Raw genomic sequence first — 112,049 nt, forward strand, 5'->3', positions numbered from 1 at the left:
GGCATGGTGGGCGGCACGCCCCAGGCGAGTTGTCTGCTGCCCGCCGCCGTCCTGGAGGAACGCGAGATCGTCACTGCGGAGGGCCTCGACCACCCCGTCCAGCGGGCGTTCGCGGTCCACGACGGCCTGCAGTGCGGCTACTGCACGCCGGGGTTCGTGGTGGAGGCCGCGGCCTTCGTCGACGCCTGGCGCGCCGAGCACGGCGACGTCGCTCCGGCCGGGTACATGCCCGCGTCACCTCGGTGACCGCCGACACCGCACACGTCATCGACCTGCTGCCGCCCGACCACACCGTCCGCTACGCGGGCCAGCCCGTCGCCGCTCCCACCCGCCGCGAGGCGCTGGCGATCGCGGAGGCCGCACGGATCGGCTACCAGAATGCGGGCCAGTGCTCCGGCCTGAAGGACTCCGTTGTCTAATTCGGGGTGTCTTCTTCGCGTTGATCGTTTTCTGGTCCAGGATGTGCTGTCTCTGCTCGGGTCCCCCTGGCCGGGCGGTGGAGAGGAGCCTGTGGTGTCGATGCGGCCGCGGCCTTGGCCAGAGATTCCCGAGATGACCGCGCGGGTTCGGCATGGACGCCTTCGCCGTCGACTTCGACCGGCAGCACGCAACCTGCCCGGCGGGCCATACCGGCAGCAGGTGGCGGCAGGAGCTCAGCCGCGGCGCACCGGTCATCAAGATCGCTTTCGAAGCCGTGACTGCGGCCCCTGTCCACTGCGCTCACAGTGCACCACCGCCACGATCGGGCTACGCCGGCTCACCGTCCGCCCCCGCGACCAGCACGAGGCGCTGGAACACGCCCGGCACGAACAACACACCGACGCCTGGAAAGAGCGCTACAAGATCCGGGCAGGAGTCGAAGGAACGATCTCCCAAGCAGTCCGCGCGGGTATGCGCCGATCCCGCTATATCGGCCTGGCCAAGACCCACCTCGGTGTCATACTCACCGCCTCCGCGATCAACCTCATCCGCGTTCAACGACGGGCTGCGCGCACGGCAGGAAGCCCGCGAGCAGGGCTTGCCGTACATCTCGGACGGGGACCTGTCCAAGCGGGTCATCACGCAGGCCAAGGCCACACCGGACCGGGAGTGGTTGGGCGAGGTGTCGGCGGTGGTGTTGCAGCAGGCGCTCGCGGACCTGAACACCGCGTATCGCAACTTCTTCGCCTCGATCTCCGGGAAGCGAAAGGGGCGCAAGGTTGCCGCACCTCGGTTCCGGTCGCGGAAGGATTCCCGGCAAGCGATCCGGTTCACCAAGAACGCCCGGTTCGCAGTCACGCCGGGCGGGAAACTCCGCCTGCCGAAGATCGGGGACGTTCCGGTTCGCCGGTCCCGATCACTGCCGTCCGATCCATCGTCGGTGACGGTGGTCAAGGACCCGGCGGGCCGATACTTCGCATCGTTCGTCGTCGAGACCTCGCACCAGCCGCTGCCCGAGACGGACTCCGAGATCGGTATCGACCTGGGTCTCACTCATTTCGCGATCGCCTCGGACGGCCGGAAGGCGGCGAATCCGCGCCTCCTTCGGCGAGCGGCACGGGGAAACGGACCGGTAGCAACACCGGCACCGCGCCCCGTGCCGACTCAACAGACCGGGACTTGTCCCGGCGCAGCGCGGCGAAGCAGTAACCCACCCGAAGCCCACGCGGCAGGCGGGAATCTCCGTCCTTTAGGACTCCGTTGGGAAATCCGCAAACCGCTGATGACGGACAGTCGAGGCTGCCACGATCGCTCTGTTCGCCGATCGAGGAGGAGTCCGGATGTCGCTGGAGCCGCGGGCCGATCAGGGTGTACCGGAGCTGACCGCTCGGATGGTGCGGGCTTCGTTTCCCAAGGGGACACTGGCGATCCGTATCCGTGAGGCGCTCGGCCCGCTGCTCGCGGATGAGTCGTTCGCCGAGGCGTTTCCCGCCCGGGGTCGGCCTGCGATCTCGCCGGGAGCGCTGGTGTTCGCCTCCACCCGGGGGACGTCATCCCCGGGGCCCGCCTTTCCGCGCCGTGGCCGCCGCCGTCGGACCCGGGGGCGAGCGCGAAGTGCCCGCCGTGGCCCGACGCGGACGCGCCCCGCCTCACGAGAGCCTCGACGGCATGATCGAAGTCATCAGGCTGACCAAACGCTACGGTGAGAAAGCCGTGGTGGACGGGCTGTCGTTCCAGGTGAAACCGGGTCTGGTCACCGGCTTCCTCGGCCCCAACGGCGCGGGCAAGTCGACCACCATGCGTGTCCTGCTCAGCCTGGACGCCCCCACCTCGGGCCACGGGCTCGTCAACGGGCGCCGCTACGCCACGATGCGGTACCCGATGCACGAGGTCGGCGCGCTGCTCGACGCGAACGTGGTGCACGGCGGTCGCAGCGCCCTCAACCACCTGCGCTGCCTGGCGCGCGGCAACAGGATCGGGATCTTCAGGGTGATGGACGTCCTGGAGCAGGTGGGCCTGGCAGGGGTGGCCCGCAGGCAGGTCGGCGGCTTCTCGCTCGGCATGCGTCAGCGGTTGGGGATAGCGGCGGCACTGCTCGGTGACCCGGGCGTGCTGATGTTCGACGAGCCGGTCAACGGGCTCGACCCGGAAGGTGTGCGGTGGATCCGCCATCTGATGCGCTCGCTGGCCGCCGAGGGACGCACCGTGCTGCTCTCCAGCCACCTGATGAGCGAGATGGAGCTCACCGCCGACCGCTTCGTGATCATCGGACGTGGCAGGCTGGTCACCGAGACCACGGTCGGAGACCTGGCCGCCCGCCATGACCGGGGCGCTGGTGCGCTCCCCCCGGGGCGCCGAGCTCACCGGCGTACTGGAGGCCGCCGGGGCGACAGTCGAGACGGAGCCCGGCGGGGGACTGGACGTCAGGGGACTGGACGTCGCGGCGATCGGTGACCTGGCCGCGGGGGGCGGCCTCGCCGTGCACGAGGTCACCCCGCGCAGCGCCTCCCTGGAGGAGGCGTACATGGAGCCGACCGGTGCCAGCGTCGAGTACCGGGCAGGCGGGCGATGACCGGCCTTTCGCGGCGCCAGGGGCCGGGTGGCCTGCCGGCTGTCGATGTACTGGCCGCGGAGTGGCTGCTCCGCACGGTCCGCTCCACCTGGTACGTCCTCGCGGTCGTCGCGGTCTTCGTCGTGCTCGCCCGCAGGGACGTGTGACCTCCGGGTGCCAGGTCTGTGGCTTACTTTGTAAAGGCGGTGGCTCTGATGCCCCTCAGAACGGGAACCGAACATCGGCACCGATCATGAAGGGCCGGCCGGGGGAGTCTCACCTGAGTGTGGCCACAAGATATTTGGCCAGGCCCTCACTGGCGGCCTCGACCATCTCCAGCACCTCGGCGAAACCCTCCTGCTCGCCGTAGTAGGGGTCGGGCACCTCGGAGCCTTCCGGGGCCGCGGGATCGAAGGAGCGGAACAGGCGCACGTCCGCGCCGTCCGGGGCGAGGCGGCGCAGGGCGCGCAGGTTGTCGGTGTCCATGGCCAGCACCAGGTCGACCTGGCCGTACCAGTCGCGCAGGAACTGCCGGGCCCGATGCCGCGAGCCGTCGTAGCCGTGGTCGGCGAGTATCTCGGCGGCCCGCGCGTCCATCGGACTGCCCCGGTGCCAGTCACCGGTGCCCGCGCTGTCGACCGTGACGCGGTCTCCCAGGCCGTGGTCGTCGAGGATCTTTCTCAGTACGACCTCGGCCATCGGGGAACGGCAGATATTTCCCATGCACACCAGGCATATGCGATAACTCATGCCTACCAGGATGCCGCCTGCACGGGGGGCGGCGACCGAACGCGCGGGCTGTCGGGGGATCGTCGCCGAAGTGGATTCCGCACCGGAGACGTCGCCGGTGGAGATTTCCGACCGGCTACCGGCGGGACGCGTGCCCGGTTCCGCGAACCGCCGACGGTTTCTCGGGGGAGGCGGAATCGATCACACGCGAACGATGTTCGATTGCCCTGTAGGCATCGTCCGTGACCTGGAGGTCCCTGTGGGAAAATTGAGCGAAGACGCGAAGAATCTGCTTAAGCAGCCGATCCATGCCTGGGTGACCACAGCCAGGCCGGACGGTTCGCTGCACAGCACGGTCGTGTGGGTCGACGTCGACGGAGACGATGTCGTCTTCAACACGGCTGTGGGCCGGGCCAAGGAGCGCCACCTGCGCGAGGATCCGCGCGTGTCGGTGAGCGTCCTGGACCCCGAGAACGCCTATCGCCTGGTCAGTGTCTCGGGGAAGGCCCGGTTGGAGCCGGAGGGCGCGGACGAGGTCATCGACGGCTTGGCGCACAAGTATCTCGGTGTGGAGTCCTATCCCTTCAGGAAGCCGGATGAGCAGCGCATCACCGTGCGGATCACGCCCGACGACGTCATCTTCAATCCGGGAAGCTGAGCGGCGGCGAGCGGTCGGGCACACCGGCGACTCGGCGCCCCCCTTCGAGGAGGACCTGGTCAGACCGGCGCACGGCTGACCGGCGCCGGGTCCGGCGGCGCGATCCGCGGCCGGCCCCGGCGCCGGGCTAGCATGTCGCCCGGTGGAGCGGTAGAACGGCGTCGGGAAGGAGCGGGTGTTGAAGGACTGCGAAGAGGAGTTTCGCGCCTTCTGGCGGGAACGTCATCTGTGCACGCTCGTCGTGATCGAGATCCGTCCCACCCGGGTGCTGGGCAATGTCTGATCTCGTCACCGTCGTCGGCATCGGAGCCGACGGCTGGGCCGGACTCTCCCCGGAGGCACGGCGCGAACTGCACGCCGCCGAGGTCCTGATGGGGGGCGCCCGGCAGTTGGAGCTTGTCCCCGAGCCCGGCGCCGAGCGCGTCGTCTGGCCCTCCCCGCTGCTGCCCGCCCTGCCCCATCTGATCGCCTCCCACCGGGGGCGCCGGGTGTGCGTGCTGGCCAGCGGCGATCCCATGTTCCACGGTATCGGCGCGACCCTGGTACGGCTGCTCGGCGCCGACCGGGTCCGAGTTCTGCCGCACCCGTCGTCGGTCTCCCTGGCCTGCGCCAGGCTCGGCTGGGCGGTCGACCGGATCGAGGTGGTCAGCCTCGTCGCGCGTCCGGTCGAGGTGCTGCACCCCGCCGTCCACGACGGCCGCCGCCTCCTGGTCCTCAGCGCCGACGGCCACACTCCGGCCAGGGTCGCCGGGCTGCTCGCCGCCCGAGGTTACGGCGCGAGCGCGATGACGGTCCTGGAACGGCTGGGTGGCGCAGCGGAGCGCGTGATCTCCGGTACGGCCGGCCAGTGGTCCCTGCCGGTGACCCACGCTCTCAACGTCGTCGCGGTGGAGTGCCGTGCGGAGGCCGGGACCGTTCCCCTGCCCCGCCTTCCCGGTCTCCCGGACGAGGTGTTCGAGCACGACGGCCGGCTCACCGGGAGCGAGGTGCGCGCGGTCATCCTGTCCCGGCTGGCGCCCGCCCCGGGCGAGCTGCTGTGGGATGTCGGGGCGGGGGCGGGAGGCGTCGGTGTCGAGTGGATGCGCGCCCATCCGGAGAACCGGGCCGTCGCGGTGGAGTCCCACCCGTCACGGGCGGCCGTGATCGCCCGCAACGCCGCGGCGCTGGGAGTTCCCGGTCTCGACGTGGTGACCGGTGCCGCCCCCGCCGCGCTCGCCGGGCTGGAGTCGCCGGACGCCGCCTTCATCGGTGGTGGGGTGACCGTTCCCGGGGTGGTGGAGGGCTGCTGGAAGGCGCTGCGGCCGGGGGGCAGGCTGGTGGCCGGCGCGGTGACCGTCGAGTCGGAGGCGGTGCTGGCCTCCTGGCAGGGGGAACTCGGTGGAGACCTGCTCCGGCTGGCGGTCAGCAGGGCCGCCCCGGTCGGTGGTTTCACCGGCTGGCGGCCCATGACGCCCGTCACGATCTGGACCGTGGTCAAGCCGCCGGTTCCGGAGAGCGCCCGCTGAGCCGGCCGGTTGGGGCGCGGGGCGTGTTCATACCCGAGCGCCGTGGTCCGGGGATCAGCCGAGGGCGTGGTCGAGGTTGAAGGCGGCGCTGATCAGTGAGAGGTGGGTGAAGGCCTGCGGGAAGTTGCCGAGCTGCTCGCCGGTCTGCCCGATCTCCTCGGCGTACAGGCCGAGGTGGTTGGCGTAGGTGAGCATCTTCTCGAACGCCAGCCGCGCCTCGTCCAGGCGCCCGGCGCGGGTGAGCGCCTCGACGTACCAGAACGAGCAGATCGAGAACGTGCCGTCCTGCCCGCGTAGCCCGTCCGGGCTGACCGAGGGGTCATAGCGGTAGACCAGCGAGTCCGACACCAGGTTCGCGCCGAGCGCGTCAAGGGTGGACAGCCACTTGGGGTCGGTGGGGGAGATGAACTTGGCCAGCGGCATCATCATCACCGAGGCGTCGAGGACGTCGTCATCGAAGTGCTGGACGAACGCCCGCAGCCGCTCCGACCAGCCACGCCGCATGATCTGCCGGTAGATCGCGTCGCGGGCCAGCTGCCAGCGCTGCGTGTCGGCGGGCAGGCCGCGATGGGCGGCCATCCGCATGGCCCGTTCGATCGCCACCCAGCACATCAGCCGTGAGTAGACGAAGTTCTTGCGCCCGCCGCGCGTCTCCCACACGCCCTCGTCCGGCCGGTCCCAGTTGTCGCAGACCCAGTCCACCAGGATGTGGACCTCTTCCCAGAGCGCGCTGGAGATCGGCCGGTACCACTTGTCGTAGAGGTAGACCGAGTCGAGGAGGGCGCCGTAGATGTCCAGCTGGAGCTGGCCCACGGCGGCGTTTCCGACGCGCACCGGGGCCGAGCCCTGGTAGCCCTCCAGGTGGGGCAGCTCGACCTCGGGCAGTTCGGTGCGTCCGTCGATGCCGTACATGATCTGCAACGGCCCCGAGGGGCCGCCGCAGTCGCGGCTGACGTGCTTGGACAGGAAGCCCATGAACGCCTCGGCCTCCTCGCCGAAGCCCAGCCTGAGCAGCGCGTACACGCAGAACGCCGAGTCGCGGATCCAGACGTACCGGTAGTCCCAGTTGCGCTCCCCGCCGATCCGCTCGGGCAGGCTGGTCGTCGCGGCGGCCACGATCCCGCCGGTGGGCGCGTAGGTGAGGAGCTTCAGCGTCAGCGCGGAGCGGTGCACCATCTCCCGCCACCGGCCGCGGTAGCGCGACGCCGACAGCCAGCGGCGCCAGAACGCGACGGTGGCGGTGAACTGCTCCTCGGCCTCCTCGATCGGGCACGGACGCGGTGCCACGTCGGCGCCGAACCTGTCGAGGGCGAACACCGCCCACTCGCCCTCGTTGAGCTTGAACTCCGAGCGCACGTCCTGGCCGTCCGCCTCCAGGGTGGTGCTGGAGGAGAGGGCCAGGCAAAGCGACGGTGACTCGAAGACCGCCCGGCCGCCCCGCATGCTCAGGACGTGGGACTGCCTGCCGTAGTCGAACCGGGGAGCCACCCGCGCCCGGAACTGCAGCGATCCCCGCACGCACCTCACCCGCCGGATCAGCCGGTGCCGGTCGCACTCGCCGCAGTCGTCGGTGACCGGCATGAAGTCCTGGATCTCGCCCACCCCATCGGCCGCGGAGAACCGGGTGATCAGCACGTTGGTGTCGGGGAAGTAGAACTGTCTGGTCCTTGCGGGCACATCGGTGCTCAGCTCGAACGATCCGCCCCGGGTGGCGTCCAGTATCGAGCCGAACACGCTCGGCGCGTCGAAGCGTGGGCAGCAGTACCAGTCGATCGTGCCGCCGGTGTCCACCAGCGCAACGGTGCGCAGGTCACCGATCAGCCCGTGGTCGGCGATGGGTGGGTATCCGGGGGTGCCCGCCGGATCCTCGGGGACGGACCGTGCTGCTGTCATGTCGGCCCTCCCAGGTCGCGAGCAGGGCATCCTACGCCCTCAAGCTACGCGGCCCGGGCACCCGTCCGGCTCCGTCCCGGGTCAAGGAGTCGGCAGATTTTCGGGTAAGGAGTGGTAAAGGCCCCGGTGACGACCTGGGTTCACTGCCGCACCACAGGGATCGTCGCGACACCGATCCGTTCGGGGGCCGTTCAGGATCCGTTCGGGGGTCGCAACGACCCCTTGGATCCGCTCGGTCGTGTGTCACCGGGGGCCTTTACCGGCGGACTCAGGCGCTCTCCGCCCGTCCCAGCCGCCAGTAGCCCATGAAGGCCACCGCGGAGCGGTCGATTCCCGCCTCCCGTACCAGTTGGCGGCGGAGCAGCTTGACCATCCCCGCCTCGCCTGCCAGCCAGGCGTACAGGCCGTCGCCCGCGGAGGAGTCCGGGACCTCCCAGAGGATCTCCGCGTCGACGTCGACGTCCTCCAGCGGGGCGGCGTCGGGGACGGTGCCCGCCGGGGCGACGAGCGCGCTCAGGGCGTCGCGGACGGCGGGGATGAGCAGGTCGCCGTGGCGGGCACCCTCGCGGGGCAGCCAGGTGACCCGCACACCCGGCCGGACATCGAGGGTGAGCGCGTCGGCGGCCTCGGGGACCTCCAGCAGCACGGTGGCGGGCACGGAGCCGGAGAGCGACTCGGCGATCGTGGCGATGGCGGGCACGGCCGTCTCGTCCCCGGCCAGCAGCAGGTGGGACGCCCCGGCGGGCGGTGCCCACTCCTGGCCGCCGATGGGGCCGGGGTAGGCGGCGTTGGGGCCGACCACCACGGCCCGGTCGCCGGGGGTCACATGGGTCGCCCACCGGGAGGCGGGGCCGGTCTCGCCGTGCAGGACGAAGTCGACGTCGATCTCGCGCCGCTCCGGCCGGACGGCTCGTGCGGTGTAGGTGCGGATCGGGTTGCGCAGCTCCTGCGGGAGCGCGCGCCACCGCCGGTACCAGTCGTCCCCGTCGCCCAGGGGGGTGAGGCTGCCGTCCGGCAGCGGGAGGATCACCTTGATCCGCTGGTCGAAGCCCTTGTCGGCGAAGCCCGCCAGGTCCTCGCCGCCGAAGGTGACCCGGACGAAGCTCGGGCTGAGCCGCGCCGTCCGCAGAACCTCCACGTGGTGGCCTCGATAGACCGGAACCTCCGCCGTGCGCTCCAGGGTCTGCTCGCCGCCCGCTGTCATCATGCCGCCTTTACTGGGAGATGCCGTTCCCAGTAACTTAGCTTTGCCTAACCTTATTAATCAACCCGTGAGTCTGTGCCCGCCGGGGAGTCACGCGGCCCGGCACGCCTCCGTCTCGGGGGCGGAGGTCTCGGGGGCGGAGGTCTCGGGGGTGCGTCCGATGACGGACCGTGGGCGGCCGGCGCGCTCCGCGCGGTACGGCTCGTGCGCCCAGCCCGGCCTGCTCACCCGGAGCGTCTCGTAGTTGTGGGGAGTGGTGTCCGGTCTGCCCGTCCTGTCTCGCTCGGATGCCCCGGTCAGGGAGAGTGCGGCCTCGGCCTTGGACGCCATGGCCGGGGAGAGCGCGATCTCGGCCTTGGATGCCCCGGCCGGGGAGAGTGCGGCCTCGGCCGGGGGCGCTCCGCCGGTTGATCGCTCCGCCCGCCGCCGAGGTTCCTGCCGCCCGCTCCTCATGCGGTGCCGTCCCGCCGAGACGCGGGGGCGCAGCCGGGACAGGACGAACGACGTGCCGAGGACGAAGGTCAGCAGCCCCGCGACCATGGCGGTCTCCACGGAGACGGGAGACATGGCGGAGGTATCGGCCAGGGCCGTGGAGCCCGGGGCGGGTGCCGGGCGGACCTCGATTCGGCCGACCGTCTGCGGGGTGCTGCCGTCCGTGTCCGACGCGGCGCCCGTCAGGTTCTCCTTGACCTTGCGCGGCAGGCCGTAGCCCACGACCTTGCTCTGGTCGCGTGTCTTGCGTTTCAGCCAGACCCGGTCGACGTTCCCCTCGATGGTGTGGATCGTTCCACCCTCGACGCTCTCGACGACACCGACGTGGTCGATCCCCTTGATGTCCTTGCCGCCCGACCAGTCGAAGAAGACCAGGGCACCCGGCTCGGGTGTCCGTGACCAGGCGCCGTTCGTCTCGAACCAGCGGGCCTGCGACGGGGTCCAGGCGAACTGCCCGACGTACTCCGGCACGCCGGCCCTCTCCGCGGCCCAGGCGATGAACATCGCACACCAGGGGGCCGTTTCGTACTGCGGGTCCTGAACCACGTTGGCCGCGTACCACTCACCGAACTTGCTGTGCCGGCCGGGCCCCTCCCGGTACCCGATCTCGGGCCTGATGATTCTGAGCAGATCGTCACCGATCGGATCCATGGCCGTGAGCCACCCCGTCCACTCTCCTCCGCCCTTCCGCGAAGGGGGGCGCCGTCCGATAGAGCTGGACTGTATTCGCAGAAAAACTGAGAAGTGAGGCTATTTGCATAAAAAGCAGGGTTGCAGGGCTGTTGAATACCGTATTCGACAAAAGGGATGAAACCCGGCCTCGCGTCCTTTAGTATCGACCGGTGGCCGGGGCGGGCACGGCGTGCGAGAGTACGAGGTCACCTCGGGTGACCGGGGGCACACCAGGATCCGCCCATGCCCATCGGGTCGAATAGCATGTGATCGCACATGCGCGGTATGCGCGGGTGCCGACGTCGAGACCCGACCTCCCGGTCCGGCGAAAACACCGGACGCGAAGGCGGAGTGGGTTTCCATGTTCGACGACAAGACACAGGAGACCCTCCGCCGCCTCCTGGACCTCGCCGAGCACCCCGCGACCCCGCAGGCCGAGCGTGTCCTGGCCGTCGCGCGGGTCCGGGCCCTCATCATGGTGCCGGAGGGCGACGCCCGCAGGGCACCGGTCACCCCGGCGATGGAGGCCGGGATCCTCAGCAGGGTCAGGCCGCTCGCCCACCGGGTCGAGGAGGGTCCGGTGAACGCGGTGCACGGGGACCTCTACGCCTTCAGCACCCGCTACCGGGTGATCGGCGAACTCGCCGAGGAGATCGCCCTCCTGCTGGAGCGCTGGAGCGCCGCCGTCCCGCAGAAGCGTCACCGGCACGAGGAGGCCGTCAGGCTCGCGGCCTCGAAGCTCGTCTACCTGCTGGAGCGGCGCGACCTGTTCCGCAAGCCCAGGTGGGGCAACCGCCCGAGAACCAGGTAGACCTCTCAGCGGTCCGGGCGGTCGGCGAGCAGGGGGAGCAGCGGGTTCCACGCCGTACCGTCCCGGGCGTCGCGCCGCCGCCGGGCGATCGCGCTCAACGCCTCGAGAACCACGCGGTTGGCCAGCGCGGCGGTGATGTCCGCGTGGTCGTAGGGCGGGCTGACCTCCACCACGTCGACTCCGACGACCGGCAGCTCCAGGCAGATGCGCCGTACGGAGTCGAGGAGCTGGCGCGCGGTGATGCCGCCGGGCTCGGGCGTCCCGGTGCCCGGCGCGTGACCCGGGTCGCACACGTCGATGTCGACGGACAGGAAGACACCGTCGCACTCGTCGGTCGCGATGGCGAAGGCCTCGGTGAGGCACTCCGTCAGGCCGCGGTGCACGATCTCGGTCATCTCGTACGAGCGCATCGAGCGCTCCGCCATCCAGTCCAGCGTCTCCGGCGGCGGCCAGTAGCCGCGCAGGCCGATCTGCAGGAACCGGTCGCCGCGCAGCGCCCCCGACTCGATGAGCCTGCGCATCGGTTGCCCGTGCCCCCACAGCGAGCCGAACTCGATGTCGCCGGTGTCGGCGTGGGCATCGAAGTGGATCATCGAGATCCGGCCGTGCCCGAGGACGTTGGCCACGCCCTTGGCATCGGGGAAGGCGATCGAGTGGTCACCGCCCAGGATCACCGGGATGGCTCCGGCCCGGGCCACCTTCTCGACGGCGGCCTCCAGCGCGGCCAGCGCGGCCAGGATGTCGCCGGGCGGCATCTCGACGTCACCGGCGTCCAGGACGCGCAGGTCGCGCAGCCCGTCGGTGCGCAGTGCCAGGCTGGGGCGCGCCCCGTCGTGCGGCAGGTAGTCGGTCATCCGGATCGCCTGTGGCCCGAAGCGCGCTCCCGGCCGGTGCGAGGTGCCGCCGTCGAACGGCGCCCCAACGATCACGATGTCGGCGCCCGCGTAGCTCGCGGGCTCTTCCAGCGAGCACCGTTCGACGCCGAGGAAGGTGATGTCGGGCCCGAACTGGGCCCCGTAGCGGTTCGTCAAGGCCTCTCCGGCGCATGTGATGGGTGGTGGCCGTGGCCCAGGGAGACTTTCCGCCTCGGCGAGGCGTGACCTCGCGGGAGCCGGTGATTCTTCCCGGGGCCACGGCGTGTGAACTGGCGGATCCCGGTGTCCGGGGGGAAGGGCGGCCGGTCACCGTCTCGATGAGGTGAAACCCGCCAGAGCTCTCCGTCGACGCGCCGTACGGGGATGTGACCCGCCGTCTGGCGGCATCGCACAACCGTGACGGTAAGCAGCTCTGGCCGGCCGCCTCAATGATGTTGCAGGATGTTGCGCGGGATTCGCCGTCGTGCTCGGGGGCACGGGCCGTTCCCTCGATCAGCGAAACCCGCGCAACCAGTCCTACCTGCCTGTCGGCTCGCCGACAGGGTCGTCGGCCTCGCTCTCCGGCGCGGGATCGTCACCGGCGCCCAACTCCTTACGCAACCGGTCAAGATCCATGCTGTGGCTGCTGTACTTCAGCTCGCGAGCAACCTTCGTCTGCTTCGCCTTGGCTCGGCCCCGTCCCATTGGCTGTACTCCCTCACGCAGGCCGTGCTCGGCCTCTCGTCACTGTCGCATCGCCGGCTGGCGCGCTCTGACGCCGCAGGTCAGCCCGCGGTAGCCGTACCAAGTATCCCGCTTCGCGGTCGATCCGTCATTGATCGGGCTCGAACCGGCCGGAGACCTGTGGAAAACGGCTCCGGCCATCATAGCCAACGTCATTACGATTTGAAGAATTATGCAATTTGGCACATCATCAGGAAGGGTGTACCGGTAAACCGGACGCCGGAGGATTGACCTGGTCCACAGGAGGTGGGGGCGTGAGCGAGTTCGCGGCGGAGTTAAGAGCGCGCATAGCGGATGTCGACGGCGAGTTGGAGCTCATGCGCCAGGCTTCCGACGATCACGGGGTCGAGGTCCTGTCCGGAAGGCTGGAGAACCTGCTGCGCATCGCCGACCGGCACGGCGTCGAGGTACGACACTCCGATGGCGGGCCAGCCGTCGGGGCCGCATGATCATGCCGGTGCCACTGCACCAGGCCAAGGCCGAGCTCTTTCGCACCCTCGGCCATCCGGTCCGCGTCCGGGTGCTGGAGCTGCTGCAGGACAGCCCCCTGCCGGTGCGGGATCTGCTGAGTGCCATCGATGTCGAGGCGTCCAACCTCTCCCAGCAGCTGGCGGTGCTGCGCCGCGCCGGGCTCGTGACCGCCACCCGGGACGGCGCCACCGTCGTGTACGCGCTGTCCACCCCGGACGTGGCCACCCTGATGTTCGCGGCGCGATCGATCCTCACCGAACTGCTCGCCGGGCAGGGTGAGCTGCTCGCCGAGCTGCGCGCCGAGGCTCGCGGGTGAGCACGTCCACCGCCGCTGGACGGTGGTGGGCCCGCCTGTCGGGTCTGCTGCCCACTCGCGCCGACTGGGCGCCCGCGCGCCGTGATCCGCGACGGGATCTGCTGGCCGGGCTGACCGTGGCGGTCGTGGCGCTGCCCCTCGCGCTGGCCTTCGGGGTCAGTTCGGGGATGGGGGCACAGGCGGGTCTGGTCACCGCGATCGTCGCCGGGACGCTCGCGGCGGTTTTCGGCGGGAGCAACCTGCAGGTCTCCGGGCCGACCGGCGCGATGACCGTGGTGCTGGTGCCGATCGTGCACCAGTTCGGCGCACGCGGTGTGCTGATGGTCGGGCTGCTGGCCGGGGTGGTGCTGGTCGGGCTCGCCGTGGCCAGGGTCGGCCGCTACGTTCAGTTCATCCCCACCTCGGTCATCGAGGGGTTCACCGCCGGGATCGCGGTGGTGATCGCGCTGCAGCAGGTGCCCGCCGCCCTCGGGGTCTCGGGAGTGGAGGGGGAGCAGGTCTGGCGGGTGGCCGCCGAGGCCGTCGCCCGTTTCGCCGCCGCCCCCGACCCGGTGCCCGTGGTGATGGCAGTGGCGGTGGCCGCCCTTATGCTGGTCGGCGCCCGCCTACGGCCCGGCCTGCCCTTCTCGCTGATCGGTGTGGCGCTGGCGACCATGGTCACCGCCTTCGCCGGCCTTGATGTCGCCCGCATCGGAGCGCTTCCCGCCGGCCTGCCGGCCCCCTCGCTGGGCTTCCTCGACACCGGCGCGATAGCCGCGCTGCTTCCCTCGGCGCTGGCCGTCGCCGCGCTAGCGGCCCTGGAAAGCCTGCTGTGCGCCTCCGTGGCCGACGGGATGAGCGTCAACGAGAGACACCACCCCGACCGCGAGCTTTTCGGCCAGGGCATCGCCAACCTGGCCGCGCCGCTGTTCGGCGGCATCCCGGCCACCGCCGCCATCGCCCGCACCGCGGTCAACGTCCGTTCGGGCGCCCGTTCCCGCCTTGCCGCGCTCACCCACGCGGTGGTGCTGGCGGTGATCGTGTTCGCCGCGTCCGGAGTCGTCGGGCACATCCCGCTGGCGGCGCTGGCCGGTGTGCTGCTGGCCACGACGGTGCGGATGATCGAGGTCGGCTCGCTGCGCGCCATCGCCCGCGCGACACGTGGTGACGGGCTCGTCATGCTGCTCACCTTCGTCGTCACGGTCGTCGTGGACCTGGTGACCGCGGTCGCCGTCGGCATTGGCACGGCGATCGTCCTGGCGCTGCGCGCCATCGTCAGGAACGCGCAGGTGCAGCGGGTGCCGTTGGAGAGCGGTGACCACAGCGAGGAGGAGTACCGGCTCCTGCGGGAGCACATCGTCGCCTACCGGTTCGACGGGCCGCTGGTGTTCGCCGCCGCCCACCGTTTCCTGCTGGAGCTGTCGGAGGTCGCCGACACGCGCGTGGTGATCCTGCGCATGTCCCGTGTCTCCACTCTCGACGCCACCGGGGCGCGGGTGTTGGGGGAGGTGATCACCGATCTGGAACACCGCGGCATCGTCGTGCTGCTGTCCGGCATCCGGCCCGGTCACGATCAGGTTCTGGCCGCGCTCGGTGTGGCCGACCATCTGCGTCGCGATGGCCTGATCTTTTCCGACACCCCCGCCGCCATCATGCACGCCCGTGACCTGCTCACCGGTGTCGCCGAGGGAGGGCCGCGGTCGAGGACGTCCGCCGAGTGCCGGGATGATGTCACGGCCGGACCGTGAACGGCCGGGCGCGCCGCTGAGCGCCGCGAAGGGGAATCCGCCCCGCCCGCCGACTGCCCCGTTATTTTGTTTCCCGGCTGGACGAACATCAAGATCAAGGAGTTCTTCCTCGCCCTCGTGATGATCGCCCACAGGTTCCTGGGCGGGGTGCGCGAGGTGCGGTGACCGCCGCGCCGCCGGGCTCCCGCCCCGGGCAGGCGGGAGCCCGGCCGCCCGGCCGGGTCGTTCAGCCTGCCATGGTCGTCTCGGGGTCGTGGCCGTAGAGCCAGGCGTTCTGCCGGAGCGGGTCGCCGCCGGCGAAGGCCGCGTCGCGCTCCAGCTGGGCGGGCCCGTCGGGCAGGTGGTTCTGTACCTCGCGGCCACGGCTCATCAGCTGAACCTGCGAGGCCCGGGGCCGGCGGATCTCCTCGTAGCGGACCAGCGCCTGTGCCACCGTCTCGCGGGTGGCGTCGCGCAGGCAGCTCGCGAGGACCACCGCGTCCTCGACCGCCTGGGCGGCTCCCTGGCCGAAGAAGGGCAGCATCGCGTGGGCGGCGTCACCCAGCAGGGCCACCCGCCCGGATGTCCAGCGATCCAGGGGGCTGCGGTCGTACAGGGCCCAGCGCCTGGTCTCGGTGGCCGAGGCGACCAGTTGCCTCAGCCGAGGGTCCCAGGTCTCGAACTCGCGCGCCAGGTCTCCGATACGCCCCTCGGCGGTCCACGACTCGACACGCCACTCGCCGGCGGGCACGATCGCGACGATGTTGATCAGCTTTCTGTCCCTGATGGGGTAGTGGACGAAGTGGCGGCCCGGGCCCAGCCAGAGCGTCTGCACCCGGCGCAGCGCCAGCTCCGGTGCCTGCTCGGCCTCGACCAGGCACCGGTAGGCGCACAGCCCGGAGAAACGCGGCGGCGCCTCCTCGACGACCGTGGGCCGTACCGCCGAGTGGATGCCGTCCGCGCCGATCACCCCGTCGGCGGTCACCGTCGTCTTCTCGCCCCGGCTGTCGGTGAAGACCAGTTCGACCTCGGAGCCGTCCTGGCGCAGGGTCTCCAGCCGCCGGTCGGCCCTGACCGTGTCCGAGGGCAGCGCCTCCAGCAGCATCTCCAGCAGGTCGGCCCGGTGCGCGACGTAGCAGTCGGTGCCGTACATCCGCCGGCACTCCTCGCCCATCGGCTGGGAGAACAGCACCCGGCCGTCCTGCCAGCGCCGGAACTCCCAGCCGGCCTCCAGTGGTACGGCGAAGGACGCCAGTCGCTCGCCGAGCCCGGCCCGCGCCAGGGGGCGGACCATGTTGGGGCCCACCACGATCCCGGCGCCGACCTCACGCAGCTCGGCGGTCTGCTCGTACACGACTGCCTCGACACCGGCCTGCCGCAGCAGCAGGGCAGCGGCCAGCCCGCCGAGACCTCCGCCGATGATGGCGATTCTCACTCTGGAGATCTTCGTACATTCCATCCCAATACGGTAATGGGGCAGGAGGAACAGGTGATCACGGTGGTGCGAGGGGCCCACCTCGCGGCCGCCCGGCGCGGGTGCCCTTCCGCCCGTCCTTGTCGCACGGGTGAACGCGTCCGCCGCATCGAGATTGGAATGCCTCAGCGGAGGAATTGTCGATGTATGGACGCACTCGCGCACGTCGACGCCTACTGGCGCGCCGCCAACTACCTGTCCGTCGGTCAGATCTATCTGCTGGCAAACCCGCTGCTGACCGAGCCGTTGCGACCCGAGCACGTCAAGCCCAGGCTGCTGGGGCACTGGGGGACCACGCCGGGGCTGAACTTCTGCTTCGCCCACCTCAACCGGATCATCACCGAACGCGACCAGGACATGATCTACGTCGTCGGTCCCGGCCACGGCGGTCCCGCGGCGGTGGCGCATGCCTGGCTGGAGGGCTCCTATACCGAGAAATATCCGGATGTGGGGCAGGATGCTCGGGGGATGCAGCGGCTGTTCCGGCAGTTCTCCTTTCCCGGCGGCATACCCAGCCACGTCGCGCCCGAGACACCGGGGTCGATCCACGAGGGCGGTGAGCTGGGCTATGCCCTGGCCCATGCCTACGGAGCCGCGTTCGACAACCCGGACCTGGTGGTGGCCTGTGTCATCGGTGACGGCGAGGCCGAGACCGGGCCGCTGGCGGGCAGCTGGCACTCCAACAAGTTCCTCGACCCCGCCTGCGACGGGGTGGTGCTGCCGATCCTGCACCTGAACGGTTACAAGATCGCCAACCCGACCGTGCTGGCCCGGATCCCCGAGGAGGAACTGGTCAAGCTGATGGAGGGGTACGGCTACCGGCCGCACTTCGTCTCCGGCGACGACCCCGAGGTCATGCACATGCTGATGGCCGAGACCCTGGAGCGGGTGTTCGACCAGATCGCCGACTACCGGCAGGGACGGGCCGACCGCCTGCCGATGATCGTCCTGCGGACGCCGAAGGGGTGGACGGGGCCGCGCGAGGTCGACGGCCTGCCGGTGGAGGGGACATGGCGGGCGCATCAGGTGCCGTTGACCAGGGTGCGTGACAGTCCCGAGCATCTGGCGATGCTGGAGGAGTGGATGCGCTCCTACCGGCCGGAGGAGTTGTTCGACGGCCGGGGCCACCCGGTGGCGGAGGTCCTGGAGACGGTCCCCGAGGGGCCGCTGCGGATGAGCGCCAATCCGCACGCCAACGGCGGTGAGCTGCTGCGGCCGCTGGAGCTGCCCGACTTCCGCGACTACGCGGTCGAGGTGAAGGCTCCCGCTCGCGTGTCGACGGAGCCCACCCGGGTGCTGGGGACGTTCCTGCGTGACGTGATCGCCGCCAACCCCGACAACTTCCGGTTGATGGGCCCCGACGAGACGGCGTCCAACCGGCTGTCGGCGGTCTTCGAGGTCACCGACCGGGCCTGGGACGCCGAGATCCTGCCCACCGACGAGAACCTCGCCAGGGGCGGGCGGGTGATGGAGGTGCTCAGCGAGCACCTGTGCCAGGGCTGGCTGGAGGGGTACCTGCTGACCGGCCGTCATGGGCTTTTCAACTGCTACGAGGCATTCATCCATATCGTCGACGCGATGTTCAACCAGCACGCCAAATGGCTGGAGGCCTGCCGTAAGATTCACTGGCGGCGGCCGATCGCGTCGTTGAACTACCTGCTGTCATCGCATGTGTGGCGTCAGGATCACAACGGTTTCAGTCATCAGGATCCGGGATTCCTGGATGTGGTGATGAACAAGAAGGCCGAGGTGGTGCGGGTCTACCTGCCGCCGGACGCCAACACGCTGCTGTCGACGGCGGATCACTGCCTGCGCTCGCGTGACTACGTCAACGTGATCGTGGCGGGTAAGCAGCCGGTGCTGGACCTGCTGCCGATGGACAAGGCGATCGCGCACTGCACCCGGGGCCTGGGCATCCTGGAGTGGGCCGGCAGCGATGCCGGCACCGAGCCGGACGTGGTGCTGGCGTGCGCGGGGGACGTGCCCACGCTGGAGACGCTGGCGGCGGCGGCCCTGGTGCGCGAGTACCTGCCCGAGCTGAAGGTGCGGGTGGTCAACGTGGTGGACCTGATGCGGCTGCAACCGCCGAGCGAGCATCCGCACGGCATGTCGGACGCGGAGTTCGACACGCTCTTCACCGCCGACAAGCCGGTCGTCTTCAATTTTCACGGCTATCCGTGGCTGATCCACCGGCTGACCTACCGGCGCCACGGCCATGACAACATCCATGTGCGCGGCTACAAGGAGGAGGGGACCACCACCACCCCGTTCGACATGGCCATGCTCAACGACATCGACCGTTTCCACCTGGTCATGGATGTCATCGACCGGGTTCCCGGGCTGGCGGAGCGGTCGGCGCATCTGCGTCAGCACATGATGGACCGCCGGCTGAGCGCTCGCGCCTACACCCGTGAGTACGGCGAGGACCCCGCCGAGATCCGCGACTGGACCTGGCCGTACTGACCGGCGCCCCTGCCCACGCCCCTGACCGCGACCCTGCCCCCGGGACCGCACCGTTCCCCGGGGAGGTCGGGCACCCTCCCCGGGGAACGGTGCGTCCACAGGGACGGTGAGAAAGGGGCCGCGGTCCCCGGCTCTCAAGCGCGTGAACGTGCCGGCCCCCATGGGGGCCGGCACGCGTGCCGGTTTCACGGCGGATGGTCAGTGAGGCTGTTCGGTGACGAGAAACGCGACGCCGCCACCCTCGTCGACGTCGGCGTCCAGTGACTTGTCGTCCAGCATGTCCACGACCTGCGGGTCGAGGAAGATCCGTGCGCCTGCCGACTCCACCACCCTGTCGGCGGACTCGGGGTGTTCGGCGATCGAGAGCATGAGCGATCCGGTGCCGTCGCTCTGGGACGAGATGCGGACCCCGGTATCGGGAGAGTCCGTCACCTGTGAGCTGAGATCCCGGATTACCTGGGCTGCGATGTCCGTCAATGTGAGCATTGCTACTCCTTGTCGGTATCGGGAGTTGAACTCTTCGCCCTTGCCCGCTCTCATCCGGCCCAACCATCCGCCCGGATTTTCCCGCGGCGGTCACGCCCCGGTTGTGCCGGCGGATCAGCCCTTTTGGCCGAGACGCTCGATGTGCCCGGCCGCCTTGCGCAGGCGATCAGGGCGGGGTCCCACCCGGGGGCGAACCGGGGACACCGCGGCGGGAGGCGTATCGGGCTCCGTTGGGCCCCCTGGGGCGGTGCGGCGCCCAGCAACCGCTTGCTGAAAGTTCCGACAGGAAAATGACGTCATCAAGCATCTTCTTGCATGCGGATGACTCCATTCCGTGTCACCACTGTATATCCGCAGGTCATAGCGGTTGTTCGCTCACGACGGGGTGTTGCGGCGAGATGGCCGGCCGATCGCTGTCACTTTTTTGCATCTGAATTGACGGCCTCTTGCTACTTCCTGCGCGTCTCTATATGTTTCTCGCAACCGACCCGCCAAGGAGTGCCTCGGATGAAATCTCCCAAGCTCTCGATGCTGCTCGCCGCAGCCATCGCGCTCACCGCCGCCGGGTGCGGCAACGACGACAGCGGATCCAAGGCCGCCGAAACCAGTCCGAGCGCCGCTGGGGCCGATGCTCCGGTCACGATCTCCGTCGGCTGCCAGCCGCCGAAGAGCAACCCGCTGGAGCGAACCGCCTGGGACGAGGACGTCGCCGCGTTCCGGAAACTGCATCCGAACATCACGATCGACAGCAAGGACGCCTTCCCCTGCATCAACCCGGACACCTTCCAGGCGAAGCTGGCCGGCGGCACGATGGAGGACGTCTTCTACGTCTACTACACCGATGTAAAGAAGATCATCACGGCGGGCCAGGCGGCCGACATCAGCCCGTACGTCGGCAGTGTCACCAAGCTGGGCGACCTGCGGCCCGACGTCATGAGCATCTTCAAGGAAGGCGACAAGGTCTACGGCCTTCCCAGGAACAACTACTCCATGGGCCTGGTCTACAACCGCAAGCTGTTCACCGAGGCGGGTCTCGACCCCGCCGCGCCGCCCAAGACCTGGGCCGAGGTGCGTGAGGCCGCGAAGAAGATCTCCGGGCTCGGTGCCGGATATGTTGGATTCGGTGAGTACAGTGCCGGCAACACCGGCGGCTGGCACTTCGCCGCCTCCCTCTACGGGCGTGGCGGCGAGATGGTCACCCCCGACGGCAAGACCGCGGCGTTCAACAGCCCGGAGGGCAAGGCCGTCCTGGAGAACCTCAAGACCATGCGCTGGACCGACAACAGCATGGGTACCAAGCAGCTCCTCCAGTGGGAGGACCTGATGAGGATGATGGGCGGCGGCAAGCTCGGCATGATGATCGGCGCCCCGGATGTCGTCCAGACGGTCAACAACGACTTCAAGGGCAAGTTCGAGAACTACGGGGTCACCGCCCTGCCCGAGGCCAGGGCCTCGCTCAACGGCGGCGACGGATACATGATCAACCCCAAGGCCACGCCCGAGAAGATCAAGGCCGCCATGCTGTGGCTGGAGTTTCACGAGCTGACCCCGGGCCAGGGCCAGTTCGACTACGCGCGCAGCAAGCAGCAGGGCCGCCCGGTCGGCCTGCCGATCCCCGACCTGTACGGCGACACCGCGCCCGGCAAGGAGATCACCGAACTGCGCAAGACGAACGCCACGGTGCCGGTGGAGAACTTCACACCCTTCGTGGAGGGATCGGCGACCATCCAGAACAAGCTTGAGCCGCCCAAGTCCCAGGAGCTCTACGCGATCCTCGACGTGCCCATGTCGGCGGTGCTGACCAGGCAGGACGCCGACATCGACAAGCTCCTGGCCGACGCCGAGGCCAAGGCCAACAAGGTTCTCGCGAAGTCGAGCTGACCTTCTGACACCCGGGGTGCCGGCCCGACGGGCCGGCACCCCGACACTCATGTCGAAATCGGGAGTCGACCGATGACCACAATGACCGTGAAAGGCTCACGGAGGCGGGGGCCGGGAGCGTTCCGGCGCGGGCTGCGACGCAACCTGACCGCCTACGGGTTCCTCTGCGCGGCGCTGATCTGCTTCGCCTTCTTCTCCTGGTACCCCATGGTGCGGGAGGTACTGCTCAGCTTCCAGCAGACGAACTTCGTCGACGATCCGACCTGGGTCGGCCTGGGGAACTTCCGCACGGTGACGGAGGACTCGGCGTTCGCCGACGCGTGGCTCAACACCCTCGCCTTCACCGGTCTTGCGCTCGTGTTCGGCTACGTCATCCCCTTCGTGGCGGCGATCGTCCTCAACGAGCTGCGACACGCGCGGGCCTACCTGCGGTTCATCGTCTACCTCCCGGTGATGCTGCCGCCGGCCGTCGGGGTGCTGCTGTTCAAGTGGTTCTACGACCCGGGCGCCGGACTGTTCAACCAGATCCTGGATCTGGCGCACCTGCCGGCCCTGAGCTGGCTCGACTCCACCGACACCGCGCTGATCTCCCTCGTGATCGTCTCCACCTGGATGAACCTGGGAACCGGCACGCTGATCTACCTCGCCGCGCTGCAGAGCATCCCGAGCGAGCTGTACGAGGCCGCCGAACTGGACGGTGCCGGGATCTTCAAGAGGGTCTGGCACGTCACGATCCCGCAGACCAGGCTGATCCTGCTGGTGATGCTGCTGCTGCAGATCGTGGCGACCATGCAGGTCTTCATCGAGCCGTACCTGCTCACCGGCGGCGGCCCGGAGAACGCGACGCTCACCGTCGCCTACCTCATGTACCAGTACGCCTTCAACTTCGGTGACTTCGGCGCCGGAGGCGCGCTCGGGCTGATGCTCATGGTCGTGCTGATGGTGTTCTCCGCCTTCTACCTGCGCCTGTCGCGGGACGACCAGAGCTAAGGAGGCAGCCGAGCCGATGTCGAACCTCGCAGTCCAATCACCTCGCCCGGCTCCCGCCCTTCCTCCGAAGCGCGGCTCCGGAGGAAGGGGCAGGCGGCCGCGCGCGGCCAAGGAGGCGCCCAGGGAGTTTCGCAGCCTGGTCTCCCCGCACACGCTCAACACCCCGCGCGGGCGGCTGATCTACCGGATCACGCTGACCCTGGTGGTGGTGGCCTTCACCGCCGCGTTCGTGTTCCCGCTCTACTGGATGGTCACCGGCGCGCTGAAGACCCCCGAGGAGCTCGCCCAGATCCCGCCGAGCTTCTTTCCCACCTCCTTCGACTTCGGGGTGTACGCCGAGGCGTGGGACCAGCTCGACCTGGGGCTCTTCCTCACCAACACCGTCGTCTACGCCGGCGGCGCCTGGCTGTTCACGCTGGCCATCGACGTCTCGGCCGCCTACGCGCTGTCCAAGCTGCGGCCCGTGCTGGGCAACGTGGTCCTGGCGCTGATGCTGGCCACACTCATGATCCCGCCGATGGTCATCCTGCTGCCCGCCTACCTGACGGTCAAGGACATGCCGATCTTCGGCTGGGACCTGCTGAACACCCCGTGGGTGATCTGGTTGCCCGCGGCGGCCAACGGGTTCTTCATCTTCCTGCTCAAGCGTTTCTTCGACTCGATCCCCCGGGAGTTGCTGGAGGCCGCCCAGATCGACGGCGCCTCTCCCGCCCGCATCCTGTGGTCGATCGTGCTTCCCGTCTCCCGGCCGATCCTCGGAGTGGTGTCCATCCTCTCGGTGGTCAACGTCTGGAAGGATTTCGTCTGGCCGCTGCTCGTGCTGCCTGACGGGGAGAAGATGACGATCAGCGTGGGCATCGCCTCGCTCTCGGCGCAGATGCCGCAGAACGTGCTGATCGCCTCATTGGTGATCGCGAGCATCCCGACCATGGTGGTCTTCTTCATCTTCCAGCGCAGCATCATGGCCGGCCTCACCGCCGGCAGTCTCAAGGGCTGACCTCGTTATCCACTTCAACCGCAAGGAGTTGTTCCAGCATGTCCGGCAGCACCTTCCCGGGAGCGACCCCGGACCCCGAAGCATGGTGGCGGGGAGCCGCGATCTACCAGGTCTATCTCCGGAGCTTCGCCGACGGCGACGGCGACGGGATCGGCGACCTCGCGGGACTTCGCGCGCGCCTGCCATACCTCTCCGACCTGGGCGTCGGCGCGATCTGGCTCAACCCCTGGTACCCGTCGCCGATGGCCGACGGTGGATACGACGTGGCCGACTACCGTGACATAGAGCCATCGTTCGGCACGCTCGCCGAGGCGGAGGAGTTCATCGCCGAGGCGCATGCCCTGGGTATCAAGACGATCACCGACATCGTCCCCAACCATGGCTCCGACCAGCAGAAGTGGTTCGTGCGCGCGCTGGAGGCCGGTCCCGGATCGCCCGAGCGCGACCGCTTCCTGTTCCGTGAGGGAAGGGGAGCGGGCGGTGAGCTGCCACCCAACGACTGGCAGTCGATCTTCGGCGGCTCCGCGTGGACCCGGGTCGCCGACGGCCAGTGGTACCTGCACCTGTTCGCCCCCGAGCAGCCCGACTTCAACTGGGCCAACCCCGAGGTCGTCGAGGAGTTCCACGACGTGCTGCGCTTCTGGTTCGACCGGGGTGTGGACGGCATCCGGGTCGACTCGGCCGCCCTGCTGGTCAAGGACATGGACGGCGGGGGAGGACAGGAGGCATACACGGACCTCGACGGCGTACACGACATCTACCGAGGCTGGCGCCAGGTGGCCGAGGAGTACGACGACCGGATCCTGATCGGCGAGGTGTGGCTGCCCGACCAGGAGCGCTTCGCGCTCTACCTGCGCCCCGACGAGATGCACACCGCTTTCAACTTCGACTTCCTGGCGTGCACCTGGGACGCCGACGCGCTGCGCCGGTCGATCGAGGAGACCCTGGCCACGCACATCCCGCTGGGCGCGCCCCCCACCTGGGTACTGTCCAACCACGACGTGACCCGCCCGGTGACCAAGTACGGCAGGGCCGACACCTCCTTCGACCACGCCGACCGCAAGCACGGCATGCCGTCGGATCCGGTGCTGGGCGAGCGGCGGGCCCGTGCGGCCGCTCTGCTGGCGATGGCGCTTCCCGGCGGGCTCTACGTCTATCAGGGCGAGGAGCTGGGGCTGCCGGAGGTGGAGGACCTGCCGGACGAGCTGCGCCAGGACCCGATCTGGGTCCGTTCCGACCACACCGACCCCGGCCGCGACGGCTGCCGGGTGCCGCTGCCGTGGTCGGGTGACGAGCCGCCGTTCGGGTTCGGCGCGGGGCAGCCGTGGCTGCCGCAGCCGCCGGAGTGGAAGGCGCTGACGGCCGAGGTGCAGGCCGCGGACCCGGCGTCCATGTTCACCCTCTACCGCACCGGGTTGCACCTTCGCCGTGAGCTGCTCGGTGACGGCACGCTGGCCTGGCTGGAGGCGGGGGAGGGGGTGCTGGCCTTCCGCCGGGAGTCGGGCCTGATCTGCGTGGTCAACCTCGGCTCGGAGCCGGTGTCCCTGCCGGAGCACGAGTCGGTCCTGCTGGCCAGCGGCCCGCTGGAGGGTGACAGGCTCCCCTCCGACGCCGCCGTCTGGCTCCGGGTGACCTGAGCCGCGCCCCCGGGGGGCGAGGGCAGGGGAGTGCCGCCATCGGTGCCGATGTCGGGGACCGCGCGCTCTTCTGTCGTCAGGCGCGGTGGGGGTTCTCTCCGGCGCGGGTGATGACCACTTCGGGGACGACGGTGCGGGCGGACAGCCGGGTGAGGCTGAGGGCCGGTTCGGCGATGACCAGGCCGATGCCGCGGGAGGCGCCGGTGACCAGTGCCGAGGGGCGTGTGTTCATGCTGTTGCCGTCTTCCTGTTCAGGGCGCGCAGCCCGGCCGCGGCCAGCTGCGGGACCGCCGCTCCCACGGTGTCGAAGCCTTCCCCCACGGTCAGGCCCTGCCGGTGCCGGGCGTAGATGCCTTCGGCGATCACGGCGATCTTGAAATAGCCCAGGGCGAGATAGAAGTCGAGCCGGCCAAGATCACGACCCGAGACTCGGGCGTACCGCTCGGCCAGGTCCTCGGGTGCGGGCAGCCGCTCGCTCGTGGAGGCGGCCGACCCGGCGAGCACCGGCTCGAACGCGGGATCGCGGTAGACCAGATGCAGCGCCAGATCGGTCAGCGGGTCGCCGAGCGTGGCCATCTCCCAGTCGACGAGCGCGCGCATCGTGCCGAGGTCGTCGTCGGCGAAGATGGCGTTGTCGATGCGGAAGTCGCCGTGCACGACGGCGGCCCCACCGGTGGCGGGCGTCGTCTCGGCCAGCCTGCCGCGCAGCGCGTCGATGTCGCGCAGCTCACGGGTGGCCACCCGCTGCCACTGGTCGGACCACCTGCCGACCTGCCGCGCCAGGAACCCCTCCGGACGCCCGAAACCAGACAGGCCAACGTCGCCGTACGGCACAGCGTGCAGAGCGGCGAGCACCTCGATCAGCCCGTGCGCGCAGCGGGCCAGCTCGGCGGGGCCGTACCGGTCGAGGTCCTCGCGGCTTCGGACGACCGCGCCTGACACGTACTCCACGAGCGAGAACGCGCATCCCAGGACCGACGGGTCCTCGCACAACGCCACGGCGCGGGCGACCGGGACGCCGCTGCCGTACAGGGCGGCGACCACGCGGTACTCGCGGGCCACGTCGTGCGCCGAAGGGGTCAGGCCGCCGAGCGGCGGGCGGCGCAGCACCCAGGAGGTGCGGCCGTCGCTCAGCCGGTAGGTGAGGTTGGAGCGGCCGCCGTGCACCAGGTCGGCGCTGATCGGGCCGGACGCCTCCGGGACGTGCAGGTCGAAGTACTGCTGCAGGGCCGGAAGGTCCAGCCCCGGCAGGGATCCGGTCATCGCGCGGACCCGGCGGCGCGGCGCAGCGCGCGGCGGGCGATGGCCCAGCGGTGGGTTTCCGTGGGGCCGTCGTAGATCCGGAAGGGGCGGATCTCGCGCAGGAAACGCCCCAGCAGCACGTCACCGGAGATGCCGAGCGCGCCGCAGATCTGCACCGAACGGTCCACGACCCGCCAGACGGCCTCGGCCGTGAAGGCCTTGGCGATCCCGGTGGACTGCGCGCCGGAGCCGCCGTTGTCCAGCTCCCAGCAGGCCTGCAGCGTCAGCGCCCTGGCCGCGGCGAGGTCGATCTCGGAGTCGGCGATCATGCCCTGCACCATGCCGAGGTCGCCCAGCCTGGAGCCGAACAGCCGACGCTCCGAGGCGCGGGCGAGCGCGATCTCCTGGGCCCGCCGCGCTATGCCGAGCCAGCGCATGCAGTGCGTCATCCGCGCCGGGCCGAGCCGTACCTGGGCGTAGTCGTAGCCCTTGTCCACCTCGCCGAGCACGGCCTCGTCGGGCACGACGCAGTTGTCGAACACCACCTCGCAGTGCCCGCCGTACATGCTCTCGTCCAGGGTGTCGATGTGGCGGACGATCTTCATTCCGGGGTTGGCGGCGTCCACCAGGAACATGGTCGCGCCGCCGCGGTCGCCGGGGTCACCGGAGGTGCGGGCCATGCAGATGGCGAAGGCCGCGCCGTCGGCGCCGGTGATGAACCACTTGCGCCCGTCGATCCGCCAGCCGCCGGCGACCCGGCGCGCCATCGTGCTCAGCGCGGCCGGGTCCGAGCCCGCGCCCGGAGCCGGCTCGGTCATGGCGAAGCAGGACCGGATCTCGCCCTGGGCCAGCGGGCGCAGGTAGGTCTCCTTCTGCGCCGGGCTCGCCACAGCCTCCAGGAGGTGCATGTTGCCCTCGTCGGGGGCGGCGATGTTCAGCGCGAGTGGCCCGAACAGCGACCAGCCCGTCTCCTCGAAGACCGCCGCGCGGCCCCGCATGTCCAGGCCGTGCCCGCCGTACTCGGGCGACACGTGCGGTGCGAACAGGCCGGCCTGCTTGGCCGCGCTCTGCAACCGGGTGCGCATCGCGTCACCGCCGGCCGCCGCGACGCCGCCGAAGCGCTCCTCCTCGGGCACCACGACCTCACGCACGAACTGTGCCGTTCGCTCGGCCAGTTCGGCCACGCGTGGCTCATGCGACAAATCAACAGGCATCGGATCCCCCTATCATTGGCTAATGAGCATTAGCCTCATTCTTAGACAGCTGATCCTGTGAGGTCAAGAGGTCCTCTGAACAGCGTTTTTCGCGACCCGAACTCGGCTACGATCAATTAGCCAGATAGGACGAGGTGGTAGTCATGACGGGGCGGGCCGCAGACATCAAGGCGGCGGCGCTGGCGCTGTTCGCCGAACGCGGGTATCAGGCGACGACGATGGCCGACATCGGGGCGGCCATCGGAATCCGCGGGCCGAGCCTGTACAAGCACGTCGGATCCAAGCAGGAGCTGCTCGTCCAGATCATGACCGCGACGATGGACACGCTGCTGGCCAACCATCGCGCCGCGATCTCAGGGTGCGACGACGTGGCCGAACGCCTGCGGCGGGCCGCCGAGGCACACGTGCGCTTCCACGCAAGGCACCGCCTGGAGGCGTTCGTGGGCACCCGCGAGATCCGGAGCCTCGAAGACCCGCACGACACCGAGGTGCTGAAACGACGTACGCGGTACGAGCGCGGGTTCCGGAAGATCATCGCCGAAGGGGTCGAGGCAGGGCGTTTTCAGGTCGCGTCGGTCAAGCTGACCTCGTACGCGATCCTCGACCTCGGCATGGGCGTCTCGGTCTGGTATCGCGAGGACGGTGAGCTGACCGAGGATCGGCTCGTCTACCAGTACGGCGACTTCGCCCTGCAACTAGCCGGCGCACGCTGAGCCGGTGCTCCGGCGTCGACCTCGTTCAGGGGATGTGCGCACCGGCAGTCGCTTGATGCCGTGGGCGAATCAGCCACTGCTTCCGCTCGGGTTCTTGGGCGGCGCCAGGATCGTGTGCGAGGTGATCTACTTTGTAAAGGGCGTGGTTCTGAGTGCCTTCGCGGCCAGAGCGACGAAAAGGGCCAGCAAGGCGGGGATGGCCAGCGCGCGGGGCAGACCCACCAGCTCGGCGGCGCCACCGATCAGCACGGGGCCGGTGAGGAATCCCGCGTATCCCAGGCTCGACACCCGGGCCAGCGCCTGTCCTGCGCGGGCCGGGGCGCGGCGACCGGCCGCGGAGAAGACCTGGGGGACGATGCAGGACAGGCCCGCCCCGAAGCAGCCGAAACCGATCACCGCGGCGACCTGGTGGTCGGCCAGCAGGGCCAGGCCGAGCCCGGCGGCGGCCAGCGCGCCGCACGCGCGCACCAGGTTCACCGGCCCCAGCCGGGCGGCCAGCCTGTCGCCGGCAAGTCGGCCGGCGGTCATCATGACCGAGAAGGCGGCGTAGGCGGCGGCGGCGAACCCGTCGGAACTGCCAAGGCTCTCGCTCAGGTAGACCGAACTCCAGTCGGCCGCGGCCCCTTCTCCGATCATGCAGCAGAAGGCCAGAACACCCAGCAGCATCACGCCTCCACCCCCGCCGGGCGCCGGTCCCGTCCCCGAGGGGATGGCCTGTGCGGTCAGGGTGAGCGCCCAGCGGGCCGCCCAGAGCGCGAACGCGGCGATTACCACGGCGACCGCGATGAACGTCGCTCCCGGGCTGAACGAAGCCTGGGCGAGCAGCCCGCCGGAGGTGGCGCCGAGGAACCCGCCGATACTGAACACCGCGTGGAAGGATGACATGATCGGCCGGCCCGTGGCCTGCTCGACCTCGACGGCGCCCGCGTTCATCGCGACGTCCAGGGTGCCGTGCACCGCACCGAAGGCGAACAGTGCGGCGGCCAGGCCGACCAGGTTCGGCATGTAGGCGGGCAGGATCAGCGCGACGCTCTGGGCGAAGGCCATCGGCAGCATCACCTTGACACTGCCGTAGCGGTCGATCAGGCGGCCGACCACCTGCATGCCGGCGATCGCCCCGGCGGCGATGCCGAGCAGCGCGATGCTGAGCTCGCCCTCGCTCAGCCCCAGCCCCTGTTTGATCGACGGGATGCGTGCCGTCCAGGTGCCGATGGCCATGCCGGAGAGCAGGAAGAGCAGGTAGATCGCCACCCGGCCGCGCAGCAGCGCGGCCCGGTCGAGAGGGGTGACGTGCATGGGGGAGGGCTCCAGTCGGGTGGCGCGGATCAGAGGGTGTGGACGAGCCGGGAGCCATCGGCGCGGGCGCCGAGCAGGGGCTTCGGTCAGACGGTGCGGACGGTGACGCCCGCCGCGACCATGGCGTCGTGCTCGGCGGTGGGGAGTGCGGTGTCGGTGACGACCATGTCGAGGCGGTCCAGCGGGCAGACCGCGCCGAACGCGGTGCGGGTGAACTTGCCGGAGTCGGTGGCCGCGATCACGCGCCGGGCCGAGGCGATCGCCGCCTGCTTGACGGCGACGTCGGACAGGTCGTGAGCGGTGAGGCCGTGTTCGGCGGACAGGCCGCAGCAGCCGATGACCGCGGTGTCGAAGCGCAGGGAGCGGATGGTGCTCTCGGTCAGTGGGCCGGTGAAGCTCAGCTCGCCGGGGCGGACCTCCCCGCCGGGCAGCACCAGGCGGATCCGGGCGGCGGTGCTGAGCTCGGTGGTCACCTGCAGGCAGAGCGGCAGGACCGTCAGGCGGCGGTCACGGATCGCGCGGGCGATCTCCAGGGAGGTGGTGCCGCTGTCGAGCAGCACGGCCTCGCCGTCGGCGAGCAGGGCAGCGACCTCGCCCGCGATCCGCCGCTTGGCCTCCGTCGCCTCGCGTTCGCGTACCACGAAGGGTGGTTCCTCTCCGCGCAGCAGCAGGCTCACCGCGCCGCCGCGGATCCGCCTGACCACGCCCTGCTGGGCGAGCTCGTCGAGGTCGCGGCGGATGGTCATCTCCGAGACCGCGTGCTCGACCGCAAGTTCCGCGACGGAGACGACGTCGCTGGCGCGCAGTGCCGACATGATCGCGCGAATGCGATTGTTACCTTCCATGTGTTCATTTGAACATGTGGTGTGTGAGGTTGGCAAACGTGCGGAACAATGGCCGCCATGCGCGCGAGTCGTCTGCTCTCCCTCCTGCTGCTCCTGCAGACGCGGGGGCAGCTGACGGCCACCGAACTGGCCAGGGAACTGGAGGTCTCCGTCCGCACGGTCTACCGCGATGTGGAGGCGTTGTCGTCGGCCGGGGTGCCGGTCTACGCCGACCGAGGGCCCGCCGGTGGATATCGCCTGCTGGACGGCTACCGTACCCGCCTTAACGGCCTGACCGCCGAGGAGGCATCCTCGCTGTTCCTGGCGGCGCTGCCCGGCCCCGCCGCCGAACTGGGGCTGGCCGAGGTCGCGGCGAACGCCGAGTTGAAGATGCTCGCCGCACTGCCCCCCGAGCCGCGCTTTCACGCCGCCAGGATGCGCGAGCGCTTCCACCTGGACGTGCCCGGCTGGTATCGCGACGCCGACGCGGTCCCTTTCCTGGGCGAGGTCGCCGAGGCGGTGTGGGAGCAGCGCCCGTTGCGCATGACCTACCGTCGCTGGGGTCCCCGCGACGTCGAACGCCTGGCACACCCGTACGGCCTGGTCCTCAAGGGGGGAGCGTGGTACATGGTGGCCGTCGCCGGTGAGGGGGAGCCGCGTACCTACAAGGTGGCGCGGATCGTGAGTGCCGAACTCCTGGCCGGGCGTTTCGAGCGCCCCGCCGGCTTCGACCTGCCCGCCTTCTGGCAGCGTTACACGGCCGGCTTCCGCGAGCGGATGTACACCGGCGAGGCGCTGGTGCGGATGGCGCCCGGCACCGAGGGGATGCTGCGTCACACGGTCGGCGCCGAGGTCGCCGAGGCCGCGCTCGCCGCGGCGGGCCCGCCCGACGAGCTCGGCTGGGTGCTGCTGCGCCTGCCGACCGAGTCCATCGGGCACGCCCACTGGCTGCTGCTGCGCCTGGGGGCCGACATCGAGGTGCTGGAGCCGCCCGAGCTGCGTGAGCGGATGGCCACCACCGGCGCAGACCTGGCCACGCTGTACGGCACGAGTTTCGGCTGATCGTTCGCCTGCCCGCCCCGCCCCCCATCGCGGCCACTCTGCTTCGCCGCATCGCAGAGTGGATCGACCAACGCACCCTCGCTGCCTCCCCTCACCTGGGTTCCGCAGCTAATCAGGGTTCTGGGCCACGGCTGAAGGTGTAGATGCTGGTCAGAGGGGTGGGGACTGGTCGGATTCTCGATTCTGCCTAGATACACGCATATTCGCCGTTTCCTAGGCCTGCCAAGGGTTATGGCGTTATCGTCTAGTCCATGTATCTGCGGTCGACGCCTCGCCGGAACAAGGACGGGACGGAAGTCCGATACCTGCAGCTCGCGCACAACGTGTGGGATCCGGTGTTGAAGCGGTCGAAGGTGCAGGTCGTCTACAACTTCGGCCGCGAGGATGCCGCGAACCGGGAAGCCTTGCAGCGCCTGATCGCCTCGGTCACCCGGTTCCTCGATCCCGACGCCGCCTTGTCGGCGGCGACCGACGGGCTGGCGTTCACCGAGTCCCGACCTCTGGGCGGCACATGGGTGCTGGATGCCCTCTGGCGGCAGTTGGAGATCGGCAAGGTGATGAAACGGCTGCTCAAGGGCCGCCGGCTCGACCCGGCCGCGGAGCGGGTGCTGTTCGCGCTGGTCGCCAACCGGCCCTGGCCCCCTGCTCCAAGCTCGCGGCGGCCCGCTGGGTGAACGAGGACGTGGCGATCGACGGCCTGCTGCCCGCGACCAGCGACGACGCCTGCTACCGGGCGATGGACTGGCTGATCGAGATCTCCGGAAAGCTCGAGGAAGAGGTGTTCCACCAGGTCGCAAACCTCCTCAACCTCGAGGTCGATCTGCTGTTCTTCGACACCACCTCGACCTACTTCGAGACCGAAGACGCCGACGAAGCCGTGCCTCGCGACGCGTTCGGCCAGGTCGTGCCCGAGCAGGACGCCACCGACGATCACAAGCGCAAGGGGTTCCGGTCGTTCGGCAAGTCCAAGGACCACCGCGATGACCTGCCGCAGGTCGTGATCGGGATGGCCGTCACCCGCACCGGCATCCCCGTCCGGGTGTGGTCCTGGCCCGGCGCGACCGGCGACTCCGCGCTGATCCGGCAGGTCAAGGACGATATGCGGGACTGGACGTTGTCGCGGATCGTGTGGGTCGCCGACCGCGGCTTCGCCTCCGAGCGCAACCGGCTGCACCTGCGCAAGGGCGACCACCACTACATCATCGGAGAGAAGCTCCGCTCCGGATCGGCCGAGGCCACCGAAGCACTCGCCCGTCAGGGCCGCTACCAGGAGATCCGCGACAACCTGCGGGTCAAGGAGGTTCGGATCCGCGAGGACGAGCGGTTCATCATCTGCTTCAACCCCGAGGCCGCGCAGCGGGACGAGAAGGTCCGGGAACGACTGCTCGCCCAGCTCGCGACCTTGATCGAGGGCACCGATCGGCTGAACGCGACCAAACGTGCGGAGCTGCGCGGGGTGATCTCCACCAAGCCCGGCCTGAACCGGTACCTGCGGACCACGCCCGGCGGGCTGCTGCGCATCGACGCCGCGAGAATCAAGGCCGAGGAGAACCTCGACGGCAAGTACCTGCTGCGCACCTCGGACCCGAAGATGACTCCTGAGGACATCGCGCTCGGCTACAAGCAGCTCCTCGAGGTTGAGCGGGGCTGGCGCGACATGAAGCAGATCATCGATCTGCGGCCGGTCTTCCACCGCAAGGAGCAGCGCATCCGCGCGCACGTCCTGCTCTGCTGGCTGGCGCTGCTGCTGGCCCGGATCGCCGAGACCTCCACCGGGCAGACCTGGCCCGCCCTGCGCCGCGAGCTCGACCGGATCACTCTGGGCACCTTCACCGGCCCCGCCGGCACCTTCCGGCAACGCACCGAGATCACCAAAGCCCAGCGCGATCTGCTCCACGCCCTCAAAATCGATGCCCCGCCCAGGATCTACCAGCTCACCCCGCCCAGCCGCTGACCAGGCCGAACCCCAGCCCCTAGATACACGCCGTCCCGCCAGCAGACGGCATGTTTCCGCATGTCAATCCCCAGATTCGCGGACTATCCCGCTACATCAACTGCGGAACCCCGGCCTCAGGCGGCTCCGGCCAGGCCCCGCACGGCCAGCCCCATGCCGAGCGCGACGACGGCGACGGCGGTGCCGAGCGGGGCGAGGGACGACAGGCGGGCCGCCAGGCCGTTCCCCGCCACCGCCATGCGGTCGAGCCGTCCCGCCAGCCTGACCAGGAGCAGGCCGGTGATGGTCAGGGTGCCCGCCATCCCGATGCCATAGGCGAACACCAGCGCGATCCCGAACCAGGTGCGGCCGAGTGCGATGGCGCCGAGCAGGACGACGAGCGCCGAGGGGCTGGGTACCAGGCCTCCCGCCACTCCCATCCCGACCAGCCCGCGCCGCGAGCGCGCGGTTTGCTCGGCCCGAGCGGACGGCTCCCGGTCCAGCACCGCCGTCGGGGCGACTTCGCGGGCCGGGGGTGTGCGGCCCTGCGGGGAGCCGCCGTCCTCGTGACCGGAATAGCCGGGGCGCCGGTCATGTCCTTGAACGGAGGGCGCCTCCTCGTGCCCGTGTCCGTGCCTGTGCCTGTGCCCGTGTCCGTGCCTGTGTCCGTGCCTGTGTCCGTGCCTGTGCCTGTGTCCGTGCCCGAATGGGCCGTGTCCGGAGAGGGCGCCGCCGCAGTGAGCACGCCAGGCCGACCGCAGGAGAGCGGCGCCGATGACGGTGATCAGCAGGCCGCTGGCCAGTCCGAGCCAGCCGAGCACGCCCTCCCCGGTGAGGGTGGAGAAAGCGCTCAGTAGCAGGCCGACCGCGAGGACGCCCAGCGTGTGGGTGGCCGTCACGGTGGCGCCGACGACCAGCGCGTCGCGTGGGCGCCCTCTGCGTCCGGCGAGGTACGCGGCCATGATGGTTTTGCCGTGGCCCGGGATGAGAGCGTGGCCCGCGCCGAGCACTGCGGCCAGCAGCACGGCGAGCAGGCCCAGCGGCACGGTCAGTGACTCGGTGCCGACCAGTCCGGTGAACAGGCGGTCCAGCGCTGCCAGCGCGTCTGCGATGGGCCCGCCCGACACCAGCGGCAAGGCGACTGCCGTCGAACCGGTCCCGGAGGTCACCGCCAGCTCCACCGTGCGCTGGTCGAGCGGGCTGGCCAGTAGATCGTCGGGGTAGGCCCGCAGTTGCCGGCTCGCGCTCGCGCCGGGTACGGGCGGCCGCACCAGCCGTACCCCTCCGGAGGACACCGCGGTGATCTCTCGCCAGCCCAGCCGGTCGGTCAGGAAGTCATCGCTGAAGCCGACCGTCCCGTTCCCCGCCGGCCCCCCGGACGTCGTGGCCCCGGAGCCGGAGGCCGCAGGAGTGGCGGGTGTCCGGAGCGGTTCCGCGGTGGCGGTCAGGCGGCATGTCAGGCGGCTGGTCTGCAGGCCGCCCTGGCCGGGCTCGTAGGCGAAGACGGCTTCGGAGACCCGCCATGGTGTCGCGGCCCCGTTCACCGTCAGATGCTGCGCGGCGGCGAGTTCGGTGCACCGGGCGGTGCCATAGGACGACCGTTCGGCCTGCGAGACCGTTCCCGACCGGTCGGCGTCCACTGTGGGGCGGGCCTGGAGGGTGGGCAGCTCGGCGCTGTCCACGATCGCCAGGTTCTCCACCCGGTCCGGGGTGATCCGCAGGCCGTTGTAGTGGTTGATGGTGAAGTTGCCCAGGGGATGCGTCACCTGGGCGAGGGCGGGTGCGGCGGGCAGGAGAAGCGCCGCGCATACCGTCAGGCCGGAAACAGCCGTGATGACCGCGGTCCGGGTTGCCTTGTCGCGCATCATGAGAACCTCGCCAGGGCGGGAAGATCGGGGGAGAAGGCGGGATCGGCGTCGCGGACCCGCGCGGCCGATCTCCTGGACTCCGCGCCCAGACCGAGCGCGCGCTCGATCTCGGCGCGGTGGTGGTGGAGCAGGGCGTTGCGCCAGCCGGTGGCGGTGGCCTTGCGCGCGTACGGCAGAGCCTGCCGGTCGCGGCCGTCGCGGTGCAGAGCCCAGGCCAGGGCGTCGGCGGCGATCACGTTGGGGTTGCGGGCGTACTCGGCCTCGGCGTGTTCGACGGCCCGCGCGGCAGAGCCGTGATCGGCCTCGAACTCGGCCCAGGTCAGGTCGTCCCTGACCTCGGCCGCCTTCATCAGCTCCCGCTGCGCGCGCAGCAGTGCCCACTGTTCGGCGGGATCCTTTCCCGCCGCGGACAGCACCTCGGCGTACTCGATGATGTACTGGGCCAGGGGTAGCCGCCCGACCACGGCGGCGTAGAGCTCGGCGGCCTCGGCCGGCCGGCCGTCGAGCGCCGCGGCCCTGGCGGTCCCGGCGAGGGCCGGGGTGAAGTCCGGGGCGGCCCGCAGCGCGAGACGGTATTGCTCGGCGGCTCCGGGCAGGTCGCCGGCGTGCAGGGCCAGCTCGCCCAGGTAGTAGCGGCAGTAGGCGACGTCGGCGGGGGAGAAGGCGTCATCGAGGGCGTGCTCCAGCATGCGGCGCGCCGTCGCGCGGTCACCCCGGAGTTCGGCGGCGTAGGAGGCCCGGGTGAAGGCTGCGACGCCGGGACGCAGCTCCATCATCCTGTCGATCGCTCGGGTGGCCTCGGCGTAGCGGCCGAGCTGGGTGTAGGCGTCGGCCAGCACCGCTTGGGCGCCCTGGCCATAGGGGTTGGCGGTCTGCGACAGCTTGGCCAGCCGTACGGCCTCGGTGAAGTCGTGCCGACCGGCGGCGAGCGCGGCCTGGCCGGTCAGCGCGGCGAAGTTGCCGGGGCTCAGCGCGGCGGATCTGGACAGCGCCTGCTTGGCCTTCGGGTAGAAGGACGGGTCGGCGCTCAGGCGTGCCTGCTGGACGTAGGCCGAGCCGAGCTGTGCCCAGGCCTGATGGTCGCCCGGCAGCCGCCGGAGCCGGGTGGCCAGCGCTTGGATCGCATCGGTGAGGGAGGCGGCCGAGACCGGGGTCTCGACCGGCTGGAGCGGGGCGTCGGCGGCCGGCGGCGGTTGTCCGCCGGGGATCAGGGCCGCCCCCGCACTCAGCGCCGCCGCCAGGCTGAGCACGCCCGCGGCGAGCCGGGCTTTTGCGGATGTCTTCATGGTGATCACTCCCAGGGCCGGGTGCGGGACCCGCGAGGAGCGGGTCCCGCGTCGTCGAGTCAGCTCTCGTTGACCGACGTGTTGCCGGGCAACGGGATGTAGGGGAACCTCGTGCCGGACGGCCTGTCGTTCTGGTTCACCTTGTCGCCGGTGGCCAGCGCGTCGACGAGCTTGCCGCTCTGGGCGGCACCGGCCATCGCCTGCAGGGCGATGTCGATCACGTCGTCCCCGAGTCGGCGGCCGTTCGGGAAGCCCTGCAGGTCACCGGCGAGCACGCCCAGCCGGTTTGGTGTGGCTGCGGGCGCGATGGCCATGTTCAGCCGCAGCATCTCCGACGGGCGCAGCTTGCCCGCGTCCTTGTTGAGGCTCTGGGAGTTGAGGTCGGCCTTGATCGGGCCGTTGGCCTTGGCGATACCGGTCAGGAAGATCTCGACCAGGTCGGCTCTGGGGGTCTTCGGCGCGTTGAGGCCGTAGATGGCCTCAAGGAGCCGCGGAACCTCAGGGTGGGTGACGCGCTTGACCACGGCGGCGACGTCGGCGTCCCTGTGCGGGGGCAGCGCGTTGAAGGCGTCCTTCAGCCCGGCCGGGACCACGACCTCGTTGACCAGCGGCTGGCCCAGGCGGGAGACCTGGACGTAACCCCTCGGGCTCCACTTGTCCACGGTGGACCAGACACCGATGACCGGGTTGCGGCCGGCGTCGCCCTTCAACGCGACCTCGTTCTTTGGCACCTGCACGGCCAGGCTGTGCACGTTGTAGCCCTTGAGGGTGTCCTGGCCGACTTCGGACAGGTTGCCGCCGTAGAGCAGGTCGAAGACCCTCAGGTCGGCGAAGAAGGCCTCGTCGGCCTGGCCGGCGAAGGCTTTCCCGCCGCCGGGCAGAGCCTTGATCGACTGGGTGCGGAGCGAGCCGTAGTCGGGCATCGAGGCCGGGCCGGTGTTGCTCGGGGCCACCACGCCGTCCTTGACCAGGGTGCGCGTCCCCCAGTGGGTGATCTTCTTGAGCGTGTAGTGCTGCCTGAACAGCAGGTTCTCATCGTTCAGCGAGGTGATCGGGCCGTTGTTGTACAGGAAGGTGGCCGCGCCGCGCCTGTCCTCGTCGCGAAACGTCCACTGGTAGACGGTGTCGGGCTTCGCGTCACCGTCACTGTCGATTTTGATGCTGTAGCGCGACCTGGTGTCGAACTGGTAGAAGTTCGGCCCGCCGTTCGGTTCCTCGAACGGGATGAAGTTGGCCATCAGGGTGACGGTGTCGGGCCTGTCCGGGCTGACGAAGGCGTACACGTCGGTGTTGTCGTTGCGGGGGTCACCCGCGATCATGGGCGCCTCGCGGTGCGAGGAGGCCACGCCGGTCTCTGCTCTGAGCAGGGCGAACGAGGAGGCGGTGAGTACTCCCGCGACGCCGATGCCGATCAGGGCGCGCCGGTTGATTCGGAGCTCCATGTGTCAGTCGGTCCTTTCGGCTGCCGGTCACGGGGGTGACCGGCCTATGGGTTGTGGGGAGGAAGCATCCGGTCGGATTCCCCGGCCCCTTATTCGTCGTTGGACCGCCCTTGGATTGGTCGATTTTTTTCGGGTCATGGATCATCGCAAGATGAATGGAAATTTCAGTGATCCCACTGGTTAGAGCGCTAATGTGTCCTGAGGTTGGTGTGCTGGATCCTCCGCGCCCGCGACAGATCAAGCGCGGCGTGCGCGCACTCCGCGGCGGAGGTCGGCCGTCACCGGCCGGTGCGACGTCTTCGACATCCATGTCGGCCTCGATGACGCGTTGCGTGCCGTCGGCGGCGTCGACCGGCCCGCCGATCACCCGGGCTCCCGGCCGATCCCGATGGCGCAGACCAATCCATCCGCCGTACCGCTCCGAATGAGCGGTGGACCGCGTTGTGCGCGCATGGCAGGGAGAAGACATGAGACCCAGAGGGGTGCCGAGGCCGGTGGAGGGCCGCGACTTTGCTCAAAACGGGCTGGAAGACCTGCTCGAACATGTGGCACGGGGAGATCGCGCCGCCTTCGAACGGGTCTACGACCTGATCGCCGGCCCCGTCTACGGGCTGGTCCTGCGCGTGCTGCGCGACCCCGCCCAGAGCGAGGAGGTCGCCCAGGAGGCCCTCGTCGAAGTGTGGCGCAACGCCGCCCGCTACGAACGCGTCCGCGGCTCGGCCACGGCCTGGGTCATGACGATCGCCCACCGCCGCGCCATCGACCGCGTCCGCGCCGCCCAGGCCGCCGTCGACCGCGAGGAGCGTGTGGCCAGGCTGGAGGTGCGCCGTCCTTTCGACGAGGTCGCCGAGTCGGTGGAGACCCGTCTGGAACGCGAACGGCTGCGTCGCTGCCTGGCCGGGCTCACCGAGCTGCAACACCAGTCCGTCACCTTCGCCTATTACGGCGGATACTCCTACCGTGAGGTCGCCGAGTTGCTGAAGGTGCCGCTGGCGACGGTGAAGACCCGGATGCGTGACGGGCTGATCCGCATGCGCGACTGCCTGGGGGTGGAACGATGAACGGCATCGAGAGCGGCAGGGACCCGCACACGCTGGTCGGCGCCTACGTCCTGGACGCCATCGACGACCACGCCGACCGGCTGCTCTTCGAAGAGCACCTGGGTCGCTGCGCCGAATGCGCGCAGGAGGTGCGTGGCCTGGCGGAGACCGCCGCCAGGCTCGGCCAGGCAGAGGCCGCCGACCCGCCGCCGGCGCTGCGCGAGCGGGTGATGGCCCAGATCGATCACGTCCGTCAGGTGCCGCCCGCCTTCGCGCACGTACCCGGCCTGAGGAGCGGGGTCCGGTGGTGGCCCCGCCTGGCCACGGGCCTGGCCGCCGTCGGCCTGGCCGCCGCCGTGTCGCTGGGCCTGGTCGCCATCCGCCTCCAGGATCAGCTGGAGCAGGTCCAGCAGCGCGATCGGCAGATATCCGCAGTCCTGGCCGCCCCTGACGCCCGCACCCTCACCGCGACCGCGCAGCGAGGCGGCACCGCCACCGTGGTGCTCTCCCGCGCCCGGGGAAAGCTGGTGTTCCTGACCAGCGGGCTACCCGCCCTACCCGAGAACGGCACCTACCAGATGTGGCAGATCGGACCCGCGGGCATCCACTCGGCCGGGCTGATGCGCCCCGACGCCTTGGGCCACACCCCACCCGTCGTCACCGCCCCCGCCGCCACCACCACCCGGCTCGGCGTCACCGTCGAACCCGAAGGCGGCTCCACCCAGCCCACCACCCAGCCCCTGTTCCTGGTCGACCTGCCCGCCATTTGACCGCGGCATAGGGGTGGCCGCTGTCATCGCGCTCGCCGATTCACCGCTCATGTCCCACGTGGGCTCTTTGAGTAAAGACGATCTCATCGGAGCCGGGGCTGACGGCCAGGTGCACACCAGCGAGGACGCCGGTGAGAGCCGGCAGGCGGTGGGCCGGCTGCCGGGTCGGGCCTCCGCCTTCACGGCTGTCGACCGGCGGCGCCTCCTCGCGGCCATGGAGGACGGAACCATCGTGGAGTCGACGGACGGGGGAGGTCGATTCTCCGTGGTCTACCGTCCCGCCTCGAAGTGAGAGCTTGCTGGGCGGTTTCGATGGTCTTGGCGAGATCCTTGGCCTTGGGGTCGGCTCCCGGTGCCTGCTCCGTCCTGGCCATCTCGATCGCTCCCCCTGTGGTGAGCGATCATCAACTCGGAGAACATCCGGTCGAATCGCGTGCCCTTGACCGTCTGGAGCTTGCCCATGTCCTCCTCGGTCGTCATGCCGGGCATGCCGTGCCCGCCGTGGTCTCCCTCAGGAGCCGCGGGTTGGCTCCAGGCCGGTGCGACACCCGCGACGTGGACCGGCCCGAGTCGCCCGTCGTTTTCCCCTCACAGTCGCGGCCTGCCCTTTCCAATCATTCTACTATCCATAATAGTATAATGATTCGGCGTAGACATACGGCAGGAGACCTTCAAAGGGGCGGCCTGCCCCTCCTTGGGCCCGAATGCCGGCGGTGCCCCACGAGGATCGCGTTTCGTAGCGGAATCCACGATTGGCGATGGGAGAGGTTCGATCTCGGCACCCTCCGGCATTAAGGAGAAAGGCCCATGGCGGATCATATGGACACCCGGCGCGGCGACGGGAAGGACCGCAGCCGGCCTTCTCACCGACCCAGGAGACGAATATGGCACACCACGGGGCCTTGGCGTAGCCGCGCACGTTCCCGCCGTCGCGAGCCACGGTCTCCTTGGCCCGGGGTGAGGACATGTACCAGTCGTGGAACGGGGTGCCGCCGCCGCTGGCGTTCTCGGTGGTCGGGCGGCTCTTGCCCGTTCGCCCTGGCAACTTAAGATCTTCAGGGAGAAATCCCAGTTTGAACCAGCGACCTGTTCGCGGGCCGGAGAGATCGACCGCAGAACCCCATGAACCCCTGACGGGTAGGCCGATCGCCCTTGAGGCAAACTCCTACTAGGATCGATAATAGAGAGGATCATGATTCAAGCCTCTGCGAAAACCGTTATTCGGAGATCGATTCGGTTCGTCGAGATGACTGCGATCGAGTCCGCCCAAGAATCTTGGGCGGGTGCGTCGGTTCGGGACCCCCTTTCTTGCCGACCGTTGTCTCATCGGGGATATCGGCGACGGTCACACTTTTCAGGTCGTTCGTTGCGGGCTGTCGCACGACCGTCGGTGCGGGCTCGGCTCCTGACCGAACGCCGGCGCGGCCGGAGACGACCGTCGTCTCCGGCCGCACCGGCGTTCCGCTATTTGAAGTTGCGCAGGCGCAGGCTGTTGCCGACCACGAAGACCGAGGAGAACGCCATCGCGGCTCCGGCGATCATCGGGTTGAGCAGGCCGAGCGCGGCCAGTGGCAGGGCGGCCACGTTGTAGGCGAAGGCCCAGAACAGGTTGCCCTTGATGGTGCCCAGCGTCCGGCGCGACAGCCGGATGGCGTCCGCGGCCACCCGCAGGTCGCCGCGGACCAGGGTGAGGTCGGAGGCCTCGATGGCCGCGTCGGTGCCGGTGCCCATGGCCAGGCCGAGGTCGGCCTGGGCGAGGGCCGCGGCGTCGTTGACGCCGTCACCGACCATGGCCACCGACCTGCCCTCGGACTGCAGGCGCTTGACCACGTCGACCTTGTCGGCGGGCAGCACCTCGGCGATGACCTCCTCGATGCCGACCTCGGCCGCGACCGACCGTGCGACGGTCTCGTTGTCGCCGGTGAGCAGCACCGGCCTCAGTCCCAGGGCGCGCAGCTGCCGGATCGCCTCGGCCGAGGTGGGCTTGACGGTGTCGGCCACCGTCAGGACCGCGCGGGCGTGGCCGTCCCAGCCGACCGCGACGGCTGTGCGGCCCGCCGCCTGTGCCTCGGTGAGCGCTCGCTCCAGGTCGGCGGGCAGGTGCTGGGACCACTCGGCGAGCAGCGTGGGGCGGCCCACCAGCACGGCGTGTCCGTCGACGACGCCCTGCACGCCGAGGCCTTCGAGGTTGGCGAAGTCCTCGGGGGTGGGCAGCTCGCCCACTTGCTCGGCCGCGCCTCGGGCGACGGCCTGGGCGATGGGGTGTTCGGAGGCGTGCTCCAGGGCGCCCGCCAGGCGCAGCACCTGCGCCTCGTCCTCGCCGTCGGCGAGGTGGACACTGGCCAGGGTCATCTTGCCCTCGGTGACGGTGCCGGTCTTGTCGAGCACGACGGTGTCGACGGCGCGGGTGGATTCCAGCACTTCCGGGCCTTTGATCAGGATGCCGAGCTGGGCGCCGCGCCCGGTGCCGACCAGCAGGGCGGTCGGCGTGGCCAGGCCCAGGGCACAGGGGCAGGCGATGATCAGCACGGCGACCGCGGCGGTGAAGGCCGCCCCGGCGCCGCCGCCGGTTCCCAGCCAGAAGCCGAGCGTGCCGACGGCCAGTGCGATCACGATCGGCACGAAGATCCCGGAGATGCGGTCGGCCAGCCGCTGAACCTGGGCCTTACCGGTCTGAGCATCTTCGACCAGCCTGGCCATCTGGGCGAGCTGGGTGTCGGATCCGATGCGGGTGGCGCGGACGAGAAGGCGGCCACCGGCGTTGACGGTCGCGCCGGTCACCGTGTCCCCGGGGCGTACCTCCACCGGAACCGACTCGCCGGTGAGCATGGAGGCGTCGACCGCGGAGGTCCCCTCTTCGATCACACCGTCGGTGGCGATCTTCTCGCCGGGCCGGACCACGAACCGCATCCCCACCTTGAGCTGGTCGGACGGGATGCGGGTCTCGACACCGTCGCGCAGGACGGCGACGTCTTTTGCCCCCAGCTCCAGCAGCGCCCGTAGCGCGGCGCCCGCGCGGCGTTTGGAACGGGCCTCGAAGTAGCGCCCGGCCAGGATGAACGCCGTCACTCCCGCCGCGGCCTCCAGGTAGATGTTGCCTGAGCCGTCGGTGCGCTCGATCGTGAACGCGAACGGGTGGGTCATCCCCGGCGTGCCCGCCGTGCCGAAGAACAGCGCCCACAACGACCAGCCGAGGGCGGCGATCGTGCCGAGCGAGACCAGGGTGTCCATGGTGGCGGCGCCGTGACGCAGGTTCGTCCAGGCCGCCTTGTGGAAGGGCCAGCCGGCGTATACCACCACCGGGGCGGCCAGGGTGAGCGAGAGCCACTGCCAGTTGGTGAACTGCAGCGCCGGGATCATCGCCATGGCGATCACCGGTACGGCGAGCACCATGGAGGTGATCAGTCGCTGTCGCAGCGACTGAAATTCGTCCTGCGGCTCGTTCTGTGATTCATCGCGTTCCGCACCGCTCTCGGGCTTCGCGGGAAGCGCGGCGGTGTAGCCGGTTTTCTCCACCTCGGCGATGAGGTCCTGGGGGTCGATGCCCTGGTCGAAGGTGACCTTGGCCTTCTCGGTGGCGTAGTTGACGGTCGCGGTCACGCCGTCGAGCTTGTTGAGCTTGCGCTCGATCCGGTTGGCGCAGGACGCGCAGGTCATGCCACCGATCGAGAGTTCGACCGTGCCTTGTGGTCTGTCATCGGTGAGGGAGGACATCACCTGCCCCTTTCGCTCGTCATGCCAGGTGTCAGTGGTCGTGGTCGCCGTGCGAGCCGGGTGTGGCCGGTGCGGTCTCCGGTGTCGGGCCCGAGGTCGTGGCCGGTGCCGGGAGCTCGCCGGCGCGGACGGTGAAGTCGGCGGTGCGCACGGTTCCTTCGTGCTGGAAGTCCAGGAACAGCCGGTAGTCGCCGCGGCTGGGCACCTCGGCGTAGAAGGTGATCTCCGGACCCGGGGGAGTCCTGCCGTCGCCCGGCTCCCCGTCGGGGTGCACGTGCAGGTAGGCCAGGTCCCCGGCGCGCAGGGCGACCAGGTGCCCGTATGCGCCCAGGTAGGGCTGCAGGTCGGTGACCGGATGGCCGTCCTTGCCGACCTTGAGGGTGAGCTTGCTGGACGCGCCGGGTGTCAGGGCCCCGTCCAGGGTGACGGTGTAGCCGTCGACCGTGGAGGTACGGCTTGCCGCGGGCAGCGGCCTGGGGTCATGAGCGCCGGGCGCCTGCACGTCGGTGCCCAGGGTCAGCCCGCTGCCACCCTCGGGGGTGAAGTCCGCGAACACCCGGTACGCGCCCGCTTCCGGCAGCGTCAGCTTCACCGACCACACACCGTCACCGGTCAGTTCGGGGTGCAGGTGCTGGAAGCCGCCCAGGTCGCGGGAGACCACGATGAAGTGCAGCTTCTTGCCGTGCTGTGTCCGATAGGCGGTGACGGGCCCGCCGTCGGGGCCGATCACGCTGAAACGAAAGTCCGTCGCCTGACCGGGCTCGACCGTGGTGGTCTCGGGGATCAGGGTGTAACCGTCCTGGGACACTTGAAGCCCTCCGGGAATGAATTTTCCAGCCGTCGGCGGGCTGGAGGTCGGCTCGGTGTGGGTTTCATGGCCGCCGGCCTGGCTCGGAGACGGGGTCGAGTGGATCGTGTGACCGTCGGCCGTGGGCTCGAGGCCGGTCGTGCCCACCGCGCTGCCGGCCCCCAGAGCCCCAGCGAAGATCACAGCGAGTCCGAGGACGTAGGCGCTCAATCTGACCGGTGTGTTCACGACGGAGTCACCACTTCGTACCCGGCCTCCTTGACCGCGGCCGTGATCCCCGCCGCGTCGATCGGGCTCTCGCTTCGTACGGTCACCAGGCCGGTGGCCAGATCCACCTCGACTTCGGTGACACCGGGGACCTCGCCGACCTCCTCCTTGACGGAGGAGACGCAGTGGCCGCAGGTCATGCCCTTGACGGTGTAGGTGGTGGTGATCATGACGATCACTCCTTCTGCTCGTTGGTTTCGTCGATCAGGAGCGGACGAGGCGGGCGATGGCCTCGCTGGCCTCCTTGACCTTCGCCTCGGCCTCGGCGCCGCCCTTGGCGGTCGCGTCGGCCAGGCAGTGCGCCAGATGCTCTTCCAGCAGGGACAGGGCGAAGGACTGCAGGGCCCGGTTGGCCGCCGACACCTGGGTGAGGATGTCGATGCAGTACTTGTCCTCCTCGACCATCCGCTGCAGGCCGCGGGCCTGGCCCTCGATCCGGCGCAGTCTCCGCAGATGGTCCTGCTTGTTGTCGGTGTAGCCGTGCATCTCTCCCCCTACGCTCAGCTTCTTCCCACCATAACACCATACCCCCCTAAGGTATTCCGGGTGGCTTCGTGAGACAGGCATCCGAGCGGGGGGCGACGGGGGCGTGCCGGGGCACACCCACGAATCGCGTCACACCTGTACGGCCTCGGGCTGATCACCTGCCTCGGCTGCGGCTGCCCGCTTCGGCCTGCGCATGAGCAGCAAGGCCAGTACGGCGCCGGCGCCGGCGGCGGCCACGGCTCCGGCTCCGGCTCCGGCTCCGATGAAGGCGGCCTGGAAACCACCGGTGAGCGCGGGCAGGTTCCCCAGCTCCGCAGCACCCCGGGAGGTGGCGATCGCGGTCATCACGGCCAGGCCGAGCGCGGAACCGATCTGGTAGGTGGTGTTGACGATCCCGGAGGCCAGACCGCTCTCCTCGGGCCGCACGCCCGACAAGGCCGACATCATGGCCGGAATGTATGCCAGGGACATGCCGACCGCGGCGATCAGTGAGGCGGGCAGCACATCGGTGGCGAACGTCCCGCCCGGCCTGGCGAGCGACAGCCCCGCCAGGCCCACGGCCAGGACGAGCAGGCCGACGACGATCAGCGGCTTGCATTCCTGATTCCTCGCATCCACACCGTGGTGGCAGGATGCGTCATGGGGGTTGGGTGTGATGTCGAAGTCGGACCGGCCCCGCGGGTGGGCGTGCATGCCAGTGCACGCCCACCGTCTGTTCTTTCGGGCGAAGTCGCCCTAGGAGGCGCTGACCGGCGAGGCGTCGGCCAGCGCGTAGCCCGCCTGGTCCACGGCCGCGCGGATCTCCTCGTCGGAGAATCCCGCCCCGCTGACGGTGACGGCGCCGCTGGCCAGGTCGACCTGGACGCCGGTCACGCCGCCGACCTTGCCGATCTCGGCGGAGACCGACGAGACGCAGTGCCCGCAGGTCATCCCGCTGACCTGGTAGGTGGTTCCGCCGTTGGCCTCCGCCTGTGCGGAGGTGCTGTCCGCGGTGCCGCACGCACATGCCGTGCACATATGGCTCTCCTCTCGCATGTACCCCATGGGGGTATCTCGGCTTGCGACCTTAACATACCCCCTAGGGGTTCAATTCCCAATAGGGGGGTTGAGGTTTTCAGTGAGAAACGGTGCGTTATGCCGGCGAGCCTGGCCGCGCACGGCGTCACCACCGGTGGTGACGTAGGCGGAGACGCCTCCGTCGAGAGGGTGGAGGCCGGCGGGCTGGGCATCGGCCCCGAGAACCGCTCCCGTCTTTCGCCGTTGCTGTTCGAGCACATCAATTTCCACGGTTTCTACCCGTTCAACCGTCCTGACCTGGGGTGGAGGGCTCCGCGAGCCGCGCGACCCCAACGTCGCCGACGAACAGGAGTAGTCCACCTGGGGGAGACATGCCAGGGCCTGGGCGAGACGGCCTCCCCTGCCGGGGCCTGGAACGCCGGTAAAGGAGAACTCTGAGGATCGCGGGCTTCGGCCCGGCGGCGCGGCGGCTTGTTTGAGGATCTGGATGCTTGCGATCACTCGCGTTAAGCAACTCATGTTGACCAATCCCAAATTAGTCAACTAGGGCTGCTTACATGTCCGGTGCTGAGACTCCCGTTCCTCAAGAGCCCGCTGATGCGCTGGCGGCTGTGGCGGCGTTGAGACACCTGGCCGACCAGATAGAGGACGCCGCCGTCGAGCAGCATGCGAGGTGGCTGGAGGTGGCCACAGGTCGCCGAGGCGCTCGGCGTGAACCAGAAGGAAAGGCGAGACGATGACGACGAGCGAAGTCGTGCTCGATGTCGACGGCCTGCGCATGCGCTACGGCACGACCGACGTCCTGCATGACGTGAACTTCCGAGTACAGCAAGGAGAAGTGCTGTGCCTGCTCGGGCCGAACGGCGCGGGAAAGACCACCACGATTGAGATCATGGAGGGTTTCCGGATGCGCTCGGCAGGCCGGGTCGAGGTGCTCGGCACCGATCCGGCACACGGCGACGAGCGATGGCGGGCGAAGGTCGGGATCGTCCTGCAGTCCTGGCGTGACCATGGCAAATGGCGGGTCCGTGAACTGCTGGAGCATCTCGGTTCGTATTACGCCGCCTACTCCACCGAGTTGGTCAAACGGCCGCGGGAGGTGGATCGACTCGTCGCGGCGGTCGGCCTGACCGAGCAGGCGGACAAGAAGGTCAGGATGCTCTCCGGCGGCCAGCGGCGCCGGCTGGATGTGGCGATCGGCCTGGTGGGCCGCCCGGAGCTGGTGTTCCTCGACGAGCCCACCGCTGGGCTGGACCCGGTGGCCCGGCGTGGTTTCCATGAGCTCTCGGCGTGCCCTACGCTGAGCGCGAGTCCTTCCAGCATTACGCGATCGCGGTGAACGACAACGACGCCACACCACCTTCCACACCACCTTCCACGCCACCGACACCGCCATCACCATCGGCATCCAAGGCCCCGACGCCCAAGAACGCATCAACCAACTCCGCGACGCGCTGTCCAAACTCATCCTTCAGGAGCAGGTCAGACCTGTCGGGCGAGGCCCTTCTCGACCGCCTCGATGATCCGCGGCCGCAGCGCGGCGCAGCTGATGATCGCGTCCACCGAGCCGACGTCGACCGCCCGCTGGATGCTGTGCACGCGGTCGAACTCGGTGGCCACCTCGGTGAGCTTCTCGGCCCGCACGGACGACCGCAGCTCGGCCAGCTCGGCGGCCAACGCGGCACGCGTGGCAGCCGGTGCCTTCGCGACACGGACGGCGAGCGCGAGCACGCGGGGGTCGTTGCCGGTCCGCTTGTCGACGTCGCGAGCGAAGACCACCGCGGCGGCCGGAGCACCGCCGAGCACCGAGGCGAACGAGCCCTCGACCGCGAGCACGGTCATGTTCGGGTTGAGCGCCTTGGAGAACACCACGAACGCGCCGCCGTGGTACCGCGAGATCACGCAGAACACGACGGGGCCCTTGAAGTTCACCACCGCGCGGCCGATCTCCGCGCCGTACTCCAGTTGCAGCCTGCGCATCGACTCGGGCGACCCGTCGAACCCTGACAGGTTGGCCAGCACGACCAGCGGACGGTTCCCGCTGGCGGCGTTGATGGCCCGAGCGGCCTTCTTGGACGACCGCGGGAACAAGGTGCCCGCGGTGTAGGTGTCCGGGCCGTCGGTGGGAGGGAATCCGCGACGTGGCACGGGCCGGGACTCGATGCCCAGCAGGCACACCGGTCGACCACCGAGGTGGACGTCCTGGACCGCGGCGGTGTCCGCGTCGGCCATGCCCGCCCACCGCTCCAGCACCGGGTGGTCCTGATCGGACAGCGCGCGCATCACTGTGCGGATGTCGAACGGCTTCTTGCGGTCCGGGTTGGACTCGATGGAGAAGATCTGGCCCACTGTCGTGAAGTCGCTGTCCGGCACGGAGTGCGGGAACGTCGACACGTCGCGGTCCACCGGGTCGCTGGTGACCGTCTTGCGCGGTCGGCTCTCTCCCGGCGCGACGTAGCTGTGGTCGTAGTAGGACATCAGGACTTCCCGCGCACCGCGGATGTCCGGCGCCCAGTACTGCGCCTGGCCGTTCGGGCCCATGATCCGGTCGTACCCGCCGATGCCATGGTTGTCCTCGGCCGACACACCGCCGGAGAAGTCGAGCGACTGCTTGCCCGTCAGCACCATCGCGGAGTCCGGCGTCATCACCAGGATGCCCCTGGTGTGCATGAGCATCGTGGCCTCGGCGTTCCAGTACGGCTGGGCGCCGACGTTGATGCCCGCGACCACGATGTTGATCTCGCCGCCGTCCTGGGTGAAGTTCACGATCCGCTTCAGCGCGGCCGCCACCCAGTCCATGTTCTCGGTGCCGGACGACATCGAGATCCGGGCGCCCGCGGAGAGCGCGAACCACTCCAACGGCACCCGCATCTGCTCGGCCAGGTCGAGCGCGGCGATCACCCGCGCACACTCGGGCTCGGACAGCGCGCCGAGCGCCTTCGTCGGGTCGCCCAGCAGCACGACGCGGGTCATGCCCTCCGGGTGGCGCGGCGTGGGCGTGCTGACGACACCCGCGACGAGCGCGGCGGTGTTGCGCCCCTTGGGCCGGTTCACCGGCACCAGCTTCGAGTGCTCGTCCAGGTCGTACTCGGTGAACGAGCCGGACGGCCCGGCGAGCATGCCGGTCAGCTCGTACGGGTAGTGCGTGCCGCGACTGTGCGCGCGCAGCACTTCCTGGCGGTAGTCGTCCAGCGGCTCGATGGGCTCGGTCGGCGGCGGCATGACGGACAGCCGCACGCCGGAGCCCACGTCGTAGCCGATCCGGACGGCGATGTCGACGAGCTCGCCGGTGGCGCTGTCGCGGCGCCTGCCGAGGAACAGCACCTCCTCCAGACCCGCGCCCGCCGTCGTCGGCAACACGCGCTTCGCCACGGTTTTCAGGTCGTCCGGCGAGAGATCGGTCGGCGGCCACACGTAGATGACGATCCGGTTCGTGGCGGACGTCTTCGCGCCGGGCTTCTTGGCCCGCCGGATCGCGTCAAGGCACGCGGCCAGGATGTCCTCGGCTGCGGGCAGCGCGACGAGCCTGCCCTCGTCGTCGCGCAACGGGGTCAGGTCGCGGACCTGACCCAGGGCGACGAGGCGCTCGTCGGACGGGTTCTGCCGTGCCGCGGCCCGGAAGAGGTAGACCTCCTCGTCGGGCGAGGGCAGCCGGGTGAGGTCGAAGTCGCGCAACCGCTCCAGCTGCATGCGCTCGGCGATGCGCGGATGCAGACCGCGCAGCAGCCGTTCCTCCACGAAGCCGTCCGCGGACGGCCGGAAGGTGAAGTGGTGGTGCATCACGGCGCCGCTGTTGCCCGCGACGGTCGCGGCGATGCGGCCGACCCGGTTCGACGGCTGCTGCGCGACCAGGACCTCGCGCAGGCGCGTGGCCATCTCGTCGGGGTCGCTCGGACCGTCAGGCCAGGTCAGGTAGACGTCCGCCACCAGCTCGCCGTCACCGGCGAACTCGTCGACCGCCTTGACCGCCTCGGCCAGCGACAGGAAGTCGACCGCGGTGGCCACGACGCGGCCGCGGCCGGTCGCGGTGCGGTGGTCGGCGACGACGAACGTGCAGCCCGCGACCTTGCTCACCCGGATGTCGTTAAGCGCGCGGTTGCCGTAGTAGCGGCGGCTCAGCACCTCCAGCAGCGGCACGGGGTCCACGTCTTCGCGGCCGATTCGCTGGCCGACCAGCCGGACGAGCGGCTCGGCGCTGGCGACCATCGCGGAGATCCGCTCGGCGCGGTCGGGCGCGTCCGGGTGCTGGTCGAGGTGGCGCAGGTGCTTGCGCACGGCCGCGTAGACCTTGGCGCGGGTGCGGCGCCGCAGCGGCTGGGTGAACCAGGCGAACACGACGCCGCGTGCCAGGTCGGCGACGGCCGGGAACCGGACCTGGGTGGCGGCGACCAGGTGCTCCAGCGCCAGGCCGACGGTGACGCGGTCCGCCTGGGCGGGCGGGGCCTCGTTCACCCACTGGCGCAGCAGGGTCGTCACCACGGCGGCGTCGGCGGACGCGCGCTGCTGGGCCAGGAAGATCCGGAAGACCGCGTCCTCCAGATCCGGCGTGCGCTCCAGGCCTTCGACGCCGTAACGGGACAGCACGTGCGTGAGCCGCTGCTGGAAGCTCTCCGACAGCCCGGACCGGTCCGAGTCGAGGCACTGCAGGTAGGTGTGGAAGTACTCGCGGGGGCTGTGCACCGAGGAGGCGGACTTCGACTCCTCGCCGGCGGGCCGGTTGCGGCTCAGTTCGCTCAGGTCGGCGAACAGGCGCAGCAGCTCGACCTCACCGGCCGGCTCGTGCTCGCCCTCCGCGACGAGCTCGGCGCGCACGGCCAGGTAGTTGGCGAGCAGGCGCTTCTCGTCCTGCGAGTCGATGTCGAAGCCCAGCAGGAGACTGCGCAGGTCCTGCAGACCACGCGCGGCCCGCTCGGCCGCGGGCACGTCCACCGGCTCGGACGGCAGGTCCAGCTCGACTTCCGTCGCTGCGGCCGCGGGACCGGCCGTCTCGTCGCCGTCACCCAGCGGCTCCAGGCGGAGCAGGCGGGCACCCACCTCCACCTGGCTGCCGACCGACACCGCGAGCTCCCGCACGCGGCCGCGGAACGGCGCGCGCAGCACGGTCTCCATCTTCATGCTCTCGACCACGAGCAGCGGCGCACCGGCCTCGACCTCGTCGCCGGCCTGCAGCGGCGTGGCCACCACGAGCGCGGGCACGGGCGAGCGCACGATGCCGCCCTCGTCGCGGCTGATCCGGTGCGTGATGCCGTCGACCTCGACCAGGTGGATCGGGCCGTGAGTGCTCGTGACGACCTTGAAGCGGGCGCCGTTCACGGTGATCTGGCCGCTGTGCTCGTCGAAGCGCTCGATGTCGACGTCGGCCGCGTGCTCGGGGCCGCCCGCCGAGATGCCGATACGAAACCGGTGGCCACCGGTGCGGGCGACATGGACGCGGTAGCCGACGTCGCGGAGCTTGAGCTCCAGCGCGCGGCCGCTCTCGTGCTGCGACTGCGGACGGCCGCCGTGCGCGGCGGACAGGAAGCGCTGCCGCGTCACGGCCTCCTCGTCCTCGTAGGCCTCGATGGCGGCGGCGATCAGCGCGATCGCGGAGTGCTGGTGCGACACAAGGGCGCCCTGGGCACGCACCCGGTCGATCCAGCCGGTGTCGGCGGACCCGTCGATCACCGCGGTCTCGTCGAGCAGCATGCGGACGAAGCCCTTGTTCGTCACGCCGCCCTCGATGATGACGGTCGTCTGCGTCATCGCGCGGCGCAGGCGGGCCAACGCCTCCGTGCGGTCACGGCCGTGCGCGATGATCTTGGCGATCATCGAGTCGAAGTCGGCGGGGATCGCGTCGCCCTCGCTGAACCCGGTGTCCACCCGGATGCCGGGGCCGCTGGGCAGCGCCAACCGCGCGATCCGGCCGGGTGAGGGTGCGAAGTCGCGGTCGGGGTCCTCGGCGTTGAGGCGCGCCTCAACGGCGTGACCCCACTCCTCGGGCGCGTCACCCTCGAGCTTGCCGCCCGCCGCGATGTGCAACTGGGCCTTCACCAGGTCGACGCCGGTGGTGATCTCGGTGATCGGGTGCTCGACCTGCAGGCGCGTGTTGACCTCGAGGAACGCGAACAGTTGCTCACCGGGGTGGTAGAGGAACTCGATGGTGCCCGCGCCCTGGTAGTCCACCGCGAGCACGAGCCGCTCGGCCGACGCCTTCAGTTCGGCGACCTGCCCGGCGTTGAGGACCGGGGAGGCGGACTCCTCGATGATCTTCTGGTTGCGCCGCTGCACGGAGCAGTCGCGCACGCCCAGCGCCCACGCGGTGCCCTGCCCGTCCGCGATGACCTGCACCTCGACGTGCCGGGCACCCGTCACCAGGCGCTCCAGGAACACGACGCCACTGCCGAACGCGCGTGAGGCTTCCTGGCGGGTCAGCTCGTAGGCCTGGGCCAGCTCGTCGGCGTCGGAGACCATCCGGATACCACGACCACCGCCGCCCGCGGTCGCCTTCAGCATCAACGGGTAGCCGATCCGGTCCGCCGCCGCCTTCGCGTCCTCCAGCGTCTCCACCGGACCGCGGCTCCACGGCGCGACGGGCACACCGACCTCTTCGGCGATCAGCTTCGAGCCGATCTTGTCGCCCAGCTTGCGCATCGCCTCGGCGCTCGGGCCGACGAACGTCACGCCGATCTCGGCGCACAGGTCGGCGAACGCCGGGTCCTCCGCCACGAAGCCCCAACCGACCCAGGCCGCGTCCGCACCGGTCTCGACCAGGGCTTTCCTGAGGGCCGAGTGGTCCAGATAGGGCCGGTTCGCGGCGAGCCCCAAGTCGTAGGCGATGTCCGCCTCGCGAACGAACGTGGCCGTCCGGTCGGAGTCCGTGTACAGGGCGACGGTCTCGATCCGTGTCCCTGTCTCCGCGGCTAGGTCCCGAACGGCGTGAATGAGCCGCATGGCGGCTTCACCGCGGTTGACGATGGCGACACGACTGAACACTGAGGAGCCTTTCGAAGACGGTGAACGCGGCGGCCATCCCCGCCCCAACCGGGGTACATACTCTCGGTTGCCCCCGGATACCGGAACGGCGGGGACTAAGCGTGTTTCGCGGCCGGAGTTGTGGGGATCGCACAAACGCGCCCGTCGGGGTGGTGTGTGACATGCGGCTGGTGCGACCTTGGTCGCACAGCGGCCCGTGAACTCGGGGGTCCGTTCGGACGGGTCAGGCGGCATCGGTTCGCGCCGCGGTGACCGTCACCGTGGCGTGGCGCATCGTCCCGAGTCGCGCCCAGCGCACCGCGGCGGAGCTGTGGACGCTTCAGGAGAGGGTGTAGGGGGAGATCCAAGGGGCAACGTTGAGCCCGGCGCCGCGGGTCGGGAAGGTATTTCCGGGCGTTCCGGGCTGGGCCTCGACGCCTGCGGTGGATCAGCTCTTCTGATCAGCTGCCGAGTCTGGCGAGTAGGTCCTGGATCGCTTGGAGGATGGCGTCGGGACGACGGAAGATGACGGAGGCGTGTCCGGCGTCGTCGATAATGCGGTTCTCGCCGTGTGAAACCGATTTGGCCAGCGCGGTGTAGAGCCGCGTCTTGGCTTCGTTCTCCTCGTGGAGGAGCGATTTGGGTATGCCCTGGGTTACCGCTTCTTTGAAGGGGTCGATCGCCGTGGCGGTGAGCACTATCAGTGGGACGTCGGGCATCGGTCCCGCGCTGCGTACCTCGTCATGGAGTTGGTAGCGGTTGGCCGCCTCCCGGCCGCCGATCCTCAGCCATTCCGGGCTGATGTGACGTGCGATCAGCGGTTCGCGGATCTCCTCCGGCCAGTCGGCCATCTCCCGTGCGAACAGGTCGCGGTAGAACTGGATGATTTCGGCGGGCAACTCGTCGGGCAACGCCTCGCCGGGGTCCCATGCCTGGTACAGCTCGTTCAGTTTCTGGGGCATGTAGGAGTCGTAGTCCTCGTGTTCGGGCTCCACCAGGACCAGGCCCGCTACCTCGTCGGGGAAACGCTGTGCATGGTGGCGTGCGTAGAGGCCGCCGAGGGAGTGACCGACCAGCAGGTAGGGAGCGGGCACGTCGGCGATCCGCAGCAGTTCGCGCAGCTCGTCGGTGACCTGGGTGGAGGTGCGTGGCAGCTCGACCCGGTCACTCCACCCCGTTCCGGCCCGGTCGTAGACCATGCTCGTGGTGAGTTCGGCGGCTCGCTGTTGAACGGTGAAGCCGTCCATGCCGGACGAGCCGCCCCCGGGTAGGAACACCACCGCCGGGCTCCCGCTGCCTGATCGGTGGAGAAACAGTCTCCGGTCCTTGTATCGTGCACGCCATGTCCGGCGGGCGCACACGTACCACGTCCGACCTTTGTGCCGGCCTGACCGATGTCCCCAAGACCACCGTGTACCGGCACGTCGGCCTACTCGCCGAGGCGGGAGTGCTGGAAGTCGTCGACGAGCAGCGCGTGCACGGCGCCGTCGAACGCCACTACCGGCTACGCCGCGAGCACGCGGGGATCGACGCCGACATGGCCGCGTCGATGTCCCTGGACGAGCACCGCCACGGGTTCGCCGCGGCCATGGCCGCTCTTCACGCCGAGTTCAACGCCTACCTCGACCGGGAGGGAGCCGACCCGACCGCCGACTCCGTGGGCTACCGGCAGGGCACTTTCTGGCTCGCCCCCGACGAGCTCGCCGAGATGATCGACGCGCTGCGCGGCGTCCTCGCGTCAAGGGCGGGTAACAAACCCGCGCCCGGCCGCAGCCCCCACCTGCTGAGCATGATCCTGTTCCCGGCGGAGGAGTCACCGTGGCACAGGACTGGCCGGCAGGCCGGCCACCACCCCTGAGTCCATAGCCGGACGGGATCAGGGCGACCGTTGCGGCCACCACGGACGACGTGAGCACCACGGGCCGTGATGACCGCAACCTGGCCGCCTCGCGAAGAGCGGTGACGTTCTCAGGGGACCAGTCCCGATTCCTTGATGAGCGCGATCGTCGCCTCGAGCTGGTCGAGGTCGTTCAGGTCGACCGAGGGAACCTTCAGCTCGTCCAGGGCGGGTACCCCCGCGGGCGGTGCGGCGTCGGCCAGGACCGGGTACTCGAAGGTCTCCTCGGCGAAGTACTTCTGTGCCTCGGCGCTGAGCAGGTAGGTGACGAATGCCTGCACGTCAGGATTCTGGGCGGCCTTCTTCAGCACGCCGACGCCCGCCACGTTGACCAGGGCGCCGCTGTCGCCGTCGGGGAAAAAGTGCAGCTTTGCGGTGAGTGTGTCGGGCGTCTTGCCCTTCTCCTTGGCCAGCTCGCCCAGGTAGTAGTGGTTGATCAGGCCGACGGCGAGTTTGCCGGAGTCGACCTCCTCCAGGATCGGGCCGTTGCCCTCGCGGATCTGCGGGTCGTTGGCCTTGAGGCCGGCGAGGAAGTCCTTGGCCCTGGCCTGTCCGTGCTGCACCGTCACAGCGGTGACGAACGCCTGGAAGGACGCGTTGGTCGGGGCCACCCCGACCTTGCCCTTCCAGGCCGGATCGGTGAGGTCGAACACCGAGGTGGGCAGCTGGGCGGCGGGTACCAGGTCGGGGTTGTAGACCAGTACCCGCGAGCGGGCGGTGACACCGACCCATTCCCCGCTCTTGGCACGGTAGGTCGCCGGCACCTTGTCGAGTACGGTGGCCGGAAGCGGCGCGAACATGCCCTTCTTGGCCACGGCGCCGAGCGCGCCGGCGTCCTGGGCGAAGAAGGCGTCCGCCGGTGACTTCTCTCCCTCTTCGAGGAGCTGGGCGGCCATGGCCGCGGTGTTGGCGTAGCGGGCCTCGACGGCGATGCCGCTCTGCGCGGTGAATTTGTCCAGCAGGGGCTTGACCAGGGACTCGCTGCGCCCGCTGTAGACGGTGATCTTCTTGTCGGCCGTCGGACCGGCAGCGGCTCCGGTGGTGTCCGCGGATTCGCCACCGCAGGCGGCCAGTCCGAGGACGAGAGCACCGGTGGCGGCCAGTGTGAGCACGGTTTTGGGGAGGAACGTCGGCACCGCGGTGCTCCTTCGGTCATGGAGAAGAATTCCGATTACAACCACATCGCTGTAGAAGTTAGCAGAGCCTAACCTAAGTGTTTGTCGCAGGGCTAGCGCCGGTAACGGTAAGGGGCCTGGCGGCGATATGGCGACGCCATGTGCAGAGGTGGCGCCGGCACTACTCGTGTGTCCGCGACACGCGGCCCCAGGGGAGGTCCCCGGCTACACCCGTCGTACGAGGCGAGGCGGGGCGAGGAGCGCGCCCGGCCGTGGGCCTCCTGGGATGATCATCGGGGGGTTGTCCCGGCCTTCACCGCCCCGCCTGCGCGCAACGGGCCGATCACTTCCGGCGTCGGCGAGAAGAAGAGCGTGTCATCGCCATACCGGCCTGGGCGGAGCCAGTGGCGGCGGGTATCGGCGTCGCCGAGGTCTACCGCTCGCAGGGGCCTCCGGGCTGCGTCAGGTCGACGATGGCCTCTCCGGTCCAAACCACCGATCCCGCTGCCACCAGGACGGGAACCGCGAGCAGGAAAGCGCCGCGTGGGCTGGGCAGTGGTTTGAGCAGGGCGGCGATCCGGCGCGGGACGGGCCCGGGACCTCGCAGGCCCGAGAACGGCACCGCCCCGAACGGCACCTCGCCATCGGGGGACAGCAGGGCCGCCTCGCCGATCGCCCGGGCCGTTGCCCTGCGGTCACCGGTCTGCTCGGCGGCCCGCTCGTCGGCCCAGCGCTCGATCATGTATCCCACCAGGTGGCGGACCTGCCACAAGAAGGGGTGTGCCGCCACGGCCAGTCGGCTGGCCAGCAGCCATCGGTGATGATGGCCGCTCAGATGGGCGTGCTCGTGCGCCATGACCACCGCGTGACTCTCCTCACCGAGAGCGTCCAGCATGCCCTGGGTCACCACGATCCGGCCCGGCCGCCCGGGGAGGGTGAAGGCGGCCGGTCGTTCCTCGGCCACCACCACGACGACATCCCCGCCGGGAAGGGCGGCGGCCTGCTCGCGAGCGGCGCACAGCGACCGCCGCTCCCGCCGGGCGCCGCCGGCGAAGCTCGCGACGGCGATCGCGAGGAAGGCCAGGGCGGTCCAATACGGCCATTCCGGCAGATCGCCCTGGATGAGGACCAGGAGGGCATGGATCGAGACAGCCGCCACGCTCACCGAACTCGCGGCCGCGACCACGACGGCTGAGGATACGAAGGCCACCGCCGCCTGTGCCGGATGTTGCCGGTCGACCAGCGCCGCCATCGAGACGACCAGTGCCGCGGGAGCCACGAGCGTTGACAGCAGGAAATGGTCGATCATCGGGTTTCGCTCTCGTCTTCACCCAGCAGTAGTCGCCGGACCAGTTCTTCGTCGCCGGCCGAGAGCCCGGAGATGAAATGCGTCAGGACAGGTGCGTGGTCGGCCTCGGCGTCGAGCAATCGTCTCATCCGCCAGGCGACCAGCCCCGAGGGGGCGGCGGGCGCGGCATAGCGGTAGGCCCGCCCGGACCGCTCGCGCGTTACGATGCCCTTGTCGTGCAGCCTGGTCAGGGTGGTCACCACGGCACTGTAGGAGAGCTCTCCGCCCCCTTTGCCGCTGAGCAGGTCACGTACCTCCCCTGGCGACAGGGTGCCGGATGCCTCGTGAAGCACGGTGAGAATCTCCGCTTCCAGGACCCCCGGGGATCGGCGAGAGCTCATCGGACGACCATAGCGGCCTCTGCCGCCGGCCCGGAAGTGGTCACCTTCCGATGTTCCTCAACCCGCGTATCCCGAAGGGAGCCGTTTATTGGAGGGGCCCGACAAGGTGGTCGTGAGCGTGGAGAGTAGAGCGCTTCCGAGCACGAACGTCCAGAGAGTGAACGGATCGAGCGCAAGTCGTTCCAGGGCCCCGAACCAGTCGGCGGACAGTTGGAGGCTGAGGCCACGCCAGCGCCACGACAAGCTGCACCGGGAAATAGAGGATGGTCGCTATCCACGCCACGGCGCCAAGCCGGATTCGGGTTCGGGTAGCCGGCATGTCGGCGGGTCCTATCGGGCATCCCGCAGTCCAACCTCGGCATCTCCATGCGCGCCGGCATCGACCTGCTCACCCGCAGGAACGCCGAGCCGGGCAGCATCTTCCACAACCGCGTCGACCTGGAGCACATCGGCGCGTCGGGCCACTCCCAGGGGGGCGCGGCAGTTCCCCGTAAAACGGCACCTCCGCCGCGCAACGCGCGACCACGGCCGCGGTGAGGTCACCGACCCGGGAAGCCGGCCGGGCGTGTAGATCGGACACCGGCGAATCGTCACATTGCCCAAACCTCGCCGTCAATCACTGCTCCGTGCGCGGAGACGACCGGCAGGGTCGATCAGGTCATCCCTGGTCGGCGGCGTGTGGCGATCAGTTGTGCCCGGCGGTGATGTTGAGGTCGCGCGGGACGAGCCACCAGACGACGAGCGCGGTGGCGAGCATGAGCACGCTCCCGGCCAGCCCGGTCATCTCCAACGACAAGGTGAACGCCGCCTTGGCCTGCTGGGCCAGGTGTGCTCCTGTGGCTCCGGCCTGGTGGGCGGCCTCGATCGCGGCGGCCAGCGACTCGCGGGCGGCATCGCCTGCGGCGGCCGGCAGCGCCTCCCGGTACACGGCGGAGGCGACGCTGCCCAGCACCGCGACGCCGAGTACGCCGCCCAGCTCGTAGCTGGTCTCCTCGATCGCGGCGGCGCTGCCCGCCTTCTCCAGCGGCGCACCGGCCATGATGACCGCCGAGGCGATCGCCAGCGAGCCCATCCCCAGCCCGATCAGCAGCAGCGACACGGCGATCCACGGATAGGTGACGGGCGCGGCGTACAGCACGCCGAATCCCAGCCCGGACACCGCCAGCCCTCCGGCCAGCACCGGGCGGGTCCCGACACGCACCGCCAGCGAGGGCGCCAGCGGCGACAGCACCAGCGCGCCCAGCGCGGTCGGCAGCAGCCGCACGCCGGTCTCCAGCGGGGAGTAGCCGCCTGCGAGCTGCATCCACTGCGCCATCAGCAACATCATCGCCGCCATCGCGATCGACGTGCTCAGCGCGGTGATCGTGCCCGCGGTGAACGGCCGGCTGCGAAACAGGCGAATCTCCAGCAGCGGGTCGGACCGGTTCAGGCAGCGCCGGACGAACCAGGTGAGGGCCACCACGGCGAGGCCGAGAGCGACCCACGAACCGACGCCGACAGGGCCCTCCTTACCGAACTGCTTGATCGAGTAGACCAGGGCGACCATCCCGGTGATCGACAGCGCCGTGGCGAACACGTCCCAGCGGCCCGGACGCGGGTCGCGTGACTCGGGCAGCAGGAAGAGGCCGGCGACGATCGCCACCGCCATCACCGGAACGTTCACCAGGAACGCCGCGTGCCAGCTGAAGTGCTCCAGTAGCAGCCCGCCCAGAATCGGCCCGAGCGCGCCGCCCAGGGCGGCCATCGCGGACCAGACGCCCAGCGCGGTCGCCCGCTCTCTGGGGTTGGGGAACAGGGTGCGGATCATCGACAGGGTGGAGGGCATGATCATGGCGCCGCCGACGCCGAGCATCGCCCGTACCGCGATCACTTCGCCGGGTGAGTCGGCCCAGAGCACCGCCGTGGAGGCCAGACCGAACAGTGAGAAGCCGGTGAGCAGCATCTTCTTGCGGCCCCAGCGGTCACCGAGCGCGCTCACCGTGACCAGAAGGCCGGACAGCACCAGCGCGTAGACGTCCACCATCCACAGCAACTCGACCGAGCCGGGACGCAGGTCGGCTGAGATCGCGGGCAGGGCGACATTGAGGATGGTCATGTCCATGACCACCAGCAGCAGACTCGCCGACAGTACCGCCAGCCCGGCCCAGCGCCGACGCCGCGACACACCGGGCTTCGCCGGCGGCGCGTAGGAGGTGCGGGTCATGCCCTCCTCCCGCCCTGCGGCCCACGTTCCCCGGCACTGCTCGGCGAAGCGCCGCCCGGCGGCCGCTCACCGCGGCCATGGTGAGGATCGTGCTCGCCGACGCCGCGAAAGAAGGTCTCGTGCAGCACCCTGGGAAGGTCGCGCCGTGCGACGTCGCCCCGGTTCAGGCTTTCCCGTACGGCGAGCAGCAGGCCGTACACCGTATTGCTGATCCACCGCACCGGCAGGTCGGCCCGCAGGGCCCCGGCGCGCTGGGCCGCCTGGTAGAGCGCGATCTCCCTGCCCTCCAGCTCGTCACCGCGTTCCCGCAGTTCGGGCACCACCGACATCACCAGGTCGGTGAGCGCGAAGTTGTACTCCTCGGCCTCGCCGATCAGACCACTCAGCATCTCCCGCAGAGCGGCGATGATCACTGCCGGTTCCGTGGAGTGGGCGGCCTGCTCGATCCCGGCCCTGTCCTGGGCCTCCTCCCATCGATCCAGCGCGCGGTGACCGAGCGCGAGCAACAGTTCTTCTCGGCCGGCGAAGTGCCGATGCAAGGTGGCGCGGCTCACTCCGGTCGCCTCGGCGATGTCGGCCATCGACGCGGCCGGGTCGTGGTTGAGGTGCTGAATCGCGGCGACGATAATCTGATCGCGGCTCACGGCCATCAGTCAACTCCGTATTGTTTGCGACATTTTTATCTCAAATGATAGCTAATCGTCTGAATCTCGTGCGTTGCCGGTGGGTCGATCGACTCGTTCACCCGCCTTCCCTGACTCCTGCGGCAGACGCGGCGCGCGACCGGCTGGTTCTACGCCCCCGACCTGCATTCGGCGATCCTGCCGAGGCTGTGCGAGCGGATCGAGGCCGAGCGGCCGTCGGATTCGGCCTGTCGCTAAGGAAGCCGTCATCAAGTACAGGCGAGCGTGTCGAGCCTGGTCAGTGAGGTCTTCGTCGGCTTCTTGCGGATCTTCGGGTCCAGCCGAGATGCGGGTAAAACCGGCCATGAGTCGATCTTGACGCCCGTTTGCGCAGGCAGGCGTACGTTAGCGGTCAACCGTGATCAGCTTGAGGGCGTCTTCCTTGTCCTTGTCGGACGGCAAGCTGTAGCGGCGGGTGGTCTCCAGGCGGGCGTGGCCGAGGATCTCGGCGACCAGGACCAAGTCGGTTTTGCCGCGGACCGGCGTGGTGGCGAGCGTGTGGCGCAGGACGTGTGCCGTGGTGGGATCGTCCAGCCCGGCCGTCTGGGCGTTCTCGGCGATGAGACCGTCGGCGGCGCGGGCGGTCAACTGTCCGCCCTTGGCGTCGAGGAACGACGAACAACCCCAAATACCGGCCTCGACCATGGGGTGAACAGGCAGTTCTCCAAGGATCAGCGGCTCTTTGGCCCCTGGTCGTAGCTATAGGAGTTTCGACATCGAGTGGTTGGCCGCCGGTGCCGTGGGCTCCAATGCGTGGTCAGGCTTGGCCGGGCGCGCAGGCGGTTTCGTGTGGCCGTCCGTCCTCGACCCTCGCGATGGGCTCGCCGATGAGATCTTGCAACGCGCTCTTCGGCGCGGTCCGAGCCGAGGGGGTGAGGTCGGCCAGGAGCCGGTCCTCTATTGCCTCGATGTTCCCGCGGGCGGCTTTGAGGGCACGGCTCCCCTCGGAGGTGACCTCGATGATGCGCGCCCTGCGGTCGGCGGGGTCCGGCCGGCGGCGCACCAGGCCGGCGCTTTCCAGTTCGTCGAGGATGAGGACCAGCTTGCTCTTGTTGAATGTGAGGCAACCTTGTGACGCATCTTCTGCATCTGGACGCCGGCGGACGCAGCGACTCGTTCTCGCGCAGGCTCGGCAAGGCTTCGTGGCCGACTGGCGGGCGACCCATCCCGATGGGGTCTACACCTACCGCGACCTGGTGGCGGACCCGGTGCCGCCCATCGACGAGGACCGTGTCCACCTCGCCACCCAGCGGTCATCGCGATCGCGGATGGCGTAGTGCTCCGGCGGATGCGGCCATGAAGACCGCGAGCAGGGCCGGGATTCCCAGGGCGGCGGGCAGGCCGATGAGTTCGGCGGCGCCGCCGATGATGGCGGGGCCCGCGACGAGCCCGGCGTAGCCGACGGTGGCGACCTGGGCGATGGCCTGCCCGGCGCGGGCGGGGTCATGGTTTCCCGCGGCGGAGAAGACCTGGGGGACGATGGTGGCCAGGCCCAGGCCGAAAAGGGCGAATCCCGCGAAGGCGACGGGGATCTGGCCGATGAGCAGTGCGCTGCCGAGGCCGAGGGCGGCGATGAGGCCGGAGTAGCGGACCAGGCGTACCGGGCCGAACCTCTGGGCTAGGCGGTCTCCCGCGAAGCGGCCGATGGTCATGGCGGTGGAGAAGACGGCGAATCCGGCGGCGGCGACGGCCTGGGGGGCGCCGAGGTTCTGGAAGAGATAGACGGCGGTCCAGTCGTTGGCGGCGCCCTCTCCGACGAGCCCGGCGAAGGCCACGATTCCCATGAGGATGATCCAGTTGGTCCATGGGACGCGGCGTGGGGCGATGGTGTGGGTGGTGGGTGGTGGGGTGGCGGGGAGGAGATGGCGCCGGGCGTACAGGGAGGCGAGGGCGAGGGGGATGCCGACGGCGGTGAGGGTGGCGGCGGCGCTGAGGTCGAGCCAGGCGAAGAGGCCTCCGATGCCTGCGCCGATGAGTCCGCCGATGCTGAACATGCCGTGGAAGGAGGACATGACGGGGCGGCCGTAGGCGCGTTCGACTTCGACGCCGTGGGCGTTCATGGAGACGTCGAGGGAGGCGTTGACGAGGCCGAAGAGGAAGAGGGTGGCGATGAGGATCGGCAGGGTGGGGGCGTAGCCGGGGGGGATGACGGTCAGTGAGGTGGCGATGGCGGCGGGGGTGATGAGGCGGGCGCTGCCGAGGCGGTCGGTGAGGTGTCCGGCGAAGCGCATGCCGGTGATGAGTCCGATGGCGACGGCGAGGAGGCCGTAGCTGAGCTGGCCGTCGCTGAGGTCGAGTGTGTCCTTGACGGCGGGGATGCGGGCGGCCCAGGCTCCGGAGACGGTGCCGAGGAGGATGAAGAAGTAGGAGACGGCTCGGCGGGCGTTGGTGGGGTGCTGGTGTGTGGTGGTCATGGGCGTCCCCGGGTGTGTTGGATCCGGGGCGTTATTCAATCATGGTGGGTTCTTGATGTGTGGGCGGGTTCGGCTGCCCGTGGCGGGTCGCGATGGGTGTCTTCCTCGACGTCTTCCTCGACGGCGCGACTCAGGCTCTCCCGATAGTTGCGTGCCGCCTGTGACCATCTGTGACCATGACGGGGCGGCCCTTGGGTGAGGATGGGCCCGGCATGCCGGCGCCGGAGATGTGGGCCGCCGTATGGGTCGGTGAGCCGCTCAGTGGACGGAGAGGCCGCCGTCGACGCAGATGGCCTGGCCGGTGATGTAGGCGCCGGCGTCGGAGGCGAGGAGGACGGCGATGCCGGCGAAGTCGGCCGGGGTGGCGTTGCGGCCGGTCATGGAGCGTGCGGCGAGTGCTTCTACGTGGCCGGGGATGGCCTGGGCGGGTTCGGTGAGGGGGGTGAGGACGAAGCCGGGGATGATGGTGTTGACGCAGACGCCGTGGCGGGACCAGGCCTCGGCCTGGGAGCGGGTGAGGCCGGTGATGGCGGCTTTGGAGATGCCGTAGGCGCCGCTGTCGCCGAAGGCTCTGTGGGATTGCTGGGAGCCGAGGTTGATGATGCGGCCCCAGCCGCGCCGGGCCATTCGGGGGCCGAAGTGCTGGCCGAGCAGGTAGGGCGCGGTGATGTTGACGGCCATGGTCTGGTCGTAGTCGTCGTTTGTGAGGTCGGCCATGGGGCGGCGGATGTTGTTGGCGGCGTTGTTGACGAGGATGTCGATGTCGCCGAAGAGGGTGGGGGCCTGGTGGCAGAGGCGGGTGATGTCCTCGGGGTTGGCGAGGTCGGCGGTGATGGCGGCGGCGGTGATGGCGTGGTCGTGGAGCTCGCCGAGGGTGCGGTTGAGTTGTTCGGTGCGGCGGGCGACGATGACGACGGCCGCGCCGGCGCGGCCGAGGGTGTGGGCGATGGTGTGCCCGATGCCGGAGCTGCCGCCGGTGACGAGGGCGGTGCGGCCTGAGAGGGAGAAGAGGTCGTCGATGGGCGTGGTCACAACGATGGAACCTATCATCCCACCTTTTCGTGTGTGGGGTGGTCCTGGAGGGTGTAGGCGGCCCGCTGAATTCTCTCCATGACGCTGGACAGGTCCCGCAGGGTGGTGGTGTCCAGGTGGTGCAGGACGCGGCGGAAGTCGGCGAGGCCCGCCTCGGCGATCTGCCTGGTCAGGGCGTGGCCGGCGGGAGTGAGTTCGACGCGCCGGACGCGGCGGTCGTGGGGGTCCTCGCGGCGGGTGACGAAGCCGTGGGCGACGAGGCGGTCGACGATGCCGGTGACGGTGCCGAGGCCGACGCCGAGGTGGCCGGCGAGTTCCTGGCCGGAGGCGGAGTCCTGGCCGGAGAGGATCATGACGACCTTGAGTTGGCGCATGGTCAGGTTGGAGTCGAAGAGGGGGGAGGAGGGGCGGTGCTGGGCGAATAGCCGCCCTAGGTCGTGCTGTATGGCACCGATCTGGTCGATCAGTCTTTCGCGGTCGTCGTTCACGCTCACCTCTCGCTTCCTGAGAAGGTTATCGGGAAAGGTAAGCTTTGCGAAATATTCGCATGAGGCGAAGTGTTAATCTGGGGCGAATCTTATTATGACATCCCTTTAGGAGTCCCGCCCCCATGACCTCCTTGGCCAGGTTGAGCCTCGCCAACCGCAGCCTCGTCATAATGATCGCGCTGGTGCTCAGCGCGTTCGGCGCCTTCGCGATCCCCTCCCTGAAACAACAGCTGCTGCCTTCGCTCTCGTTCCCGGGGGCGTTCGTGGTGGCCCCGTATCCGGGCGCCTCTCCCGAGATCGTCGAGGAGCAGGTGACCGAGCCGATCGAGAACAGCTTCCAGGGGCTGGCGGGGGTCACGGAGGTGACCTCGACCTCCCAGGAGGGCATGGCGCAGATCCAGGTGTCGTTCGAGTACGGCACCGACATCGACGCGGCGGTCTCGAAGATGCAGCAGGCACTGTCGCGGATCGGGACGCAGCTGCCCTCGGGGGTCGAACCGCAGGTGCTGACGGGCGGGACCGACGACATTCCGGTGCTGGTGCTGGCGGTGGGCGACGGCGGCGACCAGCGGGTCATGGCCGAGCGCCTGAATCGGCTGATGGTGCCGGAGTTGCAGGGCATCGAGGGAGTGCGCGAGGCGACGGTGACGGGCACCCGCGACGAGGTGGTGACGATCACCCCGAACGTCTGGAAGCTGGCGGCGCTGGGGTTGACGCCGATGGCGGTGGCCGACCTGCTGCACGCCAACGGGCAGCCGATTCCCGCCGGCAGCCTGAACGAGGACAAGGCGTCACTGACGGTGCAGGTGGGTGCGCGGGTCTCGACGCTGCAGGAGCTGAAGGACCTGTATCTGACGCCGGCGGCGCCGGCTCAGGCCCCGCAGGCACAGCGCCCGGCGCCGACCCCCAAGCCGGTGCGGCTGGGGGACGTGGCGACGGTGGAGCGCTCACTGGCCGAGGGAACGTCGCTGACGCGCACCAACGGGCAGCCGAGCCTGGGGGTGTCGGTGACGATGACACCGGACGGCAACGCGGTGGCGATCTCGCAGGCGGTGCGTGAGAAGATCCCGTACATCGTGCGGGCGATCGGTGACTCCTCGCAGGTGACGGTGATCTTCGACCAGGCGCCGTACGTGGAGCGCTCGATTCACGACCTGACGACCGAGGGGCTGCTGGGTCTGACGTTCGCGGTGCTGGTCATCCTGGTCTTCCTGTTGTCGGTGCGCTCGACCCTGGTGACGGCGGCCTCCATCCCGCTATCGGTGATCATCGCGCTGATCGCGCTGTGGGCGGGCGACTACTCGCTGAACCTGCTGACGCTGGGGGCGCTGACGATCGCGGTGGGCCGGGTGGTCGACGACTCGATCGTGGTGCTGGAGAACATCAAGCGCCACCTCGGCTACGGCGAGGCCAAGCGCAAGGCGGTGTTGGAGGGAGTGCGCGAGGTCAGCGGCGCGGTGACGGCCTCGACGCTGACGACCGTGGCGGTGTTCGTGCCGATCGCGGTGGTGGGCGGCATGGTGGGGCAGCTGTTCGCACCGTTCGCGATCACGGTGACTGTGGCGCTGCTGGCGTCGCTGCTGGTGTCGCTGACCGTGGTGCCGGTGCTGGCCTACTGGTTCCTGAAGGCCCCGGCGCTCTCACCCGAGCAGGCGCGGGCGGTGCGTGAGGAGGCCGAGGCCAAGGAACTGCGCAGCCCGTTGCAGCGGGCCTACCTGCCGGTGCTGCGTTTCGCCACCCGCCGGCGGCTGGTGACGATCCTGGTCGGCTTGGTGATCTTCGCCGCGACGATGGGGCTGGCAGGGCGACTGGAGACCAACTTCATCGACTCCTCCGGGCAGGACACGGTGTCGATCAGCCAGCGGATGCCCACGGGCACGGACCTGGCGACGACGGACGCCGCGGCCAAGCAGGTCGAGAAGGTTCTGGCGTCGCTGACGGGCGTGCGCGACTACCAGGTGAACGTGGGTGGCGGCGACGGGTTCCAGGGCGCGGCCGGCGGTGGCGACCGGGCCTCCTACTCGGTGACGGCCGCGGAGGACGCCGACACCGATGCGTTGCAGGAGACGCTGCGCGAGCGGCTGAAGGAGCTGCGAGACGTCGGGGAGATCACCGTGGGCGGCGCCCAGGGCAGCCCCGGCGGCGGCACGACCAACCAGCTGCAGGTGATCGTGCAGGCGCCGGATGTGGCGACGCTGCGCACGGCGGCCGAGACGGTGCGCACGGCGATGGCCGGCCTGGGCGGGCTGCGGGACGTGGCCTCGAACCTGGAGGCCGGCGGCGCGCAGCGCGTCGAGGTGCGGGTCGACAGGGAGAAGGCCGCGGCCAGAGGGCTGACCGAGACGCAGATCGGGCAACTGCTGGCGCAGAGGTTCCGGGGGATGGCCCTGGGTGATCTGACGCTGGACGGGCGCGCCGGCGCGGTGGTGCTGCGAGTCGATGAGGTACCCGAGGACCTCAAGACGGTACGCGCGATGAAACTGCTGACGGCGACGGGCGTGATCAGCCTTTCGCAGGTGGCCGAGGTCGCCAAGGTCGACGGTCCCGCCCAGGTGACCCGGATCGACGGTGCGCGCAGCGCGACGGTGTCGGGCACGGCCGTCGGCAGCGACCTGGGCGCTGTGACCACCGAGCTGACCGCGAAGCTGGACGGGCTGGAGATGCCGGCCGGGGCGAGTTTCACCGTGGGCGGGGTCAGCGCCGACCAGGCCGAGGCGTTCGGGCAGCTGGGGCTGGCGATGCTCGCGGCGATCGCGATCGTCTTCATGATCATGGTGGCGACGTTCCGGAGCTTCGTGCAGCCGCTGATCCTGCTGGTGTCGGTGCCGTTCGCGGCGACCGGCGCGCTCGGGCTGCTGCTGGCGACGGGCACGCCGATGGGCATACCGGCCCTGATCGGCATGCTGATGCTGATCGGCATCGTGGTGACCAACGCGATCGTGCTGATCGACCTGATCAACCAGTACCGCGAGCAGGGGCTGGGCATCGTGGAGGCGGTGATCGAGGGAGGCCGGCGACGGCTGCGCCCCATCCTGATGACCGCGGTCGCGACGATCTTCGCGTTGATCCCGATGGCGCTGGGACTGACCGGCTCCGGCGGGTTCATCTCCCAGCCGCTGGCGATCGTGGTGATCGGCGGGCTGCTGTCGTCGACACTGCTGACGCTGGTGCTGGTGCCGACCCTGTACGTGATGGTGGAGCGGCTCAAGGAACGGCTGCGGCGCACCCCCAAGGAGGAGGGCTCGCGTCCGGAGCTGAAGATCTACGACAAGGACGGGCTGGCGCCGGCCAGGCAGTAACCCGGAAGCCCGGTGAGCCCGGTGACCGGCTTTTCCGTGCCCGCCCCGCCCGGCCCGCGACCCCTGGACGGGGCGGGTGGGGACGGCGGAATATACTGACGCAACGTGACTGCCAAGCCGCGTATCCCCAATGTCCTTGCCGCCCGCTACGCCTCGCCGCAGCTGGCCCGTCTGTGGTCCTCCGAGTACAAGGTGGTGGCCGAGCGGCGCCTGTGGCTGGCCGTGCTGGCCGCGCAGGCGCGGCTGGGGGTGGAGGTCCCGCCCGAGGCGGTGGCCGATTACGAGAAGGTCGTCGAGCGGGTCGATCTGGAGTCGATCGCCGCCCGTGAGCGCGTCACCCGCCACGACGTCAAGGCCCGCATCGAGGAGTTCAACGCGCTGGCCGGGCATGAGCAGGTGCACAAGGGCATGACGTCGAGGGATCTGACCGAGAACGTCGAGCAGCTGCAGATCCGCGACAGCCTGGTGCTGGTACGGGATCGGTGCGTGGCGCTGCTGGCGGGGCTGGCGGGGCTGGCGGCCGAGCACTCGCACGTGGTGATGGCCGGGCGCTCGCACAACGTGGCCGCGCAGTCCACCACGCTGGGCAAGCGTTTCGCCTCGGCCGCCGATGAGCTGCTGGTGGCGTTCGCCCGGCTGGAGGAGCTGCTCGGCCGCTACCCGCTGCGCGGTGTCAAGGGTCCGGTCGGCACCGCCCAGGACATGCTGGACCTGCTGGGCGGGGACGCGGCCAAGCTGGCCGCGCTGGAGGACGAGGTGGCCGCGCACCTGGGGTTCACCCGTCGGCTGACCAGCGTGGGGCAGGTGTATCCGCGTTCACTGGACTACGAGGCGCTCACCGCGCTGGTACAGCTGGCCGCGGCTCCCTCCTCGCTGGCCAAGACGATCCGGCTGATGGCCGGGCACGAGCTGGTCACCGAGGGATTCGTCCAGGGGCAGGTCGGCTCCTCGGCGATGCCGCACAAGATGAACACCCGCTCGTGTGAGCGGGTCAACGGGCTGACGGTGATCCTGCGCGGGTATGCGTCGATGGCCGGGGAGCTGGCGGGCGACCAGTGGAACGAGGGCGATGTGTCGTGCTCGGTGGTGCGCCGGGTGGCGCTGCCGGACGCGTTCTTCGCGTTCGACGGTCTGGTGGAGACCATGCTGACGGTGCTGGGGGAGTTCGGCGCCTTCCCCGCGGTGATCGATGCCGAGCTGGAGCGCTACCTGCCCTTCCTGGCCACGACGAAGATGCTGATGGCCGCGGTGCGTGCCGGGCTGGGCCGCGAGAGCGCCCACGAGCTGATCAAGGAGCACGCGGTGGCCTCGGCGCTGGCCATGCGCGAGGGCGCCGCCGGTAACGAACTGCTCGCCCGCCTGGCGGCCGACGATCGCTTCCCGCTGGACCGGGCGGCACTGGAGGGCCTGCTGGGGGAGCCGCTCTCCTTCACCGGCGCGGCCACCTCCCAGGTGGCGGAGGTCGTGGCCCGCGTGGAGGCGGTCGTGGCCCGCTACCCGCAGGCGGCCGCCTACCGGCCCGGGGCGATCCTCTGAGCCGTGCGCCGAGGGTGCCGAGGGTGCCGAGGGTGCTGCGCGAGGTGGCCGAGGTGGCCGCCGCCTGCGCCGGCGATCCGCTCGTGCTGTGGGGCGCCCAGGGGATGAAGGAGAGCGTGCGGGCCTGGGCGCTGGGGGAGGCGGTCGCGGTGGCCTGTCCCGATCTCAACCGCCGTGACCGTCTGACGGTGTGCGGTGAGCCCGAGCAGGTGGCCGCGCTGGCGGAGTGGGTGCTGGGGCAGGTCGGCCCCTCCTACCGGGTGGTGGGCAGCCGGGCACTGGTGCGGCAGGTGGCCGCCCGCTCGCCGAGGCTTGGGTTGCTGGGGACGTTCGAGTGGATGGACACCCACCGGCTGAGCCCCGCCCTCGGTGCGAGACCGGGACGGGCACGGTGGCTGGGCCAGGAGGAGGAGGGGAGGTGAGCGCACTGCTCGCGGCCGCGGCGCCCTCCTCGTGGGCGGCGCCCGGTGTGGCCGGCGTACGCCGCTGGGCGGGCGTGCGCGGCGACGACGGCGACCTGGTCGCGGTGGCCGCCGACGCCTGGTCCTGCCCGCAGGTGGGCTTCGTCGCCGGGGTCGCCACCGCCGCGCGCCGCCGCGGCACCGGGTACGGCGAAATGGTGTGCCGCCTGGTGCTGGGCGACCTGCTCGCCTCATGCGGCCGCGCCGCGCCGATGGTCGACACCGCCAACCATGCCGCGCTCGCCCTGTACGAGCGGTTGGGGCTGCGCGTCCGCCCGCTCGCCGCCGCGGCCTTGGAGGGCGCCCGAACCCGCTCGGGCAGGCGGTGGGAAAACCTGGTGCGGGGCGAGGTCGCGGCAGGCAGAGTGGACGAAATGATGTCTGGTTTCATACCTGGTTTAGAGCTTTCTCGCGCTTTCTACATCCAGGTCGTGCGGCCGATCATGGCCGATGTGCCGCACAGCGCCGCGCTGATCGGCGCCGGGTCGGAGGTATTGGCGTTCGACACCGAACGCTCCACCGACCATGACTGGGGTCCCCGGGTGGTGGTCTTCGTCGAGGAGCACCGAGTCCAGCAGGCCCGCCGCGCCGTCGACGGCGGGCTGCCGGAGGTTTTCCGCGGCTACCCCACCGCCGTGACCGGCGCCGGCCGGCATGGCGTGCAGGTCGGTGATGCGGCGACCTGGTTCACCGGGCGGCTCGGCTTCGACCCTCTGCGGGGGGTGAGCGTGCTGGACTGGCTGTCGACCCCCTGGCAGCGGCTGGCGGAGGTCACCTGCGGGGAGGTGTTCCACGACGGCCTGGACGTCATGGAGCGCGTCCGCGCCGCGTTGGGCTGGTACCCGCCGGATCTGGAACGCTACGTGCTGGCCGGGCAGTGGAGACGCCTGGCCCAGCAGGAGGCCTTCCCCGGAAGGTGCGGGGAGGTCGGCGACGATCTGGGCTCCGCCCTGGTCACCGCCGGCCTGGCCCGTGACCTGATGCGTCTGGTGCTGCTGATGCGCCGCCGCTACCCGCCGTACGCCAAATGGCTGGGCAGCGCCTTCGCGCGGCTGTCGGGCACGGCGGAGTTGGCAGACGCCCTGTCGGCGGCGGTTGCGGCCACCGGGTGGCGGCAGCGGGAGGAGCACCTGGGGGTGGTCTACCGGCGGGCGGCGGCCCTGCACAACCGGGTAGGGGCGGGTCCGGCGCTGGAGGGGAGCCTGCGGGCGTATCACCGGCGGCCCTTCCAGGTCATCGACGCCGGCCGGTTCGCCGACGCCCTCAGCGGCGCCATCACCGACACCCGCGTGCGGGCGCTGCCGCCGGTGGGTTCGGTCGACCAATTCGGCGACTGCGTCGACCTGCTGACCGACCCGCGGCGCTGCCGGGCGGCCACCCGCGCGATCCTGGACCTGTGAGACTCCGCTGAGACTCCGCCATCCGGTTCGTTTCAGATCTTCGTGACCCGCGTCCCGCATCGGGTGACGACATCGGGGGCCGGCCGAAATCGGCCGGCAGCGTCCTGCGAGGCCGGAGGGTCAGGCCGGCCGACAGGGTCAGACGACAGGGTCAGACGGTCGCCGGCCGGCGGTGACGGGCCAGGAGCCGCCGCTCGAACCAGAGCGTGGCCAGCGGCGGCACCGAGCAGGCCAGGCCCACGAGGACCGTGCCCAGGCTCCAGCGGGCCTGGCGAGCGGCGACCAGCACCGCGACCACGTAGAGAACGAACAGGGCGCCGTGCACCGGCCCGAAGATCTTCACCCCGACATCCCCGGTGGCGGCGACGTACTTGAAGTACATGCCGATGAGCAGTCCCGTCCAGGAGAACGCCTCGGCGAGCGCCACATAACGAAACAGGCGGAGTTCGATCGGCACAGCGAGTACACCTTCCCAGAAAGGGGTCATCCGAAAGCAGAGAATCCGGACGTCGGGGGAAACGGCCTCCAGCCTAGGGGGACCAGGTGCCGGTCCCCTCCGCGGGCCCTCAACCGCGCCGTCCCGGCCTCGCACGGCGGCCGTTCCCACTGCCGCGGATGGCCTCGCACTCCCTCCTGGAAACACCGGAATCAGAAACACCGGAAGCGGAACCGGAAACGCCGGAAGCGGAACCGGAAACGCCGGAAGCGGAGGGCGCGTCCGGGAAAGGCGCCCCTTGACCTCAAGTCAAGTTCAGCTTTTAGGGTCGTATCCTGGCGCCGCGCACCGGCTTTCCCCTCGCGGGGCCTCGAAGCCGCCACCGGCACAGACACCCCGCACAACGAGCACAGGAAACGTGGTGGCGCGTGATGAACATGGAAATGGCCGCCTGGCATTCGCTGTACGGTGCGATGAACGCCCAGCGCGACCGGCGGCCGTTCTCAGCCGCCACACTGCGGCGCATCGTCACCTTCGCCCGCCCGCACCGCACGCTACTGGCCTGGTTCCTGCTGCTGAGCGTCGTCTCGGCGGTGCTGGCGGTGGCCACCCCGGTGCTGGCCGGGCAGGTGATCGACGCGATCGTCACCGGCGCCGCGGTGAGCGTCGTGGCCGGCCTGGCGGGACTGATCGCGGTGATCGCCCTGGCCGAGGCGGCGCTGGGACTGGTGACGCGCTGGATGTCGGCGAGCATCGGCGAGGGGCTGATCCTGCGGCTGCGCGGCGCCGTCTTCGACCACGTGCAGCGCATGCCGGTCGCCTTCTTCACCCGCACCCGCACCGGTGCGCTGGTCAGCCGCTTGAACAACGACGTCATCGGCGCCCAGCGCGCCTTCAGCGACACCCTGTCGGGGGTGGCGGGCAACCTGGTCACCCTCGCCCTGACCCTGGTGGTGATGATCGGCATCTCCTGGCAGCTGACCGCGCTGGCACTGGTGCTGCTACCGGTGTTCGTGGTGCCGGCCCGGCGCGTCGGCGCCCGGCTGGCACGGCTGGAGCGCGAGGCGGCCGACCACAACGCGGCGATGAGCACGCAGATGACCGAGCGTTTCTCCGCGCCCGGCGCCACCCTGATCAAGCTGTTCGGCCGTCCTGAGCGGGAGTCGGCCGAGTTCCTGGCACGGGCGCGGCGGGTGCGTGACATCGGGGTACGCACCGCGATGGTGCGGTCGGTGTTCGTCACCGCCCTCACACTGGTCTCGGCGCTGGCACTGGCACTGGTGTACGGCCTGGGCGGCTTCTACGCGCTGAGCCGGCAACTGGAGCCGGGCGCGGTGGTGGCGCTGGCGTTGCTGCTGACCCGCCTTTACGCACCGCTGACGGCGCTGGCCGGCGCCCGGGTGGAGGTGATGAGCGCCCTGGTCAGCTTCGAGCGGGTCTTCGAGATCCTCGACCTGAAACCCCTGATCACCGACAGTCCGGACGCCCGGGCGGTGCCCGAGGGGCCGGTGAGCGTGGAGTTCGACCAGGTCGGCTTCGCCTACCCATCGGCCGAGAAGGTGTCGCTGGCCTCCCTGGAGGAGGTCGCCACGCTGGACGCGCGCGGCGGCGAGGCGGTGCTGCACGGGGTGTCCTTCCGCGCCGAGGCCGGCCAGCTGATCGCGCTGGTGGGATCCTCCGGAGCCGGTAAGTCGACGATCGCGCAGTTGCTGGCACGCCTGTACGACGTCGACAGCGGCGCGGTACGCCTTTCGGGGGTGGACGTGCGCGAGCTGTCGGCGACCTCGATCCGCCGGACGCTGGGCATGGTGACCCAGGACGGGCACCTGTTTCACGACTCGATCCGGGCCAACCTGCTGCTGGCGCGGCCGCAAGCCGAGCCCGAGGAGCTGTGGGAGGTGCTGCGGCGCGCCCGGCTGGCCGAGCTGGTCGCGGCACTGCCCGAGGGCCTGGACACCGTGGTCGGCGAGCGCGGCTACCGTCTCTCGGGGGGCGAGCGCCAGCGGCTGACCATCGCCAGGCTGCTGCTGGCCCGGCCGCGGCTGGTGGTGCTGGACGAGGCCACCGCGCACCTGGACTCCACCAGTGAGGCCGCGGTGCAGGAGGCGTTGGCCGAAGCGCTGGCCGGGCGGACCGCGCTGGTCATCGCCCACCGGCTGTCGACGGTCCGCGCCGCGGACCTCATCCTGGTCGTCGAGAACGGGCGCATCGCCGAGCGCGGCACGCACACCGCGCTGCTGGCCGCCGACGGCCGCTACGCGCAGCTGTATCGCACCCAGTTCGACCAGCGGGCCGTCCCCCTCGAAGACCTGGGAGACCCGGGAGACCCGGGAGACGGGCTCGGAGCGGGGGAGGAGTCCTCCGCCGTACCCATCCGCTGAGCGTCGCCTTCACCTGAGCGTCGCCTTCAGAAGTGCCGGCGACGACGTGCTCGGCGGGAGCGTCCCGCCGAGCACGTCGTCGCCGGTATCGGGTCAGACCTGCGCCGTGCGCCCGCACCCTCACAGCAGGGTCAGCACGCGCGGCCCGTCGGCGGTGACGGCCACCGTGTGCTCCACATGCGCCGCCCGGCTGCCGTCGGTACTGGACAGCGCCCAGGGGATGCCGTGCACGATCACGTCGTTGACCGAGGCGCAGATCACCGCGGGAAACGGTGTCGGCGCGAAACCGGGCTTGTAGCCCAAGGCGGAGTCCAGGAGACCTCACGGCCGGGGGAGCGGCGCACTCAACCCGACACCGGGCCACGCAGCAACGGATGCGAACGCATCGCCACCTCCAGCTCCCCGGGCAGCTCATCGCGGTAACGCCCCAGCGTCGCCAGATCACTGTGCCCCAAAACCCTTCGCACCGCGTCCATGTCCACCGCGTCGGCCAGCAGATGGGTGGCCGTGGTGTGCCGCAACCCGTGCGGCGTCACCGAACGCCGCCGATCGGGATCCACCCCCCGCTGCACCCGGTCGATCACCGCCTGCACATCCCCGCGCGCCAGACGCCGCCCCCGCCACGACAACAGCAACGCCTTGTCGGCCGAGACCATCCGCCCCCGCGCCAGATAGGCCTCCAGCACCAAGGCCACATCACCGGGCAGCGGCACGTCCCGCGTCTTACCGCCCTTACCAAAGATCCGCCAGTAACGCACCCCGTCATTGGTGTAGAAATCCTCCACATTGGCCCGCACCAGCTCCGACACCCGCGGCCCCATCGTCGACAACATCAACACGATCAGCCCGTCACGCAACTCGGTGCGCTGGTCACGACGCCGCGCCCGCCCCGCGCCCGCCACCTCTCCCGGCCCGCCGCTCAGGTCACGCGCCGCACCGATCAACCCCTGCGCCTGCTCACGGGTCAGCGCCCGCCGCTCCGGCCGCAGCCCTCCGCGCTCCCTGGCCGTGACCGTAGCCGTCGCCATCGGATTGATCTGCACCCACCCGACCAGCACCGCGTGCTTGAACAACGCCGAGACCGACCGCCGAAACCGCGCCTGCGAGGAGGCGGACTGCAACGCCCCCGACCTGGCCTCCGGCTGCGAGCGCCGCCGCCCATCCGGCTTGCGCGCGAAGGCCAGCAGAACGGCATCCACCTCCTCACCCGTCAGGTCATCCAAAACCACCTCCTCACCGACCAACTGCACAAAGGTGGCCACATCCCGCGCGTACACCTCCGCCGTCGACATCGACAGAGCACCGGTCAGGGTCTTGGCCCGCACCAGCTCCACATAACGGTCGGCACACTCACCCACACCAAGACGATTCAGATCAGCCGGCCGCATGATCCCGACGACACCCCTTTCGCACCCAGGCCACCCCGAAGCGGCCACTCACCTCACACCGGCACCGCCCACCGGCAAGGACGAGGCCACGAACACGAAACGGCGGCGCGGGGGCGCCGCCCCCGCGCGGGCCCGTCCTGCCCGCCAGATCACCGATCATGTCCACCCCCCACGGTAAACGAATGCCCGCACCCGGGCCTCCCCCCACAGCCCGAAGACCCGCCCCCCCGAAAGAAGACCGAGCACGACATCGACCACACGACCTTTCGCCGAGCGCCGGAAGCAGTCGAAGAACCTCACGGACGGCAGCTCTCCTCGATCTGGGTGTGCGCCCCGCTGGGGGAGGGGCGCGCGCTCGCACCCGGCATTCGCCTGATATCGGATGAGAACCCGTAAGGCCCCGTACCTCCGCACGCGTCAACGTTCTCCGGCCCCGGCCGGTGACCGCCTCGGAGCCGGAAGGGTCGCAGGTCCCGGCTCGCCGGGACCTGCGACCCTGGCCGGGGCCGGCCGGTCACGGTTGCATGAAGACTTTCGCCACCGGGGCCACGGGACGGATCACGGAGGACCCCATGACATGCCGGCAGTCGTTTTCTCGCATCCTGGTCGGCTTCGATGGTTCGGCCGCCGGGTGGGCGGCATTGAGTTGGGGCGCCTGGGAGGCCCGCAGCAGCGGCGCGGAACTGGTCGTTCTCCACGCATGGGGCGACGTCACGCGGTGTAGATCACCCCATGTGCCCGCCTGGGCGCCCACCGAGGAGACAGATCGGAAGGCGATTGCCGAAACCGTCGTGAGCCGAGCGGTCGCGACGGTCCGCGCCGGGTATCCGAAACTCGTCGTGCGCCCGCTACTCTGCCGTGACAGGGCCGCGCGAGCGCTACCGCGCCACTCCGACACGGTGTGCCGTTCTCGCCGTGCTGGACGCCGTGCCAGGCGGCGACCTCCTGCAAGCCTACGGAGGCGTCGCGGGAGACATCGGTCCTTGTAGCGGGTGACGTTCGGCCGGTGCCGGAACCCTCCTGCGGGTGTGCGATGGAGGTGAAGATACAAGGACTCTCCGACATCACCGAGGAAGCAGGCGAGGTGCGGACCGTACTGGTCCGCATCGAGCCCGTGCCGCTCTCAACCAAGGAGCACTCATGACACGTTCGCACAAGCGCTGGCGTGACCTCTCCGACCGGCAACAGGCGGCGATTTTGACGCTGGTCTCCATAGAGCTGTCGCTCACTGCCACGGCGGCCGCAGACCTGTGGTGCAGGCCCGCTGGACAGGTCCGGGGACGTAAGGCGCTATGGTGGCCGTTGCTACTCGTCCAGCCCTTCGGCCCGATCGCCTACCTCACGCTGGGCCGCATCCCCTCGCCCCACTAGAGCCTGTCTGACAGCGGATCTTCTCCGTGATCCGGGCGTCTTCGGCCGCTTTGGCCTGGCAGGCGGGTTTCCGCTTGAGCCAGGCATGGTAGGCGTTGCGGCGGATGTTCAAGACCCTGCACAGCCACGCGATGCCGTAGCCGGCAACGGCGCATCAATGCTCTCAGCGCGGCGGCCCGGCGCAAGTCCGAGGCAAAGGTGCAGGCGGCCGAGGCGGCCATCAAGCGTCTGCTCAGGAAGGGCGCGCCGGTGACGTTTCAGGCTGTGCAGCGGGAGGCGGGGGTTTCTCATTCGTTTCTGTACGGCCACCAGGTTCTGCGGCGGCGTATCGAGCAACTTCGCCAGCGCTCCACACCGGTGCGGGCGGTCGTCGCGGATGAGTCCGATAAGGGTGGTACTGCGGACAATGTGGTTCTCGCTTTGACGGCGGAGATCACCCGGCTGAAAAGCGCTCATCGCCAGGAGGTGGCCGGGCTGCGTCAGGCGTTGGAGCGGGCGCACGGTGAGAACTTGATCCTGCGCCGGGAGTTGACGTATCGCGGCTGGAGCGGGTCGCCGCCGGCTGAGTAGGCGTTGAGATGATCATTTCTCTAACCATACAGAATCAACCTTCTGTATGGTTAGAGATGTTTTATGCTGGTAGGGCCTGTCTGGTGTGCCGTGCGGGTCTCTATCCGCCGAGTGCTCCCCGCCGCGGGAAAGCGGAGAACGGTGCGGTTTCCTCCCGGGTGCGCCATGGCGCCCGGAGTCCCTTTCCGTGCATGATCACCCTCTCTTGACCGTTTCGTCAAACAAGATCCACAAGCTGCCGGACCGTCAAAAATGATCAAGAGGTGGCGAGGTTCCGCCGGTGTGTGCAGCGCGGGACCGTCCCGTCAATGTTTAATGTCCTGTGATATGGAGAATTGTCGGGTAAATAGCGGTTTTGGCTAGGCCTGGGGTGGAGTCTCGTCGGGCTCTCAGGCCGCCTCGCGCAGCAGGAACATGGTGTAGGCGGCGATCGAGCCGCTGTCGGTGATGGCGCCGCATAGGATCATCCGCTCCAGTTCCGTTCGCGAGACCCACTCCTGGCGCATGTCCTGCTCGGTGTCCTCGCGGTCGGGGGTGCCCGCGGTCAGGCCGGTGGCGAGGAAGATGTCGAAGTGCTGGCCCGTTGTGCCGTGGGCGTTGTGCAGGCGGCCCAGGTGGGTCATCGAGGCGGCTCGCAGGCCGGTCTCCTGGGCCAGTTCGGTGCGCGCCGTGACCAGGGGTGAGGGGCTGTCCTTGACCCCGCCCTGGGGGAAGTTCCAGGTGCGCCGTCCCACCGGGTAGCGGTACTCCTCCACGAGGTGGAAACCGTCGTTCTCCATGGGCAGGACGAGGGCGAAGTCGAGCTGGTCCACCACGCCGTAGATGCCGTGGGAACCGTCGGGGCGTTCGATGCGGTCCTCGCGCACGCTCATCCAGGGGTTGGTGTAGACGACCGTCGAGTCGAGTGTGCGGATCGTCGGTCCGTGTACGTCGGTCATGGCGCGCAGCCTACTGGTGTCACGGCTCCCTTCGGGGCGCTGTGGCCTGGTCGGCGTCGCGCGGGTGGTGCGGGTCGAGGCCGGGTGGGGCGAACGGCAGGACGGAGGTCACCGCGGTGACCGGCAGCGGCCCGTAGATGTGCGGGAACGCCTCGGAGGAGTCGGCGGGCACTTCCATGCGCACGTCCAGCCCGCGCGGGTCGACGCTGAGCAGTACGAGGGGGGCGGTGACGTCGCTGTAGAAGCGCTCCACGACGCCGCGTAGCTGTTCGTGGCTCGCGCAGGCGTGGATGAAGCCCTCTTCGTCGAGGGTGCGGCCGATGGTGGAGACGCGGTACTCCCCCGTTCGCCGGGCGGCGTCCCAGTCGGAGGCCAGGGCCAGATGCAGGATGGTCATCGTAGACATGGTGCCCTCCGGGGCCCTGTCGTTCAACCGTGCCCTCTCGCGGGGGCCGGGTCGGGCGGAAGCGGTGGTCGTCAGCGCCGGGCGCGCCATTCCTGCTGCAGGATCGCGTAGTCGAGCTCGCTGGTCCATTCGCCCTTGACCATCTCGTTGTCCACCAGGTGTGCCTCGCGGCGCATGCCCAGTTTTTCCAGCACCCGGGCCGAGGCCTCGTTGCGGGCGTCCAGGCGTCCGATGATCCGGTGCAGGTCGAGGCCGTCGAAGCCCAGCTCCAGCAGGGCCAGGCCGGTCTCGGTGGCGTATCCCTTGCCGTGGTGGGCGGGGTGGAAGACGTAGCCGATCTCGCCGCTGCGGTGGGTGCGGCTGTGCCAGATCAGCATGCCGTCGCCGAGCAGTTCGCCGGTGGCGGCCAGTTCCACCGCCAGTGTCAGGATCTGGCCCTCCTCGAGCAACGCCGTCTGTGCGATCTTGGTTTGCAGTGCCTCGCCGGCCTGTTCCCGGTCGCGTGGTTCCCAGTACAGGTAGCGGGCCACCTGCGGGAGCGACTGGATGGCGTGCAGGGCGTCGAGGTCGGCCGGGGTGTAGGGGCGCAGGATCAGGCGGTCGGTTCGGATGGGGTAGGAGGGCTTCAGCATCAGGTCAGGGTAGGGCAGATGTTCCGCGGTGGGCGAGGCGTTATTTCCGGCCGGGTGTCAGTGGGGGCTGCCGGTCAGGTTGAGCACCACGACTCCGCCGATGATCAGAATGATGCCCGCGACCTTGGCCAGGCTGATCGTCTCGCCGAGGAACAGTACGCCGATCGCGGCGATGGCCGCGGTGCCGGCTCCGGCCCAGACCGCGTAGGCGGTGCCGACCTCCAGTTGTAGTTTCAGCGCCTGGGCCAGCAGGATGAAGGCGGCGGCGTAGCCGGCGACGACCAGGGTCGCCCAGCCCTTGTGTGCGAAGCCGTCGCTCAGTTTGAGGGCGGTGGTCGCCGCGATCTCGGCGATGATCGCCCCTGCCAGGATCAACCACGCCATGACCACTCCCCCAAAATCGGCACGAACGTATCATTTCATCCGATCAGGTGTTCCGGGGCCGCACCGGTTGCCCGGCGACGCCGTACCTGAGAAGGTCCGCCACTGCCTCGAGGGCGGATATCCGGTGCCCGCGCCGTGTCCGGATCCACTTGCGAGCGGTGTCGAAAGCGTGTTCCACTGAGCCGTATGCGATGGGACGCGCCTTCCCTGCTCGCCGCGCCGCCCGATGCCAGGCCGCGGATCGAGCGCTCCGCACTGGTCAGGGTTCACGGGGCGCTGACCTGCTACGAGGTGCAGGCGCGCACCGCGCTGGAGCGCACGCCCGAGGGGTGGAGCGTCAGCCCGTATCGGGGGTGTGCACAGGCCTGCCGCTACTGCTCGGTGCGCCGGGGACATCGTTACCTGGGGCTGGACGCCGGCGGCGACTTCGATTCGCGGATCGTGGTGCGTACCAACATCGTGCGGCGGCTGCGCGCGGAGCTGGCCTCGCGCTGGGACGGTGAGCATGTCACGGTGGGGGTGGGCGGTGACTGCTACCAGGGCGCCGAGGACATCTACCGGTTGATGCCCGGTCTGGTCACCGCGTTGCGTGAGGCCGGGGCGCCGTTCACCGTCCACACCAAGAGCCGGTTGATCCTGCGCGATGCCGATCTGCTGGCCGCCACTCCGGGCGCGGGGGTGGTCGTCTCGATCGCGTTCGTCGACGATCGGATCCGCCGCAGTGTGGAGCCCGGCGCCCACAGCGCGCAAAAGCGCCTGGAGCTGGTGGCCGAGCTGAACGAGCGGGGGGTGGCGTGCGGGGTGGCGATGGCGCCGATCCTGCCGCTGCTGACCGACTCCCCCGACCAGCTCGCGGCCACCGTGCGCCGGGTCGCCGACGCCGGGGCCGTCAGCCTCGTCCCGCACGTGCTGCGCCTGCCTCCCGGCGCCCGTGAGTGGTATCTGGCCTGGCTCGGCGAGCACCATCCGGCGCTGGTGGCCCGTTATGCCGAGCTGTACGCGAGGAGCGCCGACGCCGAGAGCGGCTATGTGCGCCGCGTCACCGACCAGGTCCTGCAACTGGCCACCCGCTATGGCATGGGCCCGGTGCGGCCCGAGCAGCCCCTGCCGCTGGCGCTGCCGCGCCAGGCCCAGCTCACCCTGCTCTAGCCTTGCTCCGGCGCGGCCGCCGTCGCCATCGCGGCCGAGTTCGCGGTGGCGACGGCGGGAGGGAGGGGTCAGGCCAGTGCGCTGCCCTTCTTCCACTGCGCGTACGGCATCTGCCAGAAGCCCCAGCCGTTGTTCCACTCCATCTCGCGGTCGGTGCCCCTGATGGTGATCACGTCGCCGCGCTGGACCTGGTCGTAGTACCACTTGGCCTGGTCGGGGCGGGAGTTGATGCAGCCGTGGCTGACGTTTCGGCGCCCCTGGGCCCAGACGTTGTTCAGCGCGTGCACGTACTCTCCGCTGTTGGAGAAGCGGACCGCGTGGTTGATCATCAGGTCGTAGTAGCCGGGGTCGCCCTTCTTGCGGCCGGGGGAGATCATGCGCTCGGGGTTGGCCTTGCCCATCGCCAGGTGGATGCCGCTGGTGGTGGTGTACTCGCGGGTGCTGGCGTTGCCCGCGCTGATCAGCATGGTCTGCACGACCTTGCCGTCGCGTTTGACGATCATCTTGTGCTTGCGGGTGTCGATCGTGGCGATCTGAGCCGCGCCGATCCGGATGACCTTGGTCATGTCCTTGACGCCGTACATGTCCTTGCCGCCCTGGACGCCTTTGAGGCGGGCGGTGAAGGTCACCTTCTGGTGGGGCTGCCAGAATTTCTCGGTCCGGTAGATCACGGTCGTGTCGTTGATCCAGCGCCACGCGCCCTGGACCGGTTTTTCCGCCTTGACCTCCAGGGCCTTCTCCACTCCGGCCTTGTTGGCGATCTGCTGGTTGAAGGTGACGATGATCGGCGCCCCCACGCCGACCTTCTCCCCCTTGATCGCCGGGGTCACGTCCGCCACCTCGAGCTCGTGCTCGGGCTTGAGGGTCCGGAAGGAGCTGCTGGCGGTCGTGCCGTCCACCGCGCGCGCCGAGACGGTGTAGTCGCTGGCGGGGATCATGGGGGTGGTGGAGATCCACTTGGTTCGTTTGGCGTCGAAGTCGCCCTCCAGTACCTGGCCGCCGCTTTCCACGGTGACCTGCTCCAGTGCCCCGCTGGAGGCGCTGACGACGACCCTCTTGTTGGGCCGTACGGTCTTGCTGCCCTTGGCGGGGCTGATCCTTATCTCCGGTGCCGCCGGAGCACTGGAGGCGTCGGCGCCTGAGCCGCCGCCTGAGCCGCCGCCCGAGCCAGCGGCGGGAGCCTTCGTGTCCGCCCCTGTAGAGCAGGCGGTGGCCAGCACCGCCGCGGTCGCCAGGGCCAGAGCGGCCAGTGGCGTCCTGTGGCGTTCCACGGTCAGCACAATTTCTCTCCCCCACTACAGCAAACTGCCCTTAAAACACTAATGGGAGATGCATGGTGACTGCACATGGTTGCGACCGATTTGATAACGTTTCGGTCTCTTCTTAAAGCCGGAAAAATGCCGACCGGGAGTCAGATGAGAGCGGCCGCGCAGAGCCGGGTACGGGGTGCGGAGAGGGATGTTTCGGCCGGTGCCGAAGCGTCCGGGGCCGATGATGGCTGGACGGGCGCGCCTGGAGCGCCGGAGAGCCCGGCCCGGCCCCGCCTGGACTGGACCGGGCGCTGCACCACCTGGCCGGCAGCGCCGGGGCCGTGCTCTGCGCGACCGCGCTAGGGCCGGCGCAGGCGGTGGGTGAGGCTGGTGTGGCGGCGCCCGGCGCCGCGGGTGCGCACAGCCTGGGCCAGCGCGCGGCGAGAGCCGACGATGACGACGAGCTTCTTGGCCCGGGTGATCGCGGTGTAGAGCAGGTTGCGCTGGAGCATCATCCACGCGCTGGTGGCCAGCGGGATCACCACCACCGGGTATTCGCTGCCCTGGGAGCGGTGGATCGACACCGCGTAGGCGTGGGCCAGCTCGTCCAGTTCGTCGAAGCCGTACTCGACGTTCTCGTCCTCGTCGGTCAGCACGGTCAGCTTGTGCTCGTCGGGTTTGATGTCGACGACCAGGCCCACGGTGCCGTTGAACACCCCGGCGGCACCCTTTTCGTAGTTGTTGCGTAGCTGGGTGACCTTGTCGCCGACCCGGAAGACCCGCCCGCCGTAGCGGCGCTCGGGCATGCCCTCGCGCGAGGGGGTCAGCGCCTCCTGCAGCGCGTGGTTGAGGTTGCCCGCCCCGGCCGCGCCCCGGTGCATCGGGGCCAGCACCTGCACGTCGCGGCGCGGGTTGAGGCCGAATTTGCGCGGGATGCGGTTGGTGACCACGTCCACGGTCAGTGCCGCGATCTCCTCGGGTTCCTCGCACGGGAACAGGAAGAAGTCGCTCATGCCCTCCAGTGCCGGGTGCAGGCCGGTGTTGACCCGGTGGGCGTTGACGACGACCCCCGACTCCTGTGCCTGGCGGAAGATGTGGGTCAGCCGTACCCGGGGGATCTCCTTCTCGGCGGCCAGCAGATCCCGCAGCACCTCGCCCGCGCCGACCGAGGGCAGCTGGTCGACGTCGCCCACGAAGAGCAGGTGCGTGCCCGGGGCGACGGCCTTGACCAGCTTGTTGGCCAGCAGCAGGTCCAGCATCGAGGCCTCGTCGACCACGACCAGGTCGGCGTCCAGGGGGTTGTCGCGGTCGAAGGTGGCGTCCCCGCCGGGGCGTAGCTGCAGCAGCCGGTGCACGGTGGTGGCCTCGTGGCCGGTCAGCTCCGCCAGGCGCTTGGCCGCCCTGCCGGTGGGAGCGGCCAAGATCACCTTGGCCTTCTTCGCCCGGGCCAGGGTGACGATGGAGCGCACGGTGAAGCTCTTGCCGCAGCCCGGGCCTCCGGTCAGCACCGCGACCTTGCGCGTCAGCGCCAGCCGCACCGCGTGGGCCTGTTCTTCGGCGAGGTCGGCGCCGGTCTGGGTGTGCAGCCATTTGAGCGCGATGTCCCAGTCGACCGAGCCGAAGACGCCCATCCGGTCGTGCTCGCAGGTCAGCAGGGTGCGCAAGGAGCCCGCCAGGGACAGTTCGGCGCGGTGGAAGGGCACCAGGTAGACCGCGGGGACGGTGCCGTCGCCGACCGGGACCTCCTCGGCGACCACGCCTTCTTCGGCGATGAGCTCCTGCAGGCACCGTGTGGTCAGCTCGGCGGCGACCTCCAGGATCTTCACGGCGTCGGCGACGAGGTTGGGCGCTGGAAGGTAGCAGTGGCCGTCGTCGGCGGCCTGGGACAGGGTGTAGCGCAGGCCCGCCTTGACGCGCTCGGGACTGTCGTGAGGGATGCCCACGGCCTGGGCGATGGTGTCGGCGGTCTTGAAACCGATGCCCCACACGTCGTCGGCCAGCCGGTAGGGCTCGCTTTTGACGACGGTGATGGAGTTGTCGCCGTACTGCTTGAAGATCCGGACCGCGATCGAGGTGGACACGCCGACACCCTGCAGGAAGATCATCACCTCTTTGATGATCTTCTGTTCCTCCCAGGCGACGCCGATCATCTTGGTTCGCTTGGGGCCGAGCCCGGGGACCTCGACCAGCCGCTCGGGGGTGGCCTCGATGACCTCAAGGGTGTCGACGCCGAAGTGCTCGACGATCCGCTCGGCCATCTTCGGCCCGATGCCCTTGATCAGCCCTGAGCCCAGATAGCGCCGGATGCCCTGCACGGTGGCGGGTAGCACGGTGGTGTAGGACCACACCTCGAACTGCTTGCCGTACTTGGGGTGGGAGGTCCAGCGTCCGGTCAGCCGCAGTGACTCGCCGGGCTGGGCCCCCAGCAGCGGCCCGACCACGGTCAGCAGGTCGCTGGAGCGGCCCGCGGCCACCCTGGCGATGGTGTAGCCGCTCTCCTCGTTGGCGTAGGTGATGCGTTCGAGCACGGCCTCCAGCACGGTGCCGGGAGTGGGTTGCGCCGGAGGGGTGTTCATGGCGGGTATTGTGCCGCAGCCGACCTCCTGCTCCAAGCCGGGGAGCGCCCGGCGGCGGGTGCGCGGGCCGGCTGATTTCAGGTTTGGCTTATATAAGTCCACACCGAGACGCTGTCGCCCGTACACGCGCTCCACGCTCCGGCCGCCCCGGGCTCCGCCGGTGACGCCCCTCGCCGGAGCGCCGGGCCCGGTGGGGGGTGCGCGACCACGCGGGACCGCCGGGTGCGAGGTTTCGCCGGTTTCGCCGGGCCTGGTAGGCGTGCGGGCAGGGTGGGTCGCAGACACGCCGGCCTCCCCGCCCCCCTTCGCGGGCCAGGGCGTCGCCGTGTGTGATGGAGTCTCTCCGATCCGTAACGGCTTTGCCGCCGAAGTCCGGGGGCACACGGCACCCGGCCGCGAAGGAGAGGCACATGCGAAGGACACTCACCGCCCTGATGATGGTGCTGGGCACGGCGGTGCCGGCCGGTGCCGCGGCGGCACCGGCCGGCGGGCGGCCCGGCATCGACGTCATCGGGCTGACCGGCGACCAGCGTCTGGTGGGCTTTGCGATCCGCTCCCCCGGCCGCACGCGCGACCTCGGCAGGATCCGCGGGCTCGACGGCGACACCCGGCTCGTGGGCATCGACTACCGCGTGCAGAACGGCAGGCTGTACGGCGTCGGAGACCTGGGCGGCGTCTACACGCTCAGCGGCCCGGCCAAGGCGGCCAAGGTCTCCCAGCTGACCGTGGCGCTGCGGGGCTACCATTTCGGCGTCGACTTCAGCCCCGCGGCCAACCGGCTGCGGGTGATCAGCGACACCGGGCAGAACCTGCGGCACAACCTCGACGACCCGGCGGGTAGCCCGGCCGCCGGGCAGACCGTGGCCGACCGTACGCTGACCGCCCCGCCCATCTCGCCGGCCGTCGTGGGAACGGTCGCGACCGGCCTGTCAGGTGCCGGATACACCAACAACGACCTCAGCCCGGACACCGCCACGACACTCTTCGCGGTGAACACCACCACCGGCCAGGTGAGCCTGCAGTCGCCCGCCGGCGCGGGCACCCTGGTACCGACCGGTGGCCTGCGCGTGGCCGCGACCGGCGCGGCGGGCTTCGACGTCCACAGCTCGCTGCGCGACGGTGTCACCGTCTCCAACAGTGCCTTCGCCACGCTGAGGGTCGCCGGCCGCTACGGGTTCTACGGCATCAACCTGCTCACCGGCGCCGTCAACTACGGCTACGGCGCCTTTCCCGCCAACCGCCAGGTCCTCGACATCGCCATCCGGCTCGACCGCGGCTGAGTTCGATCCCAGCGGCCGCGATCGCCTCGCCGGGCGGTGGCGACGGCCGGCGCCGAGGGGACAGCCGGCGCCGAGGGGGCGGCCACGGGGTTTCCGGGGCGGGGGCGCGGCGTGCCAGGCGGCTCCGCGTGATCTCGGGTCTTCCCAATCCCCGCACCTGCATGCGCCACCGCCACCACGTCTACTGGCGCTTCGACTTCGACGTGGAGGGCTCGGCCAACGACGTGATCGAGCAGTTCGACGACACCGGCTCGACCGAACCCCAGGCGGTGGCGATCGTGCGGGAGGGCGAGAGCGTCAGCGCCACCAACGTCGTCGTCTGGTACGCCGGGCACTTCCGGCACGAAGGGCGTCAACCCTGCTTCGGCCTGTGCCATCGCTGGTCGGCGAGGGACCACGCTCTCTCCCACTCGGCGTAGCGGTACCGGTTCAGCAGCAACCGGAGGCCGACCAGGAAGAGCAGCAGGATCATCGCGATCCACACCATCACTCCGATCGCGGTGAGCGCGGCGACCGTGACCGTCTCCAGGCGGCTGTGCGGGGGATCGGTGGGTGTGCCCGCGGCATCCAACCAGATCTCGGTGCGCAAGCCGACCGGCACCGCCGTGGGAAGCACGACCTGGCCGGTGCGCGGGGTCCCGTTCGCCGCCGTCCAGCGCACCGTGCGCGCCCGCTCGCCGAGGCCGGGCTGCGCCGGGCGGACCGTGTCCACGACCTCGGCGGCGACCAGCCGCCGGTGGGGGGCGGCGAGCTCGGCCCGCAGCCCGTCCTCGTAGGCCTGCCGGCCGAGCCCGGCCGCCGGCCACAGCCCGGCGGCGAAAAGCAGCAGGCTCATCAGCACGGCTGCTGTCTCTATCCGGTCCGAGCGCCTGCGCAAAGGGTTGCCGTCGAACCGGCGCAGGCGCAGGCGGCACCGGATCCGGTAGCCGAAGGAACTCATTGGGCCACCTCCCCCGTGGTGTTGCCTCCACTGTGTGGCGTGTGCACCCGGCGTACCAGGGTCCTTGGCTCGTTGCGGTCAGAGCCGAAAGTCCCTTTCCCCGGCGATAGCGGGCGCCGCCGGGCGGCCGGTCGAACAGCGTCACCCGCTTGATCGTCTCCGGCGACGGCTTCCGGGGCTGAGCGGCCCGGCGAAGCCGCGTCCCCCCGCTGACCGTGACGCACCGGGCGGGGCCGCCGGCGATGCTCTCCAGGATCGAGCGGCACTAACCTGGGGACACTTTTGTCGTGTCGGGGAGGAGCCATCTCATGTCGCCGGTTCTGGAGAGTACGGCTCGCGCGCTGCTGCGCAGGGTCGCGCTGGAGCAGTCCCAGGGGCGCCTGCCCTCGCTGACCGCCGCGGTGGTGCGCGACGGGGAGCCGGCCTGGTTCGGCGCGCGAGGCCGGGTGGAGGGGGCCGCCCCCACCCTCCTCACCCAGTACCGCATCGGCTCGATCACCAAGAGCCTGGTCGCGGTCGTGGTCATGCGCCTGCGCGACGAGGGGAAGGTGGAACTGCTCGACCCGGTCGCCAAGCACGTCCCCGGTCTCGGGGGCGGTGTCGGCGAGGTGACCGTCGCCCAGTTGCTGTCGCACACCTCCGGACTGAGCGCCGAGTCGCCGGGCCAGTGGTGGGAGCGGACCCCCGGCGTGCCGGCCAAGGATCTGGTCGCCGCGCTCGGACCCGACGCCGCCAAGCACCGTCCGGGGCGCCGCTACCACTACTCCAACCTGGGCTTCGCCCTGCTGGGCGAGCTGGTGGCCCGCCGGCGCGGCGTGAGCTGGGCGAGGGCCGTGGACGAGGAGATCCTGCGGCCGCTGGGCATGCGCGACACCACACCCCGGCCGCGCGCGCCGCACGCGTGCGGCTACGCCGTGCACCCCTGGGCGGACGTGCTACTGCCCGAGCCCGAGCACGACGCGGTCGCCATGGCCCCCGCCGGGCAGCTGTGGTCCACTCCCGCCGACCTTGCCCGGTGGGCGGCGTTCGTGGCCGGTGACACCGGCGGCGTGCTCGCCCCGGCCACCGTGGCGGAGATGCGCGAACCCGCGACCGTCGACGACGGCGACACCTGGACCGGCGGGTATGGTCTGGGCCTGCAGCTGGCCCGCGCGAACGGCCGTCGCCTGGCCGGTCACACCGGTTCCATGCCGGGATTCCTGGCCACGGTGTGGGCCGACCCGTCCGACAGGGTCGGCGTGCTGTTCATGGCCAACTCCACCTCGGGCGTCAGCCGCGGCCTGCTGACCGACCTGCTGGCGATCCTCGACCAGCACGAGCCGCGCCTGCCCCAGGAGTGGGTGCCCGTCGCCGACAGCGCGGGCCTGCTGGAGCTGACCGGTCCGTGGTACTGGGGGCCCAGCGCGTACCTGCTGCGGCTGCTGCCCGAAGGCGGTGTCTCCCTCAACCCGGTCGGCGGCGCCGGCCGGGCCTCCCGGTTCACCGCCCAGGCCGACGGGACCTGGCTGGGACTGGACGGCTACTACGCGGGTGAGACCCTGCGCGTGGTCCGCGGGCCCGACGGCTCGCCCAGCCACCTGGATCTGAACACCTTCGTGTTCACCCGTACCCCCTACGACCCGCGGGCGGAGGTGCCCGGCGGGGTGGACGAGGGCGGCTGGCGCGGCTGAGCGGCGAGCGCGGCGGCCTGGCCCGCGGGCTCGGCGTACAGGACCTCCACCCGGTGCGGCACCCGCGGTGCGGTCAAGGCCGGTGTCCACGGGAGGGTGCCGTGGGCGCCCGTGATTCACGGGGCTCCGGGTGATGCCGAGGGCTCCGGGAGCGTTACGGCGAGATCGAGGACAGTTCGAGGGCCTTCACGTCGTGGAAGGATGTCACACCGACTGGTAGAGGAACTCCAGTCCAAGCTGAGCGGCGAGCGCGGCGGCCTGGCCCGCGGGCTCGGCGTACAGGACCTCCACCCGGTGCGGCACCCGCGGTGCGGTCAAGGCCGGTGTCCACGGGAGGGTGCCGTGGGCGCCCGTGATTCACGGGGCTCCGGGTGATGCCGAGGGCTCCGGGAGCGTTACGGCGAGATCGAGGACAGTTCGAGGGCCTTCACGTCGTGGAAGGATGTCACACCGACTGGTAGAGGAACTCCAGTCCAAGAGGCGTGAGCCGGTGCCTGACGGTGTTTCCGCACCGCTCGCCGGCCACGAGCCCCGCGGCACGCGGGAGCGAGGCGTGCTCACTCGCCGAGGCCATCGAGATGTCCGAGGGTCCGCGCGATCTCCCCCGTCGTGCGGACGCTGTCTCTCAGCGTCCGCAACACCAGTGCGCGCGTGCGGCCGAACAGCCGCCGCAGCACCTCATCTGACCTGCAACTCCTTCACCGGCAGGAACTGCGTCGTCACCGTGCGGACGACCCCGGGGACCGCCACGCTGATGGAGGCGTACCTCAGGCGATCCTCCGCTTCCACCTGGACCAAGGACAGCGGCAACTACACCACCTACGCCGGCCCCGTCTACGTGTCGGCGCCCGGTGAGTGCGTCGACTGGGGCGGCACCATCGGCACGGCCACCCAGTTCCGCTACGACACCAACTGCGGCTGATCCGAACAAAGAACATTAAACGACCGGGAAAAGGAGAACAATGACGCCCGTCAAGAAGACCATCACCGCGGCCGCTTTCGTTGTCATCGCACTCACCGGTGCGCTCGCCACCGCGTCACCCGCGGCCGCGGAGACCTACGGAGGCGAGTGCGGATCCAGCTACAGCGGCGATTACTTCACCAGCTACGCGGGTCCGATCTACCTGGCCGCGGCGGACAGGTGTGTGGACTGGATGGGCCGCATCAGCGGCACCGAGGGTGGCAAGCGCGCAACGAACTGCGACTGACGCCCGTTCGCGGCAGTCCTGGGGTCGCCCTCTTGCCCGTCCGCGCCAGTCGCCGGTCAGCAGGGCGGTCAGGTCGTCGTTGATGGTCTGGGCGGCGACGATGAAGGCTGTCGCGTAACTCGTCCAGAACGACCGGCAAGACTGCTGACCCTGTGTGTCCTGGCTCTCTGAAGATGGGGCGGGGCGGGGTAGTGTCACAGCCAGGCTCCGTCAACCCGCGGGACCCGAGGAGGCGCGTTGTGCGTTACGACGACTGGGGCAGGCGTTCGCCGCGCTGGGCGGGAATCCGTAGTGAGATGGTCGACCTCCAGGGCACGAGCGTGCATTTCCTGCATGCGCGGGGGCCCGCCGACACGCCCACTCAACTACTGGTCCATCCGATGGGTGCCACTGGGACATTCTGGCTGGACGTCATCCCGCTGTTGGCCGCCCACGGGCCGGTCATCGCGCCTGACCTGCCCGGCACGTTCACCGGCCACACAGAAACACCGCATCCCCGCGCGGCCAGGGCGCATCTCAACGCCAGGTTTCTGCAGGCGTTCACCCGCACGCTTGGACTGGAGCGCGTGATCGTTCACGGCTGGTCCATGGGCGGGCTGGTGAGCCTGCTGTTCGCACAGCGCGCAAGCTGCGTGGAGCGGCTGGTGCTCACCAGCCCAACCCTGCCCGGCCCTCTCACCACGCCGGAGGCGCTCGGTTGGCAGACGCTGGGCCGGCTCACGCTGCTGGCCGCCGTGCCGGCCCTGCGCGGCACCCTGCGCCTGTACGGCAGGCAGTTGCTGGAGGCCAAGCTACGCGGGGGCGACCCCGTGACCTCGCCCGGCGGCGGGCTGGATCTGGCGGGCGGTGACCTGAGGCGCGTCTCGCCCGAACTGGTCGCGCTGCAGACCGAGGAGCGTCAGGAGATGCGTGGCCGGCCGGACAAACTGGCCGATGCCATCGTCGCCTTCGCCTCGGCCTTGTCGGCCATGTACATCGACCGGCGACCCGTCCTCGATGCGATCGATCGGGTGCGCGCACCCACACTGCTGCTGTGGGGCGACCAGGACCCGCTGATCGAGCGCCCGGTAGTCGACTACCTGCTCAAGTGCAGGCCCGACTGGGAACTGCGCGTGTTCGAGGGGGCGGGGCACCTGATGCCGATGGAGATCCCCGCCGCCTACGCCGAGGCCGTGGCAGGCCGGCACATCCCGCATCCATAGCCGCGCTCACCCTGACCTCACGCCTCTCACCGGCACCGGTCATATCTCCAGACCGTAGGGCCGGCGTACTGGTCCAGCAGGACGCGGGCGTGGTCGTGGCCGGGGCGGTGGCGTTGACCGCGAAGATCCGCTCGAACTGCGCCCTGGTCACATGCTCGATACCGGGCTCGTCGTTGAGGATGCCCGCGTTGTTGACCAGGATGTCCAGCCGGTCGGCGCGCGCGTCGAAGGCGGCCCACAAATTCTCGGCGTCCCCGGGCATGCCCAGCTCGGCCTGCAGGGCGAAGGCTTGCCCGCCCGCTGCCTCGATCGCGGCGACCGTTTCCCTGGCCGCCTGCTCGTTGCCGCCGTAGTGAACGGCGACGCGGGCGCCGTCGCCTGCCAGGCGACGGGCGATGGCCTGGCCGATTCCCCTGCTTGCGCCGGTGATGAGTGCGGTCTTGCCGTGGAGAGTGCTCATCATGTCTTCCTGCTGGTCACGGGGTGATGAGGTGGACGGGGGTGACGCGGCGATGGTGTCCGACGAGGTCGAACCAGTCGCCGAACAATCCGCCGGACAGGTGCTCCGCAGGGTCCTGGGCGGGCCCGATCAGCGCCTCTCAAAGCGTCGGCATACCTTTGTCGGTGATCGAAGGAGTCCTGGAGTACGTGCCGCACGACGTTGCGCCCACCCGGGAGCTGTGGCTGAAGGCGTCGGAGTGCTGGAGCGAGGCCATCAACACCCGCATCGACAAACTGGAGCGCATGCGCGACCGGTTCACCGAGTGCATCGGGTGCGGCTGCTTGTCCTTCGGCCAGTGCCAGTTGGTCAATCCCGGTGACAAGCTGGCCGGGCAAGGTGCCCGACCCCTCCTTGAACCCTGACGCGGAAGTGGTCATGCAGTACCCCGGTTGGTCGCAGGGGTGCGGGCCGAGTCGCAGATGGCGATCAACGACCGTCTGGTGGAGCAGAGGCCGCTGGGGATGCGGCGGGAGCTGCCGGACACCCTGGTCGTCCCCACGGGAAGAAGGTCTGGAACTCGCTCTACATCGACGCCGTGGTGAAGAGACTCGCGGCCGGCGGCATGAAGATCAGCCCGGAGCTTCGGGCCCACCTGTCCCCGCTGCAGTGGGAACACATCAACTTCGTGGGCTCCTACCCCTTCAACCGGCCCGAACGTCCCGGCTGGCTGCGTGAGCGGAGGGCCGTCTCGACTCGTGCACCGAGTGGGCTGAGGCGCTCGGGCAGGTAGCGCAAGAACGGGATCGCGGCGCTGTCGTCGCCCAGCAACGTCGCCCATTCTGCTCGACCGCATCGTGTACGACAACCCTGAAGCGATGGTCACTCTGGCGGCCATCGCAGGGGCCACCTCACGGATCCGCGTACAGACCGAAGTGCTGATCCCGCCCTTGCGTGCGACCGCCCTGCTCGCCAAGCAGACCGCGACCCTGGATCGGATTCCCGGTGGTCGCCTCACCCTCGGCGTGGGGATCGGGGCACGCGAGGACGACTACCGGGCCGTGGACGTCGAGGTCCGTGGCCGGGGGCGCCGCCTGGATGAGCAGATGGCAGCTCTTCGGCGCGTCTGGAAGGGCGAGCCGTACGCCCAGGACATCGGACCGATCGGCCCTGCCCCGGCTCGCCGGGGCGGCCCTGAAGTGCTGTTCGGAGGCTTCGTTCCCGCCACCGTCGAGCGCATCGCTCGCTGGGGCGACGGATTCCTCGGTGCTCACCTCACCCCGGAACAGATGGGGCAGTTCTACCGGGCCGTCGAGGCATCGTGGCAGGCCGCCGGGCGTGCCGGTCGTCCTCGGCTGGTGGCCCAGTTCAACGCCGCCCTCGGCCCCGAATCAGTCGTGGACGAGGCGCAACATGCCCTCGGTGGCTACTACAGCTTCATGGGGGACGGCGCGAACAAGGTGGTCGACGAGATGCTCACCACGCCGGAAGCGATCCGGCAGGCCGTCACCGTGTACGGCGAGATCGGCGCCGACGAGGTCATGCTCTACTGCTGGTTGGCCCGTCCGTTTGTTTCTTTCGCCATGACATGGGCATTCCGTGCATTCCGGCTGACATTTACGCGGTTTTGGTCGTGAGTCTTCCCGGGAGCGGCAAGGGGTCGCCATAGGGGCGTGCGTCTGCTCTTGAGGGGAGGATCAAGGTGAGCACGTGGCATGGGTGCTCCATCAGGACCCGCTTGAGCGTGGTGGCCGGCGCCGTCATGGCGCTTATCTGCACTGTTGTCGCGGTGTTCGCCCTGCTGGCGGTACGGGAGGCCTCCGTCGAGGACCGGACGAAACGGCTCGTCACCCACGCCGTGGAGATGGCCAGGCAGATACGCCAGAGCGGCGTATTCCCCCGCATGCTGTCGGACGGGCACAACGAGGCGGTTCAGGTGTTCGACCCGGCCGGCACGCTGGTCGCCGCCACCTCGGGCTTCGGGTCGCGTGAGCCGCCGATAGCCATCCTTCGCCCCGATGTCGACTCTTATGCGGTTGCGCTGTTGTGTGATCTGCATGCGTTCCCCGGCCAGTGCAAGATCGTGATCTCTTACCCCTTCCACAGGGCCGACGGCGTCTGGTTGCTCAACATGGCCGTCGCCGATGTTCCCTGGTACGTAGGCCCTCGGCTGCTGATCCTGCTCGCCACCGGCTGGCTCTTGCTGGTCGGGGCGACCATGGCGGGCACCTACCGGACCGTGAGCAAGACCCTGGAGCCGGTGGGCGCGATCAGCGGCAAGCTCGCCCAGATCACCGCGAGTGATTTCGGCCACCGGGTGCCGGTACCGAAGTACCGAGACGAGCTGCGCGACCTCGCCGAGATCGCGAACAAGACCCTGGACCGGGCCCAGTCGGCGGTTGAGCAGCAACTGCGGTTCGCCTCGGATGCCTCCCACGATCTGCGCAACCCGCTGGCCGCCATGCGCGTGCAGATCGATGAGGCGCTCATGTACCCGCAGGAGACCAACTGGCCGCAGACGGCGAACGCGCTGTTGGACAGTGTGGAACGGCTTCAGGACCTGGTCACCGACCTGTTGCAGATCGCCCGGCTGGACGCGGGCATCAGCGGCCGGCACGATCCCATCGACCTGACCGGCCTGGTGGCGGCCGAGGTGGACAGGCGGCCACGCCGGGTCGCGGTGATCCGCCACCTCACCCCCGGCGTGATGATCAATGGGGAGCGGATCGGCCTGGCCCGGCTGCTGAACAACCTGCTGGACAATGCCGAACGCCACTCCGACTCCGCCATCACGGTCACTGTCACGCTCGAATCGGGCACGGCGGTGCTGGAGGTGTGTGACGACGGCGAGGGCATCGCCCCCGACCAGCAGGAGGTCATCTTCCAGCGGTTCGCCCGCCTGGAGGCCTCCCGCAGAAAGGACTCAGGCGGCACGGGGCTCGGCCTGCCGATCGCCCGGCAAATCGCCGAAACCCACGGCGGCACCCTCACCATCGAAGACAGTCCCCGCGGCGCACGGTTCGTGCTGCGCCTCCCCGCCCCCCGCTGATCACGCTCACCTGCCGGCCCTACGGTAGTAAGCAGCGCGAAAACAACGATTAGCTACTGACCTTGGCTTGACCTGTTGGTTTGGCAGGTCTGGTCCCCATAGGGTGCGTCGATCTTGGTGATCATCGACGGTGGGGCGGCCCGGGTGTGGTCGACGATCGAGGTGCCGCGGGCGTTGTTCGACCGCGCCGTGGTGCACATGCTGCGCGAGGGCATTCTGCTGCCCGCAGGGATCACGACGCTAACTCGGCTGATCAGCGAGGTACGCCGGACCTGGAGACCTCCTCGGTCGATGACGCCCTGGACGTGCTGGATCTGCTGATCACCTCCAACCTGCTGGCTCGGGCGGAGCGGGCGGGCAAGGCCGAGCAGCTGCGGACGTTTTCCAAGCTGCGTAAGGCGGCGCGCACGATCGCCTCGGCGGTGGGGGTGCTGATGTCGGCGCCGGAGGCAACCGAGGATCGGCTGAGGTGTTGAGCGCGGTGACGTCGATGGGCGGCTTGTCATGGTCGATCATTGACGCCCAGTTCTCCGCGGTGAGCGTCGCCGGGTCGACGCCATCCTTGAGGGCGCTGGCAACGTAGGTCGTGGGATGCGGGTGGAGATAGCCTGTGGCGTCGGCGGGCCGTACGTAGGTGTGGGTCAGGTCGAGCGGCCGGATGACTGTGCGTTCGACTTCGGCGGCGTAGGCGTTGCCGGTGACCTTCTCGATGATCGCGCCGGCCAGGTAGTAGCCGCCGTTGGAGTAGATGAACTGCTCGCCCTGCTCGCCGACCGGCGGCTGGGACACCGCGAGCTTCACCAGCTCGGAGGTGGTCCAGATGTGGGTTGGCTGAGTGGCGATGCTGTGCTGTGGTTCCGGTGCGAGGCCGGTGAGGAACAGGCCGCTGGTGTGGTTGAGCAGATGTCGGGATGCCTTTTGGAGGAGAACCATTCGGAGGAGAACACGCGGTCTGCAGATGCCTGGAGCGTTCAGCGTCCTCTGCGCATGTAGGCGCGGAGCGACAGCGGGACGAAGATCACCAGCAGCGCGGCCGACCAGAGCAGGACGGCGGTCACCGGATGCGCGAGTGGCCAGGCCACGTCTCCGGACGGCGCCCCAGGATTGCCGAACAGCTCCCGTGAGGCGGCGGTGAGCGCGCTCACCGGGTTCCAGTCGGCCAGGAAGCGCAGCCAGCCCGGCATGCCGTCGGTCGGGACGAACGAGTTGGACAGCATCGTGAACGGCAGGAACAGCGGCACCATCGCGTCGGCGACCTGGTCGTTCTTCACCGCCAGGCCCACGTAGACGCCCACCCAGCTCAGCGCGTACCGCAGCACGATCATCAGCAGGAATGCCCCGGCCGTGGGGATCAGGCCGCGGTGCGGCTGCCAGCCCACCAGCAGGCCCGCGCCCACCATGATGGCCAGCATCAGCAGGCCGACCAGGGAGTCGGCGCCGGTCTGCCCGAACGGCACCGCCAAGCGCGCCATCGGCATGGAGCGGAACCGGTCCATCACACCGAGGGAGGCGTCGGTGGCCATCCGCGTCATGACCCCCATCACCGCGGAGAAGGTCACCATCGCGAACAGGCCGGGCATGAGGTACTCGCGGTAGTCGCCGCCGTCCGGCACCTGGATCGCGCTGCCGAAGACGTACCCGAACAGCACCACCATGACGGCCGGGAAGATCAGCGCCGCGACGAGTTCGCCGGGATCGTGTCGCAGCCGTCCCAGCTCGCGGCCGACCAGGGTCAGCCCGTCGGTGAACGTCCAGCGCAGGCGGCGGCCCAGCGGCGGGGCGAGGTTGGTCACTAGTGCTGCGTTCCTGAATGGGGGCGGAGATCCCTGCTGACCTGGGGTGATGATGGTCTCAGGGGGGATTGTCATGCCGAAACTGCTGCATGCGCGTCCACCGATGGACGCCGAAGAGAAACGACAGATCTGCAAGCTGGCCGGGGCCCGTCATGCCCCGGCCGACTGGATCATGAGAGCGCGGATCATCGTGTTCAGCTGGCGGGGGCTGCGCACCAGCGCCATCGCCGCCAAGCTGGGCTGTCACATGCAGACCGTGCGCGAGCGGATCGAGCGCTTCAACGCCGAGGGCCTGGCCGGGCTGGGCGACCGGCCCGGGGCAGGCCGCAAACCACGCATCACCGAGCTCGAACGCGGACAGCTCATCGCGCTGGCACGCTCGACTCCGCCCGGACGGCCGGTCCGCGACGAGGCCGGGGACCTGGCCGCAGACGAGGAGGCCGGCCCCGCCGAGTGGACGCTGGACAGCCTGACCGCCGCCGCCCGCGCGCAGGGCATCGTCATCGCGCGCAGCCAGGTCCGCCGGATCCTGCTCAAAGAGAAGGTCCGCTGGCGGCACACCCGCTCCTGGACCACCTCGACCGATCCGGACTTCGCCCCAAAAGGGCCGAGGTCATCGCCCTCTACACCGACCCGCCGCCGACCACCACGGTCATCTGCGCCGACGAGCTGGGGCCGGTGACCCCGCGCACCTTCCCACCGGCGCCCGGCTGGTCGGTCGACGGACACCGGATCAAAGCACCGCTGACCTACTCCCGCGGCACCGACAAGACCTGGGTATACGGCGGCCTGCGCATCCGCGACGGCATCGAGCTCACCTTCTGCGCTCCCTCGCGCAACAGCGACGGCTGGATCGGGCTGCTTCAGCAGATCGCCAGGGCCAACCGGCGCGGTGCGATCGTGGTCATCACCGACAACCTCTCCAGCCATTCCAGCTGGAAGGTCCGCCAATGGCTACTGCGTCACCCGCGCATCCGCCAGGTGTTCATCCCGATCAAAGCCTGCTGGCTGAACCTGGCCGAGGGCTGGTGGCGGCTGCTGCGCAAGGCGGCGTTCGCCGGGCAGACCTTCGCCGACGCCACCGAGATCGCCCACGCGGTCACCCTCGCCACCGTGCAACTCAACGCCCATGCTCATCCCTGGGTTTGGGGGCGACCGCCCCCGCAGCCCCGAGCCCTGCGCCGCAAATTCGTCTACCTGCTATGAGGAACGCAGCACTAGGGCGTGTGCGGAGTCCGGATCACTGGATCGGTCATTCCCTCCCCGGGAGGGGGCCGACTGCGGTAGACCAGTGGCGTGACGCGTGGTGACCTGACAGATGCCGAGTGGGGGTTGATCGAGCCGCACCTGCCGCTGGGGGCGTCCGGGCCGATCCCTGACCTGCGGAATTATTTCAACGCGGTGGTGTGGAGGTTCCGGACCGGTAGCCCCTGGCGGGACGTGCCCGAGAGCTACGGCTCCTGGTCGACGGTCTACGACCGGTTCCGCCTGTGGGCACGCGGCGGGGTCTTTCAGGCACTCATGGAGGCGATGATCGCCGAGGCCTCGGCCCGCGGCGACGTCGATCTCGGCCTGGTCAGTGTGGACTCCACCGTTGCCCGCGCCCATCACCACGCGGCCGGGATGGTGGTCGGCGCGGAACTCCTGGAAGAGCTGGAGAAGGCCGTGGCGGAGGAAAAGGGGCTCCGAAAAAGGGGCGGAACGACCCCGTAGGCGAGGTGCCCGAGAGTGGAGAGGACCCCGATCGGGAACAGCGCCGGATTCTGCGCCGACGCCGCAAGGCGCGGCTGAAGGCAGCCGAACTCGGCCGTTCCCGGGGCGGGTTGACCAGTAAGGTCCATCTCGCGACCGACCGTCGCTGTCGCCCCCTGTCCATCATCCTCACACCTGGGCAGGCCGCGGACAGCCCACGCTTCATCCCGGTTCTGGCCAAGATCAAGGTGCGCGGACCCGCCGGCCGCCCCCGGACCCGGCCGGACGCGGTCGCGGCAGACAAGGCGTACTCCTCCCGCGCCAACCGCGCCTACCTGGGGTCACCGTAGTCTTGGCCGAAAATCCAACGAACCCGCCTCCGACCTGCGATAACTCGGGTCTTCGCAGTCGTTGATCCTCATGCTGGATCCCGCGGCAAGGGGCACTCGCTACCGGCTCCACGCGTCCGGCTCGCGTTCAGACGCCCGAATCGGCCTCATGAGCCCGCACCCCGGGCGACCCGGGTCAAGCAACAGCGGAAAATCCAACGAACCCACCCATGACCAGGGGATTCATGCTGCTACAGGACGAGGTACTCGCGGAGCTTTCCGCGCTGGTGCGGGCGGGGGTCACCGACCCGCAGGCCGAGGGCGGGGAGCTGCTGGGCGATCTGGAGGTCGGTGAGCGGGGGGCTGACGGGGACGTCGCAGTAGCTGCGGTCGTCCTCCCGCCACTTGCTCTTGTCGCCGTCGACGGCGCGGACGCGGGCGACGGTGCCGCCCGCGACGTAGACGATCGCTTTGACGTGGGGGCGGCGGGCCGGGGCGATCGGCCACCACTTGCGGTCGGCCTCCAGTTGGACGGACTCGCTCTGGCCGGTCTCGCCGAGCCGCCGGTTGCCGGCGTCGGTTTTGGCCTTGGCGTTGCGGTAGACCACGAGGGCGCAGGGGCGGCCCTCGTGGTGGGCGGTGAGGTGCCGGTAGAGGGTGGGCCGGGAGACGTTGAAGGTCTGCGCGATCTCCTCGACGGTGTGCTGGCCGCTGTCGTACATCTGCTGGGCCTGGTCGAGCTGGCGTTGGGTGAGTTTGGGTTTGCGGCCGCCGACCCGGCCGCGGGCGCGGGCGGCGGCCAGGCCGTCGAGGGTGTTGGCGACGATGAGCTCGCGCTGGAGTTCGGCCAGCACGGACAGCATGCCGAACATGGCGCGGCCCTCCATGGTGGCGGTGTCGATGCCCTGCTCGATCACGTGCAACCCGATGTCCTCGGTCCTCAGGTCGGCGCCGAGGTTGATCAGGTGCTGGACCGAGCGCGACAGCCGGTCCAGCCGGGTGATCTTCAACGTGTCGCCCGGCGCCAGCAGTGCCAGGACCTCGTCCAGGCGGGGGCGGGAGGCCTTGGCGCCGCTGGCGGTGTCGGCGAAGATGTTCGCCCGCTCCACGTCGGCGCGCATGAGCGCGTCGATCTGGTGATCGAGGTTCTGATCGGCCGTCGAGACCCGGGCATACCCGTAGATCGTCATGCTTGAAGGGTCTCCTTTTCGGCCCATGAACGTTCTCGTTACGTTGATTCCGAGATAGCCAATCGAGACTGATCTTAGCTGGGGTTACGTCACGGCGGTAGATGGGTCTCGATAACGACTGTTCACAAGACCCATCTATCGGGGCGTCAGCGGCCGCCACTCCGGCCTGGTCCGTCCGGAAGTTGCGGACACCGCTCTTGAGAGGGAGGACTTACCGGGCGAAGCTGTCGATACTGGGGCGATGGATCTCGTCCGCAGGGCCCAAGGGCAGGTGGCCGCCGACGCGGCGATCGCGGTCGATCTTCGTCCTCGTCCCGGTGGACGCTGGCGTCGAGAGCTCGGCGGGCGGTGTAGACCGTGGCGGCGGCTGGCGCCTCGTGGGCGGCGCCGTCAATCACGGGGCCGTGGGCTTGGGCGACTACGGCAAGCCCGAGGGATTCCTGGAGCGGCGGGTGCCGCGCTGGACGGCCGAGCTGGAGGGCTACGCGATCGCACTCGGCCTTGTTCCAGCGGGCCCTCAGGTTCCAGGCCGCCGGAACGGTTTGAGCCGCACCCCCTCCAGGCTGTCGGCGATCAGCTGGTCCAACCGCCGCTCGCGAGTCTCGGCCCGCTTGGCGCTGTTGACATGATGGACGGCCAGCTTGCGGTAGGACGGCGCCTGCCCGCTGAACCAACCCCACGCCTGCGGTTCGGCCTGGAAGCGGGCCAGCTGCGCCGCCTCGAACACCGCGACCGGTTTCTCCTCGCGGTCCCGGTCACGGGCCTCGAACACCGCGATACCGGCCGGCCGCATGAGCCCCTGCGCGGTCAGCTCCTCGATCTTGCGGAGGTTGACCAGGCTCCAGTTGCTGCGCGGCCTGCGCGGGGTGAACCGGATCGTCCAGGAAAAGTCGTCGATCGGGTTCTGCCGGCCGTCGATCCAGCCGTAGCACAGGGCCTGGTCAACCGCCTCCGACCAGCTCAGCGTGGGCTTGCCCGTTTCCTTCTTCCACATGCCCACCCGGCATTCGGAGGCGGTGGCGTGGTGCTCCTCCAGCCAGTCCCGGAACTCCCCAGGACTTGAGAAGAAGATCCACTCCATGCGCGGTTCTCCCGTCGGTCGTCTCGTCGGTTCCATTGAACCTGGCGTGCACGACAATTCCCGAGAGGACCACCGCGCCACCCGCGATCTGCGCCGGGGTGGGCAGCTCGCGGGCCGTACTGCCGCCCAGACCAGCGCCAACAGCGGGATGAGACCGACCAGGACGCCAGCCGGTCCGGCTCCGAGCCAGGAGACCACCCGGTTGAACCTCAGGAACGGCAACTCAAGGATGAGGTGGCGTCCTGCTGTTCCAGCCATTTCGTCATCGCCTGGTTTGTTTCTTCCGGCTTTTCCTGCTGGATCCAGTGGCCGCAGTCCAGGCTGGCCACTTCCACGTTGGGCACGAATTCCGCCAGGTTTTCGGACCTCTGGATCACGTCCCGGTCGCCGTAGATCATGAGGGTGGGCTGTTGGATGACCGGGTTCACGTCGGCCAGCAGGCGCCAGTTGCGGTCGAGGTTCCTGTACCAGTTCACACTGCCTGTGAATCCTGTCGATTCGAAGGCGGAGACGAAGACGGCCAGTTCGCTGTCGCTCATGACGGGATCACCGAGGGGTGTTTCCGCTCTGGCGAGATCTATCAGCGCCATACCGGGCTGAGGCTCTGCGGGGGGCTGGTTCTTCCGGTACAGATTGCGGAGGAACTGGAAGGTGTTGTCGTCGAACACGGCGTCCGCGACGCCTGGCTGCCGGTTGAAGTGGACGAAGTAGAAGTCGCCGCCGAGCACAGCTTCCATGAACTCGATCCATGGCGTTTCTCCGCGCTCCTGGTAAGGCAGGCTCAGGTTGATCACTTTGTTCACCCGGTGGGGGTGCAGCAGGGTCAGTCCCCAGACGACGAACGCGCCCCAGTCATGGCCGACGAAGGTGGCGTCCTCGTATCCGTAGTGGTCGAGGAGCGCGACAAGGTCTCCCGACAGGTGTTCGAGATCGTAGTCCGTCACTTCGGTCGGGCGGGAGGAGTTGCCGTAGCCCCGCTGGTTCGGTGCGATGACGTGGTAGCCGGCTGCAGCGAGGGCGGGCATCTGGTGGCGCCAGGAGAAGGCGTGCTCCGGCCAGCCGTGGCACAGCACGATGGGCTTTCCCGCGTTCTCTCGGCCCGCTTCGAACACTTCGAGTTCCACACCGTTGACCGCAATGAGGGTGGGCTCGGGGAAATCGGCTGGATTGAACATTGCAGTCCTCGCTGTCTTTCGGGGTCATCAGGCGACCTCGCCGGTCGAGGTCAGGTCGCCATCCTGCCGCCCGAAACCGGTCACCTCATGACCGGTTTCTGTGAGAGTTTTGTCAGCGTGCGAACCGACCGGCTGGTGGCCATCCTCCTTCTGCTGCAACGGCGCGAGCAGGTGACAGCAGCAGAGGTCTCCCGAGAGCTGGAGGTCTCCGAGCGGACCGCCCGCCGCGACCTCGACGCTCTGGCCATGGCAGGGGTGCCCGTGTACTCCGTGCAGGGCCGGGGCGGCGGCTGGCGGCTGGTCGGCGGGGCACGTACCGACCTGTCCGGGTTGACCGCGAGCGAGGCCCGCGCCCTGTTCCTGGTCGCTGGCCCGGCCTCGGCTGCGACACCGGCCGTGAAAGCAGCCCTGCGCAAACTCGTCCACGCCCTGCCGGCGCCCTTCCGGGAGCAGGCCGAGGCAGCAGCGTCATCGCTCGTCATGGACCCGCAACGATGGGGGGCCAGCCGAGTCGAGCCCCGACCACCACGCTTCCTCGACGAACTCCAAGACGCGGTGATCCGCGGCATCCAGGTCCGGCTCGGCTACATCGACCGCGAAGGCACCGAAACAATGAGAACCGTCCACCCGCTGGGCATCGTCGCCAAAGGCCCGTCGTGGTACCTCATCTCCCACACCGAGGCCGGCCGCCGAACCTTCCGGATCGACCGCGTCTCCTCCGCCGACCCGACCGGCGACCCCGTACACCGACCCGAAGGCTTCGACCTCGCCGCGAGCTGGCGCGAGATCGCCGACGAGATCGACCGCAAACGAACACCCCTCGAGATCCAGGCGGTATGCACGCCCCATGGGATAGACATACTCCGGATCGGGCTCGGTGACCGGCTCGATGTGGGAGGCCCCACGACCGACGGCCGCATCGAAGTCGTGATCCGCGGCCACAACGAGTACATGCTCGCCGGCGAACTCGCCGGGCTGGTCGAATGGCTCGAGGTCACCGGCCCCCCGGGCGTGCGAGACCACCTGGCCTCGATCGGCACCGCGCTCGTCGAACGCTACCGCTGAGACCACCCATAGCCTCGAAATCGGGACAGACCGTGCAGCAGTCCTCGACCACTCAGCCCGCCGCGACCCCGCCACGCTCGTCATCCGTCCAGTCTGAACGATACGAGCGCCGCATCCACCACCACACTGAATCCCAAGCCGAGACGGACTCAGTCGACGCCCCGAGCAGGCTTGAGCCGCAGCTCGGGGCGGCGGTGTTCAGGGGTTGAGGAGGAAGGTGGTGCCGGCGTCGGTGACCGTGGTGGGCCGCAGCGGCCGCCATCCTTCGATGAGTTTGGCGAGTTCGGATTCGATGTCGACGGTGATGAACCCGAAGAAGTTGATGTTCTCGCGGTGGCCGGGTGCGATGAACGACAGCAGCTCGTCGCGGATCTCCCGGCCCTGGGAGCGCAGCTCGGAGATCGCGACGCCGTAGTACTCGGTGGTCCAGGTGATGACGGCGTTGGTGAGCAGGGTCAGGCACCACGCTTGCTCGGTCTGGTCTTGGAAGTGGGGGCGGACGATGGTGCCCTGCTGGGCGTAGTGCAGGTCCCGGCGCAGCGCGTGCAGGGACTCGCCCTTGTTGAGCTGCCGGGTGATCTTCCGCCGGTAGATCGGGTCCGACAGGTAGCGGGCGGCGTGCAGGGTCCGGCGCATCCGCCCCCACTCCTTCAACGCCGCCGCCAGGGTGTTCTGCCGGGACGCCGCCGACCACTTCCCGACGATCAGGGACGCGGTCGCCTCACCGAACTTGAGCGACCCGCCCATCCGCAGCAGGTCGGGGTAGCACTCGATGATCAGATCGGTGTTCCACCGGTCGGCCAGGAGCGGCCCGGCGTGCGGGTAGAGGGCGTTGGTCGCCCCAGGGGTGTCGATGCGCAGCATCGTGATCCTGCCGAGGTCGCGGATCCGCGGGGTGAGGGCCTTGCCGACCAGGTCGAACAGCCCGAAGTTCACCAGGGTCGCGCCGTGGGTGTCGGTGGCGTGCTCGGTGATCGGCAGATCGGTCTGATTCCCGAGGATCTCATCCAGAGTGAGGTGGCCCTCGCGGGTGGTGGGGACGATCTGCTGGGTGCCGTAGGTCGACCACTGGTCCGACACATGGGTGTAGGACGACAGGACCTGGCCGCCGTGGATCGTCATGTTCCGGGCCGTCAGTGACTTCCCGCGCACCGGGAACCGCTGCCCGTCCGAGGACGACATCGTCCCGCCGCCGAACTTCTTGGCCAGCTCCAGCCCGTAGTGGTGGTTGACCAGCACCGTGTTCGCCTCCCGCAGCGTCTCCTCCCGCACGTACCACTCCTGCGTCCAGGCCAGGGTGTCGTAGGGCACGCCGCACGCCTCAGACATGCGCGTCAGCCCCAGGTTCGTCGCCCCGGCGATGAGCACCGCGAGGATGTTGCGCTTCAGCGCCACGGTCTGCTTGGTCTTGTGGCCGCCGGCGTGGGTGAAGCAGGCGATGAAGTTCGTGCGGGCGTCCAGCTCGATCAGCAGCGAGGCGATCGGCACGAACGGCAGCATCCCCGACAGCTCGTCCCGCAGCTCCCGCGCCTCGCCCGGGATGTCCTCGGCCGATAGCGGCGGGATCACCAGACGGCCGTTCTCATCCAGCCGGACCGCGCCAACGTCACCCGGAGCCGAGTTCGCCAGGGTCTCCTCCAGGTCCTCCATCGCCTGGTGGAACTCCTCCTTCACCTGCTCGATCGCGTCCGCGGCCCCGGCCGGTTTGCGGATCAGCTGGCAGAACTCCGCCCGCCGCGGCTCCCACTGCTCCGGGGTGAACAGGTAGGTGCCCGGGTCGGCGTACCGGCGTGAGCCGGGCACGAACACGTCCCCGCTGCGCAGGCCGTCCCGCAGCGCCAGGATCGTGCACAGCTCCCAGTAGTGCCGGAACGCGGTGTCATCGCCGTCCCGCTTGGCCTTGGCCAGGTAGTCGGCATAGCGGGCGGGCACGAACGAGGTCGGAGCTGCGGCCGGGACCTTCCGGCCGCCGACCCGGTTCAGCGGAATCTGGTGTGGAACCCCGGGCGTTTACGCCCGGGAGGAAACGACAGCGCGGGAGGGCCTCCAGGCCCGAGCGGTGCCGTGACGGCCGGTTCATATGAGCGGATCAGTCCGGCCGTTTCTGGTTTTCGATGTACTCCTTGATGACCGACAGCGGGGCGCCGCCGCAGGAGGCGGCGAAGTAGGACGGGGACCAAAAGCGCCCGCCCCACAGATATTGACGCACGTGCGAGCCGAACTCTTTGCGCAGGAGCCGGGCCGAGACGCCCTTGAGGGAGTTGACCAGGACCGACAGGGCCACTTTGGGCGGGTAGCGGACCAGCAGGTGCACATGATCGTGCTCGCCGTTGAACTCGGCCAGGACGGCGCCGAAGTTGTCGCATACCTCGATCATGATGGCTTCACAGCGGTGCAGCATCTCGTCGGTGAACACTTTCCGCCGGTATTTGGGGGTGAAGACCAAATGGGCGTGGAGGCTGTGGACGACGGTGCGGCCCCTGCGGACATCAGGATCAGGTTCCCACCGCGGTGACATGGACCGAATGATAATGTGTTCGATCGTGAGACTGGTGGTGCAGGTGAAGCTCCTGCCGACGCCCGAGCAGGCGACGGCGCTGGAGGCGACCCTGCGCGCGGTCAACACGGCCGCCTGCCAGGTCTCCCGCCAAGCCCACGAGCGGCGCACGTTTCGCAACTACGACCTGCGCAAGCACACCTACACGCAGATCAAGGACGGCTACGGGCCGGCCGCCCAGGCCGCACAGCACGTCATCAAGAAGGTCGCCGACGCCTACGCCACCCTGCACGCCAACATCCGAGCCGGGAACCTGGGCAAGGTAGGCTCCGCCCGCCGGGTACGGGCCGAATCCACGCCGATCGCCTTCCGCGCCGACGCCGCCCAGCCGTTCGACGACCGCTGCCTGTCCTGGCAGATCGACGCGCGGACGGTGTCGATCTGGTCGGTGGCCGGGAGGCTGAAGAACCTGAGGTTCACCGCGTCCGCCGAACAGCTCAAGACCCTGTCGGCACACCGCAGGGGCGAGTCCGATCTGGCCTACCGGGACGGCATGTGGTTCCTGATCGCGACCTGTGACATGCCCGACCCCCGCGTCAAAGACCCGGATGCCTTCCTGGGGGTGGATCTGGGCATCGTCAACATCGCCACCACCAGTGACGGAGCCCGTCATTGCGGCAGGGCGCTGAACGCGGTCAGGCACCGCCGGCGCGAGCTACGCCGCCGCTTGCAGGCCAAGGGCACCAAGTCCGCCAAGCGGTTGCTCAAGCAGCGCCGACGCAAAGAAGCGCGGTTCGCCGCCAACACCAATCATGTCATCGCCAAGCGGATCGTGGCCGAGGCAGAACGCACCGGCTCCGGCATCGCCCTGGAAGACCTCCGGGGCATCCGGGACCGGGTACGGCTTCGCAAGCCCCAGCGGGTCACGCTGCATTCCTGGAGCTTCCACCAGCTGGGTGGCTTCCTCGGCTACAAGGCGGCCCGGGCCGGGGTCGCCGTCATCTACGTCGATCCGGCTTTCACCTCCCAGCAGTGCTCGTCGTGTGGGCATGTGGACCGCAGGAACCGGCTCGATCAAGCCTCTTTCTCGTGTACGTCGTGCGGCTTCGCTGAGCACGCGGACGTCAACGCGGCCCGCAACATCGCCGCACGCGGTGGGACGGGCTGGGCAGTGAGTCACGCTGCCTGACGCGGACCGGACCGTCGAAGCCACCGACGGCGAGGAGCTGCAAGCTCGGTCGTTTACGGCCGAGAAGCTGACCTCCTTCAACCTCCCCACCGCGTCCATCAGGTCGGCGGTGCCGGGCCCGCCCTGGAAGTCGATCACGTTCAGGACGTGCGGGGTGAACTGCCGCAGGTAGGTGTAGGACGCCTCCAACGCCGACAGTCGGCCGTGGTCACGCGGCAGCGGCTTCCACGACACCGAGGCGACCTCCCGCAGCTTCTCCAATCCGATCTGGGTTCGCAGCAGCCCGCCGACCTCCTCATCCGGGATGCCCGGGTCGTTCAGCACCGGCAGGATCACGTCCATGAGCAGCTGCCGGGCCTCGCCCTTCTTGGCCCGCTCCGCCAGCGCCGCGTCGGTCTTGGCCTTGGCCCGCGACTCACGCGCTGACACCGCCTGGTCGAACAACGCGATCACCTCGTCCAGCTGATCCACCGCCGACTGCGCCACCAACGCCAGCAGGATCGGGAACCGCCGCTCCCCGCGCCGCTCCAGCCCCTGCCCCGACGAACGGCGCCCCAGCGTCGCCAGGAACCGGCGCCGCTCCCGCGACAACGTCGACAAGTCCAGTTCGTGGGCGTCCATCCCGCGCAGGAACAGCAGCCGCTCGATCGCAGCCTTCACCGCCGCCGCGGTCGCTTCCACCGCCGGCGTCGTCAACCACGTCAACCGGGTCATCCCGATCTGCGGATCCACCACCAGCAGGCCGTCCAGATCACGACGCATCCGCGCCGTCAGCAGCGGCGCCACCCGCTCGGACGTCAGCGCCGTCGCCCCCGACCGGGCCGTGCCGACCATCTCCATCAACGTGACCACACCCTTCGGGGGGTATCTCTCCAAGTGTGTAAGGGGTGACTAGAGGGAAGCAAGTGACCTGTGGGGACACCCACTTCTTCGGGGGGAGAAGCACCGTCATGTCTGTGATCGAGGGTGTCGACGGCACAACGTCGACTACTGTGAGTAATCTTTCGTCTGCGGTATCTGAAGTGACCAGGCGTCCGATCCGTGAACTGATCGACGACCGCCAACTGGACGAACTCCTGGCCCGCTCCCGCGACGAGGCCGGAGGGTTACGGCTGACCGGCGAGAACAGCATGCTCGGCGACCTGGTCAAAGCGGTCCTGGAACGAGCGCTGGAGGCCGAGCTGACCGCGCATCTGGGCTACACCAGGCACGCGAGCGAGGGCTACAACTCCGGCAACTCCCGCAACGGAGCGATCAGGAAAACGGTACAGACCGCGGTCGGCCCGGTAAAACTGTCGGTGCCACGAGATCGGGCCGGAAGCTTCGAGCCGGTGCTGGTGCCCAAGCGCGCCGGCCGGGTCGCGGGCGGCCTGGACGACATGGTGATCAGCCTGTACGCGCACGGGATGAGCGTGCGTGACATCGTCCACCACCTGGAGCAGGTGTATGACACCCACCTGTCGGCCGAGACCGTCTCGCGGATCACCGAGCAGGTGATGGAGGAGGTCAAGGCCTGGCAGCGCCGGCCGCTCGACGCGGTCTACGCGGTGGTGTTCCTGGACGCGATCATGGTCAAGGTGCGCGACAACCACGTCGTGCAGAACAAGCCCGCCTACCTGGCCGTCGGCGTGGACACCGACGGCGACAAGCACGTCCTGGGCATCTGGACCGCCAAGACCGAACCGGGCGCCCGCGTCGCCGGGGAGGGCGCCGGTTTCTGGCGCGGCGTGGTCACCGATCTGCGTAACCGCGGCGTCGGCGACATCCTGATCGCCTGCTGCGACGGCCTGTCGGGGTTCGAGGACGCCATCTGCGCCACCTTCCCGCACACCACCGTGCAGACCTGCATCGTTCACCTCATCCGCAACAGCCTGCGGCTGGTGCCGCGCAAGGAACGCGCCGAGGTCGCGGCGGAGATGAAGAGGATCTACACCGCGCCGGACGCCGACGCGGCCCTTGAGGCCCTGGCCGCCTTCGCCGCCACCGCTCTTGGCACGAGATACCCGCAGGCGGTCAGGGTCTGGGAGAGCGCCTGGGAACAGGTGACGCCGTTTTTGGCCTTCACCCCGGCGGTGCGCAGGCTGCTCTACACCACCAACAGCATCGAGTCCCTCAACTACCAGCTGCGCAAAGTGATCAAGGCTCGGGGGCACTTCCCCGGTGACGACGCCGTCGTCAAGCTGCTCTGGCCGGCCATCGTCAACATCGAGGACAAACGCGCCCGCGAACGTGCCGCCCACCGCGGCCGGGACAGGCATCGCCCCGGTTACCCCGGGCGTCTCATCGAGGGGCAAAGGACTCACGGCTGGCGTGAAGCCCTCAATGAACTCGCTATCGCCTATCCAGGGCGAATCGGGTAAAAAACGATCTCAACACCACAAGATCACCTTTACACACTTGAGGTTACAGGCCCAACCTGGCGCGCGAGTACCTGATGGCGGCCAAGGTGATCCGGCCCGGCGCGCTCATCTTGGCCAGGATGGTCGGCACGGCCCGCAAGGGCGCCTCCGATCTGACTTCGCAGCTGGTGGGGCACCTACTGACGGCAGAGCTCCGCGCTGACTTGGAGCGGATGCTGCTGGTCGATGCGGGGCTGGGAATGACCCGGCTGGAGTGGCTGGTCAGCCCGGCCCGGGACGCGTCGGCGACCTCGGTGAAGACGGCGATCGACAAGCTGACCTGGCTGCGCGCGATCGACGCCCACCAGATGGATGTGTCGGTGCTGCCGAACGAGCGCCGCCGGTTCCTGGCCCAGGTCGCACGCCGCTCGACCAACCAGGGGCTGGAGCGGCGCAAGGAGCGTAAGTTCCCGATCCTGCTGGCGTTCGTCGCTCAGGCCGCGGTCGACCAGCTCGATGAGGTGGTGGCCCTGTTCGATCAGGCGGTGTCGGCTCGTGAGTCGCGGGCGAAGTCCAAGACGGATGAGGCGCTGGTCGAGCGGGCCAAGCGGGGCGAGGCCCGGCAACTGGTGATGGACGTGATCCTGCCGGTGCTGGCCGACCCGTCGATCCCCGACGATGAGGTGGGCGGGATGCTACGCGAGCGGATCGGCATGCAGCGGCTGCGGGAGATCACCTCTGATGCGTGGAAGCCGCTGCCCCGCGATCACGGCCGGCTGTCGGAGCTGGAGTCCTCCTGCACCTATCTGCGTCAGTTCACCCCGAACGTGCTGGCCGCGATCGACTTCCAGGGCGGGCCGGGCACGGGCGAGCTGATGGAGGCGGTGGCCATCTTGAAGGAGATGAACCGGCTCGGCGGCCGGAGGGTGCCCGCGGGGGCGCCGACCGGCTTCGTGCCCGCCAAGTACGCCGACTACCTGGCCAAGGCCCGCAAGTCCGGGGAGGACACCGCCTATCGTCACTTCTGGGAACTGTGCGTGATCTTGTGCTTGCGCGATGGGCTGCGCAGCGGGGATGTGTTCGTGCCCGGCTCGCGCCGCTACGCCGATCCGGCCACCTACCTGTACACGCCCGAGCAGTGGGCACCCAAGCGCGCCGAGTACTGCCGCCTAGTGCGCAAGCCGCCGAACGCGGCCCAGGCGCTGGAGCAGGGCAAGGAGGAACTGCACGAGGCCCTGCAAGAGCTGGAGAAGCTCCTGGCCGGCGCCGCACCGGATGACACCGGCATGGTCCGGCTGGATGAGGACGAGCATCTGGTGGTGCCGCCACTGTCGGCCGAGGACGTACCGGCCGAGGCCAAGGCGCTGAAGGACGAGCTGGCCGGGATGCTGCTGATCGAGCTGGACGCCCGCACCGGCTTCCTGGACTGCTTCACCCACGCTGGCGGGCGCAAGCTGGCCAAGTCGGCGGAGACCAAGCGCAACATCCTTGCTGTGCTGATCGCGATGGCCACGAATTTGGGCCTGGCACGGATGTCAGAAGCGTGTGGGGTGTCCTACGACGTGCTGGCCTGGACGATGGAGTGGTACGTGCGGGAGGAGACGCTGCGCGAGGCCAACACGGTCATCGTCGACCACCACTATCAGTTGGAGCTGGCCAAGGTGTTCGGCGGCGGCACCATGAGCTCCTCCGACGGTCAGCGGTTCCCTGTGCGGGGCAAGAGCCTGAGCGCCCGCACGATGGTGATTCACGGCGGGCAGGTGCTTTCGACCTACACCCACGTCTCGGATCAGTGGTCCACCTACGGCACGAAGATCATCGTGCCGACGGCGCGGGAGGCGCACTTCGTCCTGGACGACTTCCTGGGCAATGCCACCGATCTGCCGATCGTCGAGCACGCGACCGACAGTCACGGAGCCACATTGATCAACTTTGCCCTGTTCGACCTGGTCGGCAAAGCGCTCACCCCGCGGATGCGGGACCTGACCCGGGTCACCCTGGTCCGCGACGACACCCCGACCGAGATCGCCAAGCGCTACCCGCACGCCGGGCCGCTGCTGGGCGCGCGCTGAAATGAGGACCTGGTCGCCGACTGCTGGCCGGACCTGCTGCGGATGGCCGGGTCGCTGAAGTACGGCCAGGCCACCGCCTCGCTGATCGTCGGCAAGTGGTCGGCCGCCTCCCGGCAGAACACCCTGGCGGCCGCGCTGAAGGAGTGGGGCATGCTACGCAGGACCGTCCATTTGGCCAAATACCTCTCAGACCCGGCCTTCAGAAGGAAGATCTCCCGCCAGCTCAACAAGGGCGAGAGCCTGCACGCTCTGCGCCGGGACCTGCATTACGCCCAGCAGGGCACGATCACTCGCCCGCATCTGGAGCAGCAGACCGAGCAGGCGTGGTGCTTGACCCTGCTGACCAACTCGGTGGTCGCGTGGACGACGGAATATTATTCCAGAGCGGTGCTGGAGCTGCGCTCCCAGGGCCGAGAGGTGCCGGATGGGATTTTGTCGCATATCTCGCCCGGCCACAGCGACAACATCAACTTCTTCGGCGTCATCAACGTCGACGTCGAGGCGGAACTGGCCAAGCTCGACACCAGCGGCTGGCGGCCGCTGCGGCCCGCGCAACTAAGTGCAGCGGCTGGTCCCTGCACCGGCTACGCCACAGCGCGCTGACCCACGAGGCCGAAGACGGCACCAACACCCCGACCCTGCTCGCCCGCTCCCGGCACGCCTCGGTCCGCTCCCTGGAGCGCTACGCCCGCCCCGGCGTCGACGCCGTCGCCGACCACGTGGCCAGCCGCGACCCGGCCGCTCGCCGTCGGATCCGGTAAGCCGATCGGCTGCCGCGAGTGCCCTTGACCGGTCGCCGGTCAGCCACACCCCACGGCGGATTTCCGGCGTACCTTGGCCAGCCCCATCCGGGTTGCCCTTCGGACACTTACAGCGCCTCTGACCTGCGCCTTGCCCTTTTGACGCTTGTTTTCCTGCCCCCTGCGCCGTACCCGAACTGAGGATCGTCGCTCACGGCTCACACCATAAGCGGATCGAGACCTTAGTCATAGGGGTCTGGGGTCGCAGCAGGTCAGAGGCTACTTCGTTGGAAATTTCTTCATTACTACCGGGACCCCCTCCTCCGACGTACGGCCGGGCGCGGGCCGGGTTCCTCGGGTCGCTCCCGTCCCGAGCGCGGCGAGAGCGGCGGCGAAGCGGGACGAGGGCGCCTCGGCCGCCACCGCCGCGGCGTCGCCCGCGGTGTCCACGTCCCGCAACAGGGGCAGCATCCCCACCGACAGACCCGCCGCGCGCAGCCGCGACAGCTGGGCG

102 protein-coding genes and 8 pseudogenes (2 of these 110 running past the window's edge) are annotated in these 112,049 nt (G+C 69.6%); 55 read left to right on the forward strand and 55 right to left on the reverse strand.

Going from position 1 to position 112,049, the window contains the following annotated elements:
- From OIE13_RS11570 to OIE13_RS11590, 6 genes and pseudogenes are all read left to right on the forward strand, one after another.
- Positions 1-216 (forward strand): annotated as a pseudogene (locus OIE13_RS11570) ((2Fe-2S)-binding protein) (its annotated part extends 95 nt beyond the left edge of the window); the annotation flags it as partial.
- A gap of 26 nt (positions 217-242) precedes the next feature.
- Positions 243-419, forward strand: a complete 177-nt coding sequence (locus tag OIE13_RS11575; RefSeq protein ID WP_326640229.1) for a hypothetical protein — start codon at positions 243-245, stop codon at positions 417-419.
- A gap of 133 nt (positions 420-552) precedes the next feature.
- Positions 553-915 (forward strand): annotated as a pseudogene (locus tag OIE13_RS36635) (transposase); the annotation flags it as partial.
- Between the two features lie 19 nt (positions 916-934).
- Positions 935-1,540, forward strand: a pseudogene (locus OIE13_RS11580) (RNA-guided endonuclease InsQ/TnpB family protein); the annotation flags it as partial.
- A 548-nt stretch (positions 1,541-2,088) separates the two neighbouring features.
- Positions 2,089-2,874 (forward strand): ABC transporter ATP-binding protein, encoded by a 786-nt coding sequence (locus tag OIE13_RS11585; RefSeq protein ID WP_442811600.1) that lies wholly within the window; start codon positions 2,089-2,091, stop codon positions 2,872-2,874.
- Positions 2,875-2,988: 114 nt separating this feature from the next.
- Entirely contained in the window at positions 2,989-3,138 is a 150-nt protein-coding gene (locus OIE13_RS11590; protein WP_326640227.1) for a hypothetical protein, read from the forward strand.
- 109 nt (positions 3,139-3,247) lie between these two features.
- Here OIE13_RS11590 and OIE13_RS11595 read toward each other — a convergent pair whose 3' ends face one another.
- Positions 3,248-3,721, reverse strand: a complete 474-nt coding sequence (locus OIE13_RS11595) for a low molecular weight protein-tyrosine-phosphatase (protein WP_326829972.1) — start codon at positions 3,719-3,721, stop codon at positions 3,248-3,250.
- 70 nt (positions 3,722-3,791) lie between these two features.
- Between OIE13_RS11595 and OIE13_RS11600 the strand changes: the two genes are divergently transcribed.
- Together OIE13_RS11600 and cbiE are read left to right on the forward strand one after the other, a co-directional pair.
- Complete coding sequence (locus OIE13_RS11600) at positions 3,792-4,358, forward strand: TIGR03618 family F420-dependent PPOX class oxidoreductase (protein WP_326640224.1); 567 nt, start codon at positions 3,792-3,794, stop codon at positions 4,356-4,358.
- Between the two features lie 275 nt (positions 4,359-4,633).
- Positions 4,634-5,863, forward strand: a complete 1,230-nt coding sequence (gene cbiE, locus OIE13_RS11605) for a precorrin-6y C5,15-methyltransferase (decarboxylating) subunit CbiE (protein ID WP_326829973.1) — start codon at positions 4,634-4,636, stop codon at positions 5,861-5,863.
- A 54-nt stretch (positions 5,864-5,917) separates the two neighbouring features.
- Here the strand turns inward: cbiE and OIE13_RS11610 are convergent, their stop codons facing one another.
- The 3 genes from OIE13_RS11610 to OIE13_RS11620 all read right to left on the reverse strand — a co-directional run bounded on the left by OIE13_RS11610 (position 5,918) and on the right by OIE13_RS11620 (position 10,103).
- A complete protein-coding gene (locus OIE13_RS11610; RefSeq protein ID WP_326640221.1) occupies positions 5,918-7,756 on the reverse strand; it encodes a glycoside hydrolase family 15 protein in 1,839 nt (612 codons plus the stop codon).
- A gap of 268 nt (positions 7,757-8,024) precedes the next feature.
- On the reverse strand, positions 8,025-8,963 hold the full coding sequence (locus OIE13_RS11615; RefSeq protein ID WP_326640219.1) for a siderophore-interacting protein: 939 nt from the start codon (positions 8,961-8,963) through the stop codon (positions 8,025-8,027).
- An 87-nt stretch (positions 8,964-9,050) separates the two neighbouring features.
- A complete protein-coding gene (locus OIE13_RS11620) occupies positions 9,051-10,103 on the reverse strand; it encodes a CHAP domain-containing protein (RefSeq protein ID WP_326829974.1) in 1,053 nt (350 codons plus the stop codon).
- A gap of 382 nt (positions 10,104-10,485) precedes the next feature.
- Here OIE13_RS11620 and OIE13_RS11625 point away from each other — a divergent pair, with 382 nt between their 5' ends.
- The gene (locus OIE13_RS11625; protein ID WP_326640215.1) at positions 10,486-10,935 is read left to right on the forward strand and encodes a hypothetical protein; all 450 of its coding nucleotides are present in this window, start codon (positions 10,486-10,488) and stop codon (positions 10,933-10,935) included.
- A 5-nt stretch (positions 10,936-10,940) separates the two neighbouring features.
- On the opposite strand, the gene speB is transcribed toward OIE13_RS11625, so the two are convergent.
- Together speB and OIE13_RS11635 are read right to left on the reverse strand one after the other, a co-directional pair.
- Positions 10,941-11,966, reverse strand: a complete 1,026-nt coding sequence (gene speB, locus OIE13_RS11630) for an agmatinase (RefSeq protein ID WP_326640213.1) — start codon at positions 11,964-11,966, stop codon at positions 10,941-10,943.
- 360 nt (positions 11,967-12,326) lie between these two features.
- Complete coding sequence (locus tag OIE13_RS11635; RefSeq protein ID WP_326640212.1) at positions 12,327-12,494, reverse strand: DUF3073 domain-containing protein; 168 nt, start codon at positions 12,492-12,494, stop codon at positions 12,327-12,329.
- Between the two features lie 293 nt (positions 12,495-12,787).
- On the opposite strand from OIE13_RS11635, the gene OIE13_RS11640 reads away from it, so the two are divergent.
- The 3 genes from OIE13_RS11640 to OIE13_RS11650 are packed head-to-tail and all read left to right on the forward strand — an operon-like array spanning position 12,788 to position 15,047.
- Positions 12,788-12,982 carry a hypothetical protein gene (locus OIE13_RS11640; protein ID WP_326640210.1) on the forward strand — a complete coding sequence of 65 codons (195 nt, stop codon included), beginning with the start codon at positions 12,788-12,790 and terminating at the stop codon, positions 12,980-12,982.
- Positions 12,983-12,984: 2 nt separating this feature from the next.
- The gene (locus OIE13_RS11645) at positions 12,985-13,320 is read left to right on the forward strand and encodes an ArsR/SmtB family transcription factor (protein WP_326640207.1); all 336 of its coding nucleotides are present in this window, start codon (positions 12,985-12,987) and stop codon (positions 13,318-13,320) included.
- Entirely contained in the window at positions 13,317-15,047 is a 1,731-nt protein-coding gene (locus OIE13_RS11650; protein WP_326640205.1) for a SulP family inorganic anion transporter, read from the forward strand. The genes OIE13_RS11645 and OIE13_RS11650 overlap by 4 nt, the downstream gene beginning before the upstream one ends.
- A 226-nt stretch (positions 15,048-15,273) precedes the next feature.
- On the opposite strand, the gene OIE13_RS11655 is transcribed toward OIE13_RS11650, so the two are convergent.
- Positions 15,274-16,461 (reverse strand): FAD-dependent monooxygenase, encoded by a 1,188-nt coding sequence (locus OIE13_RS11655; protein WP_326640203.1) that lies wholly within the window; start codon positions 16,459-16,461, stop codon positions 15,274-15,276.
- 186 nt (positions 16,462-16,647) lie between these two features.
- On the opposite strand from OIE13_RS11655, the gene OIE13_RS11660 reads away from it, so the two are divergent.
- On the forward strand, positions 16,648-18,963 hold the full coding sequence (locus tag OIE13_RS11660) for a phosphoketolase family protein (protein ID WP_326640201.1): 2,316 nt from the start codon (positions 16,648-16,650) through the stop codon (positions 18,961-18,963).
- 198 nt (positions 18,964-19,161) lie between these two features.
- Here OIE13_RS11660 and OIE13_RS11665 read toward each other — a convergent pair whose 3' ends face one another.
- Positions 19,162-19,449 (reverse strand): Fe-S cluster assembly protein HesB, encoded by a 288-nt coding sequence (locus OIE13_RS11665; RefSeq protein WP_326640200.1) that lies wholly within the window; start codon positions 19,447-19,449, stop codon positions 19,162-19,164.
- A gap of 507 nt (positions 19,450-19,956) precedes the next feature.
- Between OIE13_RS11665 and OIE13_RS11670 the strand changes: the two genes are divergently transcribed.
- The 4 genes from OIE13_RS11670 to OIE13_RS11685 all read left to right on the forward strand — a co-directional run bounded on the left by OIE13_RS11670 (position 19,957) and on the right by OIE13_RS11685 (position 24,954).
- Complete coding sequence (locus OIE13_RS11670) at positions 19,957-21,330, forward strand: ABC transporter substrate-binding protein (protein ID WP_326640198.1); 1,374 nt, start codon at positions 19,957-19,959, stop codon at positions 21,328-21,330.
- Between the two features lie 72 nt (positions 21,331-21,402).
- Positions 21,403-22,320 (forward strand): carbohydrate ABC transporter permease, encoded by a 918-nt coding sequence (locus tag OIE13_RS11675; RefSeq protein WP_326829975.1) that lies wholly within the window; start codon positions 21,403-21,405, stop codon positions 22,318-22,320.
- A gap of 16 nt (positions 22,321-22,336) precedes the next feature.
- Positions 22,337-23,317, forward strand: a complete 981-nt coding sequence (locus OIE13_RS11680; RefSeq protein ID WP_326640194.1) for a carbohydrate ABC transporter permease — start codon at positions 22,337-22,339, stop codon at positions 23,315-23,317.
- A gap of 38 nt (positions 23,318-23,355) precedes the next feature.
- Positions 23,356-24,954, forward strand: coding sequence for a glycoside hydrolase family 13 protein (locus OIE13_RS11685; protein ID WP_326640192.1), 1,599 nt, complete (start codon positions 23,356-23,358; stop codon positions 24,952-24,954).
- A 76-nt stretch (positions 24,955-25,030) separates the two neighbouring features.
- Here the strand turns inward: OIE13_RS11685 and OIE13_RS11690 are convergent, their stop codons facing one another.
- The 3 genes from OIE13_RS11690 to OIE13_RS11700 are packed head-to-tail and all read right to left on the reverse strand — an operon-like array spanning position 25,031 to position 27,410.
- On the reverse strand, positions 25,031-25,186 hold the full coding sequence (locus OIE13_RS11690) for a hypothetical protein (RefSeq protein WP_326640190.1): 156 nt from the start codon (positions 25,184-25,186) through the stop codon (positions 25,031-25,033).
- Entirely contained in the window at positions 25,183-26,217 is a 1,035-nt protein-coding gene (locus OIE13_RS11695; protein ID WP_326640188.1) for a phosphotransferase family protein, read from the reverse strand. The genes OIE13_RS11690 and OIE13_RS11695 overlap by 4 nt, the downstream gene beginning before the upstream one ends.
- Positions 26,214-27,410, reverse strand: coding sequence for an acyl-CoA dehydrogenase family protein (locus OIE13_RS11700; RefSeq protein ID WP_326829976.1), 1,197 nt, complete (start codon positions 27,408-27,410; stop codon positions 26,214-26,216). Before OIE13_RS11700 ends, OIE13_RS11695 begins: the two co-directional genes overlap by 4 nt.
- Before the next feature lie 143 nt (positions 27,411-27,553).
- On the opposite strand from OIE13_RS11700, the gene OIE13_RS11705 reads away from it, so the two are divergent.
- Entirely contained in the window at positions 27,554-28,123 is a 570-nt protein-coding gene (locus OIE13_RS11705; protein WP_326829977.1) for a TetR/AcrR family transcriptional regulator, read from the forward strand.
- A gap of 126 nt (positions 28,124-28,249) precedes the next feature.
- On the opposite strand, the gene OIE13_RS11710 is transcribed toward OIE13_RS11705, so the two are convergent.
- Both OIE13_RS11710 and OIE13_RS11715 read right to left on the reverse strand, forming a co-directional pair.
- Positions 28,250-29,419, reverse strand: a complete 1,170-nt coding sequence (locus tag OIE13_RS11710) for an MFS transporter (RefSeq protein WP_326640183.1) — start codon at positions 29,417-29,419, stop codon at positions 28,250-28,252.
- 86 nt (positions 29,420-29,505) lie between these two features.
- Complete coding sequence (locus OIE13_RS11715) at positions 29,506-30,264, reverse strand: DeoR/GlpR family DNA-binding transcription regulator (protein WP_326640182.1); 759 nt, start codon at positions 30,262-30,264, stop codon at positions 29,506-29,508.
- Between the two features lie 57 nt (positions 30,265-30,321).
- Here OIE13_RS11715 and OIE13_RS11720 point away from each other — a divergent pair, with 57 nt between their 5' ends.
- Positions 30,322-31,305 (forward strand): helix-turn-helix transcriptional regulator, encoded by a 984-nt coding sequence (locus OIE13_RS11720; RefSeq protein WP_326640181.1) that lies wholly within the window; start codon positions 30,322-30,324, stop codon positions 31,303-31,305.
- 251 nt (positions 31,306-31,556) lie between these two features.
- Positions 31,557-33,259: pseudogene (locus OIE13_RS11730) on the forward strand (IS1634 family transposase).
- A 116-nt stretch (positions 33,260-33,375) separates the two neighbouring features.
- Here the strand turns inward: OIE13_RS11730 and OIE13_RS11735 are convergent.
- From OIE13_RS11735 to OIE13_RS11745, 3 genes are read right to left on the reverse strand one after another with little or no spacing between them, the layout of a single operon-like run.
- The gene (locus tag OIE13_RS11735) at positions 33,376-35,106 is read right to left on the reverse strand and encodes a nickel/cobalt transporter (RefSeq protein ID WP_326829980.1); all 1,731 of its coding nucleotides are present in this window, start codon (positions 35,104-35,106) and stop codon (positions 33,376-33,378) included.
- Positions 35,103-36,392, reverse strand: coding sequence for a tetratricopeptide repeat protein (locus tag OIE13_RS11740; protein WP_326640178.1), 1,290 nt, complete (start codon positions 36,390-36,392; stop codon positions 35,103-35,105). Before OIE13_RS11740 ends, OIE13_RS11735 begins: the two co-directional genes overlap by 4 nt.
- A gap of 59 nt (positions 36,393-36,451) precedes the next feature.
- Positions 36,452-37,834 (reverse strand): DUF4331 domain-containing protein, encoded by a 1,383-nt coding sequence (locus OIE13_RS11745; protein ID WP_326640175.1) that lies wholly within the window; start codon positions 37,832-37,834, stop codon positions 36,452-36,454.
- Between the two features lie 467 nt (positions 37,835-38,301).
- Here OIE13_RS11745 and sigK point away from each other — a divergent pair, with 467 nt between their 5' ends.
- The 3 genes from sigK (at position 38,302) to OIE13_RS11760 (ending at position 39,936) form a co-directional block, all read left to right on the forward strand.
- Positions 38,302-38,895 carry an ECF RNA polymerase sigma factor SigK gene (sigK, locus tag OIE13_RS11750; RefSeq protein ID WP_326640173.1) on the forward strand — a complete coding sequence of 198 codons (594 nt, stop codon included), beginning with the start codon at positions 38,302-38,304 and terminating at the stop codon, positions 38,893-38,895.
- A complete protein-coding gene (locus OIE13_RS11755) occupies positions 38,892-39,644 on the forward strand; it encodes an anti-sigma factor (RefSeq protein WP_326829981.1) in 753 nt (250 codons plus the stop codon). The genes sigK and OIE13_RS11755 overlap by 4 nt, the downstream gene beginning before the upstream one ends.
- A 67-nt stretch (positions 39,645-39,711) precedes the next feature.
- Positions 39,712-39,936 (forward strand): hypothetical protein, encoded by a 225-nt coding sequence (locus tag OIE13_RS11760; RefSeq protein WP_326640169.1) that lies wholly within the window; start codon positions 39,712-39,714, stop codon positions 39,934-39,936.
- On the opposite strand, the gene OIE13_RS11765 is transcribed toward OIE13_RS11760, so the two are convergent.
- The 7 genes from OIE13_RS11765 to OIE13_RS11795 form a co-directional block, all read right to left on the reverse strand.
- Positions 39,915-40,133, reverse strand: a complete 219-nt coding sequence (locus OIE13_RS11765) for a DUF305 domain-containing protein (RefSeq protein ID WP_326829982.1) — start codon at positions 40,131-40,133, stop codon at positions 39,915-39,917. The genes OIE13_RS11760 and OIE13_RS11765 overlap by 22 nt on opposite strands.
- 975 nt (positions 40,134-41,108) lie before the next feature.
- Complete coding sequence (locus OIE13_RS11770; RefSeq protein ID WP_326829983.1) at positions 41,109-43,358, reverse strand: heavy metal translocating P-type ATPase; 2,250 nt, start codon at positions 43,356-43,358, stop codon at positions 41,109-41,111.
- 31 nt (positions 43,359-43,389) lie between these two features.
- On the reverse strand, positions 43,390-44,166 hold the full coding sequence (locus OIE13_RS11775; protein WP_326640162.1) for a hypothetical protein: 777 nt from the start codon (positions 44,164-44,166) through the stop codon (positions 43,390-43,392).
- Positions 44,167-44,390: 224 nt separating this feature from the next.
- Complete coding sequence (locus OIE13_RS11780; protein ID WP_326640160.1) at positions 44,391-44,603, reverse strand: heavy-metal-associated domain-containing protein; 213 nt, start codon at positions 44,601-44,603, stop codon at positions 44,391-44,393.
- Between the two features lie 34 nt (positions 44,604-44,637).
- Positions 44,638-44,919 (reverse strand): metal-sensitive transcriptional regulator, encoded by a 282-nt coding sequence (locus OIE13_RS11785; RefSeq protein WP_326640157.1) that lies wholly within the window; start codon positions 44,917-44,919, stop codon positions 44,638-44,640.
- 129 nt (positions 44,920-45,048) lie between these two features.
- On the reverse strand, positions 45,049-45,537 hold the full coding sequence (locus OIE13_RS11790) for a hypothetical protein (protein WP_326829984.1): 489 nt from the start codon (positions 45,535-45,537) through the stop codon (positions 45,049-45,051).
- A gap of 117 nt (positions 45,538-45,654) precedes the next feature.
- Positions 45,655-45,936 (reverse strand): heavy-metal-associated domain-containing protein, encoded by a 282-nt coding sequence (locus OIE13_RS11795; protein ID WP_326640154.1) that lies wholly within the window; start codon positions 45,934-45,936, stop codon positions 45,655-45,657.
- Positions 45,937-46,053: 117 nt separating this feature from the next.
- Here OIE13_RS11795 and OIE13_RS11800 point away from each other — a divergent pair, with 117 nt between their 5' ends.
- Together OIE13_RS11800 and OIE13_RS11805 are read left to right on the forward strand one after the other, a co-directional pair.
- Complete coding sequence (locus OIE13_RS11800; protein ID WP_326640152.1) at positions 46,054-46,374, forward strand: hypothetical protein; 321 nt, start codon at positions 46,054-46,056, stop codon at positions 46,372-46,374.
- A gap of 298 nt (positions 46,375-46,672) precedes the next feature.
- Positions 46,673-47,221, forward strand: a pseudogene (locus tag OIE13_RS11805) (ABC transporter ATP-binding protein); the annotation flags it as partial.
- 197 nt (positions 47,222-47,418) lie between these two features.
- Here OIE13_RS11805 and OIE13_RS11810 read toward each other — a convergent pair.
- Both OIE13_RS11810 and OIE13_RS11815 read right to left on the reverse strand, forming a co-directional pair.
- Positions 47,419-52,908, reverse strand: coding sequence for an ATP-binding protein (locus OIE13_RS11810; RefSeq protein WP_326640149.1), 5,490 nt, complete (start codon positions 52,906-52,908; stop codon positions 47,419-47,421).
- Between the two features lie 440 nt (positions 52,909-53,348).
- Positions 53,349-54,167 (reverse strand): alpha/beta fold hydrolase, encoded by an 819-nt coding sequence (locus OIE13_RS11815; protein ID WP_326640147.1) that lies wholly within the window; start codon positions 54,165-54,167, stop codon positions 53,349-53,351.
- A 62-nt stretch (positions 54,168-54,229) separates the two neighbouring features.
- Between OIE13_RS11815 and OIE13_RS11820 the strand changes: the two genes are divergently transcribed.
- Complete coding sequence (locus tag OIE13_RS11820; protein WP_326640145.1) at positions 54,230-54,745, forward strand: helix-turn-helix domain-containing protein; 516 nt, start codon at positions 54,230-54,232, stop codon at positions 54,743-54,745.
- 110 nt (positions 54,746-54,855) lie between these two features.
- On the opposite strand, the gene OIE13_RS11825 is transcribed toward OIE13_RS11820, so the two are convergent.
- The 3 genes from OIE13_RS11825 to OIE13_RS11835 all read right to left on the reverse strand — a co-directional run bounded on the left by OIE13_RS11825 (position 54,856) and on the right by OIE13_RS11835 (position 57,588).
- Complete coding sequence (locus tag OIE13_RS11825; protein ID WP_326829985.1) at positions 54,856-55,920, reverse strand: iron ABC transporter substrate-binding protein; 1,065 nt, start codon at positions 55,918-55,920, stop codon at positions 54,856-54,858.
- Between the two features lie 412 nt (positions 55,921-56,332).
- Positions 56,333-57,208 carry a M56 family metallopeptidase gene (locus tag OIE13_RS11830; protein WP_326829986.1) on the reverse strand — a complete coding sequence of 292 codons (876 nt, stop codon included), beginning with the start codon at positions 57,206-57,208 and terminating at the stop codon, positions 56,333-56,335.
- Entirely contained in the window at positions 57,205-57,588 is a 384-nt protein-coding gene (locus tag OIE13_RS11835) for a BlaI/MecI/CopY family transcriptional regulator (protein ID WP_326640139.1), read from the reverse strand. Before OIE13_RS11835 ends, OIE13_RS11830 begins: the two co-directional genes overlap by 4 nt.
- A 366-nt stretch (positions 57,589-57,954) precedes the next feature.
- Here OIE13_RS11835 and OIE13_RS11840 point away from each other — a divergent pair, with 366 nt between their 5' ends.
- Positions 57,955-58,125, forward strand: coding sequence for a hypothetical protein (locus OIE13_RS11840; protein ID WP_326640137.1), 171 nt, complete (start codon positions 57,955-57,957; stop codon positions 58,123-58,125).
- A gap of 148 nt (positions 58,126-58,273) precedes the next feature.
- Here the strand turns inward: OIE13_RS11840 and OIE13_RS11845 are convergent, their stop codons facing one another.
- The 4 genes from OIE13_RS11845 to OIE13_RS11860 all read right to left on the reverse strand — a co-directional run bounded on the left by OIE13_RS11845 (position 58,274) and on the right by OIE13_RS11860 (position 61,477).
- Positions 58,274-59,791, reverse strand: coding sequence for an MFS transporter (locus OIE13_RS11845; protein WP_326640134.1), 1,518 nt, complete (start codon positions 59,789-59,791; stop codon positions 58,274-58,276).
- Positions 59,788-60,435 carry a TetR/AcrR family transcriptional regulator gene (locus OIE13_RS11850; protein WP_326640132.1) on the reverse strand — a complete coding sequence of 216 codons (648 nt, stop codon included), beginning with the start codon at positions 60,433-60,435 and terminating at the stop codon, positions 59,788-59,790. The genes OIE13_RS11845 and OIE13_RS11850 overlap by 4 nt, the downstream gene beginning before the upstream one ends.
- Positions 60,436-60,819: 384 nt before the next feature.
- Entirely contained in the window at positions 60,820-61,119 is a 300-nt protein-coding gene (locus OIE13_RS11855; protein ID WP_326640130.1) for a tyrosine-type recombinase/integrase, read from the reverse strand.
- A 112-nt stretch (positions 61,120-61,231) separates the two neighbouring features.
- A complete protein-coding gene (locus tag OIE13_RS11860; protein ID WP_326640128.1) occupies positions 61,232-61,477 on the reverse strand; it encodes a hypothetical protein in 246 nt (81 codons plus the stop codon).
- A gap of 139 nt (positions 61,478-61,616) precedes the next feature.
- Between OIE13_RS11860 and OIE13_RS11865 the strand changes: the two genes are divergently transcribed.
- Positions 61,617-61,751, forward strand: coding sequence for a hypothetical protein (locus OIE13_RS11865; protein WP_326640126.1), 135 nt, complete (start codon positions 61,617-61,619; stop codon positions 61,749-61,751).
- Here the strand turns inward: OIE13_RS11865 and OIE13_RS11870 are convergent.
- From OIE13_RS11870 to OIE13_RS11880, 3 genes are all read right to left on the reverse strand, one after another.
- Complete coding sequence (locus tag OIE13_RS11870; protein ID WP_326640124.1) at positions 61,728-62,888, reverse strand: MFS transporter; 1,161 nt, start codon at positions 62,886-62,888, stop codon at positions 61,728-61,730. The two genes, OIE13_RS11865 and OIE13_RS11870, sit on opposite strands and share 24 nt — an antisense overlap.
- Positions 62,889-63,146: 258 nt before the next feature.
- Entirely contained in the window at positions 63,147-63,938 is a 792-nt protein-coding gene (locus tag OIE13_RS11875; protein WP_326829987.1) for an SDR family NAD(P)-dependent oxidoreductase, read from the reverse strand.
- On the reverse strand, positions 63,935-64,414 hold the full coding sequence (locus OIE13_RS11880) for a MarR family winged helix-turn-helix transcriptional regulator (protein ID WP_326640120.1): 480 nt from the start codon (positions 64,412-64,414) through the stop codon (positions 63,935-63,937). The genes OIE13_RS11875 and OIE13_RS11880 overlap by 4 nt, the downstream gene beginning before the upstream one ends.
- A 116-nt stretch (positions 64,415-64,530) precedes the next feature.
- On the opposite strand from OIE13_RS11880, the gene OIE13_RS11885 reads away from it, so the two are divergent.
- From OIE13_RS11885 to OIE13_RS11900, 4 genes are all read left to right on the forward strand, one after another.
- The gene (locus OIE13_RS11885) at positions 64,531-67,707 is read left to right on the forward strand and encodes an efflux RND transporter permease subunit (RefSeq protein ID WP_326640118.1); all 3,177 of its coding nucleotides are present in this window, start codon (positions 64,531-64,533) and stop codon (positions 67,705-67,707) included.
- Between the two features lie 105 nt (positions 67,708-67,812).
- Positions 67,813-69,243 carry an adenylosuccinate lyase gene (gene purB / locus OIE13_RS11890; protein ID WP_326829988.1) on the forward strand — a complete coding sequence of 477 codons (1,431 nt, stop codon included), beginning with the start codon at positions 67,813-67,815 and terminating at the stop codon, positions 69,241-69,243.
- A gap of 23 nt (positions 69,244-69,266) precedes the next feature.
- Positions 69,267-69,665, forward strand: coding sequence for a hypothetical protein (locus tag OIE13_RS11895; protein ID WP_326829989.1), 399 nt, complete (start codon positions 69,267-69,269; stop codon positions 69,663-69,665).
- The gene (locus tag OIE13_RS11900; protein ID WP_326829990.1) at positions 69,662-71,104 is read left to right on the forward strand and encodes a GNAT family N-acetyltransferase; all 1,443 of its coding nucleotides are present in this window, start codon (positions 69,662-69,664) and stop codon (positions 71,102-71,104) included. The genes OIE13_RS11895 and OIE13_RS11900 overlap by 4 nt, the downstream gene beginning before the upstream one ends.
- Before the next feature lie 151 nt (positions 71,105-71,255).
- On the opposite strand, the gene OIE13_RS11905 is transcribed toward OIE13_RS11900, so the two are convergent.
- On the reverse strand, positions 71,256-71,561 hold the full coding sequence (locus OIE13_RS11905) for a DUF3817 domain-containing protein (RefSeq protein WP_326640109.1): 306 nt from the start codon (positions 71,559-71,561) through the stop codon (positions 71,256-71,258).
- Between the two features lie 410 nt (positions 71,562-71,971).
- On the opposite strand from OIE13_RS11905, the gene OIE13_RS11910 reads away from it, so the two are divergent.
- The gene (locus tag OIE13_RS11910; RefSeq protein ID WP_326829991.1) at positions 71,972-73,921 is read left to right on the forward strand and encodes an ABC transporter ATP-binding protein; all 1,950 of its coding nucleotides are present in this window, start codon (positions 71,972-71,974) and stop codon (positions 73,919-73,921) included.
- Between the two features lie 120 nt (positions 73,922-74,041).
- Here the strand turns inward: OIE13_RS11910 and OIE13_RS11915 are convergent.
- Together OIE13_RS11915 and OIE13_RS11920 are read right to left on the reverse strand one after the other, a co-directional pair.
- Positions 74,042-74,128: pseudogene (locus OIE13_RS11915) on the reverse strand (type I methionyl aminopeptidase); the annotation flags it as partial.
- Between the two features lie 137 nt (positions 74,129-74,265).
- Positions 74,266-75,279: a tyrosine-type recombinase/integrase gene (locus tag OIE13_RS11920; protein WP_326640106.1), complete on the reverse strand. Its 1,014-nt coding sequence runs from the start codon at positions 75,277-75,279 to the stop codon at positions 74,266-74,268.
- Between the two features lie 602 nt (positions 75,280-75,881).
- Here OIE13_RS11920 and OIE13_RS36640 point away from each other — a divergent pair.
- The 3 genes from OIE13_RS36640 (at position 75,882) to OIE13_RS11930 (ending at position 77,250) form a co-directional block, all read left to right on the forward strand.
- Positions 75,882-76,298 (forward strand): universal stress protein, encoded by a 417-nt coding sequence (locus tag OIE13_RS36640; RefSeq protein ID WP_442816063.1) that lies wholly within the window; start codon positions 75,882-75,884, stop codon positions 76,296-76,298.
- A gap of 151 nt (positions 76,299-76,449) precedes the next feature.
- Entirely contained in the window at positions 76,450-76,680 is a 231-nt protein-coding gene (locus tag OIE13_RS11925) for a hypothetical protein (RefSeq protein WP_326640104.1), read from the forward strand.
- Positions 76,681-76,833: 153 nt separating this feature from the next.
- A complete protein-coding gene (locus tag OIE13_RS11930; RefSeq protein ID WP_326647097.1) occupies positions 76,834-77,250 on the forward strand; it encodes a DUF6262 family protein in 417 nt (138 codons plus the stop codon).
- Between the two features lie 389 nt (positions 77,251-77,639).
- Here the strand turns inward: OIE13_RS11930 and OIE13_RS11935 are convergent, their stop codons facing one another.
- The 4 genes from OIE13_RS11935 to OIE13_RS11950 form a co-directional block, all read right to left on the reverse strand.
- Positions 77,640-78,188: an NUDIX hydrolase gene (locus tag OIE13_RS11935; RefSeq protein ID WP_326640102.1), complete on the reverse strand. Its 549-nt coding sequence runs from the start codon at positions 78,186-78,188 to the stop codon at positions 77,640-77,642.
- A 19-nt stretch (positions 78,189-78,207) separates the two neighbouring features.
- Complete coding sequence (locus tag OIE13_RS11940; protein WP_326640100.1) at positions 78,208-78,585, reverse strand: DUF952 domain-containing protein; 378 nt, start codon at positions 78,583-78,585, stop codon at positions 78,208-78,210.
- A gap of 80 nt (positions 78,586-78,665) precedes the next feature.
- Entirely contained in the window at positions 78,666-79,226 is a 561-nt protein-coding gene (locus tag OIE13_RS11945; protein ID WP_326640098.1) for a GNAT family N-acetyltransferase, read from the reverse strand.
- 57 nt (positions 79,227-79,283) lie between these two features.
- Positions 79,284-79,610 (reverse strand): DMT family transporter, encoded by a 327-nt coding sequence (locus OIE13_RS11950; protein WP_326640095.1) that lies wholly within the window; start codon positions 79,608-79,610, stop codon positions 79,284-79,286.
- A gap of 186 nt (positions 79,611-79,796) precedes the next feature.
- Between OIE13_RS11950 and OIE13_RS11955 the strand changes: the two genes are divergently transcribed.
- Complete coding sequence (locus OIE13_RS11955) at positions 79,797-80,759, forward strand: radical SAM protein (RefSeq protein WP_326640093.1); 963 nt, start codon at positions 79,797-79,799, stop codon at positions 80,757-80,759.
- A gap of 68 nt (positions 80,760-80,827) precedes the next feature.
- Here OIE13_RS11955 and OIE13_RS11960 read toward each other — a convergent pair whose 3' ends face one another.
- Positions 80,828-82,039, reverse strand: coding sequence for a L,D-transpeptidase (locus OIE13_RS11960; protein WP_326640091.1), 1,212 nt, complete (start codon positions 82,037-82,039; stop codon positions 80,828-80,830).
- Between the two features lie 329 nt (positions 82,040-82,368).
- The gene (recD2, locus tag OIE13_RS11965) at positions 82,369-84,585 is read right to left on the reverse strand and encodes an SF1B family DNA helicase RecD2 (RefSeq protein WP_326640089.1); all 2,217 of its coding nucleotides are present in this window, start codon (positions 84,583-84,585) and stop codon (positions 82,369-82,371) included.
- Between the two features lie 410 nt (positions 84,586-84,995).
- Between recD2 and OIE13_RS11970 the strand changes: the two genes are divergently transcribed.
- Both OIE13_RS11970 and OIE13_RS11975 read left to right on the forward strand, forming a co-directional pair.
- Positions 84,996-85,865 (forward strand): DUF4394 domain-containing protein, encoded by an 870-nt coding sequence (locus OIE13_RS11970; RefSeq protein WP_326640086.1) that lies wholly within the window; start codon positions 84,996-84,998, stop codon positions 85,863-85,865.
- A gap of 128 nt (positions 85,866-85,993) precedes the next feature.
- A complete protein-coding gene (locus OIE13_RS11975) occupies positions 85,994-86,284 on the forward strand; it encodes a hypothetical protein (protein WP_326640085.1) in 291 nt (96 codons plus the stop codon).
- Here OIE13_RS11975 and OIE13_RS11980 read toward each other — a convergent pair.
- Positions 86,218-86,805, reverse strand: coding sequence for an Rv1733c family protein (locus OIE13_RS11980; protein ID WP_326829992.1), 588 nt, complete (start codon positions 86,803-86,805; stop codon positions 86,218-86,220). The genes OIE13_RS11975 and OIE13_RS11980 overlap by 67 nt on opposite strands.
- Positions 86,806-87,113: 308 nt before the next feature.
- Between OIE13_RS11980 and OIE13_RS11985 the strand changes: the two genes are divergently transcribed.
- Positions 87,114-88,475, forward strand: a complete 1,362-nt coding sequence (locus OIE13_RS11985) for a serine hydrolase domain-containing protein (protein WP_326640083.1) — start codon at positions 87,114-87,116, stop codon at positions 88,473-88,475.
- Positions 88,476-88,920: 445 nt separating this feature from the next.
- Here the strand turns inward: OIE13_RS11985 and OIE13_RS11990 are convergent, their stop codons facing one another.
- Positions 88,921-89,049 carry a hypothetical protein gene (locus tag OIE13_RS11990; protein WP_326640081.1) on the reverse strand — a complete coding sequence of 43 codons (129 nt, stop codon included), beginning with the start codon at positions 89,047-89,049 and terminating at the stop codon, positions 88,921-88,923.
- Positions 89,050-89,199: 150 nt separating this feature from the next.
- Between OIE13_RS11990 and OIE13_RS11995 the strand changes: the two genes are divergently transcribed.
- The 3 genes from OIE13_RS11995 to OIE13_RS12005 all read left to right on the forward strand — a co-directional run bounded on the left by OIE13_RS11995 (position 89,200) and on the right by OIE13_RS12005 (position 90,885).
- Positions 89,200-89,397, forward strand: coding sequence for a hypothetical protein (locus OIE13_RS11995; RefSeq protein ID WP_326640079.1), 198 nt, complete (start codon positions 89,200-89,202; stop codon positions 89,395-89,397).
- A 40-nt stretch (positions 89,398-89,437) separates the two neighbouring features.
- Entirely contained in the window at positions 89,438-89,683 is a 246-nt protein-coding gene (locus tag OIE13_RS12000) for a hypothetical protein (RefSeq protein ID WP_326640077.1), read from the forward strand.
- Between the two features lie 239 nt (positions 89,684-89,922).
- The gene (locus OIE13_RS12005) at positions 89,923-90,885 is read left to right on the forward strand and encodes an alpha/beta fold hydrolase (RefSeq protein ID WP_326829993.1); all 963 of its coding nucleotides are present in this window, start codon (positions 89,923-89,925) and stop codon (positions 90,883-90,885) included.
- Here OIE13_RS12005 and OIE13_RS12010 read toward each other — a convergent pair.
- Entirely contained in the window at positions 90,767-91,348 is a 582-nt protein-coding gene (locus OIE13_RS12010; protein ID WP_326829994.1) for an SDR family NAD(P)-dependent oxidoreductase, read from the reverse strand. The genes OIE13_RS12005 and OIE13_RS12010 overlap by 119 nt on opposite strands.
- Positions 91,349-91,371: 23 nt before the next feature.
- Here OIE13_RS12010 and OIE13_RS12015 point away from each other — a divergent pair, with 23 nt between their 5' ends.
- The 5 genes from OIE13_RS12015 to OIE13_RS12035 all read left to right on the forward strand — a co-directional run bounded on the left by OIE13_RS12015 (position 91,372) and on the right by OIE13_RS12035 (position 94,694).
- Positions 91,372-91,749, forward strand: coding sequence for a MerR family DNA-binding protein (locus OIE13_RS12015; protein ID WP_326640073.1), 378 nt, complete (start codon positions 91,372-91,374; stop codon positions 91,747-91,749).
- On the forward strand, positions 91,746-92,117 hold the full coding sequence (locus OIE13_RS12020; protein WP_326647095.1) for a Tn3 family transposase: 372 nt from the start codon (positions 91,746-91,748) through the stop codon (positions 92,115-92,117). Before OIE13_RS12015 ends, OIE13_RS12020 begins: the two co-directional genes overlap by 4 nt.
- 85 nt (positions 92,118-92,202) lie before the next feature.
- A complete protein-coding gene (locus OIE13_RS12025; RefSeq protein ID WP_326640070.1) occupies positions 92,203-92,961 on the forward strand; it encodes an LLM class flavin-dependent oxidoreductase in 759 nt (252 codons plus the stop codon).
- Between the two features lie 65 nt (positions 92,962-93,026).
- Entirely contained in the window at positions 93,027-94,373 is a 1,347-nt protein-coding gene (locus tag OIE13_RS12030; protein ID WP_326640069.1) for a sensor histidine kinase, read from the forward strand.
- Between the two features lie 114 nt (positions 94,374-94,487).
- A complete protein-coding gene (locus OIE13_RS12035; RefSeq protein ID WP_326640067.1) occupies positions 94,488-94,694 on the forward strand; it encodes a hypothetical protein in 207 nt (68 codons plus the stop codon).
- Here OIE13_RS12035 and OIE13_RS12040 read toward each other — a convergent pair whose 3' ends face one another.
- Complete coding sequence (locus tag OIE13_RS12040; RefSeq protein WP_326640065.1) at positions 94,695-95,306, reverse strand: serine hydrolase domain-containing protein; 612 nt, start codon at positions 95,304-95,306, stop codon at positions 94,695-94,697. It lies immediately after the preceding gene.
- Between the two features lie 38 nt (positions 95,307-95,344).
- Positions 95,345-96,166, reverse strand: coding sequence for an ABC transporter permease (locus OIE13_RS12045; RefSeq protein ID WP_326640063.1), 822 nt, complete (start codon positions 96,164-96,166; stop codon positions 95,345-95,347).
- Positions 96,167-96,239: 73 nt separating this feature from the next.
- Here OIE13_RS12045 and OIE13_RS12050 point away from each other — a divergent pair, with 73 nt between their 5' ends.
- From OIE13_RS12050 to OIE13_RS12060, 3 genes and pseudogenes are all read left to right on the forward strand, one after another.
- Positions 96,240-96,848, forward strand: coding sequence for a helix-turn-helix domain-containing protein (locus OIE13_RS12050; protein WP_326828968.1), 609 nt, complete (start codon positions 96,240-96,242; stop codon positions 96,846-96,848).
- Positions 96,821-97,372: a transposase gene (locus OIE13_RS12055; protein ID WP_326830281.1), complete on the forward strand. Its 552-nt coding sequence runs from the start codon at positions 96,821-96,823 to the stop codon at positions 97,370-97,372. Before OIE13_RS12050 ends, OIE13_RS12055 begins: the two co-directional genes overlap by 28 nt.
- A 90-nt stretch (positions 97,373-97,462) precedes the next feature.
- Positions 97,463-98,196: pseudogene (locus OIE13_RS12060) on the forward strand (transposase); the annotation flags it as partial.
- A gap of 242 nt (positions 98,197-98,438) precedes the next feature.
- Here the strand turns inward: OIE13_RS12060 and OIE13_RS12065 are convergent.
- The 3 genes from OIE13_RS12065 to OIE13_RS12075 all read right to left on the reverse strand — a co-directional run bounded on the left by OIE13_RS12065 (position 98,439) and on the right by OIE13_RS12075 (position 101,633).
- A complete protein-coding gene (locus tag OIE13_RS12065) occupies positions 98,439-99,377 on the reverse strand; it encodes a recombinase family protein (RefSeq protein WP_326640061.1) in 939 nt (312 codons plus the stop codon).
- Between the two features lie 517 nt (positions 99,378-99,894).
- Positions 99,895-100,458 carry a YdeI/OmpD-associated family protein gene (locus OIE13_RS12070; protein ID WP_326640059.1) on the reverse strand — a complete coding sequence of 188 codons (564 nt, stop codon included), beginning with the start codon at positions 100,456-100,458 and terminating at the stop codon, positions 99,895-99,897.
- A gap of 209 nt (positions 100,459-100,667) precedes the next feature.
- Complete coding sequence (locus OIE13_RS12075; RefSeq protein WP_326829995.1) at positions 100,668-101,633, reverse strand: alpha/beta fold hydrolase; 966 nt, start codon at positions 101,631-101,633, stop codon at positions 100,668-100,670.
- Between the two features lie 117 nt (positions 101,634-101,750).
- Here OIE13_RS12075 and OIE13_RS12080 point away from each other — a divergent pair, with 117 nt between their 5' ends.
- Positions 101,751-102,698 (forward strand): helix-turn-helix transcriptional regulator, encoded by a 948-nt coding sequence (locus OIE13_RS12080; protein WP_326829996.1) that lies wholly within the window; start codon positions 101,751-101,753, stop codon positions 102,696-102,698.
- 198 nt (positions 102,699-102,896) lie between these two features.
- Here OIE13_RS12080 and OIE13_RS12085 read toward each other — a convergent pair whose 3' ends face one another.
- Both OIE13_RS12085 and tnpA read right to left on the reverse strand, forming a co-directional pair.
- On the reverse strand, positions 102,897-104,687 hold the full coding sequence (locus OIE13_RS12085; RefSeq protein WP_326830282.1) for a Tn3 family transposase: 1,791 nt from the start codon (positions 104,685-104,687) through the stop codon (positions 102,897-102,899).
- 100 nt (positions 104,688-104,787) lie between these two features.
- Positions 104,788-105,216, reverse strand: coding sequence for an IS200/IS605 family transposase (tnpA, locus tag OIE13_RS12090; RefSeq protein ID WP_326829997.1), 429 nt, complete (start codon positions 105,214-105,216; stop codon positions 104,788-104,790).
- Positions 105,217-105,241: 25 nt separating this feature from the next.
- Between tnpA and OIE13_RS12095 the strand changes: the two genes are divergently transcribed.
- From OIE13_RS12095 to OIE13_RS12105, 3 genes and pseudogenes are all read left to right on the forward strand, one after another.
- Positions 105,242-106,384 (forward strand): RNA-guided endonuclease InsQ/TnpB family protein, encoded by a 1,143-nt coding sequence (locus OIE13_RS12095; protein ID WP_326829998.1) that lies wholly within the window; start codon positions 105,242-105,244, stop codon positions 106,382-106,384.
- 950 nt (positions 106,385-107,334) lie between these two features.
- Positions 107,335-108,744, forward strand: a complete 1,410-nt coding sequence (locus OIE13_RS12100) for an IS256 family transposase (protein ID WP_442816051.1) — start codon at positions 107,335-107,337, stop codon at positions 108,742-108,744.
- A gap of 881 nt (positions 108,745-109,625) precedes the next feature.
- Positions 109,626-111,398: pseudogene (locus OIE13_RS12105) on the forward strand (Tn3 family transposase).
- A 416-nt stretch (positions 111,399-111,814) separates the two neighbouring features.
- Here OIE13_RS12105 and OIE13_RS12110 read toward each other — a convergent pair.
- On the reverse strand, positions 111,815-112,049 hold the end of the coding sequence (locus OIE13_RS12110; protein ID WP_326640022.1) for a TIGR04282 family arsenosugar biosynthesis glycosyltransferase. The gene runs 635 nt beyond the window's last position; only the last 235 of its 870 coding nucleotides appear in the window; its start codon lies off the right edge, out of view; its stop codon occupies positions 111,815-111,817.

The organism is Streptosporangium sp. NBC_01810 (assembly GCF_035917355.1).
GTDB lineage: Bacteria > Actinomycetota > Actinomycetes > Streptosporangiales > Streptosporangiaceae > Streptosporangium.

Coding starts and splice junctions, on each gene's coding strand:
- OIE13_RS11625 (WP_326640215.1), top strand. CDS start 10,486: ATGTTCGACGACAAGACACAGGAGACCCTCCGCCGCCTCCTGGACCTC.
- OIE13_RS11935 (WP_326640102.1), bottom strand. CDS start 78,188: ATGACCGACGTACACGGACCGACGATCCGCACACTCGACTCGACGGTC.
- OIE13_RS11780 (WP_326640160.1), bottom strand. CDS start 44,603: ATGATCACCACCACCTACACCGTCAAGGGCATGACCTGCGGCCACTGC.
- OIE13_RS11785 (WP_326640157.1), bottom strand. CDS start 44,919: ATGCACGGCTACACCGACAACAAGCAGGACCATCTGCGGAGACTGCGC.
- OIE13_RS11735 (WP_326829980.1), bottom strand. CDS start 35,106: ATGATGCGCGACAAGGCAACCCGGACCGCGGTCATCACGGCTGTTTCC.
- OIE13_RS11985 (WP_326640083.1), top strand. CDS start 87,114: ATGTCGCCGGTTCTGGAGAGTACGGCTCGCGCGCTGCTGCGCAGGGTC.
- OIE13_RS12050 (WP_326828968.1), top strand. CDS start 96,240: ATGCCGAAACTGCTGCATGCGCGTCCACCGATGGACGCCGAAGAGAAA.
- OIE13_RS11740 (WP_326640178.1), bottom strand. CDS start 36,392: ATGAAGACATCCGCAAAAGCCCGGCTCGCCGCGGGCGTGCTCAGCCTG.
- OIE13_RS11745 (WP_326640175.1), bottom strand. CDS start 37,834: ATGGAGCTCCGAATCAACCGGCGCGCCCTGATCGGCATCGGCGTCGCG.
- OIE13_RS11945 (WP_326640098.1), bottom strand. CDS start 79,226: ATGCTGAAGCCCTCCTACCCCATCCGAACCGACCGCCTGATCCTGCGC.
- OIE13_RS11875 (WP_326829987.1), bottom strand. CDS start 63,938: ATGATAGGTTCCATCGTTGTGACCACGCCCATCGACGACCTCTTCTCC.
- tnpA (WP_326829997.1), bottom strand. CDS start 105,216: ATGTCACCGCGGTGGGAACCTGATCCTGATGTCCGCAGGGGCCGCACC.
- OIE13_RS11870 (WP_326640124.1), bottom strand. CDS start 62,888: ATGACCACCACACACCAGCACCCCACCAACGCCCGCCGAGCCGTCTCC.
- OIE13_RS11590 (WP_326640227.1), top strand. CDS start 2,989: ATGACCGGCCTTTCGCGGCGCCAGGGGCCGGGTGGCCTGCCGGCTGTC.
- OIE13_RS11955 (WP_326640093.1), top strand. CDS start 79,797: ATGCGATGGGACGCGCCTTCCCTGCTCGCCGCGCCGCCCGATGCCAGG.
- OIE13_RS12040 (WP_326640065.1), bottom strand. CDS start 95,306: ATGGTTCTCCTCCAAAAGGCATCCCGACATCTGCTCAACCACACCAGC.
- OIE13_RS11980 (WP_326829992.1), bottom strand. CDS start 86,805: ATGAGTTCCTTCGGCTACCGGATCCGGTGCCGCCTGCGCCTGCGCCGG.
- OIE13_RS11855 (WP_326640130.1), bottom strand. CDS start 61,119: ATGGTCGAGGCCGGTATTTGGGGTTGTTCGTCGTTCCTCGACGCCAAG.
- OIE13_RS11695 (WP_326640188.1), bottom strand. CDS start 26,217: ATGACCGGATCCCTGCCGGGGCTGGACCTTCCGGCCCTGCAGCAGTAC.
- OIE13_RS12015 (WP_326640073.1), top strand. CDS start 91,372: ATGAGGTGGACGGGGGTGACGCGGCGATGGTGTCCGACGAGGTCGAAC.
- OIE13_RS11885 (WP_326640118.1), top strand. CDS start 64,531: ATGACCTCCTTGGCCAGGTTGAGCCTCGCCAACCGCAGCCTCGTCATA.
- sigK (WP_326640173.1), top strand. CDS start 38,302: ATGAGACCCAGAGGGGTGCCGAGGCCGGTGGAGGGCCGCGACTTTGCT.
- OIE13_RS12025 (WP_326640070.1), top strand. CDS start 92,203: ATGGTCACTCTGGCGGCCATCGCAGGGGCCACCTCACGGATCCGCGTA.
- OIE13_RS11765 (WP_326829982.1), bottom strand. CDS start 40,133: ATGCCCGGCATGACGACCGAGGAGGACATGGGCAAGCTCCAGACGGTC.
- recD2 (WP_326640089.1), bottom strand. CDS start 84,585: ATGAACACCCCTCCGGCGCAACCCACTCCCGGCACCGTGCTGGAGGCC.
- OIE13_RS11700 (WP_326829976.1), bottom strand. CDS start 27,410: ATGCCTGTTGATTTGTCGCATGAGCCACGCGTGGCCGAACTGGCCGAG.
- OIE13_RS11635 (WP_326640212.1), bottom strand. CDS start 12,494: ATGGGACGGGGCCGAGCCAAGGCGAAGCAGACGAAGGTTGCTCGCGAG.
- OIE13_RS11970 (WP_326640086.1), top strand. CDS start 84,996: ATGCGAAGGACACTCACCGCCCTGATGATGGTGCTGGGCACGGCGGTG.
- OIE13_RS11770 (WP_326829983.1), bottom strand. CDS start 43,358: ATGTCCTCCCTCACCGATGACAGACCACAAGGCACGGTCGAACTCTCG.
- OIE13_RS11800 (WP_326640152.1), top strand. CDS start 46,054: ATGCCGGCGAGCCTGGCCGCGCACGGCGTCACCACCGGTGGTGACGTA.
- OIE13_RS36640 (WP_442816063.1), top strand. CDS start 75,882: ATGACATGCCGGCAGTCGTTTTCTCGCATCCTGGTCGGCTTCGATGGT.
- OIE13_RS11990 (WP_326640081.1), bottom strand. CDS start 89,049: ATGGCCTCGGCGAGTGAGCACGCCTCGCTCCCGCGTGCCGCGGGGCTC.
- OIE13_RS11610 (WP_326640221.1), bottom strand. CDS start 7,756: ATGACAGCAGCACGGTCCGTCCCCGAGGATCCGGCGGGCACCCCCGGA.
- OIE13_RS12075 (WP_326829995.1), bottom strand. CDS start 101,633: ATGTTCAATCCAGCCGATTTCCCCGAGCCCACCCTCATTGCGGTCAAC.
- OIE13_RS11950 (WP_326640095.1), bottom strand. CDS start 79,610: ATGGCGTGGTTGATCCTGGCAGGGGCGATCATCGCCGAGATCGCGGCG.
- OIE13_RS11720 (WP_326640181.1), top strand. CDS start 30,322: ATGCGCGCGAGTCGTCTGCTCTCCCTCCTGCTGCTCCTGCAGACGCGG.
- OIE13_RS11710 (WP_326640183.1), bottom strand. CDS start 29,419: ATGCACGTCACCCCTCTCGACCGGGCCGCGCTGCTGCGCGGCCGGGTG.
- OIE13_RS11690 (WP_326640190.1), bottom strand. CDS start 25,186: ATGAACACACGCCCCTCGGCACTGGTCACCGGCGCCTCCCGCGGCATC.
- OIE13_RS11835 (WP_326640139.1), bottom strand. CDS start 57,588: ATGAGCTCTCGCCGATCCCCGGGGGTCCTGGAAGCGGAGATTCTCACC.
- OIE13_RS11645 (WP_326640207.1), top strand. CDS start 12,985: ATGCCGGTGCCACTGCACCAGGCCAAGGCCGAGCTCTTTCGCACCCTC.
- cbiE (WP_326829973.1), top strand. CDS start 4,634: ATGTCTGATCTCGTCACCGTCGTCGGCATCGGAGCCGACGGCTGGGCC.
- OIE13_RS11675 (WP_326829975.1), top strand. CDS start 21,403: ATGACCACAATGACCGTGAAAGGCTCACGGAGGCGGGGGCCGGGAGCG.
- OIE13_RS11665 (WP_326640200.1), bottom strand. CDS start 19,449: ATGCTCACATTGACGGACATCGCAGCCCAGGTAATCCGGGATCTCAGC.
- OIE13_RS11615 (WP_326640219.1), bottom strand. CDS start 8,963: ATGATGACAGCGGGCGGCGAGCAGACCCTGGAGCGCACGGCGGAGGTT.
- OIE13_RS11595 (WP_326829972.1), bottom strand. CDS start 3,721: ATGAGTTATCGCATATGCCTGGTGTGCATGGGAAATATCTGCCGTTCC.
- OIE13_RS11670 (WP_326640198.1), top strand. CDS start 19,957: ATGAAATCTCCCAAGCTCTCGATGCTGCTCGCCGCAGCCATCGCGCTC.
- OIE13_RS11910 (WP_326829991.1), top strand. CDS start 71,972: ATGAACATGGAAATGGCCGCCTGGCATTCGCTGTACGGTGCGATGAAC.
- OIE13_RS11715 (WP_326640182.1), bottom strand. CDS start 30,264: ATGGAAGGTAACAATCGCATTCGCGCGATCATGTCGGCACTGCGCGCC.
- OIE13_RS11680 (WP_326640194.1), top strand. CDS start 22,337: ATGTCGAACCTCGCAGTCCAATCACCTCGCCCGGCTCCCGCCCTTCCT.
- OIE13_RS12000 (WP_326640077.1), top strand. CDS start 89,438: ATGACGCCCGTCAAGAAGACCATCACCGCGGCCGCTTTCGTTGTCATC.
- OIE13_RS11685 (WP_326640192.1), top strand. CDS start 23,356: ATGTCCGGCAGCACCTTCCCGGGAGCGACCCCGGACCCCGAAGCATGG.
- OIE13_RS11830 (WP_326829986.1), bottom strand. CDS start 57,208: ATGATCGACCATTTCCTGCTGTCAACGCTCGTGGCTCCCGCGGCACTG.
- OIE13_RS12070 (WP_326640059.1), bottom strand. CDS start 100,458: ATGGAGTGGATCTTCTTCTCAAGTCCTGGGGAGTTCCGGGACTGGCTG.
- OIE13_RS12100 (WP_442816051.1), top strand. CDS start 107,335: ATGTCTGTGATCGAGGGTGTCGACGGCACAACGTCGACTACTGTGAGT.
- OIE13_RS12065 (WP_326640061.1), bottom strand. CDS start 99,377: ATGACGATCTACGGGTATGCCCGGGTCTCGACGGCCGATCAGAACCTC.
- OIE13_RS12010 (WP_326829994.1), bottom strand. CDS start 91,348: ATGATGAGCACTCTCCACGGCAAGACCGCACTCATCACCGGCGCAAGC.
- OIE13_RS11840 (WP_326640137.1), top strand. CDS start 57,955: ATGCGCGCCGGCATCGACCTGCTCACCCGCAGGAACGCCGAGCCGGGC.
- OIE13_RS11795 (WP_326640154.1), bottom strand. CDS start 45,936: ATGTGCACGGCATGTGCGTGCGGCACCGCGGACAGCACCTCCGCACAG.
- OIE13_RS11845 (WP_326640134.1), bottom strand. CDS start 59,791: ATGACCCGCACCTCCTACGCGCCGCCGGCGAAGCCCGGTGTGTCGCGG.
- OIE13_RS11940 (WP_326640100.1), bottom strand. CDS start 78,585: ATGACCATCCTGCATCTGGCCCTGGCCTCCGACTGGGACGCCGCCCGG.
- OIE13_RS11755 (WP_326829981.1), top strand. CDS start 38,892: ATGAACGGCATCGAGAGCGGCAGGGACCCGCACACGCTGGTCGGCGCC.
- OIE13_RS11620 (WP_326829974.1), bottom strand. CDS start 10,103: ATGGATCCGATCGGTGACGATCTGCTCAGAATCATCAGGCCCGAGATC.
- OIE13_RS11820 (WP_326640145.1), top strand. CDS start 54,230: ATGTCCGGCGGGCGCACACGTACCACGTCCGACCTTTGTGCCGGCCTG.
- OIE13_RS11705 (WP_326829977.1), top strand. CDS start 27,554: ATGACGGGGCGGGCCGCAGACATCAAGGCGGCGGCGCTGGCGCTGTTC.
- OIE13_RS11660 (WP_326640201.1), top strand. CDS start 16,648: ATGGACGCACTCGCGCACGTCGACGCCTACTGGCGCGCCGCCAACTAC.
- OIE13_RS11925 (WP_326640104.1), top strand. CDS start 76,450: ATGACACGTTCGCACAAGCGCTGGCGTGACCTCTCCGACCGGCAACAG.
- OIE13_RS11585 (WP_442811600.1), top strand. CDS start 2,089: ATGATCGAAGTCATCAGGCTGACCAAACGCTACGGTGAGAAAGCCGTG.